This window comes from Xanthomonas sp. NCPPB 1062, assembly GCF_041481705.2.
Lineage (GTDB): Bacteria > Pseudomonadota > Gammaproteobacteria > Xanthomonadales > Xanthomonadaceae > Xanthomonas > Xanthomonas euvesicatoria.
Genome location: NZ_CM192987.1, coordinates 4,789,312 through 4,904,388 on the forward strand (window position 1 = coordinate 4,789,312; position 115,077 = coordinate 4,904,388).

Annotated in this window: 92 protein-coding genes, 2 tRNA genes, 3 rRNA genes, 1 other RNA gene and 2 pseudogenes (2 of these 100 cut by a window edge); 47 read left to right on the forward strand and 53 right to left on the reverse strand. The window is 65.4% G+C overall.

Annotation, left to right across the window (positions count from 1 at the left end):
• Positions 1-581, reverse strand: the 5' portion of a protein-coding gene (mutM, locus tag ACCQ16_RS20430; RefSeq protein WP_008571924.1) for a bifunctional DNA-formamidopyrimidine glycosylase/DNA-(apurinic or apyrimidinic site) lyase. The gene continues 235 nt to the left of window position 1, outside the view; 581 of the gene's 816 nt are visible here — the first part of the coding sequence; the start codon lies at positions 579-581; its stop codon lies off the left edge, out of view.
• A 190-nt stretch (positions 582-771) separates the two neighbouring features.
• On the opposite strand from mutM, the gene ACCQ16_RS20435 reads away from it, so the two are divergent.
• Positions 772-1,874, forward strand: a protein-coding gene (locus ACCQ16_RS20435) for an IS3 family transposase (protein WP_094030629.1) whose coding sequence is annotated in 2 segments (ribosomal slippage) — positions 772-1,030 and positions 1,030-1,874 — 1,104 coding nt in all. Because the reading frame shifts where the segments join, the coding sequence is not laid out codon by codon here.
• Positions 1,875-2,594: 720 nt separating this feature from the next.
• Here ACCQ16_RS20435 and rrf read toward each other — a convergent pair.
• From rrf to ACCQ16_RS20460, 5 genes are all read right to left on the reverse strand, one after another.
• Positions 2,595-2,709 (reverse strand): 5S ribosomal RNA (rrf, locus tag ACCQ16_RS20440).
• Positions 2,710-2,836: 127 nt separating this feature from the next.
• A 23S ribosomal RNA gene (locus ACCQ16_RS20445) occupies positions 2,837-5,717 on the reverse strand.
• A 227-nt stretch (positions 5,718-5,944) separates the two neighbouring features.
• Positions 5,945-6,021, reverse strand: a tRNA-Ile gene (locus ACCQ16_RS20450).
• An 18-nt stretch (positions 6,022-6,039) separates the two neighbouring features.
• Positions 6,040-6,115: transfer RNA gene (locus ACCQ16_RS20455), tRNA-Ala, on the reverse strand.
• A 95-nt stretch (positions 6,116-6,210) separates the two neighbouring features.
• Positions 6,211-7,757 (reverse strand): 16S ribosomal RNA (locus ACCQ16_RS20460).
• The 16S, 23S and 5S rRNA genes sit together here with 2 tRNA genes alongside, the layout of an rRNA operon.
• A gap of 749 nt (positions 7,758-8,506) precedes the next feature.
• Between ACCQ16_RS20460 and ACCQ16_RS20465 the strand changes: the two genes are divergently transcribed.
• Positions 8,507-9,688, forward strand: coding sequence for a benzoate/H(+) symporter BenE family transporter (locus tag ACCQ16_RS20465; RefSeq protein ID WP_277573458.1), 1,182 nt, complete (start codon positions 8,507-8,509; stop codon positions 9,686-9,688).
• Positions 9,689-9,762: 74 nt separating this feature from the next.
• Here ACCQ16_RS20465 and bphP read toward each other — a convergent pair whose 3' ends face one another.
• The 6 genes from bphP to ACCQ16_RS20495 all read right to left on the reverse strand — a co-directional run bounded on the left by bphP (position 9,763) and on the right by ACCQ16_RS20495 (position 17,188).
• Positions 9,763-11,667: a bacteriophytochrome BphP gene (gene bphP, locus ACCQ16_RS20470; protein WP_145589883.1), complete on the reverse strand. Its 1,905-nt coding sequence runs from the start codon at positions 11,665-11,667 to the stop codon at positions 9,763-9,765.
• On the reverse strand, positions 11,664-12,257 hold the full coding sequence (locus tag ACCQ16_RS20475; RefSeq protein ID WP_372380142.1) for a biliverdin-producing heme oxygenase: 594 nt from the start codon (positions 12,255-12,257) through the stop codon (positions 11,664-11,666). Before ACCQ16_RS20475 ends, bphP begins: the two co-directional genes overlap by 4 nt.
• A gap of 99 nt (positions 12,258-12,356) precedes the next feature.
• Positions 12,357-13,622: a TCR/Tet family MFS transporter gene (locus ACCQ16_RS20480; protein WP_277573459.1), complete on the reverse strand. Its 1,266-nt coding sequence runs from the start codon at positions 13,620-13,622 to the stop codon at positions 12,357-12,359.
• Positions 13,623-14,073: 451 nt separating this feature from the next.
• Positions 14,074-16,236, reverse strand: coding sequence for a lytic murein transglycosylase (locus tag ACCQ16_RS20485; protein WP_277573460.1), 2,163 nt, complete (start codon positions 16,234-16,236; stop codon positions 14,074-14,076).
• Between the two features lie 175 nt (positions 16,237-16,411).
• Entirely contained in the window at positions 16,412-16,618 is a 207-nt protein-coding gene (locus ACCQ16_RS20490) for a hypothetical protein (protein ID WP_031425161.1), read from the reverse strand.
• Positions 16,619-16,801: 183 nt separating this feature from the next.
• Complete coding sequence (locus ACCQ16_RS20495) at positions 16,802-17,188, reverse strand: YchJ family protein (protein WP_081711182.1); 387 nt, start codon at positions 17,186-17,188, stop codon at positions 16,802-16,804.
• Between the two features lie 70 nt (positions 17,189-17,258).
• On the opposite strand from ACCQ16_RS20495, the gene ACCQ16_RS20500 reads away from it, so the two are divergent.
• Entirely contained in the window at positions 17,259-18,095 is an 837-nt protein-coding gene (locus tag ACCQ16_RS20500) for a sulfite exporter TauE/SafE family protein (protein WP_277573461.1), read from the forward strand.
• A gap of 47 nt (positions 18,096-18,142) precedes the next feature.
• Here the strand turns inward: ACCQ16_RS20500 and ACCQ16_RS20505 are convergent, their stop codons facing one another.
• From ACCQ16_RS20505 to folE, 4 genes are all read right to left on the reverse strand, one after another.
• On the reverse strand, positions 18,143-22,171 hold the full coding sequence (locus tag ACCQ16_RS20505; RefSeq protein WP_277573462.1) for an SbcC/MukB-like Walker B domain-containing protein: 4,029 nt from the start codon (positions 22,169-22,171) through the stop codon (positions 18,143-18,145).
• 273 nt (positions 22,172-22,444) lie between these two features.
• The gene (locus ACCQ16_RS20510; RefSeq protein ID WP_008574660.1) at positions 22,445-23,146 is read right to left on the reverse strand and encodes a DUF4194 domain-containing protein; all 702 of its coding nucleotides are present in this window, start codon (positions 23,144-23,146) and stop codon (positions 22,445-22,447) included.
• Positions 23,133-24,602 (reverse strand): DUF3375 domain-containing protein, encoded by a 1,470-nt coding sequence (locus tag ACCQ16_RS20515; protein ID WP_277573463.1) that lies wholly within the window; start codon positions 24,600-24,602, stop codon positions 23,133-23,135. The genes ACCQ16_RS20510 and ACCQ16_RS20515 overlap by 14 nt, the downstream gene beginning before the upstream one ends.
• 19 nt (positions 24,603-24,621) lie before the next feature.
• On the reverse strand, positions 24,622-25,224 hold the full coding sequence (gene folE / locus ACCQ16_RS20520) for a GTP cyclohydrolase I FolE (protein ID WP_008574657.1): 603 nt from the start codon (positions 25,222-25,224) through the stop codon (positions 24,622-24,624).
• A gap of 130 nt (positions 25,225-25,354) precedes the next feature.
• Here folE and ACCQ16_RS20525 point away from each other — a divergent pair, with 130 nt between their 5' ends.
• From ACCQ16_RS20525 to ACCQ16_RS20545, 5 genes are all read left to right on the forward strand, one after another.
• Positions 25,355-25,807, forward strand: a complete 453-nt coding sequence (locus tag ACCQ16_RS20525) for a MarR family winged helix-turn-helix transcriptional regulator (RefSeq protein WP_008574655.1) — start codon at positions 25,355-25,357, stop codon at positions 25,805-25,807.
• Positions 25,808-25,895: 88 nt separating this feature from the next.
• The gene (locus ACCQ16_RS20530; RefSeq protein WP_008574653.1) at positions 25,896-26,114 is read left to right on the forward strand and encodes a DUF1656 domain-containing protein; all 219 of its coding nucleotides are present in this window, start codon (positions 25,896-25,898) and stop codon (positions 26,112-26,114) included.
• A complete protein-coding gene (locus ACCQ16_RS20535; RefSeq protein WP_218556448.1) occupies positions 26,111-27,034 on the forward strand; it encodes an efflux RND transporter periplasmic adaptor subunit in 924 nt (307 codons plus the stop codon). Before ACCQ16_RS20530 ends, ACCQ16_RS20535 begins: the two co-directional genes overlap by 4 nt.
• Positions 27,031-28,491, forward strand: coding sequence for an efflux transporter outer membrane subunit (locus ACCQ16_RS20540; RefSeq protein ID WP_122272096.1), 1,461 nt, complete (start codon positions 27,031-27,033; stop codon positions 28,489-28,491). Before ACCQ16_RS20535 ends, ACCQ16_RS20540 begins: the two co-directional genes overlap by 4 nt.
• Positions 28,488-30,785 (forward strand): FUSC family protein, encoded by a 2,298-nt coding sequence (locus ACCQ16_RS20545; protein WP_372380143.1) that lies wholly within the window; start codon positions 28,488-28,490, stop codon positions 30,783-30,785. Before ACCQ16_RS20540 ends, ACCQ16_RS20545 begins: the two co-directional genes overlap by 4 nt.
• A gap of 275 nt (positions 30,786-31,060) precedes the next feature.
• On the opposite strand, the gene ACCQ16_RS20550 is transcribed toward ACCQ16_RS20545, so the two are convergent.
• The 3 genes from ACCQ16_RS20550 to ACCQ16_RS20560 form a co-directional block, all read right to left on the reverse strand.
• Complete coding sequence (locus tag ACCQ16_RS20550) at positions 31,061-32,422, reverse strand: MFS transporter (RefSeq protein ID WP_011349150.1); 1,362 nt, start codon at positions 32,420-32,422, stop codon at positions 31,061-31,063.
• A gap of 113 nt (positions 32,423-32,535) precedes the next feature.
• Positions 32,536-33,084, reverse strand: a complete 549-nt coding sequence (locus tag ACCQ16_RS20555; protein ID WP_277573465.1) for a YdeI/OmpD-associated family protein — start codon at positions 33,082-33,084, stop codon at positions 32,536-32,538.
• A 107-nt stretch (positions 33,085-33,191) separates the two neighbouring features.
• Positions 33,192-34,094: a LysR family transcriptional regulator gene (locus ACCQ16_RS20560; protein WP_277573466.1), complete on the reverse strand. Its 903-nt coding sequence runs from the start codon at positions 34,092-34,094 to the stop codon at positions 33,192-33,194.
• Positions 34,095-34,194: 100 nt separating this feature from the next.
• Here ACCQ16_RS20560 and ACCQ16_RS20565 point away from each other — a divergent pair, with 100 nt between their 5' ends.
• From ACCQ16_RS20565 to ACCQ16_RS20575, 3 genes are all read left to right on the forward strand, one after another.
• Entirely contained in the window at positions 34,195-35,028 is an 834-nt protein-coding gene (locus ACCQ16_RS20565; RefSeq protein ID WP_277573467.1) for an SDR family oxidoreductase, read from the forward strand.
• Positions 35,029-35,186: 158 nt separating this feature from the next.
• Entirely contained in the window at positions 35,187-35,735 is a 549-nt protein-coding gene (locus ACCQ16_RS20570) for an RNA 2'-phosphotransferase (RefSeq protein ID WP_277573468.1), read from the forward strand.
• Between the two features lie 123 nt (positions 35,736-35,858).
• The gene (locus tag ACCQ16_RS20575) at positions 35,859-37,124 is read left to right on the forward strand and encodes a phospholipase D-like domain-containing protein (RefSeq protein ID WP_218499886.1); all 1,266 of its coding nucleotides are present in this window, start codon (positions 35,859-35,861) and stop codon (positions 37,122-37,124) included.
• A gap of 24 nt (positions 37,125-37,148) precedes the next feature.
• Here ACCQ16_RS20575 and ACCQ16_RS20580 read toward each other — a convergent pair whose 3' ends face one another.
• Positions 37,149-37,661 (reverse strand): CcdC protein domain-containing protein, encoded by a 513-nt coding sequence (locus ACCQ16_RS20580; protein WP_031425182.1) that lies wholly within the window; start codon positions 37,659-37,661, stop codon positions 37,149-37,151.
• A 272-nt stretch (positions 37,662-37,933) separates the two neighbouring features.
• Between ACCQ16_RS20580 and ACCQ16_RS20585 the strand changes: the two genes are divergently transcribed.
• The gene (locus ACCQ16_RS20585) at positions 37,934-38,140 is read left to right on the forward strand and encodes a hypothetical protein (RefSeq protein ID WP_029820588.1); all 207 of its coding nucleotides are present in this window, start codon (positions 37,934-37,936) and stop codon (positions 38,138-38,140) included.
• On the forward strand, positions 38,127-39,233 hold the full coding sequence (locus ACCQ16_RS20590; protein WP_029820587.1) for a type II toxin-antitoxin system RelE/ParE family toxin: 1,107 nt from the start codon (positions 38,127-38,129) through the stop codon (positions 39,231-39,233). The genes ACCQ16_RS20585 and ACCQ16_RS20590 overlap by 14 nt, the downstream gene beginning before the upstream one ends.
• 204 nt (positions 39,234-39,437) lie before the next feature.
• Here the strand turns inward: ACCQ16_RS20590 and ACCQ16_RS20595 are convergent, their stop codons facing one another.
• A complete protein-coding gene (locus ACCQ16_RS20595; RefSeq protein ID WP_031425186.1) occupies positions 39,438-39,926 on the reverse strand; it encodes a hypothetical protein in 489 nt (162 codons plus the stop codon).
• Between the two features lie 699 nt (positions 39,927-40,625).
• Here ACCQ16_RS20595 and ACCQ16_RS20600 point away from each other — a divergent pair.
• Complete coding sequence (locus tag ACCQ16_RS20600; RefSeq protein ID WP_228729415.1) at positions 40,626-41,063, forward strand: DUF6393 family protein; 438 nt, start codon at positions 40,626-40,628, stop codon at positions 41,061-41,063.
• Positions 41,064-41,079: 16 nt separating this feature from the next.
• A complete protein-coding gene (locus tag ACCQ16_RS20605; RefSeq protein ID WP_372380144.1) occupies positions 41,080-41,784 on the forward strand; it encodes an XVIPCD domain-containing protein in 705 nt (234 codons plus the stop codon).
• Here the strand turns inward: ACCQ16_RS20605 and ACCQ16_RS20610 are convergent.
• Positions 41,775-42,737, reverse strand: a complete 963-nt coding sequence (locus tag ACCQ16_RS20610) for an IS1595-like element IS1595 family transposase (RefSeq protein WP_011347617.1) — start codon at positions 42,735-42,737, stop codon at positions 41,775-41,777. The two genes, ACCQ16_RS20605 and ACCQ16_RS20610, sit on opposite strands and share 10 nt — an antisense overlap.
• Before the next feature lie 188 nt (positions 42,738-42,925).
• On the opposite strand from ACCQ16_RS20610, the gene ACCQ16_RS20615 reads away from it, so the two are divergent.
• On the forward strand, positions 42,926-43,093 hold the full coding sequence (locus tag ACCQ16_RS20615) for a hypothetical protein (protein ID WP_218505544.1): 168 nt from the start codon (positions 42,926-42,928) through the stop codon (positions 43,091-43,093).
• 694 nt (positions 43,094-43,787) lie between these two features.
• Complete coding sequence (locus ACCQ16_RS20620) at positions 43,788-45,407, forward strand: alpha/beta hydrolase (protein ID WP_372380145.1); 1,620 nt, start codon at positions 43,788-43,790, stop codon at positions 45,405-45,407.
• 110 nt (positions 45,408-45,517) lie between these two features.
• On the opposite strand, the gene ACCQ16_RS20625 is transcribed toward ACCQ16_RS20620, so the two are convergent.
• Positions 45,518-45,916 (reverse strand): antitoxin Xre/MbcA/ParS toxin-binding domain-containing protein, encoded by a 399-nt coding sequence (locus ACCQ16_RS20625; protein ID WP_008574610.1) that lies wholly within the window; start codon positions 45,914-45,916, stop codon positions 45,518-45,520.
• Positions 45,917-46,235: 319 nt separating this feature from the next.
• On the opposite strand from ACCQ16_RS20625, the gene ACCQ16_RS20630 reads away from it, so the two are divergent.
• Positions 46,236-46,667, forward strand: coding sequence for a hypothetical protein (locus ACCQ16_RS20630; RefSeq protein WP_029820583.1), 432 nt, complete (start codon positions 46,236-46,238; stop codon positions 46,665-46,667).
• Between the two features lie 18 nt (positions 46,668-46,685).
• Here ACCQ16_RS20630 and ACCQ16_RS20635 read toward each other — a convergent pair whose 3' ends face one another.
• Together ACCQ16_RS20635 and ACCQ16_RS20640 are read right to left on the reverse strand one after the other, a co-directional pair.
• Positions 46,686-47,378: a DUF2306 domain-containing protein gene (locus tag ACCQ16_RS20635; RefSeq protein WP_057682237.1), complete on the reverse strand. Its 693-nt coding sequence runs from the start codon at positions 47,376-47,378 to the stop codon at positions 46,686-46,688.
• A 30-nt stretch (positions 47,379-47,408) separates the two neighbouring features.
• Complete coding sequence (locus ACCQ16_RS20640) at positions 47,409-48,311, reverse strand: pseudouridine synthase (RefSeq protein ID WP_372380146.1); 903 nt, start codon at positions 48,309-48,311, stop codon at positions 47,409-47,411.
• Positions 48,312-48,676: 365 nt separating this feature from the next.
• Here ACCQ16_RS20640 and ACCQ16_RS20645 point away from each other — a divergent pair, with 365 nt between their 5' ends.
• The 8 genes from ACCQ16_RS20645 (at position 48,677) to ACCQ16_RS20680 (ending at position 56,660) form a co-directional block, all read left to right on the forward strand.
• The gene (locus ACCQ16_RS20645) at positions 48,677-50,227 is read left to right on the forward strand and encodes a choice-of-anchor Q domain-containing protein (protein ID WP_372380366.1); all 1,551 of its coding nucleotides are present in this window, start codon (positions 48,677-48,679) and stop codon (positions 50,225-50,227) included.
• 350 nt (positions 50,228-50,577) lie between these two features.
• Entirely contained in the window at positions 50,578-51,429 is an 852-nt protein-coding gene (locus ACCQ16_RS20650) for a chymotrypsin family serine protease (protein ID WP_372380147.1), read from the forward strand.
• A gap of 469 nt (positions 51,430-51,898) precedes the next feature.
• Complete coding sequence (locus ACCQ16_RS20655; RefSeq protein WP_372380148.1) at positions 51,899-52,735, forward strand: restriction endonuclease; 837 nt, start codon at positions 51,899-51,901, stop codon at positions 52,733-52,735.
• A gap of 60 nt (positions 52,736-52,795) precedes the next feature.
• A complete protein-coding gene (xopAJ, locus tag ACCQ16_RS20660) occupies positions 52,796-54,148 on the forward strand; it encodes a zeta toxin family type III secretion system effector XopAJ/AvrRxo1 (protein ID WP_011349167.1) in 1,353 nt (450 codons plus the stop codon).
• A 17-nt stretch (positions 54,149-54,165) separates the two neighbouring features.
• Positions 54,166-54,462, forward strand: a complete 297-nt coding sequence (locus ACCQ16_RS20665) for a hypothetical protein (RefSeq protein ID WP_033837358.1) — start codon at positions 54,166-54,168, stop codon at positions 54,460-54,462.
• Between the two features lie 250 nt (positions 54,463-54,712).
• On the forward strand, positions 54,713-55,411 hold the full coding sequence (xopAV, locus tag ACCQ16_RS20670) for a type III secretion system effector XopAV (RefSeq protein WP_372380149.1): 699 nt from the start codon (positions 54,713-54,715) through the stop codon (positions 55,409-55,411).
• Between the two features lie 101 nt (positions 55,412-55,512).
• The gene (locus tag ACCQ16_RS20675; protein ID WP_011346252.1) at positions 55,513-55,806 is read left to right on the forward strand and encodes a transposase; all 294 of its coding nucleotides are present in this window, start codon (positions 55,513-55,515) and stop codon (positions 55,804-55,806) included.
• Positions 55,803-56,660, forward strand: coding sequence for an IS3 family transposase (locus ACCQ16_RS20680; protein ID WP_372380150.1), 858 nt, complete (start codon positions 55,803-55,805; stop codon positions 56,658-56,660). Before ACCQ16_RS20675 ends, ACCQ16_RS20680 begins: the two co-directional genes overlap by 4 nt.
• 165 nt (positions 56,661-56,825) lie before the next feature.
• Here the strand turns inward: ACCQ16_RS20680 and ACCQ16_RS20685 are convergent, their stop codons facing one another.
• The 3 genes from ACCQ16_RS20685 to ACCQ16_RS20695 form a co-directional block, all read right to left on the reverse strand.
• Positions 56,826-57,302 carry a nuclear transport factor 2 family protein gene (locus ACCQ16_RS20685; RefSeq protein WP_372380151.1) on the reverse strand — a complete coding sequence of 159 codons (477 nt, stop codon included), beginning with the start codon at positions 57,300-57,302 and terminating at the stop codon, positions 56,826-56,828.
• Positions 57,303-57,365: 63 nt separating this feature from the next.
• Positions 57,366-57,935: a TetR/AcrR family transcriptional regulator gene (locus ACCQ16_RS20690; RefSeq protein WP_277574225.1), complete on the reverse strand. Its 570-nt coding sequence runs from the start codon at positions 57,933-57,935 to the stop codon at positions 57,366-57,368.
• Positions 57,936-58,051: 116 nt separating this feature from the next.
• On the reverse strand, positions 58,052-58,624 hold the full coding sequence (locus ACCQ16_RS20695) for a TetR/AcrR family transcriptional regulator (RefSeq protein ID WP_372380152.1): 573 nt from the start codon (positions 58,622-58,624) through the stop codon (positions 58,052-58,054).
• 83 nt (positions 58,625-58,707) lie between these two features.
• On the opposite strand from ACCQ16_RS20695, the gene ACCQ16_RS20700 reads away from it, so the two are divergent.
• The gene (locus ACCQ16_RS20700; protein ID WP_008571767.1) at positions 58,708-59,451 is read left to right on the forward strand and encodes a glucose 1-dehydrogenase; all 744 of its coding nucleotides are present in this window, start codon (positions 58,708-58,710) and stop codon (positions 59,449-59,451) included.
• A gap of 365 nt (positions 59,452-59,816) precedes the next feature.
• Here the strand turns inward: ACCQ16_RS20700 and ACCQ16_RS20705 are convergent, their stop codons facing one another.
• The gene (locus ACCQ16_RS20705) at positions 59,817-60,335 is read right to left on the reverse strand and encodes a hypothetical protein (protein ID WP_029820574.1); all 519 of its coding nucleotides are present in this window, start codon (positions 60,333-60,335) and stop codon (positions 59,817-59,819) included.
• A gap of 566 nt (positions 60,336-60,901) precedes the next feature.
• Here ACCQ16_RS20705 and ACCQ16_RS20710 point away from each other — a divergent pair.
• From ACCQ16_RS20710 to ACCQ16_RS20725, 4 genes are all read left to right on the forward strand, one after another.
• Positions 60,902-61,234 carry a hypothetical protein gene (locus tag ACCQ16_RS20710; RefSeq protein WP_003482333.1) on the forward strand — a complete coding sequence of 111 codons (333 nt, stop codon included), beginning with the start codon at positions 60,902-60,904 and terminating at the stop codon, positions 61,232-61,234.
• A gap of 61 nt (positions 61,235-61,295) precedes the next feature.
• Positions 61,296-61,372: non-coding RNA, sX9 sRNA (locus ACCQ16_RS20715), on the forward strand.
• Positions 61,373-61,569: 197 nt separating this feature from the next.
• The gene (locus tag ACCQ16_RS20720) at positions 61,570-63,495 is read left to right on the forward strand and encodes a M61 family metallopeptidase (RefSeq protein WP_372380153.1); all 1,926 of its coding nucleotides are present in this window, start codon (positions 61,570-61,572) and stop codon (positions 63,493-63,495) included.
• 67 nt (positions 63,496-63,562) lie between these two features.
• Positions 63,563-63,742 carry a hypothetical protein gene (locus ACCQ16_RS20725; protein WP_003482327.1) on the forward strand — a complete coding sequence of 60 codons (180 nt, stop codon included), beginning with the start codon at positions 63,563-63,565 and terminating at the stop codon, positions 63,740-63,742.
• A gap of 102 nt (positions 63,743-63,844) precedes the next feature.
• Here the strand turns inward: ACCQ16_RS20725 and xopQ are convergent, their stop codons facing one another.
• From xopQ to ACCQ16_RS20765, 8 genes and pseudogenes are all read right to left on the reverse strand, one after another.
• A complete protein-coding gene (xopQ, locus tag ACCQ16_RS20730) occupies positions 63,845-65,239 on the reverse strand; it encodes a type III secretion system effector XopQ (protein ID WP_372380154.1) in 1,395 nt (464 codons plus the stop codon).
• Positions 65,240-65,588: 349 nt separating this feature from the next.
• Entirely contained in the window at positions 65,589-65,879 is a 291-nt protein-coding gene (locus ACCQ16_RS20735) for a HigA family addiction module antitoxin (protein ID WP_008571772.1), read from the reverse strand.
• Positions 65,880-65,896: 17 nt separating this feature from the next.
• Positions 65,897-66,179 (reverse strand): annotated as a pseudogene (locus tag ACCQ16_RS20740) (type II toxin-antitoxin system RelE/ParE family toxin).
• A 54-nt stretch (positions 66,180-66,233) separates the two neighbouring features.
• The gene (locus ACCQ16_RS20745) at positions 66,234-66,539 is read right to left on the reverse strand and encodes an ATP-binding domain-containing protein (RefSeq protein WP_372163425.1); all 306 of its coding nucleotides are present in this window, start codon (positions 66,537-66,539) and stop codon (positions 66,234-66,236) included.
• Positions 66,540-66,751: 212 nt separating this feature from the next.
• Positions 66,752-68,609, reverse strand: a pseudogene (locus tag ACCQ16_RS20750) (AAA family ATPase); the annotation flags it as partial.
• Positions 68,610-68,811: 202 nt separating this feature from the next.
• Complete coding sequence (gene recB, locus ACCQ16_RS20755) at positions 68,812-72,864, reverse strand: exodeoxyribonuclease V subunit beta (RefSeq protein WP_372380155.1); 4,053 nt, start codon at positions 72,862-72,864, stop codon at positions 68,812-68,814.
• Positions 72,861-76,265 carry an exodeoxyribonuclease V subunit gamma gene (gene recC / locus ACCQ16_RS20760; RefSeq protein ID WP_372380156.1) on the reverse strand — a complete coding sequence of 1,135 codons (3,405 nt, stop codon included), beginning with the start codon at positions 76,263-76,265 and terminating at the stop codon, positions 72,861-72,863. Before recC ends, recB begins: the two co-directional genes overlap by 4 nt.
• A 352-nt stretch (positions 76,266-76,617) precedes the next feature.
• Positions 76,618-81,426 (reverse strand): putative Ig domain-containing protein, encoded by a 4,809-nt coding sequence (locus ACCQ16_RS20765; protein ID WP_372380157.1) that lies wholly within the window; start codon positions 81,424-81,426, stop codon positions 76,618-76,620.
• 266 nt (positions 81,427-81,692) lie between these two features.
• Here ACCQ16_RS20765 and ACCQ16_RS20770 point away from each other — a divergent pair, with 266 nt between their 5' ends.
• The 4 genes from ACCQ16_RS20770 to ACCQ16_RS20785 all read left to right on the forward strand — a co-directional run bounded on the left by ACCQ16_RS20770 (position 81,693) and on the right by ACCQ16_RS20785 (position 83,991).
• Positions 81,693-82,238, forward strand: a complete 546-nt coding sequence (locus ACCQ16_RS20770; RefSeq protein ID WP_011349183.1) for a phage tail protein — start codon at positions 81,693-81,695, stop codon at positions 82,236-82,238.
• Positions 82,239-82,304: 66 nt separating this feature from the next.
• Complete coding sequence (locus ACCQ16_RS20775) at positions 82,305-82,832, forward strand: phage tail protein (RefSeq protein ID WP_057682050.1); 528 nt, start codon at positions 82,305-82,307, stop codon at positions 82,830-82,832.
• A 60-nt stretch (positions 82,833-82,892) separates the two neighbouring features.
• On the forward strand, positions 82,893-83,429 hold the full coding sequence (locus ACCQ16_RS20780) for a phage tail protein (RefSeq protein WP_071118197.1): 537 nt from the start codon (positions 82,893-82,895) through the stop codon (positions 83,427-83,429).
• 4 nt (positions 83,430-83,433) lie between these two features.
• Positions 83,434-83,991 carry a GNAT family N-acetyltransferase gene (locus ACCQ16_RS20785; protein ID WP_014091557.1) on the forward strand — a complete coding sequence of 186 codons (558 nt, stop codon included), beginning with the start codon at positions 83,434-83,436 and terminating at the stop codon, positions 83,989-83,991.
• Between the two features lie 18 nt (positions 83,992-84,009).
• On the opposite strand, the gene ACCQ16_RS20790 is transcribed toward ACCQ16_RS20785, so the two are convergent.
• A complete protein-coding gene (locus ACCQ16_RS20790) occupies positions 84,010-84,297 on the reverse strand; it encodes a DUF6916 family protein (protein WP_011257259.1) in 288 nt (95 codons plus the stop codon).
• A 382-nt stretch (positions 84,298-84,679) separates the two neighbouring features.
• On the opposite strand from ACCQ16_RS20790, the gene ACCQ16_RS20795 reads away from it, so the two are divergent.
• Genes ACCQ16_RS20795 through ACCQ16_RS20820 form a run of 6 tightly spaced genes read left to right on the forward strand, consistent with a single transcriptional unit; the run spans position 84,680 to position 88,782 of the window.
• Positions 84,680-85,474 (forward strand): ABC transporter ATP-binding protein, encoded by a 795-nt coding sequence (locus ACCQ16_RS20795; protein ID WP_011349187.1) that lies wholly within the window; start codon positions 84,680-84,682, stop codon positions 85,472-85,474.
• On the forward strand, positions 85,474-86,223 hold the full coding sequence (locus ACCQ16_RS20800) for an MlaE family lipid ABC transporter permease subunit (RefSeq protein WP_011349188.1): 750 nt from the start codon (positions 85,474-85,476) through the stop codon (positions 86,221-86,223). Before ACCQ16_RS20795 ends, ACCQ16_RS20800 begins: the two co-directional genes overlap by 1 nt.
• A gap of 11 nt (positions 86,224-86,234) precedes the next feature.
• A complete protein-coding gene (gene mlaD, locus ACCQ16_RS20805) occupies positions 86,235-86,780 on the forward strand; it encodes an outer membrane lipid asymmetry maintenance protein MlaD (RefSeq protein WP_008575276.1) in 546 nt (181 codons plus the stop codon).
• Positions 86,777-87,439 (forward strand): MlaC/ttg2D family ABC transporter substrate-binding protein, encoded by a 663-nt coding sequence (locus ACCQ16_RS20810; RefSeq protein WP_008575277.1) that lies wholly within the window; start codon positions 86,777-86,779, stop codon positions 87,437-87,439. Before mlaD ends, ACCQ16_RS20810 begins: the two co-directional genes overlap by 4 nt.
• Entirely contained in the window at positions 87,429-87,716 is a 288-nt protein-coding gene (locus ACCQ16_RS20815) for an STAS domain-containing protein (RefSeq protein ID WP_057682048.1), read from the forward strand. Before ACCQ16_RS20810 ends, ACCQ16_RS20815 begins: the two co-directional genes overlap by 11 nt.
• A gap of 10 nt (positions 87,717-87,726) precedes the next feature.
• On the forward strand, positions 87,727-88,782 hold the full coding sequence (locus tag ACCQ16_RS20820) for an MlaA family lipoprotein (protein ID WP_014091559.1): 1,056 nt from the start codon (positions 87,727-87,729) through the stop codon (positions 88,780-88,782).
• Between the two features lie 140 nt (positions 88,783-88,922).
• Here ACCQ16_RS20820 and ACCQ16_RS20825 read toward each other — a convergent pair whose 3' ends face one another.
• The 5 genes from ACCQ16_RS20825 to ACCQ16_RS20845 form a co-directional block, all read right to left on the reverse strand.
• Complete coding sequence (locus tag ACCQ16_RS20825; RefSeq protein WP_277573415.1) at positions 88,923-89,396, reverse strand: nuclear transport factor 2 family protein; 474 nt, start codon at positions 89,394-89,396, stop codon at positions 88,923-88,925.
• Positions 89,397-89,454: 58 nt separating this feature from the next.
• On the reverse strand, positions 89,455-90,006 hold the full coding sequence (locus tag ACCQ16_RS20830) for a glutathione peroxidase (protein WP_277573414.1): 552 nt from the start codon (positions 90,004-90,006) through the stop codon (positions 89,455-89,457).
• A gap of 153 nt (positions 90,007-90,159) precedes the next feature.
• The gene (locus ACCQ16_RS20835) at positions 90,160-90,561 is read right to left on the reverse strand and encodes a hypothetical protein (RefSeq protein WP_109290613.1); all 402 of its coding nucleotides are present in this window, start codon (positions 90,559-90,561) and stop codon (positions 90,160-90,162) included.
• Positions 90,562-90,752: 191 nt separating this feature from the next.
• Entirely contained in the window at positions 90,753-92,285 is a 1,533-nt protein-coding gene (locus ACCQ16_RS20840) for a DNA recombination protein RmuC (protein ID WP_277573426.1), read from the reverse strand.
• Positions 92,286-92,469: 184 nt separating this feature from the next.
• A complete protein-coding gene (locus ACCQ16_RS20845; protein ID WP_057682046.1) occupies positions 92,470-93,477 on the reverse strand; it encodes a zinc-binding alcohol dehydrogenase family protein in 1,008 nt (335 codons plus the stop codon).
• A 95-nt stretch (positions 93,478-93,572) separates the two neighbouring features.
• Here ACCQ16_RS20845 and ACCQ16_RS20850 point away from each other — a divergent pair, with 95 nt between their 5' ends.
• The 5 genes from ACCQ16_RS20850 (at position 93,573) to ACCQ16_RS20870 (ending at position 97,983) form a co-directional block, all read left to right on the forward strand.
• Positions 93,573-94,505, forward strand: coding sequence for a LysR family transcriptional regulator (locus tag ACCQ16_RS20850; RefSeq protein WP_031425249.1), 933 nt, complete (start codon positions 93,573-93,575; stop codon positions 94,503-94,505).
• Positions 94,506-94,839: 334 nt separating this feature from the next.
• Entirely contained in the window at positions 94,840-95,070 is a 231-nt protein-coding gene (locus ACCQ16_RS20855) for a hypothetical protein (protein WP_029820556.1), read from the forward strand.
• Positions 95,071-95,231: 161 nt separating this feature from the next.
• A complete protein-coding gene (locus ACCQ16_RS20860; RefSeq protein ID WP_277573413.1) occupies positions 95,232-95,852 on the forward strand; it encodes a glutathione S-transferase family protein in 621 nt (206 codons plus the stop codon).
• Between the two features lie 119 nt (positions 95,853-95,971).
• Positions 95,972-96,352 (forward strand): hypothetical protein, encoded by a 381-nt coding sequence (locus ACCQ16_RS20865; protein ID WP_277573412.1) that lies wholly within the window; start codon positions 95,972-95,974, stop codon positions 96,350-96,352.
• Positions 96,353-96,567: 215 nt separating this feature from the next.
• Entirely contained in the window at positions 96,568-97,983 is a 1,416-nt protein-coding gene (locus tag ACCQ16_RS20870) for an amino acid permease (RefSeq protein ID WP_057682045.1), read from the forward strand.
• 89 nt (positions 97,984-98,072) lie between these two features.
• Here ACCQ16_RS20870 and ACCQ16_RS20875 read toward each other — a convergent pair whose 3' ends face one another.
• The 10 genes from ACCQ16_RS20875 to ACCQ16_RS20920 all read right to left on the reverse strand — a co-directional run bounded on the left by ACCQ16_RS20875 (position 98,073) and on the right by ACCQ16_RS20920 (position 114,285).
• Entirely contained in the window at positions 98,073-100,547 is a 2,475-nt protein-coding gene (locus ACCQ16_RS20875; protein WP_277573411.1) for a GH92 family glycosyl hydrolase, read from the reverse strand.
• A 230-nt stretch (positions 100,548-100,777) separates the two neighbouring features.
• Positions 100,778-103,711 (reverse strand): TonB-dependent receptor domain-containing protein, encoded by a 2,934-nt coding sequence (locus ACCQ16_RS20880; protein ID WP_277573410.1) that lies wholly within the window; start codon positions 103,709-103,711, stop codon positions 100,778-100,780.
• A gap of 669 nt (positions 103,712-104,380) precedes the next feature.
• On the reverse strand, positions 104,381-104,770 hold the full coding sequence (locus ACCQ16_RS20885) for a DUF2628 domain-containing protein (RefSeq protein WP_008573104.1): 390 nt from the start codon (positions 104,768-104,770) through the stop codon (positions 104,381-104,383).
• Positions 104,771-104,881: 111 nt separating this feature from the next.
• Positions 104,882-106,630, reverse strand: coding sequence for a sensor domain-containing diguanylate cyclase (locus tag ACCQ16_RS20890; RefSeq protein ID WP_014091571.1), 1,749 nt, complete (start codon positions 106,628-106,630; stop codon positions 104,882-104,884).
• Between the two features lie 112 nt (positions 106,631-106,742).
• Complete coding sequence (locus ACCQ16_RS20895; protein ID WP_031425262.1) at positions 106,743-107,933, reverse strand: sugar diacid recognition domain-containing protein; 1,191 nt, start codon at positions 107,931-107,933, stop codon at positions 106,743-106,745.
• 234 nt (positions 107,934-108,167) lie between these two features.
• Positions 108,168-109,337: a glycerate kinase gene (locus ACCQ16_RS20900; RefSeq protein WP_031425264.1), complete on the reverse strand. Its 1,170-nt coding sequence runs from the start codon at positions 109,335-109,337 to the stop codon at positions 108,168-108,170.
• Between the two features lie 25 nt (positions 109,338-109,362).
• Positions 109,363-110,673, reverse strand: coding sequence for an MFS transporter (locus tag ACCQ16_RS20905; protein ID WP_277573409.1), 1,311 nt, complete (start codon positions 110,671-110,673; stop codon positions 109,363-109,365).
• Between the two features lie 472 nt (positions 110,674-111,145).
• Entirely contained in the window at positions 111,146-112,399 is a 1,254-nt protein-coding gene (locus ACCQ16_RS20910; protein ID WP_277573408.1) for a dipeptidase, read from the reverse strand.
• Between the two features lie 280 nt (positions 112,400-112,679).
• On the reverse strand, positions 112,680-113,000 hold the full coding sequence (locus tag ACCQ16_RS20915) for a hypothetical protein (protein ID WP_003482258.1): 321 nt from the start codon (positions 112,998-113,000) through the stop codon (positions 112,680-112,682).
• A gap of 118 nt (positions 113,001-113,118) precedes the next feature.
• Positions 113,119-114,285, reverse strand: coding sequence for a class I SAM-dependent rRNA methyltransferase (locus ACCQ16_RS20920; protein ID WP_008573115.1), 1,167 nt, complete (start codon positions 114,283-114,285; stop codon positions 113,119-113,121).
• Positions 114,286-114,549: 264 nt separating this feature from the next.
• On the opposite strand from ACCQ16_RS20920, the gene ACCQ16_RS20925 reads away from it, so the two are divergent.
• A protein-coding gene (locus ACCQ16_RS20925) for a TerC family protein (RefSeq protein ID WP_011349210.1) crosses the window boundary here: on the forward strand, positions 114,550-115,077 show its 5' portion. It continues 429 nt past the right edge of the window; 528 of the gene's 957 nt are visible here — the first part of the coding sequence; the start codon lies at positions 114,550-114,552; its stop codon lies beyond the right edge, outside the window.

Genomic DNA, 115,077 nt, shown 5'->3' on the forward strand with positions numbered 1-115,077 from the left:
AGCGACACTTTTCCCGCCTCGCGCAGCGGACTGATTCCCGCCCGATGCAGGCTTTCGGCAGCGTAGATATTTCCAACCCCGACAACCACGGCCTGATCCATCAAAAAGGTTTTGACGGCGGCACGCCGCCCTTGTGCCAGTGCGTGGAGATAATCGCCAGTAAATGCGTCCGATAATGGTTCTGGACCAAGCGCAGCGAGCAACTCATGGGTTTGTGTGCCGGATTGCCACAGCAGGCAGCCAAAGCGACGCGGATCGTTGAAGCGCAGCACGCGCCCGTTCTGCAGACTGATATCCACATGGTCATGCGCCCGCGGCAGGGTGTCGCCTGGCAGCACCCGCAGACTTCCGGACATCCCCAGATGCAACAGCGCGCTGCCGCCCGCATCTGTATCGATCAACAGATATTTCGCGCGTCGGCGCACGTTGGTAATGGTAGCGCCGGGGAGCAAGCGCTCGATCTGCTCGGGAATCGGCCAGCGCAAATCGGGCCGACGCAGGATCACGCCATGGATCCGCTGCCCAACCAGATGCGGCGACAGGCCACGCAACGTCGTTTCGACCTCGGGCAACTCGGGCATCAGCGCATCCAACAAGCGCCGGTCACATACCGGCAAGGCAGCTAATGGGGTCGAAACACTCAAATGCAATCAATGCGACGCTGCCGGCGTGCCATCGCTGGTCTATCCCTGCCTTGCCCGCCCGACGCCCCCCCGATTTTGAGTAGCACCTCAGTTTGGAGTCCAATTCCCTAACTCGAGGAGATTGGACGTGAAGAAGCGTTTTTCTGAAGAACAGATCATCGGCTTCCTGCGCGAAGCTGATGCCGGTGTGGCGATCAAGGACCTGTGCCGGCGGCATGGCTTCAGCGAGGCTTCCTATTATCTGTGGCGCAGCAAGTTCGGCGGGATGAGCGTGCCCGATGCCAAGCGGCTCAAGGACCTTGAGTCCGAGAACGCGCGGCTGAAGAAGTTGCTGGCCGAGCAGCTGTTCGAGAACGACCTGATCAAGGATGCACTGCGAAAAAAGTGGTGAGCGCACCGGCGCGTCGCATGCTGGTGCGCGAGTGGATCGGGCGTGGTGCCAGCGAGCGTCGTGCGTTGGCAGTGATCGGCATGAGCGCCAGTGCGCTGCGATATTGCCCGCGCGAAGATCGCAACGTCGAACTGCGCGAACGCATCTGTGCGTTGGCGCATCGCCATCGCCGTTATGGTGTGGGGATGATCTATCTCAAATTACGACAGGAAGGACGCATCGTGAACTACAAGCGTGTGGAGCGGTTGTACCGCGAGCAGCAGCTGCAGGTCCGGCGCCGCAAGCGCAAAAAGGTGCTGATAGGAGAGCGTCAGCCGCTGCTGCGGCCATCGCAGGCCAATCAGGTGTGGTCGATGGATTTCGTGTTCGACCGCAGCGCCGAAGGCCGAGTGATCAAGTGTCTGGTGATCGTGGACGATGCAACCCACGAAGCGATCGCCATCGAGGTGGAGCGCGCAATCTCGGGCCATGGCGTGACACGCGTGCTGGATCGGCTGGCGCACAGTCGCGGCTTGCCACAGGTGATCCGCACAGATAACGGCAAGGAGTTTTGCGGCAAAGCGATGGTGGCCTGGGCACATGCGCGTGGCGTGCAGTTACGGCTGATCCAGCCTGGCAAGCCAAACCAGAACGCCTACGTCGAATCGTTCAATGGCCGGCTGCGCGACGAATGCCTCAACGAGCACTGGTTCCCAACCCTGCTGCATGCGCGTACCGAGATCGAACGCTGGCGACGCGAATACAACGAGGAGCGACCCAAGAAGGCCATTGGCGGCATGACGCCATCTGCGTATGCCCAACAGCTGGCCAACACCGATATCATCAACCCCGGACTCTAAACCCGGCCGCTACTCAGAGCGGGGGGACGTCGCGCCTGATAGAAGCGCTACTTCCACGTCATACCGTGAACTGAAGATATCGGATCACGATTCGTTTCGACGTGACCTGCTGATCTTTCGCAGCGGCGGCCCTTGCGTTTCTGGCTCGCATCTACGCGTCCTTCGACTGCACCGCGTGGAGCCGATCAATGGCGCAGCGATGTAATGCTGAGCCCTGCGTTGGCGATCCAGTTTCTGGGACTGGATATGTGAAACATCTGCCTCGCATCTTGTCTCACCAAGGATGTGGGACCCATCACTGATGCCGTGATCGACCGCTCCAGGCCGTTCTTTGTATCGAGGATATGCGCACTAGGACGTCGGCCGAGCGAGGCTGTCATGGGCGATGTCTGTTATCGGCTTCAGCCACTACCGCACCCGTGCATCTGGCATTGGCCAGGCAGGTTTTTGGCCAACAGATGGATCGCGCCCTTTTCTCCAAGAGATGGGCGCGTGGCGTGTGTGGCGAGGCTTGGTGCCAGCGTCCTGACGGGCTACCGGCTCCGGCGGTACTGCACGCACAGCACGACATCGGTACCGGTCGGCAAGCGGCGCAGATGCGCCAGCGCCTTGCGTGGTAACGCGGGGCGGATGCAAGGCGCGTTTGCGCGCGGCGCTATGCAGCGCTTGCGCAAAAAAGAAACCCTCAGTCCGTTTGGACTGAGGGTTTCGGGGTAAAGCCCCTGGCGATGACCTACTCTCGCATGGCTTGAGCCACACTACCATCGGCGCAGCTGCGTTTCACTTCCGAGTTCGGGATGGGATCGGGTGGTTCCACAGCGCTAATTTCACCAGGGAGACGGTTGGAGCGTCGCCATCCAAGAAACGGATTAAGGCGCCCAGTCTCGCAGAGTTAACTTGTGACGTAGCTTGCATTTGATGATCTACCAACGTTCGTTGGGACCAAGGCAACTTGAGGTTATATGGTCAAGCCGCACGGATCATTAGTATCAGTTAGCTCAATACATTGCTGTACTTACACACCTGACCTATCAACCACGTAGTCTACATGGTTCCTTTAGGGGGCTTGTGCCCCGGGAAGTCTCATCTTGAGGCGCGCTTCCCGCTTAGATGCTTTCAGCGGTTATCGCTTCCGAACATAGCTACCCGGCAATGCCACTGGCGTGACAACCGGAACACCAGAGGTTCGTCCACTCCGGTCCTCTCGTACTAGGAGCAGCCCCTCTCAAACTTCCAACGCCCATGGCAGATAGGGACCGAACTGTCTCACGACGTTCTGAACCCAGCTCGCGTACCACTTTAAATGGCGAACAGCCATACCCTTGGGACCGACTACAGCCCCAGGATGTGATGAGCCGACATCGAGGTGCCAAACACCGCCGTCGATATGAACTCTTGGGCGGTATCAGCCTGTTATCCCCGGAGTACCTTTTATCCGTTGAGCGATGGCCCTTCCATACAGAACCACCGGATCACTAAGACCTACTTTCGTACCTGCTTGATCCGTCGATCTTGCAGTCAAGCACGCTTATGCCTTTGCACACAGTGCGCGATGTCCGACCGCGCTGAGCGTACCTTCGTGCTCCTCCGTTACTCTTTAGGAGGAGACCGCCCCAGTCAAACTACCCACCATACACGGTCCCTGATCCGGATAACGGACCTAGGTTAGAACGTCAAGCACGACAGGGTGGTATTTCAAGGATGGCTCCACTGCAGCTAGCGCCACAGTTTCATAGCCTCCCACCTATCCTACACAGACGAACTCAACGTTCAGTGTAAAGCTATAGTAAAGGTTCACGGGGTCTTTCCGTCTTGCCACGGGAACGCTGCATCTTCACAGCGATTTCAATTTCACTGAGTCTCGGGTGGAGACAGCGCCGCTGTCGTTACGCCATTCGTGCAGGTCGGAACTTACCCGACAAGGAATTTCGCTACCTTAGGACCGTTATAGTTACGGCCGCCGTTTACTGGGGCTTCGATCAAGAGCTTCGCCTTGCGGCTGACCCCATCAATTAACCTTCCAGCACCGGGCAGGCGTCACACCCTATACGTCCACTTTCGTGTTTGCAGAGTGCTGTGTTTTTGATAAACAGTCGCAGCGGCCTGGTTTCTGCGACCCTCTTCAGCTATAGCTCGCACGAGCCACCAAAAAGGGTGCACCTTCTCCCGAAGTTACGGTGCCATGTTGCCTAGTTCCTTCACCCGAGTTCTCTCAAGCGCCTGAGAATTCTCATCCTACCCACCTGTGTCGGTTTACGGTACGGTCTTCGTGAGCTGAAGCTTAGGAGCTTTTCCTGGAAGCGTGGTATCAGTGACTTCGCCATAAAGGCTCGTCTCGGTGCTCGGTCTTAAAGGATCCCGGATTTGCCAAAGATCCAAACCTACCGCCTTTCCCCGGGACAACCAACGCCCGGTACACCTAACCTTCTCCGTCCCTCCATCGCACTCACGCGAGGTGCAGGAATATTAACCTGCTTCCCATCGACTACGGCTTTCGCCCTCGCCTTAGGGACCGACTAACCCTGCGTCGATTAACGTTGCGCAAGGAAACCTTGGGCTTTCGGCGTGCGGGCTTTTCACCCGCATTATCGTTACTCATGTCAGCATTCGCACTTCCGATACCTCCAGCAGACTTCTCAATCCACCTTCGCAGGCTTACGGAACGCTCCTCTACCGCGCATAAAACAAGTTTTATGCACCCCAAGCTTCGGTTCACTGCTTAGCCCCGTTAAATCTTCCGCGCAGACCGACTCGACCAGTGAGCTATTACGCTTTCTTTAAAGGGTGGCTGCTTCTAAGCCAACCTCCTGGCTGTCTATGCCTTTCCACATCGTTTTCCACTTAGCAGTGAATTTGGGACCTTAGCTGTGGGTCTGGGTTGTTTCCCTTTTCACGACGGACGTTAGCACCCGCCGTGTGTCTCCCATACAGTCCGTCTCGGTATTCGGAGTTTGCAATGGTTTGGTAAGTCGCGATGACCCCCTAGCCATAACAGTGCTCTACCCCCGAGAGGATACATATGAGGCGCTACCTAAATAGCTTTCGAGGAGAACCAGCTATCTCCGGGTTCGATTAGCTTTTCACTCCTAATCACAGCTCATCCCCGTCTTTTGCAACAGACGTGGGTTCGGGCCTCCAGTACCTGTTACGGCACCTTCACCCTGGCCATGACTAGATCACCCGGTTTCGGGTCTACTGCCCGCGACTATGCGCCCTTATCAGACTCGGTTTCCCTTCGCCTCCCCTATACGGTTAAGCTTGCCACGAACAGTAAGTCGCTGACCCATTATACAAAAGGTACGCAGTCACTCTTGCGAGCTCCTACTGCTTGTACGCACACGGTTTCAGGATCTATTTCACTCCCCTCTCCGGGGTTCTTTTCGCCTTTCCCTCACGGTACTGGTTCACTATCGGTCGGTCAGGAGTATTTAGCCTTGGAGGATGGTCCCCCCATATTCAGACAGGGTTTCACGTGCCCCGCCCTACTCGTCTTCACTGGAGTGGCCCTTTTAAATACAGGGCTATCACCTTCTATGGCCAATCTTTCCAGATTGTTTTTCTAAAGCCATTCCAGCTTAAGGGCTGCTCCCCGTTCGCTCGTCACTACTTAGGGAATCTCGGTTGATTTCTTTTCCTCCGGTTACTTAGATATTTCAGTTCACCGGGTTCGCTTCCAGCAGCTATGAATTCACTGCAGGATACTGCCGAAGCAGTGGGTTTCCCCATTCGGATATTGCCGGATCAAAGCTTGTTGCCAGCTCCCCGACACTTTTCGCAGGCTACCACGTCCTTCATCGCCTCTGACCGCCTAGGCATCCACCGTGTGCGCTTATTCGCTTGACCATATAACCCCAAGTTGCCTCAGGGTCACATGCCGTGTTGTGTGGGGTACAAAGCCACCAACGCGAACATACGACTCAATTATTTAGGGACTCGAAGTCCCCGCCTTAGCCTCAACGACACGTTTAGATAGATATCTCAAACGCTCGCTACGTCACAAGTTATAAAAGAACATGTCTCAGCCTCAACGCTGAGCCATATAAATTCTTAAGTGTGCACTACATTCAGAGTGGTGGGTCTGGGAGGACTCGAACCACCGACCTCACCCTTATCAGGGGTGCGCTCTAACCACCTGAGCTACAGACCCAAAGTCGTTTCACTCAAATGGTGGAGCCTGTCGGGATCGAACCGACGACCCCCTGCTTGCAAAGCAGGTGCTCTCCCAGCTGAGCTAAGGCCCCATGATGGGACTTTCGCATATCGGCCTGTGCCGATACGCATCTCTGAATGCAGGTAATTTGTGAGGACGCCCGACAGGACGATGACGTCATGCTCAAAAGGAGGTGATCCAGCCGCACCTTCCGATACGGCTACCTTGTTACGACTTCACCCCAGTCATCGGCCACACCGTGGCAAGCGCCCTCCCGAAGGTTAAGCTACCTGCTTCTGGTGCAACAAACTCCCATGGTGTGACGGGCGGTGTGTACAAGGCCCGGGAACGTATTCACCGCAGCAATGCTGATCTGCGATTACTAGCGATTCCGACTTCATGGAGTCGAGTTGCAGACTCCAATCCGGACTGAGATAGGGTTTCTGGGATTGGCTTGCCCTCGCGGGTTTGCAGCCCTCTGTCCCTACCATTGTAGTACGTGTGTAGCCCTGGTCGTAAGGGCCATGATGACTTGACGTCATCCCCACCTTCCTCCGGTTTGTCACCGGCGGTCTCCTTAGAGTTCCCACCATTACGTGCTGGCAACTAAGGACAAGGGTTGCGCTCGTTGCGGGACTTAACCCAACATCTCACGACACGAGCTGACGACAGCCATGCAGCACCTGTCTCACGGTTCCCGAAGGCACCAATCCATCTCTGGAAAGTTCCGTGGATGTCAAGACCAGGTAAGGTTCTTCGCGTTGCATCGAATTAAACCACATACTCCACCGCTTGTGCGGGCCCCCGTCAATTCCTTTGAGTTTCAGTCTTGCGACCGTACTCCCCAGGCGGCGAACTTAACGCGTTAGCTTCGATACTGCGTGCCAAATTGCACCCAACATCCAGTTCGCATCGTTTAGGGCGTGGACTACCAGGGTATCTAATCCTGTTTGCTCCCCACGCTTTCGTGCCTCAGTGTCAGTGTTGGTCCAGGTAGCCGCCTTCGCCACGGATGTTCCTCCCGATCTCTACGCATTTCACTGCTACACCGGGAATTCCGCTACCCTCTACCACACTCTAGTGATCCAGTATCCACTGCAATTCCCAGGTTGAGCCCAGGGCTTTCACAACAGACTTAAACCACCACCTACGCACGCTTTACGCCCAGTAATTCCGAGTAACGCTTGCACCCTTCGTATTACCGCGGCTGCTGGCACGAAGTTAGCCGGTGCTTATTCTTTGGGTACCGTCAGAACAATCGGGTATTAACCGACTGCTTTTCTTTCCCAACAAAAGGGCTTTACAACCCGAAGGCCTTCTTCACCCACGCGGCATGGCTGGATCAGGCTTGCGCCCATTGTCCAATATTCCCCACTGCTGCCTCCCGTAGGAGTCTGGACCGTGTCTCAGTTCCAGTGTGGCTGATCATCCTCTCAGACCAGCTACGGATCGTCGCCTTGGTGGGCCTTTACCCCGCCAACTAGCTAATCCGACATCGGCTCATTCAACCGCGCGAAGCCCGAAGGTCCTCCGCTTTCACCCGTAGGTCGTATGCGGTATTAGCGTAAGTTTCCCTACGTTATCCCCCACGAAAGAGTAGATTCCGATGTATTCCTCACCCGTCCGCCACTCGCCACCCATAAGAGCAAGCTCTTACTGTGCTGCCGTTCGACTTGCATGTGTTAGGCCTGCCGCCAGCGTTCACTCTGAGCCAGGATCAAACTCTTCACTTAAAATTACATGCCCGAAGGCAAATACTTTAGCTGCAGAAGTCCAACCACTGGCAACTTATCGCTTGCAAAGCAATTAATATGTTGCTTGATTAAACGTCTGCAAGATGGACAATCATCCTTCCTGCAGGCGTCCGCACAAATTACCTGCGCACACTGTCAAAGAACATGGGGAAGTGGCCTCAGCGCCGTTCCCGTCAGCTTCGCCGTTTCCGTCGAAGCGAGCCGCCCATTATAGCGGACTTTTTCTTGCCGTCAACACCTCATTTGGAGGCGGTTGACGCTGCTTCGTTTGAACCCGAAGGTTTTCTGCGAAGCGAGCCGGCCATATTAGCAGGCTTTTCATCCTCGTCAACCCCTCGTGAAGAGGAAGTTGCCGCCGCTGCACCTCAATCCGCCGTAGCGTCTTTTCCGTGTAGCGAGCCGCCCATCATAGCCGGCTTTTTCGTTTCGTCAACACCTTGTGATGTTTCCGATTCGCCTCGTTCGTTGTTGCGATGCTTCGAGAAGCGCCGCTGTCCTGAGCGAGGCCGCGCAGTTTATCGAGACCACGCAGAAGTGCAAGCACTTTTTGACACTGGCATGACATCGACCTGTATCCACCCGGATACGGCACGCGATTGCGCACTCTCACCACGTCCCGCACGCATGCAGGCTGCAGGCTCATTGATCGACACCCGGAGGCGTAACGGTGCGGTATCGATCGCGGGTTGGCTCGATGAAAATGCATGTACCAGACAGAGAGCGCCCTCATGCCCGCTTCCCGCAATCTGCTTCGCGATCTATCCCTGCCCGCGATTGCCGCCGGGTTTGTCACCGTGCTGGTGGGGTTCGCCAGCTCTGCGGTGATCGTATTTGAGGCCGCGCGCCATCTGGGCGCCGACCAGGCCCAAATTGCATCGTGGATGTGGGCACTGGGCATTGGCATGGGCGTGACGTGTATCGGCTTGTCGCTGCGCTACCGCGTGCCGGTGGTCACGGCCTGGTCCACGCCGGGCGCGGCGATGCTGATCGGCAGTGCAGCCGGAGTGCCGTTAGGCGAAGCGGTCGGTGCATTTGTGGTGGCCGCGGTGTTGGGGATGGTGGCCGGGTTTTCGGGATTGTTCGAACGCGCGATCCGGCGTATTCCGGTCTCGCTTGCCTCCGGGATGCTGGCCGGCGTGTTGTTGCGCTTCGGCCTGGACATCTTTGTGGCGATGCAGAGCCGGCTGTTGCTGGCGCTGGCGATGTTGGCGACCTACCTGGGCGGGCGGCGCTGGTTCGCGCGCTATGCGGTAATTGCGACCTTGTTGGTGGGTATTGCGATCGCTGCCAGCGGCGGGCTGCTGCGGTTGGAGGCGGTGCAGTTGCAACTGGCCCACCCGGTGCTGGTAGTGCCGTCGCTATCGTGGGCGGCGCTGTTCGGCCTGGCGATTCCGTTGTTCGTGGTGACCATGGCCTCGCAGAACGTGCCGGGCGTGGCAGTGATCCGGGCGTCCGGCTATGCGGTGCCGATCTCACCGACGGTCGGCTGGATCGGTGCGGTCAATGCGGTGCTGGCCCCGTTCGGTGGCTTTGCATTGAATCTGGCGGCGATTACGGCGGCGATCTGCATGGGTCGCGAAGCGCATGAGGATCCAGCGCGGCGCTACACCGCTGCGGTCAGCGCCGGCGTGTTCTACCTGCTGGTCGGGTTGTTCGGTGCGACCGTGGCAGCGGTGTTTGCGGCCTTCCCGCGTGAACTGGTGATGGCCATTGCCGGGATCGCGCTGCTAGGCACCATCGGCAATAGCCTGGCGGCGGCATTGCGCGAGGACAGCGAACGCGAAGCGGCGTTGATCACCTTTCTGGTCACCGCCTCCGGGCTGACGCTGGTCGGGATCGGCGCGGCGTTCTGGGGCCTGGTGGCCGGAACGATCACATTGCTGGCATTGCGGACGAAGCCAGCGCCTTAGCGTGCGTGCCCGCTGATGGAGCACCAAGTGCGGCAGACGCATGCGCTGGCCGCCTGCCGGTGATCGCAGCGCTCTTACTCCGGGTCGCGCAACTGCAGCAGCCAGTGCGCAGTGACGCCGCTGGGGCTGGGCAAGGGTTCGAGATGGAACTGGCGATACACCGGTGCACCATCGCGGGTGCGCAGCGGCAAGGTGACATAGGCGGCGCGACCCAGGCGTAGCGCCTCTTCGAACAGTTCGACCTTGCCACGTGCGGCATCGTCGGCCAGCAAAGCGAGGATGTCGCAACCGATCAACTCGGCCACTTCGGTCTGACTGAGTTCGGCGAACGCCGGGTTGACGAACATCAGCCGGTGCGCAGCGGCGTTGGCGCCACGTTCGATGATGGCCACCCCGTCGCGCAGCCGCGACAGCGAGGCTTCGAGCAGGGTGAAATCCTGCTGGAAGCGCTTGCGTTCCATCAGTTCGATCAGCACGCGCAGGCTGCGCGCCGACTCCAGATGCAGCGGCGACCAGCGCCGTGCGCGGCCGCGTACGGTCTGCTGCCACAGATCGAAACTCTTGCGTGGCGACAGCCGCGAGTTGGGGATGTCCTGCAGCTTGGCCAGCTGCGGGTTGCCGGCCCATTTGACCTGCTGCACCTGCTCGCGGCGCGTCCACAGCAGGGCGCTACGCGATTGCGGCATCAGCGGCACGAAGATGAAGCCGGCGGCCAGCGGAGCGAGGTCGGCCAGCTCAGGGAACACCTCGCCGATGGCGTCCACATGCAGGGCACCGACCGCATCCTCGCGCAGGGCGTCGTGATGCTCGGATTCGATGTGGTCGCGGATGCGGCGCAACGCCTCTGCATCCGGCACGCTGCCATGACGGCTGATTTCGTTGCCGTGGAAGATGGCCACGCCATCGGCGTCGACCACGTCCATCAGGTCCGGGGCCATGTCGGCGAGCATGTCCACGGTCAGGTGCTCGGCGTCGTTGAAGTCGGTGATCAGCTTTTCGCGGATGGTGAGCAGCACCGACTCCAGCCGCGCCCGCCCCACCGCCTGTAGCGCGCCGATGCGCCCGGCCAGCGCGCGGGTCACCGCATCGGTGGCATCGCGCATGGCATGGCTGGTGAAGTGCGGGCTGTAGTGGTGACAGGAAATCAGCCCCCAGAGCGCATCGTTGACCACGATCGAGGACACCAGGGTGGCGCTGACGCCCATGTTGGCCAGGTATTCCAAGTGCACCGGCGAGACGCTGCGCAGGCTGACATCGCTCAGATCCACCGGGGTGCCCAGGCGCGGATGCAAGGTGGGCTGGATCGGCGACGGCTGGTACCGCACATCGGCGATCTGGCGCACGCGGTTGCGCAGGTACAGCGCGCGTGCCTGCGCCGGGATGTCGCTGGCCGGGTAATGCAGGCCCAGATAGGCTTCCAGTTCGGGCTGGCGCGCTTCGGCGATGACGTCGCCATTCCACTCTTCGTCGAAGCGATAGACCATCACCCGGTCGAAGCCGATCATGCTGCGCAGGCCCTTGGCCGCGCGCACCGCCGCTTCGTCGATGCCGGCATCGCGCTCGATGCTGCGCAACAGCGGCAGCGCTTCGCGCAGGGTGACATCCATCAGGCGCGCGTCGCGCGGCTCGATTTCAATCAGCCATTGCTCCGGATACAGATGCCAGGCGGCCACCCAGGGATGATCGGTCGGCGCGCTGCGCTGCGGGAAGCGCACATCGGCGTGCAGCAGGTGCTGCGGTTGATCGTCTACTGCGAATGGCTGCGCATCGGGCAGTTCCAGCACCTGGGTGTACGGCATGCCCAGCAGGGCATCCATCGGCACGCCGAGCAGATCGGCGGCGGTGCTGCTGGCCTGCACGATGCGGCCATCGGCCGGTTCGATCACCAGCAACACGCCGTAAGGCTGGATCAGGCCGGGAATATGGATCGGTTCCCGCGCGCAGACATCCATATCCAGAGGTTCGGTGGGCTGATTCACGGCTGTGGCTCCGCTGCGAGGCAGGTATGGAAGTGGGCGAACATGGCCTGCGCGCCGTCGATGGCGGCGTCGCGTGCGGATGGGGTGGCCAGGCGTCGGTCCAGCGCTGCCTGGAAGCGGCGCCAGCCGGCCGGGTCGTCGTCGGCCATCTCGAAATAGCGCAGGGCGCCGGCCAGCGCGGGCTGCTGCTTGCGCACGCTGCGTGCGATCACCCGTCCACCGAGCTGCGAGCCTTCGATGACGTACAACATGCCCCAGCGCGCGGCATCGTCGGCAGTGGCGGGCAGTGCGGCCGGCAGATCCGGTTGCTGGCCGAGCGCGCGCAGGTCATCGCGCAGTGCCGGCACCCGACGGCGGTAATGCCAGCCGTTGCCGACCAGGGTGGCCAGCCAGTTGCCGAGTTGCGCTTCTAAGCCGCTCAGCAAGGCATGGTGGCGGCGCAGGATCTGCACATAGGCGGCCGAATCGACCCGCCCCTGCGCTAACGCCTGCATCAGCGGCACTGCTTCGACCAGGCGATGGGCATCCTGGGTGGCGTGGCGCAGTGCGAGCGCAGCCGATGGCGGAACTGCCAGGACGTCGGAAACCATAGGAGCTCAAAGCGGTGCCGCGGCACGAAGGACACCAGCCTAGCAGTGCCTGCGCAAATCAGAAAAAGCAGACGCGAGCGCAAGCTGAATAGGTTGGCTTCACGGCTGCGCCGCGGGGCTGGTGCCGGCGCCGCGCGCAGCCCGTTTCCAGGCCATGCCCCAGCCTGCGGCCAGCAGCACAGCGGCCAGCAACCATGGCGCGCCCGGCAGATGCAGCGGTGCACCGCTGCCGATGAACCAGGCGAAGACATTGGCGAACAACAATGGACCGGCGATACCGGCCAGGCTGACCAGGCCGGTGAGCGCGCCCTGCACGCGACCTTGCGCGTCGGCGCCGACCTCACGGGTGATCAGGGCCTGCGCGGACGGTGCGGCGATGGCCCACAACGCACTGATGGGTACACCGATCAGGAAGGCAGTGCCGCTGTCGGCCAGCCCATAGATGATGAAGCCGATCACCCCGCAGCCCAGCCCCAGCAGCAACGCGCGGCGTTCGCCGAGCCGGCGCACCAGGCGGCCGACCAGCAACGCATTGACGATGATGCTGCAGACACCGACCCCAGCCAGCACCCAGCTCACTTCGCGCGGGCCCCAATGGTATTGGTAGCCGGCGAACAGCACGAAAATGCTGGGATAGACGTAGTGCGCCAAGTTGGCCAGGAACACCACCGACGCCAGGCCGAACACCTGCGGGTAGCGGCGCAGCAGTTTGAGCGCGCCCAGCGGATTGGCGTGCGACCAGTCCAGCCGCGCGGTACGACGTTCGGCGGGCAGCGATTCGGGCAGCACGAACCAGCCATACAGCACGTTCAACAGGGCCAGCCCGGCAGCAAACCAGAACGGCCAGCGCAACCCGATGCTGCCCAGCCAACCGCCGATCAACGGGCCGGCGACAAAGCCGATGCCGAAGGCGGCACCGAGCATGCCGAATGCGCCGGCGCGTTTGTCCGGTGGGGTGACATCGGCGATGTAGGCATTGGCGGTGGAGAAGCTGGCCGAGCACACGCCGGAGATGACCCGCGCCAGCAGCAGCATCGGCAGGCTGTGGGCAATGGCCATCAGGATGAAGTCCAGGCCCAGGCCCAGGCACGAGAGCAAGATCACCGGGCGGCGACCGAACCGATCGGAGAGCGCGCCCTGCAACGGCGAGCAGACGAACTGGATGGCAGCGAACAGGAAACCGAACCAGCCGATCCAGCCGGCGGCCACCACGTAGTTGCCGCCGGTGAAGCGGCGCACCAGATCCGGAAGTACCGGAATGATCACCCCGAAGGACAGCACGTCGATCAGGACGGTGATGAAGATGAAGATCAGCGCGGCGCGGCGGCGCCCGGGGACGGGAGCGGAATCGGGAGAGAGGGACATCGCGCGGCGCAGTTGGGCGAAGCGGCGAGTGTAGCGGTGGATTGAATGGTGGGGTTGGGGTGGGCTGTCGTCTGATGCGCCCAAGGTCCCCCTCTACTGAAAGCCCCTCTCCTGCGGGAGAGGGGTTGGGGTGAGGGTACGGGGCGAAGCGACATGTGCGCTCGGCCTCCACCAGGCTTCGCGCGTACCCTCATCCGCCCTGCGGGCCCCTTCTCCCGATGGGAGAAGGGAAAGCCTGTACGTCCTGTGCAAGACCCGCGGTGAGGGTACGGCGAAGCATTCGTGTCGTTCCAACTGCGCTAGGCTTCGTTCGTACCCTCATCCGCCCCTTCGGGCACCTTCTCCCCCATAGAGCAGGGCAATGTCCCGGTGGAAGAAGCGAGTCGTTGCTGCTGCTTTCGTATTCTGAAAACAGCGTGGGCTTTGCCCGATCGGGAGGCGATTGTTGCGCTTACTCGACGCTGATGGTCTGGGTCAGGGTGTGGCTGGCGCCGGGAGCGAGTTCGATCACGTCCGGGCCGGCATTGGCCGCTTCCAGGCAGACGTAGTCGCGCCAGCCCTCGCCCACGTCGGCCATCTGCTTGCCGGCCTCTTGGCCCGGGTTCCAGGCCACCAGCGAGCGGCTGCCTTCGGTAGCGATGACGATGCGGCGGCCGAGCACCGGGTCGGTGAGCGTGTAGCGGCCGCCTGCATTGGTGTAGATGCGGTCGCTGCGGCCGGGGTCGCGTGGGTCGCGCAGGCTCCAGGCGCCTTGCTGGCGGTGGGCGGTGGCGTAGTTCTCGTACTTATCGAGATAGTCCAGGCCGTCCAGGCCCTGCACGCTGACCTTGAGCGCGTCGCCGACCCGGAAATAGTTGTGCAGCGCCTGGGTGAAACGCACCGGGGCGGCGCTGGTGTTTTCGGTGATCAGGCGTTGCTCCAGCGTGCGGCCGATGCGCAGGGTCATGCGCAGGCGCAGCGCCAGGTCGTCGAAACGCGGCGGGGTGAGCGTGAGCACCACGGTGCCGTCGTCTTCACGGCGGCTTTCGGTGAGTTGCCAGGCCACCGTGCGCACGAAGCCGTGGGCGGGGACGTCGCCGGTCTGGTCCTGGCGGCCGAAATACGGCCAGCACACCGGCGCGCCGCCGCGGATCGGGGTAGGCGGCTGCTTGGCACTGGGCGAGAGCCACATCACGTCCTGTCCGCCCTTGGGCACGAACGAGAGCAATTGACCGCCGAACAGGCTGATGGCGGCGGTGGAGAACGGGGTGTCGATCAGCAGCGACGGAAACCCGTGGAAATCGCCTGTGGTCAGGCCGGTGGTGTCGGACATGGGGGATGCCTTGTGGACGCTGGGGGATTGGGCGAAGGCCGGGTATGCGGCCGGCAGCTTGAACGCGGTGGCGCGCATGGCGGCGGCGCCGGTAACTGGCGGGGCGGCGCGCAGCGCGGTGAGGATGCGTTGGCCGGGGCGGCCGTCGGCCGGTTGCAGGCCCAGGCGGGTCTGCTCGACCTGGATGGCGCGGCGGGTGGCGCTGCCGACCATGCCGTCGGCCTCGCCGATCTGGTAGCCACGGGCGAGCAGCAACTGCTGCAGTTCGCGCCGTTCGGGCCGGCCCAGGCCCGGATCGTCCGTGGGCCAGGCCGCGATCAGGCCGGGGCCGCCACGCAGGCGATCGGCGAGCAGGGCGATGGACAGCGCGTAACTTTCGGCGGCGTTGTAGGCGTAGATCGCGTCGTAGTTGCCAAACACCAGGAACGCCGGGCCGCTGGCACCGGCCGGCAACAGCAAGGCGGCCGGCGTTTCTGCCGGCAGTCCGGCCGGTGCCAGCGGTGTGCCGTCGGTGCCGAGCAGGCCGGCGCGTTGCCAGGCCTGCAGCGGTTGGCGGCGGGTGCGCCCGGCCTTGCTGGCGTCGAAGCCCCGCGGCAGGGTGACTTCCATGCCCCACGGACGGGCGCGTTCCCAGCCGGCCTTGACCAGGTAGTTGGCGGTGGAGGCCAGTGCATCAGGAATGCTGGTCACCAGATCGCGACGGCCGTCGCCGTCGCCATCCACCGCGATGCGGGCGTAGGTGGAGGGCATGAACTGGGTTTGCCCGAACGCGCCGGCCCAGGAGCCGGTGAGTCCGTCCGCCGACAGATCGCCTTGCTGCAGCAGGCTGAGCAAGGCGAGGAATTCGCCGCGAAAGAACGGCTGGCGGCGGCCCGCGCACGACAGCGTGGCCAGCGACACCAGCAGCGGGCGCTTGCCGGTGACACGGCCGTAATCGCTCTCCACGCCCCACACCGCCACGATGGTGGCCGGGTCCACGCCGGTCTGTTCGGACAGGCGGCTGAGCAGCTCGCGGTGGGTAACCAGCATGGCCTGGCCGTCGCTGACACGCTGGCTGTCGACCAGGCTGGCCAGGTAATCCCAGATGGGCGTGGTGAATTCGGGCTGCGCATCCAGCAGCGGCAGCACGCTGGGATCGGGCGCCAGCCCGGCGGTGAAGCGCTGAAAGCTGGCAGCGTCCACGCCCTTGGCAGCGGCCTGGGGCTGCAGGCCAGCCAGGCAGCGGTCGAAGGCCGGATCGGCAGAGGCTGCCAGCGGCAGCAGTCCCAACACGAACGGCAATGCGCGCCGGGCCAGCGTCATGGCGCGATGGCCGGCGGGTGGACAGACCTCATGCGGCGAAGTGCTCCTGCGCGGCAAGTCGAGCCGCCGAGCATAGCCAACCTGGAGGTCACAAGCGTGCAGAGGGCGATACGTGAGGCGTCCCTGGGTGGGGCCGGCGGCTCGGTGCGAGCGAGAGGCCGGCGGCCCGACGGGCTCAGCTGCCGTCGCCGGTGATCCCGGTCAGCATCGACAGGGCCGGCGCGGATGGGGCGTTGTCGGTCACTCGGCGGGGGCGGGCATGGCGCGGCGCATCGTGGCGCGGGCCGAAGCGAATCAGTGCGGTCGCCACGCACGCCGGCAGCACGATCGCGAACACGACCGCCGCCAGAAGCACCCACTGCCAGAGATTGAAGGTTGCCATGATCCAAGTCCCCCCGCGGCGGAGTTCGCCTGCGCGGCAAGCTTCGGCGATCGGCTGCGAACGCGGCGTCGACAAATGGCGGGCGTAAAGACCGTTCGTCGGGCTGACCGGCCTGGCGGGCGGTGCATCGAGGGCGCAGTTGGCTGGCGACGTCGGGTTGGAGTGGGACGGTCGGCGTGGGTCTCAGCGCGCGTCGAGGTAGTACCAGTGACCTGCCTCGCGCACGAAACGGCTGTGTTCGGTCATGCGGACTGCGCTGCCGCCACCGATGCGATAGCGCGCCAGGAAGACCACCTCGGCCGTCTCGGGGCCGGTCTCGAGGGTGCGCTGCACGCTCAGGCCAAGCCAGGTGGTGCGCCCGCCTTCGTCCAGCGACAGCGCGGCCGGGCGCGTGGACGGATGCCAGCTGGCCAGCAGGTACGCAGCATCGCGGCGCACGTAGGCGCTGTAGCGGGCGCGCATCAACGTCTCGGCGTCGGGCGCGGCGGCACCGGCGTGATACGGGCCGCAACAACGTGCGTAATCGGCCGGGCGGCCGCAGGGACAGGGGTCGGTGGGTGTGGTCGGCATGCGGGGATTGTGCGGGATGGGATTGGGGATTGGGGATTGCATTGCGAAGCGGGACGCGGGAGCGGCGGCTATGCTGTCGCCCCCCGTTGCGCGGAGCGTGGTCTTGCTGGAACTGATTCCCACCGAATTGCCGTGGCTGCTGTGCATTGCGTTCGTGGCCGGGTTGGTGGATGCGGCGGTCGGCGGCGGCGGATTGATCCAGCTGCCGGGCCTGTTTGCCACGCTGCCGCAGCAGGCGCCGTCGCTGATTCTGGGCACCAACAAGTTCAGTGCGATGTTCGGCACCGCTGCGTCGGCGTGGCGATACGCGCGCACGGTGCGCTTTCCGTGGCGGCCGGTGCTGTATGCCACCGCGGCGGCGTTTACGTTCTCGTTCCTGGGCGCGACCGCCGTCAGCCTGATGCCCAAGCAGGCGGTGCGGCCGCTGATCCTGGTGCTGCTGATCGCGATGCTGATCTACACATTGATCAAGAAGGACTTCGGCGCGCTGCATCGGCCACGTCAGATCGGCCGGCGCGAACTGGCCACCGCGTTGGCGATGGGAGCGGCGATCGGCTTCTACGACGGGTTCTTCGGCCCGGGTACGGGCAGCTTCCTGATCTTCCTGTTCATTCGCTTTTTCGGGCTGGATTTCCTGCGCGCCTCGGCGGCGGCGAAGGTGGTCAACCTGGCCACCAACCTTGCGGCGCTGTCGTTCTTCTTGCCCAGCGGGCAGGTGATGTTGGCGATCGGCCTGCCGATGGCGGCGGCGAACGTGGCTGGCGCGGTGGCCGGCACACGGATGGCGTTACGTGGCGGCACGCCATTGATCCGCAAATTGTTCCTGGTGCTGGTGATCGTGCTGATCGGCAAGATGGGCTGGGATCTGCTGCACTCATCACTGGCACCCGCTGCCAACGCAGCGTAGTCGAACCGGCGACGCCACGTGCAGATGGCGTCGCCCGTGGATTGTCTTCAGCGCTTGCCGCGCGCCTGCGGGGCGTTCGCCTTAGCGGCACGCTTTTTGGCCGGCGACGGTTTCGCTGCCGCACGTGATGAAGATGTCTTGCCGGCACCACGCGCTGGCTGACCAGTCGATGCAGCTGTTGCACGTGGCTTGGCTGCGGCAGTGTTTTTCACTGGCGCAGATGCAGCGGCGACCTTCCTGGATGTGGCGTTGGATGCGTTTGCGGCCGCAATCGGCTTGCCCGGCGTGTTTGAAGACGGAGTGGTCTTGCCCACGTTGGACCTGGCTCCTGAAGACACCGCCGACGCGTCCGCCGTGCGTTTGCCGGATGCCGGCATGTTGGCCACAGCTGGCGTGCGCGAAGTCGGTTTCTTGGTCTGCGTTGCGCGAGACTGTGCCGCAGCGCGCGTGGAAGATGCAGTCCTGGCGTTCTTGGCGGCCTTGTTCTGCTTGTTCGCCGTCGCGACGGCCGGCTTGCGCTGACCAGTCTGCGTTTCCGGCGCCGCGGACGAGGTCTCCCCCGCCGCAGGCGATGCCGTGTGCAGCGGCACGCCGTCGGCTGCCATGCCATCTGCGCTGGCAGCGCCCTGCACGACTGCAGGCTCGCTCAACGCCGTGATCGACGGCGCTGCGTCAGCAGCATCGGCAGCCGCCGGCTCATCGCCACGCGAGCGCTCCGGCAGCTTCAATCGCTGTGCCTGCTCGTCGTATTCGATCAGCAACACGCCGGAGTTATGGCGGCCGCTGATTTCGACAAAACATGCGCCGCCGATGAAGGGCTCCAAGGTCATCACCGACTTCAACGGCGTGGCCACCACCATCTGGAAGCCGAAGTTCTCGAAGATGTTCATCGCCAGCGCGGTGAATTCGTTGTCGGCCTTGTCGAAGGCTTCGTCCAGCACCACCGCGCAGTAGCGCGGCAGTTCGCCGTCTTCGCCGCCAAGCTGGTAGCGCAGCGCGGCCGCCAGGCAGGTGGTTGCCAGTTTCTGGCGCTGACCGCCGGACTTACCGGCGCCGCTGCGGTAGATCTCCACCTGCGCGCGCGTCTGCGCGTCCAGTTCCACACCGATGAACTCCACATGCAGGCGCACATCCAGCACCTGTTCGCGCCAGCGGCGTGCCTCCGGTTCCTGCGCGCCCAGGCGCGCCACCAGCGCACGCAAGGTGGAAAACTGCGCTTCGGCCAGGGCGCGGTCTTCGGTCTGTTGATGCGACAGCACCGCGCGCAACTGCTGCTGGAATTCCTGCACCTCGGCCAGGCGACGGTCGCCGACCTCGATGGTCAGCACGGTGTCGCGATTGAACGGCACCTGCTCCAGGCTGGCGTTGACCTCGTCCATGCGCTGCTTGATGCCCTTGTGGGCTTCGGCGGTGTAACGCTGCAAGGCCAGCAGGTTGTTCTTGCTCTGGGTCTGCAACAGGTCGAAGAAACGATGCTCGTGACGCGGCAGGCCATCGCTTTCCAGTCGGTCCAGGCGCGCGAGGAAATCGTCGGCGCTGGCAAGGCTCACGGTGAAATCGCCGCTGTCTTCGGGCCACTGCTGGCAATACTTGCGGAAGCATTCCAGCAACTGCGCGCTGAGCCGGCTGTCGCGGCCCTGGCTGTCGGCCAACTGCTCGGCCAGGCCACGTTCGACCACGCGGAAATGCGCTTCCAGATTGTCCAGCGACAGCGGCGTCAATGCGGCAAGCCGTTCCCGCAAGCCCTGCAACTGGGTGGGCGTGAGCGTGGCGGAACCGGCGCGGCCCGCGCAGGCCGCGTGCTGCTGTTCGAGCCGCACGCGTTCGCGCGCCAGTTGCGCGCGCTCCAGCCGCACATCTTCATAGGTGCGCTTGGCCTGGTCGCGCAGGGTCCGTGCGGTCTCGATGGCCTGGCCGAGCACGCGCAGGCCGCTGTTGCCTTCGCGCAGCTGCACCAATTGTTCGTCGATATCGCTCAGGCGCTGCAGCTTGGGGCCGACGTCGATCTCGTCCCAGTCGCGCTCCACCAAGGTGTGCGCAGCGAGTTGGCGTTCCTGGTCCTGCTCACGCTGCTTGCGCAGCGCTGCCACATCGGCATCGCAGCTGGCGATGCGCTGGGCCAGCGCCTGCGCTTCGCGCTCGAACACCTTGAGCTTGTCGCGGTTGTCGTGACCGAGCAGCCAACGCTTGCGATCGTTGACCGCGTGGCGGTCGTCCTTCTCATAGCGATCGCCAGGATGCTTGACCTGGCCCTCGCGGGTGATCGCGCGGTCGGCGTTGCGCAATGCTGCGGCATTGTCCACGCACGCGTAGTCGAAGCGACGGGTCAGTTCGTTGCGCAGCCATTCGGTAAAGGCGTGCTCGCGCAGCTGCAGCTTGCCGGGCAGCGCGCCGGGATCGACCCGCCGCGAATGCAGCTCGTCGTTGCGGCGCACACGGAAGTACACCAGACGCGTACCGATATGGGTGCGGTTGACCCATTCGCTGACCTGCGCGTAATGCCGCTCGTCCACCAGCAGCGATTGCGCAAAGCCGTGCAGCACACGCTCGATCGCACCGCGCCAGGCCGTCTGGTCCTCGCGCACCTGCACCAGCTCGCCAACGAACGGCAGCGCGGCCTCGGCAATGCCGGTGTCTTCGCACAAGCGCGCGCGCAGGGCCTGCATCGGTGCGGGCATGCTCGATGGCGCGCGCTTCAGCGCCTCCAGTTCGGCACGGATTTCGGCAAACCGGCGCTCGTCGTCGCGCCGCGCGCCCATGCGTTCGGCGATGGCCTCATCCAGCGCGCTGGCGTCATGCTTGCCGTTATCCAGCACGGTCTGCGCATGCGCGATCTGTGCGGCAAAGCCACTGGCGCCGGCCGCCAGGGCGGTGCCGAGCTGGCGGCAGGCCTGTTCGATCTGTGCACGGCGGCGTAGGCGTTCGTCGCGCTCGCGCTCGACGCGTGCGCGTTCGCGTTCCAGTTCCTCGATCTGCTCGCCACCGGCGGCGCGCTGTTCGCGCTCCAGGCCGACCAGTTTTTGTTCGTGGTTATCCAGCGATTCGCGGCGCTGGCCTTCTTCGCCGGCCAGTCCACGGTCCTGGTTGTCGAGCTCCTGCAGCCGCTCCTCCAGCAAGGCCAGCCGCTGCTGCTCGCGGTAGCTGTCCACGCCCAGCTGCAGCTCGCGCAACTCGCCGACGCTGTGGCGCAGCGCCATCAGCGCCGCGTGGTGCTCGCGCGCAGGGGTCAGGGTTTCCACCTGGCGCCGGGCGGTGACCACCGCATGGTGCGCGCCATCGAGTTCGGCAAAATCTTCCACCAGCCGGTCGGCCGCTTCGAAGGTACGCGGCTCGTCCAGCATGAAGCCGCGCAGAAACGCATTGAGATCGCCCAGGTTCTTGGCCGACTGGGTCTTGTGCAACAGCCGCAGCGCCATCTCGTTGCCGATGCCCAGCGCGTGCCGGAAACGTTCGGCGTAGCCGGCGAAGCCGTCGAAATGCGCAACGTCCTCACCCAATCGCGCCTTGAGCTTGCGCAGGTCAAGATCGAAGCCATCCAGCTCGGTCGCCACGTCGAAACGGCGTGGCGCGACCATGTAGTGACGCCGCACATCGGCCGCCGCGTTACCGCTGCCGGCGATCCAGAACAAGCGGATCAGGCTCACCGCCTCGCCGTGCGCATTTGCGTATTCCAGCACCAGCGCGGTCCAGGTGGCGCCCTTGCGCAGGTATTGGGTAGCGATTTCGCCGGACGCGCTGTCCTGCTGATCGGCCCACGCACCGCGCACATACGACACCAGACTCCGATCGCGCCCACTGCGCTCGGCTTCGCGCGCGGCGGCGTTGAAGTCGACGATGCTCGGCGGCGTCAGCAGTGCCGACATCGCATCCAGCAAGGTGGACTTGCCCGAGCCCGAACGCCCGACAAACAGGAAGCCCTTCTCCGCGATCGGCACTTCGGTCAGCCCGTTGAAGGTGCCCCAGTTGTGCACCTGCAAGCGCCGCATGCGGAACTGCTGCGCACGTTGCTCGGCGAGCGTCTCGGCAAACAAGGAGGCACCTGGTTGCGCTGGCGACAGATTGGACTGGGAATTCATAGCTCACTCATCAAAACGGGACGACGTGGAACGCGAAAAACCGGATGACGCATGGTGCCGCGCTGCTGTGTGGTGTGTTGCTGCGGCGCTGTTGCTGTTGATGCTGCGATTCCTATAACTGCCGTCGCAGTAGATGCAACACATACGACATGCTCCCAAGCACCACGCCACAACGTGCCCTCATCCGCCCTGCGGGCAGCTTCTTCCCGATGAAGGAGGACAATGTCCCGAAGCGAGAACGGAAGCCGGCGCGCCGGCGCGTGAGAAGGAAAATTACTCAGCAGCTACATCCCCTTCCCGCAAACCGCGATACGCGACCACCAAGGCCTGCACATCCTCCGCCGAGAACAACAGCTTCAGCACCGGCGAGACTTCATAGCGCTCCTCGCTGCCGCGCAAGCGCGACAGCAACTGGTTGTCGCGCATCTTGCCGATGGCCGTCATCACCCGCCGCGCGAAGCCCGCCCGATCGGTGGACACGTTCTTCTCGTAGACCGACAACGCCTCCACCAACTGCGCTTCGTCCACCACCGCACGCTCGCCGCGCGTATCGGCCTCGGCCAGTTGCTGGCGCAGGAACAGCAGCAACACCGACTCGATGAACGTCAGCGGCGCGCTGCGCAGCAAGGTGGGCGATTCGAGCTCGGCGGTGTCGGCCTGGCGGGTGAAGGCCACCCCGCCCTCGCGGTCGAGCACCAGCTCCAGAAACAGCTCGCACAGCACCTGGCGGATCGCCACCTCGTTGCGCAACAACGCCGGCCACAGCGCGCCGTGCCGTTGCGCATCGATGCTGGGCCCTGCCAGCAACTGGCACAGCGCACGCCGCGCGTCGAACGGCAGCGTGCCGGTGTCGCCTAAAAACAGCTCGCCGCGCGGCTCGGCACTGGAGGCTTGCGTCATCGGCATGCGGTCGTCGATGGCCGACACCGCGGTGCTCTCGTCGGCGTCCGGGCCGGCGTCCTCAGACCAGTTCATTGCGTTTCTCCCGGGTAAACCACACCAAGGGAATGCGCGCGCGCCGCACGGCGCCGTCGCTGCCTTCCCATTGCACCGTTTCCATCTGTCCTTCGATCACCATGCCGTGGCGCGTGCCCAGCGACAGGTATCCGATCACGCTGCCCAGGCCCTGCACGGCCGGGCGTTGTTGCAAGGCGTCGCCGATGGTCAGCCGCGGGCGTTGGCCGAGCAGCTCATGCAGGTCGTTGCGCAGGCTGCGCACATCGATCTCCGATTGCGCGACCAGATCGCCCACGCTGTCCAGCGAGATCTCGGCCGCGTCGGCGGCCTGCACGCGTCCATCGACCTGGGTGAGCCGTGGATCGTGCAGCCGCCATTGCGACAGCGAGCGCAGGCGGCTGCTGCTGAGTGCCTGCGTATAGCCGGTGGCGGTGGTGGCGTGCAGGCTGTCGCGCAATTGCAAGGCTTCGCCCTGCGCCTGCTTGAGCAATTGATTGAGCCGGCGCTGTTCCAGATACCCACGGCTTTGCACGAACCCGCGCAGGCTGCGCGCGAAATGCTGCATCACCGTGTGCACCTCGCCGCCGCGTTCCAGCAGCGTGCCGGTCAGCCCGCGCAAGAAGGCGCGTTCGCGGCGATCGAGCTTGCGGGCAAACCCACGGGCAAGCAGCGCATCCAGCGCCTGGTCGAGCTGGCTGCTTTGCTGGGTGTCGTTGAGCAGACTCCAGAACGCCTCGAAGGTGCGCCCGGCTTCGCTGTCTGCAATCACATCCACGCCTTTGAACAATTGTTCGAGCACGTCGCCGCGCGCGCCTTCGTCGTCGATGATGCGCTCGCGGAATTGGCGGTTGAGCTGCTCGAAGTCGTCGCGCACGCGGTGGAAATCTTCGGCCAGCTCGTCAGAGAGATGGATCAGGTCGCGCGCGCGTTCCAGCGCGCGTTTGCCGTCCAGCGCCGCCACGCGGCCGGAGGCCACGCGTTCGATTTCGGCATCGATGCGCGCACGTTCATCGCGCAGCGCGGCCAGCCGGAGCTCTGGATCGGCCTCGGTCTGTCCGGCCAGCTGCACCAGTTGCTGGATCACCAGCGACAGGCGGCTTTCGGTGGCGCTGCTGCTGCTTTCGCGCAGGCCGGCGATGAAGCGGATGGCCTGGGTCGCGGCACGCGAGAGTTCGTATTCTTCTTCGGCTGCGCCTTCAGGCAGGCGGCGTTCCAGCCAGCCCTGTGCCAACCAATGCGCCAGATATGCCTGTGCGGTGCGCGGCAGTTCGCGCGAGAGCTCGTCGGCGCGCAAGGCGTCGAGCTGGCGCTGCAAACGTTCGTGCAACACGGCCGAAGGCAGGCGGCGTTCGCCATCCATCAGCACCGTCTGCAGCAGGCCGATCAGTTCGGGTGCGTGGTCGGCGGCGAGCAGTTTCCATACCGGCTGCTCGCGCAGTTGCCGATAACCGGCGATACGTGCCTGGTGCTTCATGGGCGCTGCCGCGACTGCCTCAACGCTTGCCGCCCACTTCGATGAACTGCAGGAATTCGGCGCGGGTGCGCGCATCTTCGCGGAAGGTGCCCAGCATCTTGGAGGTCACCATGCTGACGCCGCGCTTGTGGATGCCGCGGGTGGTCATGCACTCGTGCGCGCCTTCCACCACCACGCCCACGCCAAGCGGCTGCAGCACGTCCTGGATGCATTGGGCGATCTGCGCGGTCATCTTTTCCTGCACCTGGAAGCGGCGCGCGTAGCTTTCCACCACGCGGGCCAGCTTGCTGATGCCGACGACCTTGCCACGCGGCAGATAGCCCACGTGCACCTTGCCGATGATCGGCGCCATGTGGTGCTCGCAATGGCTTTCGTAGGAAATGTCGCGCAGCACGATCAACTCGTCGTAGCCGGCCACTTCCTCGAACGTGCGTTCCAGGTATTCGCGCGGTTCTTCGCGATAGCCGCTGAACCAGTCGCCGTAGGCTTCAGCCACCCGGCGCGGGGTGTCCAGCAGGCCCTCGCGCGTGGGATCTTCGCCCGCCCAGCGCAACAGGGTGCGCACGGCCTCTTCGGCCTGGGTCTGGGTGACGGAGGAATCGGGCTGGTTGGACTGGCTCATGCGCAGGTGCACCCAAAGGGGGCGTGCATGGTACCCGAGGACGGCCCGGCCGCCCCAGTGGCGGTTGCGCCAGCTTGCACATATTCAGTGACTATTGATTCATTTATGAATTGATAGCATCCTATCTATTATGAAACCTGCTCTTTCTCCACGCGCCCAGCTCAGTTCCGGTCTGCTGGTGGCTGCCCGTCAGTGGCAACGCTTGGCCGATCAGGCGTTTGCCGAGTTCGACCTGTCCAGCGCCTGCACCGGACCGTTGCTGATGATCGGGCGCTCCGGCGGCGGCATTCGCCAGGTGGCGCTGGCCCAGCAACTGGGCATGGAAGGCCCCTCGTTGGTGCGTTTGCTGGACAAGTTGGCCGCGCAGGGCCTGCTGCGCCGCGAGGCCGACAGCAGCGACCGCCGCGCCAACCAGCTGTGGCTCACCGATGCAGGCCAGGCATTGGTCGGCCAGATCGAGATCCGCCTGGATGCACTGCGTGCGCAGGTGTTGGGCGCACTCAGCGACGCCGACGTGCAGGTGGTGCTGACCTTGTGGGAGCAGATCGCGCAGGCGCATGCGCGTCTGAGCCAGGCCGACTGAGTCGGCTGTCGGCGTCGCGCGCGACGCCCGTTGTGCCCTTTCCGATGCCCCGGCGCGCTGCGCCGGGCGCTGTGGTTCTTTTTCCAGGATGTGCCCGATGTATGGCGAATTCAGTCTCTACGGTGTGTTCGTACCCACCTTGCTGGCGTTGATGACGCTGGCCTACCTGCTCAACAGCAGCATCGCCGCGCTGCTGACCCGCGCTGGCGCCTACCGCTACATCTGGCACCCGGCGCTGTTCAACCTGGCGTTGTACATCGCACTGCTGGGCGGCCTGTTCTTCCTTACCCGTTGGATGCAATCGTGAAAAAGCTGCTCAAGACCGCGGGGCCGGCACTGCTGACCCTGGCGATGGTGGTGCTGGCCGCGTGGGTGTTGCAGCACCTGTGGCGTTATTACATGCAGGCGCCGTGGACGCGCGATGCGCACGTGGGCGCCGATGTGGTGCAGGTGGCGCCGGACGTCTCCGGGTTGGTGGAATCGGTCGCCGTGGCCGACAACCAACCGGTGACGCGCGGGCAATTGCTGTTCGTGGTGGACCGCGCGCGCTATGCGATCGCGCTGGAACAGGCGCGCGCCGCGCTGGCCGAACGCCAGGCTACGCTGACCCAGTTGCGCCGCGAGATCGCGCGCGACCGCAGCCTGCAGGATCTGGTCGCCGCCGAAGATGCCGAAGTGCGCCGCTCCAACGTACAGAAGGCGCAGGCCGCAGTGGCCACCGCGCAATCGGCGGTGGATCTGGCCCAGCTCAACCTGGACCGCACCCAGGTGCGCAGCCCGGCTAACGGTCGCGTCAGCGACCGCACCGTGCGGGTGGGCGACTACGTCAACGCCGGGCGTCCGGTGGTGGCGGTGCTGGACACCGGCTCGTTCCGCGTCGATGGCTACTTCGAAGAAACCCGCCTGCAGGGCGTGCACCCCGGCCAGCGCGTGGACGTGCAGCTGATGGGCGAGCCGGTCACGCTGCAGGGGCATGTGCAGAGCATCGCCGCCGGGATCGAAGACCGCTACCGTAGCGGCAGCGCCGGCGCATTGCCCAATGTCACCCCGGCATTCGACTGGGTCCGGCTGGCGCAACGCATCCCGGTGCGCATCGTGCTGGATCGCGTGCCTGCGCATGTGCAGTTGATCGCAGGGCGCACTGCCACGGTGAGCATTCTGCCCGACACAGCGCACCCAACCCCGGCGACCGCGCCTGCCCATGTGCAGGCCAAGGCGGCGCCATGAACCGCGCGATGTTGCGTCCGCTGGGAGTGGCCGCACTGCTGAGCATGCTCAGTGCCTGCAGCACGGTCGGCCCGAACTACGCGGTGCCGGCGGAGTCGGCCTACCAGCGCCCGGCCGCCAATGCCGCGTTCCTGGACACCGGCAACGCGCAGGTGCAGCCCGGCGCCGCGCTGCCGGCGCGCTGGTGGGCGCTGTATCAGGACCCGATGCTGGATGGCCTGATCGAGCAGGCCCTGCGCGACAACGTCGAATTGAAGGTGGCCGGTGCCAACCTGCGCCGCGCTGCCGCGGTGTACGAACAGGCCATGGATGCCGGCGGGTTCGATTACGACGTGGAAGCCGGCGTCAGCCGCGCGCAGGTCTCGGCCGAAGCATTTTTGCAGGAAGAAAAGCTGCCGGTATTCAACCTGGCCGATGGCAAGTTCGGCGTGTCGTACCAGTTCGATCTGTTCGGCAAGCTGCAACGCGGCGCCGAAGCCGCGCATGCCGACACCCAGGTGGCGCAGGCGGCGATCGATCTGGCGCGCGTCAGCGTGGCCGCGCAGGTGGCCGGCAGCTATGTGGAGATTTGCCACGCCAACCATGAGCTGCAGGTGGCCGCGCATTCGCTGCAGTTGCAGCAACACAGCCGCCAGATCACCCAGCGCCTGATCGCGGCCGGTCGCGGCACGCCGCCCGATCTGGCGCGCGCCACCGCACAGGTGGCGATGCTGGAAGCGGCGCTGCCGCCGTTGCGCGCACGCCGCCAGGCCGCCGGTTACCAATTGGCCGCGCTGCTCGGCAAGACGCCCGGCGAGTTGCCGCCCGGCGTGGACAGCTGCGCGCACGCGCCTGCAGTGCAGCAGCCGATCCCGATCGGCGATGGCCGCGCGCTGCTGGCGCGCCGCCCGGACGTGCGCCAGGCCGAGCGCCGGCTCGCCGCCGCCACCGCGCGCATCGGCGTGGCCACCGCCGAGCTGTATCCGGATATCCGTCTGGGCGGCTCGATCGGTGCCACCGGCCTGCTGGCGGATTTCGGCGAGCCGGCCACGCATGCGTGGTCGTTGGGCCCGCTGATTTCCTGGACGCTGCCCTCCAGCGGTGCGCGTGCGCGGGTGCGCGCCACCGAAGCCGGCGCCGACGCGGCGCTGGCGCAGTTCGACAATACCGTGCTGCAGGCCTTGCGCGAGGTGCAGACCAGCTTGTCGCGCTATGCGCAGGACCTGGACCGCCTGCATCTGCTGGAACAGGCGCAGCAACAGGCCGAGCTGGCGTCGGCGCAAAACCGGCGCCTGTATCAGGGCGGACGCACGCCGTACCTGTCCAGCCTGGACGCCGAGCGCACCCTGGCCAGCGCCGAGATGACCCTGGCCAACGCACAGGCGCAGGTGTCGCAGGACCAGATCCAGCTGTTTCTGGCGCTGGGCGGCGGTTGGGATGCCGACGCCGGGCGCAACACCACCACGGCTGCACGATGAGCCCGTTGTTGCGCGATCGCCAGGCCTGGCTGTTTTCGGCCAAGACCTTTGCCGCCTCGATCGCGGCGCTGTATGTCGCGCTGGCCGGCAATCTGTCGCGACCGTACTGGGCCATGGCCACGGTCTACATCGTCTCGCAACCGCTGCTCGGCCCCACCCGTGCCAAGGGCGTGTACCGCGTGCTCGGCACCTTGCTGGCCGGCGTGGCCACCTTGGTGATGCTGCCGAATCTGGTGGAAACGCCGTTGCTGCTGAGCGCGGCGATGGCGCTGTGGCTCTCGGCCTGCCTGTTCCTGGCGCTGCTCAATCGCGGCCCGCGCGGCTATGCATTCCTGCTGGCCGGCTACACCACCGCCTTCATCGGCTTTCCGGCGGTCACCTCGCCGGAAGGCATCTTCGACACCGTGGTGGCCCGCAGCGAAGAGATCATCCTGGGCACGGTGATGGCGGTGCTGTTCGCGTCGCTGTTGTTCCCAGCCTCGGTCAAGCCGATGCTCACCGCGCGGATCGGCAACTGGATGCAGGACGCCGCGCAATGGTGCCGCCAGGTGCTGCAGCGCGGCCCGTCGCAGGCGCCGCGCAATCGGCTGGCGGCCGATCTGGTGCAGTTCGAGGCCCTGATCGCCTTCGTGCGCCATGACGACCCACGCCATGCCGGCGCCGCGCCTGCGCTGGAACAGTTGCGCGCACGCATGCTGATGCTGTTGCCGGTGCTGTCGTCGATTGCCGACCGCCTGGAGGCCTTGCAGCGCGACGACGCCGCGCACGGGCCGGAGTTGGCGACATTGCTGGAAGCTGTTGCTGCGTGGGTGGATCATGTCGCCGACACCGGCAGTGCCAATGCCGATGCCGCCCGACAGGCTGATGCACTGCGTGCGCGCATCGAGGCACTGCGCCCGGTGGTGGATCAGGACATCGATCACCTGCTGCTGGACAGTGTGCTGCTGCGCCTGAAGGAGCTGCTCGACCTGTGGCAGGACTGCCGCGCGTTGCAGCAGGCGCTGGTGCAGGGCACCGCGCCCGTTGCACTGCGTGCGCTGCCGGCGCCGGCACCTGATGCATCCCTACAAGCCGACCCTGCAGCGCGTGATGCCGCGGCGCGTTCCGCAGGGCCCGGGGCGTTGCTGCAGCGCCTGGGCTTCTCGCGCCGTCGCGCGGCGAAGCCGGCCGTGCCCACGCAGGACGACGCGGCGCTGCGCTCGTCAACGCGTGCGGCAGCGTGGCAGCCATCGGGCCATCCCTCTGCAGAGATTGCTGACACTCCGGTTGCGGCACACGCCACGCGCCACATCGATTTGGGCATGGCCGCATTTTCCGCGCTGAGCGCCGGCTTTGCGCTGATGGCGTACTGCGTGTTGTGGATCGGCATCGGCTGGGAAGGCGGCGGCAATGGCGCGATGATGGCCGCAGTGACTGCTGCGTTTTTCGCCGCGCAGGACGACCCCGCGCCGAGCATGCTGTCGTTCCTGACCTGGGCGGTGGTGGCCAGCGTGGTTGCCGGCATCTATCAGTTCGGCATCTTCCCGGCCATCCACGATTTCCCGATGCTGGTGGTGGTGCTGGCGGCGGTCTTCCTGCCATTGGGCGCACTGCTGCATCGCCCCGGGAGCATGCTGATCGCCTTGCCGCTGGTGGTGAACCTCACCGCGCTGCTGAGCCTGCAGAACACCTACAGCGCCAACCTGCAGAGCTTCGTCAACGCGGCGGTGGCGATGGTGCTGGGGATCGGGTTTGCGGTGGTGCTGACGCGTCTGTTTCGTTCGGTCGGTGCCGAATGGAGCGCGCGCCGACTGGTGCGCCAGGGCTGGCGCACGCTGGCCGATGCCGCCGACGGACATGGCGCGCAGGATCGCCAGCACTTTGCCGCACGCATGCTGGATCTGCTTGGTCTGCTTGCGCCACGGCTGGCGTTGACGCCGGAAGGTAGCGACCTGGCCTCGGTGGATATGCTCAACGAAGTGCGCGTAGGCTTGAACATCCTGCAGCTGCGCAGTGCACGGCATGGCCTGCCGGCGTCCAGTCGCGATGCGGTGGACGCGATGTTGCGCGACGTGGCTGCGCACTACCGGCGGCAGGTTGCACGGAAGCGTCCGTTGCCTGGGCCTGACTCTTTGCGTGATCGTCTGGATATGTCGCTGACGCGCGTGGGCAAGGTGCCGGCAGGCGCGCAGCGTGATGAAGCGTTGTTGGGGTTGATTGGTTTGCGTTACAGCGTGTTTGCTAAGACAACAGCGCAGCATCAGGACGGCGCAGAACAGCAGCCCGCGTTAGCCCCTCTCCCGCCAGGACGATAAGGCACTGCTTGCGCTCCACTGGCGCGCATGTCTTGCAGCGGCCGCGCTGCTAGTGCAGGCCGGGACGCGGAGCGGGGGTTGAGCTGAGGGTTTGGCTACCAATGCACGACCGCAGCATCGAAGCTTCACCTTGGCTGCGCGTGGCGACGCGTTTACCACGCTCGGTATGCCAATCACCTGAGGCGCCCCTCATCCGCCCTTCGGGCACCTTCTCGCCCATGAAGGGGGACAATGTCCCGCAGGGAGAAGGGCAGGGCTCTGCCCGCGCGCATGCATCACCGCTTGCGCTGATGCATCGCCGCTTCGTCGTCCAGCCAGTTGCTGCCCTTGTTGGTCAGGAAGAACATGTAGACCACCAACGACACCGCAATCACCGCCGTCGCATAGATCACGAACTCGGTCACGTGGTTGGTCTTCAGCGAGGCCTGATACAGCAACGGCGCGGTTCCGCCGAAGGCCGAATTGGCCAGCGCGTAGCCAAGACCGACACCCAGCGCGCGCACGTGGGTGGGGAACAATTCCGCCTTCACCACGGCATTGATCGAGGTGTAGCCGGTCAGGATCACAAAGCCCACGGTGAGGATTGCGAACGCGGTCAACCAGTCGGTCTGCTTGGGCAGTTCCATCACCAGGAACCAGGTGTAGAGCACGCCGCCGATGCCGAAGAACACCAGCAAGGTCTTGCGCCCCACGATGTCCGACAACCAGCCGCCCACCGGCTGCATCAGCATCAGCACGGTCAGCGCCACCAGATTGATGATGGTGCCGGCCATCACGTCGCCACCGGCGAACGCGGTCTGGATCATCTTCGGCCCGGTGACCGAATAGGTGTAGAACGCGATCGTGCCGCCGGCGGTGATCAAAAAGCACAACAGCAGCGGACGCCACTGATTGACGAACAATTCGCGCATCGAGCCGGAGGCCTTGGCCTTGCCGGTACGCGAATCGGCGATGGATTCGGAGCTCAGCGACTCATCCATCGTGCGGCGCAGCCAGAACACCACCAAAGCGCCGATGCCGCCCAGCCCGAACGCCACGCGCCAGCCCCATTCGGAGACCTGCGACGCATCGAAGAAATGCAACATGATCAGCAAGGTGGTCTGTGCCAGTACGTGCCCGCCCACCAGCGTCACGTAATGGAACGACGACAGGAAGCCGCGCCGGCCGGGAATCGCCGCTTCGGACATGTACGTGGCGCTGGTGCCGTATTCGCCGCCGGTCGCAAAGCCCTGCAGCAGGCGCGCCACCAGCAAGATGATCGGCGCAGCGATGCCGATCGTGGCCACCGTGGGCGTGATCGCAATCACGAACGAGCACAGCGCCATCACCGATACCGAAATGGTCAACGCCAGGCGGCGGCCATAACGGTCGGCGAAGCGGCCGAAATACCACGCGCCGATCGGGCGCATCAGGAACGTCATCGCAAAGATCGCCCACACGAACATGGTGGCGTTCTTGTCTTCCTTGGAAAAGAACTGCGACTCGAAGTAGGTGGCGAACACCGAATAGACGTAGACGTCGTACCACTCGACGAGGTTGCCGGCCGAGCCCTTGAGCGTGTTGGACACCGAGCGGCGAAGGCTGCCGGCAGCTGTGCCAGAACCGGCAGCGATCGGAGACGATGGGGGTGCGCTCATGCGGTCAGAACCTCTTCGGTGGGACAGCCCCGGAGTATAGGTGCGCGCTTGTGTGACGCATGTAAGCATTTTGGCTTATAGATGGCGGCAACTCGTACACCGGGCCGCCTGCTTCAGCCCGCTTTTGGCGTGGGTGCCGCCAGCGCGTGGCTGTACTTGCCGGAGCGATCGAAACAGCACGCACGCCGCTTGCCCGAGGCCAGCATGGCGCATGCGGTAGCGATGCGCTTGCCCCGCGTTTGGGCCTTCTTGCCGGACACAACCCAGAAGATCCAATCGCGCCGCGCCACGGCGGTGATGTCGTCCCAGGTCGCACGCGCGGCCGGATGCGCGGCCAGCGCTGCATGCAGATCGTCCGGCACCAGCGGCTCGGGCTCTTCGGCCACGGGCGTCAGCGCGAGCGCCACCGTCTGTCCAGCGCACACACCGGCTGCCTGCTGCAGGGCGCGTTCGATCGTCAGCCAATGCCCGCCCCGCCCGTCCGGCTGCAGCGTCGCCTGCAGTGGGTGCCCGGCCACCGTCCCAGTGACGCTCACCATGCTGCGCGTGGGCAACGCGTTGCTCGCCGCTGCAGGCAGCAGCAGAAACAGCCAGCTGGCATCGGCCGGCGTTGCCGGTTGCAGCAAGGTGGCAATGAACCGGATGGCGGCGGCCGGACGCATGGCGCGAACCATAGCACCGCACACCGCCGGGTTCTGCTGTTGCTGCCGCGCATTGGCGCACGCGTGATCGTGCAGGCAGCGCCATGGTCGGAGCCGTGAGGTGCGCTTCAGCCGTGCTGCGGCAGCAGCTCCTTGAGCGTCTCGATAAAGGCGCGCAGACCCGGCGGCAGATGCCGATGCCCCGGGTAGTACAGCACCAGCCCCGGAATGGTGGGACACCATGCGTCCAGCACAGGCACCAACGTGCCGCGTTGCAGGGCGGCGCTGACCGCGTACTCGGGCACGTAGGCGATGCCAAGGCCGGCTTCGGCCGCCTCGCGCATCGGCGCGATCTGGTCCAGGGTGAGCCGCCCGGGCACATCGATCACCACCTCCTCGCCACGGCGCTCGAACTCCCAGTGGTACAGCCGGCCGCTGGGCATGCGGTGGCGGATGCAGGCATGCCGGTGCAAGGCATCGGGCGTTGATGGAATCCCGGCGCGCGCAAGATAGGCGGGCGCCGCGACGGCGAGGAAACGCGTAGGCCCACCGAACGGTACCGCCACCATGTCCTGCGGCACCGACTCGCTGAAGCGAATGCCGGCATCGCATCCTGCAGCCACGATATCCACCAGCCGGCCTTCGCTCACCAGATCCACCGATAGCGCCGGGTGGCGCGCCAGCACTTGCGGCACTACCTGCTGCAGCAAGACCTGCACCACCACTTCCGGTGCGTTGATGCGTACCGTGCCGGTGGGCCCGCCACGGAAATCGTCCAGCGCCAGCAACGCGTGGTCCACCTCCTGCAGCGCCGGCGCCAGCCTTGCGTACAGGCGCTCGCCGGCTTCGGTCAACGACACGCTACGGGTGGTCCGGTGCAACAGGCGCACGCCGAGATTGCGCTCCAGTGCGCTGATCACATGGCTGAGCGAGGACGGCGCCAAGCCCACCTCAGCGGCGGCACGCCGAAAGCTGCGGTGCGTGGCCACCGCAGTGAAGGCGACCAGATCGTTGAAGCCGGGCTTGGACATTGGTGGCAAAACCGCATCAAGTCATTCGAATTTTATGGCATAGACCCAACAATTCCCGTTTCCTAGAGTGACGCCTTCTCCAGCGAACAAGGCCACTCCCATGTCCAAGACCTGGCTCATTACAGGCGCATCGTCCGGCTTCGGCCGCCTCCTAGCAGAGACCGTGCTGGCGCGCGGCGACCGGATCGTCGCCACCGTCCGCAAACCACAGGCGCTGGCCGATCTGCAGGCCCGGTATGGCGATGCAGCGACGGTGCTGCAGCTGGACGTGCGCGACTTTGCAGCCGTGCACGTAGCGGTGGCGCAGGCATTCGCAGCGCTGGGTCGCATCGATGTGGTGGTCAGCAATGCCGGATACGGCACGCTGGGCGCGGCCGAGGCCGCCACCGAGGCGCAGGTCCGCGCGATCATCGACACCAACCTCATCGGCTCCATCGCAGTGATCCAGGCAGTGTTGCCGCGGCTGCGCCAGCAGGGCGGCGGGCACGTGGTGCAGGTGTCATCGGAAGGTGGGCAGATCGCCTATCCCGGCTTCAGCCTGTACCACGCCAGCAAGTGGGGCATCGAAGGCTTCGTCGAGGCCGTGCAGCAGGAAGTGGCCGGCTTCGGCATCCACTTCACCCTGGCCGAACCCGGCCCGGCCCGTACCAATTTCGGCGCCGCCTTGGTGCGCACCCACATTCCTGCCGACTACGCCGACACGCCGGTCGGGGCGCTCAGCCGCGCACTGGACGATGGCAGCTGGGTCATCGCGGGCGACCCGCAACGCATGGTCGAGGCGATGATCGCCAGCACCGAACACGCCCCGCCACCGCGGCGTCTGGTGATGGGTGCCAGCGCCTACCATTCCATCCGGCAGGCCCTGGGCGCCCGCTTGGCCGAACTCGAGGCGCAACGCGGCATTGCCCTGTCGACCGACAGCCCGCCACCGTGATGCGGCAGACGCAGACGCAGACACGGAAGTGGATGTCGATGTGCCTGCGCGACGCCGCACGCAGACACGCGCTGCATGCCGCGCATCGTGCAGTGCGTGGGGTCTGCGCAGCGCGCGGCGGTAGACTCGCATCCACGCACCACACCCCAGCACTGCACATGCGCTCGCTGCACACCGAGACCAGCAAGTTCCTCAGCTATGTCCTTCGCCATGCACCGCAGTCAATCGGGCTGACACTGGATCGCCAAGGATGGGCCGACATCGATGCCCTGATCGCTGCCGCCACTGCCGCTGGAAGGGCGCTGGATGCAGACCTGATCCGTGCAGTGGTCTCCAGCAACGACAAGCAGCGCTTTGCGCTGTCTGCCGATGGTCGGCAAATCCGCGCAGTCCAAGGCCACTCCACAGCGACCGTCGCTCTGATGCATATGCCGCGCACACCGCCATCGATGCTGTACCACGGCACCGCGACCCGCTTTCTCGAGGCGATCCTTGCCCAAGGCCTGCAGCCCGGGCAACGCCATCATGTGCATCTGTCCGCTGATCCCAAGACCGCCACCACGGTCGGCGCACGGCACGGCGCACCCAGTGTGCTACGCGTGCACAGCCTGCAGATGCACGAGGACGGCCATGTTTTTTACCAGGCCGACAACGGCGTCTGGCTGACGCGGCATGTACCGCCGAACTACCTGCATCTGGTGCAGTGAGGCAGGCAGCACATCGCGTGCATGCCACCTCCTGCTGCTGCCCCTTCACAAACCCCATGCCACCGGCCTTGCCAAAATGCCGGCCGCTTGCGCCCGCAGTGGCGGGACATCGGAGTGGGATGCATGACATGGATCATCGTGGCCGCCGTGGCGGTCACCTTGCTGGTGGGGCTGCTGCTGCTCAACTTCGCCACGCCGGAGAAAAAGCTCGAGCACATCCCCAAACACCTGTACGACGTTGCCGATCCGCAATTCAAGCGCGAGATGTCGGTGTTGCTGGGGCCGGCCATCCTGCCGGGCAACAGGATCGACGTGCTCAATAACGGCCGCGAGATCTTTCCGGCCATGCTGGAGGCCATCGGCAGCGCGCAGCACACCATCACGTTCGAAACCTATATTTATTGGTCGGGCGAGATCGGCCGCGAGTTCAGCGACGCCTTGTCCGAGCGCGCGCGTGCCGGGGTGGATGTGCGGGTCACCATCGACTGGGGTGGCAGCCTGAAGATGGACCATGCACTGGTGGACACCATGACCGAGGCCGGCGTGGAGGTGCATCGCTACCGCCCGCTGGCCTGGTACAACCTGCACCGCATCAACAACCGCACCCACCGCAAGTTGCTGGTGATCGATGGCCGCATCGGCTTCACCGGTGGGGTCGGCGTGGCCGACCAATGGATGGGCGACGCGCAGGACCCGGACCATTGGCGCGACACCCACTACCGCATCGAGGGCCCGGTGGTGGCGCAGGTGCAGACCGCCTTCAACGACAACTGGATCAAGACCACCGGCCGTGTGGTCAACGGCGCGCAGTATTACCCGGCGCTGGAGGCTGCCGGCGACAGCGATGCGCAGTTGTTCGTGGCCTCGCCGGCCGGCGGCAGCGAAAGCATGCACCTGATGTACCTGATCGCCATCGCCGCCGCACGCAGCAGCATCGACCTGGCTGCGGCGTATTTCGTACCCGATGCCTTGATCACCCGCTCGCTGCTCGAAGCACGTACGCGCGGCGTGCGCATCCGGGTGCTGCTGCCCGGCAAGCATATCGATGCCGTCTCGGTGCGGCTGGCCTCCAAGGCCAGCTGGGAGCCGCTGCTGCAGGCCGGCATCGAGATCCACGAATACCAGCCGACCATGCTGCATACCAAGCTGCTGATCATCGACGGCCTGTTGGTGTCGGTAGGCTCCACCAATTTCGACATCCGCTCGTTCCGCCTCAACGACGAGGCCAGCCTGAATGTCTACGACCGCACGCTGGCCGCACGCATGACCGAGGTATTCGAACGCGATCTGCAACGTGCCGAGCAGTATTCGCTGGAGCGCTGGCGCGCGCGGCCGTTGCGGCAGAGGCTTGGCGAGAAACTGGTGTTCCCGTTCCGCTCGCAGGTGTGAGCGCGCAGGGCCAATCGCGGCGGGTCAGCGTGCCGCCTGCAGGCGCAGCTGGCGCAGCCGCCACCACAACCCGCCCACGTGCACCAGCGAATACAGCACCAGTGCCGCGGCAATCCCCAGGGTCAGCGGGCTGGCCTGCGAACCGGCCGCCGCCGCACCGGCAGTGAACGCGCCATCGGCCCAGCGCCAGGCCAGGCGCCCCAGCAACACCAGCGTCAAACCGCCGCCGATCCAGGGATTGGGCGTGTACCAGCCTTGGCCATCCACCCATCCGGCATGCGTGTAGCGCAGCGACAGCGCACCCAGGCCGATGCCGACCAGCGCGCCTGCGGCAATGCCGAACCGCACCTGCGGCAAGCCGTACACCGCGAACGCCAGTGCTGCCACCGCGATCAGCAGCACCGCGCTGCGCACCGCCGTGGCCATCGGCTTCCATTGCTGGCGCCCGAAGCTGCGCCGGATGCGCCGGTAGTAGAGGTAGCTGATGGCGGCCATCGAGAGATACGGCGTCAGGGGTGCGATGGCAGCGGCAGGCATGGCGAGTCCTTTGCGAATGAGTGAAGCGACCCGCGCAGAATGAAACCAGCCGTGGGCCCGAACAAGGTGCCAAGTGTCACTTTCTGCAGGCGGCAGCACTGCCGGTCGCTGCCCGGCATCGGGCATGCGGTTAGGCCGTGCGCCACCCAGACCGCTGCTGCGCAGGCGCTTGCCGCCTGCCCGGTGAACGCCGCGCGCGGACGCCGGCGCCTGCCACACGCGAACAGGAGCGGCGCGGGTAGACTTGCGCAGTGCTCCCCCACCGCCGTGCCATGTCCGCCATCAAGCAAGACGCCCACATGCTGATCGACACGCTGCCCGAGACGGCTGGATGGAGTGACGTGGTCCGCGTCGTGGCCGACGCCAGCTTCCAGGCCGCGGTGCAGGACGGCATTGCCGCTGCAGATCAGGGCGCGTTGACGGCTCCGGCACAGGTGAGCGCACTGTTCGCCAGATGGGGCGTTGATGTTACGGCGTGACTGGACCGTCCCGGCCGCCACGCAGCTTGCACACGCCCAGGATCACTACCACGCGCTCAACCCGACCGCCGCTGCCGCGATGGCGCGGCAGGTGCTGGAAGCCACCCGCACCCTGGCCGAGCAACCCGGCCGTGGCCGCGCTGGCCGCGTGCCCGGCACCCGCGAATGGGTGGTCAAGCAGACCCCGTACGTGCTGGTCTACCGCGTGCGCGAGGGCGCCCTGCAGGTGCTGCACGTCCATCTGGATGCCAGCGACTGGCTGCCCCGCACCGAGCCGCTGATCGAACGCATCGAACCGTGGATTGCCGCGCTGATCAGCGCGCTGCTGCACGTGCTGATGTTGCTGATCCTGCTGTCGGCCTCCACCCCCGCCATGACCCCGCCGCAGGGCTCGGCCAGCGGTGGACGCATCAAGGTGGATTTTGTCGGCGACACCTCCCAGCCCGATCAGCCGGTGCCCTCGCCCACCCCGGTACCACCGACATCCACGCCCGTGCAGCCGCCACCGGCGGCCTCGCCGGTGCAGTCCACGCTGGTGCAGCAGGCCAAAAATCCGGTGCCGCCGCAGGGCGATACCGCGCAAGGCAGCCTGGCCGAACGCCGCCAGCCGCGTCGCCAGCAACGCCCCACCCCGCCGCAACCGCCCGCACCGCCGGCGGCATCCGCACAGCGCCGCCCGGACACCTGGACTGGCCGGCCGCCCGGCATGCTGGACGAACCGGCCGACGGCGCCGAAGACGGCATGGCCAACACCCCCACCATCAGCCAGGGCCGCCGCAACGACCGCAACAACGCCCAGCCCAGCCTGGATATCGGCGGCTTCCAGGTCTATTACGACGTGCGCAGCGAAACCCAGCTGCGCGCCTGGAAAGAACAAGGCATGCAGGAAATCGCCATCATCCTGCCCGGCACCCAGCAACGCATGATCTGCCCGCTGGATGTCGCGCTCAAGCGCGGCTCCAGCAAATGCCGCCTGCTGCCGCCGGATTCGCCCGAACTGAAGTCCATCGGCGACGCCCGCGAAGTCATCAACATGATGGAGGTTTACCGCCAGGGCGAACCGGTCTGGCGTGGGCCGGGGCCGTATCGCTGAGGGCTGGTTGCCTGCCACACATCGCGGCAGGCAACCACGCCGCTTGCTCGGATATGGCGTCCCGGACAACGCCACCGCTCGCCCATCGCCAGCGTCCTGTGCTGGGCACATCCTGCTCCGGAAACGCGGCCGCTTAGCGATTGCTCGAACGCACTGAAGCCCTGGTCGGCTGGCCCGTCCGGCGGCGACTGGGATGCTGCAACATCAACGCCCCTGGTCCTTTCCAAGCTGGCTGCTCAAGGCTCCCTGGAAGGGCGCCGGATCGCTGGTGACCAGGCAGTTGTAGCGCTTGTCGCTGTTGAGCACGAGCACGGACGACTTGGGGTCCTTGAAATTCAGCCCGACCGAGAACAGCACATAAGTGTTGGGCAGTGCGCTCGGCCGGAACGCACCAAACGCATACTCGCCGGACAACCCCAACGGCGACAGCGGCACCGTGAGCATCAGCGGCTGCGTGGCAACAGGCGATGGCAGCGACGCCGAAGCGGTCATCATCTTCGACTGCACATCGATGGAATAGGTGGTGGTGACGGCCACTCCCAGGTATTTGGACGTCGGCTCCGCAACCTGCTTGCGACACGCGGCAACATCTTCGGGCTTCTGATCCTGCTGGCCGTTCTGCAGCGTGGCGAAGACATGGCGCAACGTAACCGTTTCCTTCCCGGGCACCGCTGCGGCAACAGCTGCGCTCATACACAGCACCATCGCCACAAGCGAGAGGCTGCATGCCGCAAGCGCACAGCGACGGTTTTTTTTCTGGATCATTTTGATCACTCCTGAGTGTGAGTTTATGGTGCAAGGACGATCAGCGGCCACGGTTTGTAGTGCGATGTACTGCGCTTTGAAAGAGCACGCAGTGCCATTTGCGAACATCTCAAACAGCAGATAATCGCTTGCGCTTTTGACGATTAGATACGGCGTTGAAGGTAATTCCAGATCTCCATCGATGTTTAATCGATTACTTTCTGGTGCAGCGATTTTGAGTTTCTGCAACATGCCAACCCGACAAATCGTCTCAGCGATTTCGTTACGTGATGCAGTTTTGATTTTCAGAGGAGAACAAACCGGGTTCGGTCGATCGAGCTAGAAAACAGCTGAGACAGAACGGATCCGTCACTTAGTGAGCGACTCGGTACGTCAAGGCCGCTACTGAAGTCTGAGCGTCTATTGATGACTCATGGATTGCTCTTACTCACCGATCCATGCTGGGCTTGGCCCAGAAGCGTCAGCGCAAAGCCCATTGACAATCCGCTCAACGACTATCGGCTCTTGAGAGCTTGTAGTAAGCTGGCAGCCGTCCGCCTGAACGCTACTCGGTTTTCGAGCTTGGCCGAGAAGGACAGTATCTCGCGGATATTCGAATCACGTGATTAGTCGCATCAGGAGATCGCCATGCCACGCATCATGTCGAAGGGCTTGGCCGCAACACTTGCACTTGTCGGGGTTGCGGTACTTCCACTTTCGTCCTGCGCCAATGCGGACAATGCGCGCACTACTTCGACACAGGAAGACCCCTCGATGACAGGAGCCAGCCCAATGTTTGACGAGATTTATGCTTCCCAAAAACCCGTTCGATTCGAGCAGATCGATGTGAGCAATATCGTTACGAAATACATACCGTTGGGCACTACAAAGGCGTCGGTGCTAGAGACCTTCGGTAAATCTCCAACCTCGAAGGTCGTTGAAGACACCGAAAGCAAGATTGTCGTCAGGGACAACAAGGGACAAGCGATGTTGGATCCCGATGCACGTTCCGTAGTGATGACTTTTTCTTTGGATGCCGACGGCAAGGTGACACACGTCGAAGCCGTTCATATCAAGAATCAGTAAGCCACAGGAGCATGTCATGGATGAGAAGATCGAAGTCGGGTACCGGAATATCGGGGCTGCTCTCGGCAAGGAATACCACCACAAGTTCCTTCTCTACACGGACAAGGAGGGCAACCAGCGCACTATTAGCGGCTGGACTGGCGATGAGCGACCTGGATTGCCGTACGGACGGATGCACGTTGAGACCAACCTCCCCTATGACCGAAACAACCCTGATCATCGGGACAATCCGAATGCAATTGGCCAAAAGCAGTATCGGGAAGAGATTGCAAATGGCGCGGACTTGTCCGGAACGTGGGGCCGCATGGTCGCTAATGCCAGGAGTAAGGATGACAAATATCCCTACGATCCCCTGCTGCAAAACTCAAACACACTCGCTGATAGCGTTCTGCGGGACGTGGGTCTTCAGGAACCGAAAAACGACGGAGTCTTAGGACATTGGGCGCCTGCATCGGGGCGACAGCTGGACGAGTCGGTCCAGCCCGCGGTACCAGGTCTAGGTAATTCAGGACGTGCCTTTAGTGCAGGTGGAGCACCTCTCGATCCGCAACAAGAAGCCCGGCTGCGTGATGATCCATTGTTCAAACAGGCTCTTGCTGGACTCGACAAGCTGGGTCCAGATGCTGGTGTTTACACCAATCAGCAAGACAAGGAGCGGATTGCCGGCGCCCTGGCTGTCCAGGCAAAACTTAACCTGATTAGCCCTGACTCTCAGCCATGAAAATTGCTCGCTGCACGCAGGACCGGCTCTGGACATGGGTTGGATTGCATCATGGCCGTGGCAAGTCGCGGCAGCATCTCGCGCAAGCGGAATCGACGATTAAAACGATAGGCCGCTTCTCCCAGGTAGCGCCTTGCGTATTTGCCTTGCGCGATAGCGTGATACACGCCGCTGATGGCGCGTTTGAGATTGCCCAGCACCACGTTGAGCCAACGTGCACCGGCCGTTTCGGTCGCGGCACGACCACCGCCAGTGTCCAGCGTGGTGTGCGCGTGGCCGGCGTCTTCCAGCCGGCGGAAGCAGGCCAGCCCATCGGTGTAGACCTCGCATTCGGGCGCCAGGCGACGGGCAATCCAGTCCTGCAGCGAGGTGTTGTCGAAGCTGCGCACCGGCTCAATCACCACAAAGCGCGGCGCGGTGAAGGTGGCATCGGTCTGCACCGCAATCAGGAACGCTTGTTTGTTCTCTGATCCGCGTCCGGCCTTGCCACCGTTACGCTCGCCGCCGAGATAGGCATCGTCGATCTGCACGAAACCCGCCAATTTCCGCGTGGCTTCACGCTCGGCCATGACCTGCATGATCTTGTGCTTCATCCGCCAGGCCGTCTTGTAGTTAACCCCCAGATGACGCATCAGCTCCAGTGCGGCCATGTTGGTTTTGGTCGAGGTCAACAGGTGCAAGGCCAGCATCCAGGTGCGCAGCGGCAGTTTGGTGCCTTCGAACATCGTGCCTGCCATCAGACTGGTCTGATGCCGGCACGCGCTGCATTGGTAGTAGATCGCAGCACGCCGCTTGAAACGCGAGCGCACGCGCCCGGCACAAACAGGGCAACGAAAGCCCTGCGGCCAACGCCACGTGTAGAGCGCGCGATAGCACTTGGCCTCGGTGCCGTAGAACGCGAAGAACTCAGGCATCGACAATCCAGCCTGGAACTGCACCGCATTGATGCTCATCACGTCACCTCGTTGGCTTCAGAGTGACAGCAGCATCCACCCAGCGCGGCGCAGATCCTGCGACTGGCGGCTGAAGGTCAGGGCTAATCAGGAAACTTAATCGTCCGCCTCTGCCCGAGATCCAAGAAGTCGTTCCAAGCCAAACCAATGGCAATGTCTTCGCAACTTATAAGAATCCAGGAAATGACATGGACCTCCTGCGCACCCATGTCGACAAAGGTGAGGCCGTCAAGCAGCCGTTGGCAGAGAACCTGCAGAAGCTGGAAACCGCAAACCAGCAAGCTGTACAGCCCCCCGCACAGGAAGCATCACGCTCGATAGATCAACCAAGTCATGGCGCACTCGGATTGCGATAAGCACGGCGAACTGGTTAGTTGCATATGATTACAAGCGCAAGAAACATAATCAAAATCAACTTGTATTGTGGACGTGCTCCGGGCCCGTCAACATAGCGCTCGACGAGTCTGGACCGTCATATCGGCATTGCCAGCAATTAGCCCACGCGATCAAGCGTTGGGCTGTCGGACAAGTGCACCGGAAGCTGACTGCCGGCATCGACGACGTTGTCTGCACCGAGTGGCACAGGGAAGAAGTAGGAATTATCAGTTCGCCACTCTACCAGTAGACAAGCGTCCATAGGTCGCTTTCTACCGGGTCGCAGCGATGCATGAACTTCTAACTACAAATATCGCCATATAACTTATCTGACGCCTGTCTGCTGCTTGCCTATCGATGTCTTGAGCTCCACTCGCAAATTCGACGTGACCTGGATATCCGGTTGCCTCAGCAGTTCAGACAGTCGATCTAACTGCATGGTATCTGTGCTGTATCAGCTGCGCTGAGCTAGTCCGCCCTCACCACAAACGCCTTGAACACATGCAACTCTAGCCACTCTTGCGCCGCAAGCGACCCCAACCTGAGCGCGTAAAATACCTGGATTGGATGCGCTGACCTCATCTCGCCCACAGCGCGCGCAGCTCCCCCAGAAACTGGCTACAGTCCGCACAGGGCCACCAAGCCCACCCCACACATCCGCTTTCAAGGATCTGCATGTCCCTGCATCGTCTTGCCCCACGCCTGGGCCTGGCCGTCGGCCTGTTGTGCGCTTGTGTCTTACACGCCGCCGAGCCGGCGCCGGCGCATCGTCTGCTGCGCGTCACCCTGGGCGGGGCGACCGACCAGGCCACGTCCGGGCGCCTGCTGGTGTTCGCCACCCTGGCCAAGGATGCCCAGGCGCAGGCCAAGCAAAGCGGGAAAGACGGCAAGGTGGAGGAGGTGGATATGAATCCCTTCCGCCCTACCGCAGTGGCGGTGGCCGCGCAGGAGGTCACCGCGCTGGCGCCCGGCGGCAGTGTGCAGATCGATCTGGACAACATCGCCTTCCCGCGCGGGTTTTCTGCGCTGCCGGCCGGCGATTATCTGTTCCAGGCCGTGCTCGACCCGGATGGCAGCTATGGCTACAGCGGCCGCGATGGCGGCGATCTGCTGAGCGAGGTCACCGCCGTGACATTGGCCAACGGCAAGGCGCTGCCGGCGCTGACCTTGAGCAAGCAGGTGCCGGTCTCGGACGATCCGTGGCAGGTCTCGCCACGCGCGCCGCAGGCGGTGCGCGATGCGGTGCCCGAAGCCAGGCTGCATAGCGCCGATGCCTCGATGGTGAGTCCGTCGCTCAGCGCGTTCTGGGGCCGACCGGTCTCGCTGCGCGCCCGTGTGCTGACGCCGCCCGACTACAACGCCAAGGCCGCCACGCGCTATCCCACCGTGTATGTCACGCATGGCTTCGGCGGTAACTACAACCGCTTCGCCGGCAGCATTGCATCCACCTGGCGCCTGATGGCGGCCAAGCAGATACCGCCGATGATCTGGGTCTTCCTGGATCAGTCCACGCCCACCGGTACCCACGAGTTCGCCGATTCGGTCAATAACGGCCCGTGGGGCACCGCGCTGACCGAAGAGCTGATTCCGGCGCTCGAGCGTCAGTACAAGATGGACGGCAAGGCCAGCGGCCGCTTCTTGAACGGGCATTCGTCCGGCGGCTGGGCCACGCTGTGGTTGCAGACGCGCTACCCCAAACTGTTCGGCGGCACCTGGTCCACCTCGCCGGATTCCAGCGATTTCCATGACTTCACCGGCCCGGATTTGTACGCGCCCAATGCCAACGTCTACCGCCGCGCCGACGGCAGCCAGTTTCCGCTGATCCGCGACCACGGCAAGGTGCTGGCCGATCTGGAAACCTTCGCCAAGCTCGAACGGGTGCTCGGCCCGTACGGCGGCCAGCTCACCTCGTTCGAGTGGGTCTTTTCGCCGCGCGGCGCCGACGGCCGCCCGCTGCCGATGTTCGACCGCGACACCGGCAAGGTGGACCCGGCCGTGGTGGCCTATTGGCGTACCCACTACGACATTTCCGCACGCGTGGCCGCGCAATGGCCCACGCTCAAGCCGGACCTGGACGGCAAGATCCATGTGATCGTCGGCACCGCCGATACGTTCTACCTGGATGGCGCGGCGCATAAATTCCAGGCGGTGCTCGATGGCCTGGGCGCCAAGAGCGATTTCCGCTATCTGGAAGGCCGCACCCACTTCGATCTCTACACCGAGGGCGACGACAGCGACGCGCTGATGAAGAAGATCGCCGCAGAGATGTACGCAGTGGCGCGACCGAAACGGTGAGTGGCTGAGATCATCGCGTTGCACACGGCTACCCGCGCGTGCAACGCCCGCCGCAACCGCACCGCGCATGCCGGACCGCATGCACGGCGGTGTCGATCAGGCATCAGGCATCAGGCAGAGCGCGGCAATTCCCATTCCACCTGCTGGCGCAGTACCAGCAGCAGCACCTGGATGCGCCCGCCACGCACCATCGCCGCAGGCGTCTGGCCGTCGAGGGCATTCATGGGTTGGCGGAACCAGCGGATCAGTGCCTCGTTATTGCCACCGTTCAAGGCCCACGCGTGGCAAACGATTTCGCCCAGGTTTTCGATGCCGGCGGTGCCAAGCAACTTGAGGTGTTCGGGGGTGAACGCAAACATCGACAGCACCAGCTCGGCGTCGGCCGCCTTGCCGTGGTCCACCTGCATCTGCTCGCTGTGCGCGGTGCTGTACAGCGCGCCCTGCGCGCGAAAATCTTCGGCGCGCCGCATGCCGGTAAGCACTGCTGCGATGAGGTCGGCGCGTTCCATGGGTTGTCCAGCTGAGTACGTGCGCGCACGCTAACCGGGCCGCTGCTGCCGCTCAATCGGGAGACTCCTGACAGCCGCCAGGCGCGTCAGCGGCCGTTGCGTGATGCAGCGCGGCGCGGCGGCCCGGCATCGAACACGCATGCTGGCCGGCGCATCGCCTGCACGGCGTCGCCCGTGCACGCCCGCCTTCGCAGCACTTAACGCAGCGGTTGCTAGCATCCGGGCGCGTCACTGGCAGCAGCCCGCGCGTGGATGGGCTGCAGTGTTGGAGTCTCACCTCATGAGGAGTTGTCAGATGCCCTGGAAATCCGCCCTTGCCATGCTTGCCCTGTCCACCGCCGCGCTGCCGGCGCTGGCCCAGTCCGACCGCCAGGTGGTCGAAGACATGCTCACCCGCTCGGCCAATGTCTGCCCCGGCCACAGCACCGAACGCACCACGCCCACCGTCAAGGCCGTACCGGTCGGCGCGCTGCGCGTGATGCTGGAACGCGGCCTGGTCATGTGCCCCGACCGTCGCCTGGACGCCGCAGCACCGGCCGTGTTCTACGGCCGCCTGGGCGTGTTCGCCTGGAACCCGGACGTGAAAGCCGGATCCACCGTCATCGCCAAACAGATCGACAGCATGACCCGCAAGGACGAATACCCCACCGACACCCTGGTGTGGGACGCCAAGGGCACCGCGCTCAAACAGCAGACCGTGCCGATGTTCGAACCCAGGCCGGGTGCGGCGGTGTTGTACAAGGTGCGTTGAGGCGTGCCGAAGCGGGTTTCAGCCACGCGTCGATGACGACCGCGGCACCTGGCGCGGCACAGCGATGCGCCTGCGCCAGGGCCTGGTCAGTGCCCGGCGGGTTGCCGCCACGTGGATCAGCACCGGCACCGCCCAGCTCGCCCAGAGCAGCGCGGCGATCGTGCCGGGCGAAGGCACCACCCCGGCCCCAACTGCTGCATAGAGCGCGATGCGAAACACCACCGGCGCCAGCGTCACCAGATATGCCCGCACCATCCAGCGCCGGTGCCGGTCGAGCTGCCCGCGGCCGATGGCCAGCAGGCCGACACATGCCACCGCCGCCCATGCCACTTCCGTCGCTGCGAAGGCAACGCGGATCGTCGTCGGCGCGGGCGAGGTAGCAATCAGCCCAGTGGCGCCAAGCATGGCCACCAGCATGCCGGCGACGTACGCCCGCCCAGTCCAGCGATGCACCCACGCCTGTCTGCGCCAGCGTTGCGTGGCGAACTGCAACGTGCCAAGCGCAATGCCCACCGCACCACCGCCGAGGTGGCACCACAACCAACCGCGGCGAGTCAGAAACATGCCATAGGCCGGCGAATCCATTGCGGCATACTTCAGATACACGTGCCGCACGAACTCACCGGCGAACACGGCCAGCGCAAGCCAGAGCAGCGCCCACAACAAGCTGGTCGATCGCCGGTAACGGGAGACCGCAACACCATCGCGCATCGGATCGACGTGCATGTCCCGCTCCTTCGGTCAGCCAGCGGCAGAGTGCATCGGCCCCACCGTTGCGGTGAAGTGCCTCGGCTCACCGGTCAGCGGGTCATCGAACGCCAATGTATGCGCGAACAGCTGCAGCGGGCGTTCCGGGTCATCGGGCCGCTGGGCTTCCAGCTCGGGATAAAACCGCTCGTGCAGGATCGGCGCGCCCAGCGCGGCCATGTGCACACGCAGTTGATGCTTGCGCCCGGTCACCGGCTCCAGCCGATACGTCCAGGTGTCTGCGTTGCGTGCGACCACCTCGATCACCGTCTCGCTGTTCGCTTCGCCCACGCCCTCGTGCATGCGGAAGAACGGCTCGCCCGGCACCAACAGGCTGCGGTGCACATGCGGAAACCTCAGCTGTGGCAGCGGTGGTGCCACCGCCAGGTAGTGCTTGCGGATGCGCCGTTGCCGAAACAAGGCCTGATAGATCCCGCGCGTGGCAGGGTTGGCCGAGAACAGCACCAGCCCCGCGGTTTCGCGATCGATGCGGTGCAATGGCACCAGCGCCGGATTGTCCAGCCGCCGCACCAGTCGCGTCAGCAGCGTCTCGCGCACGTATGCACCGGCGGGTGCCACCGGCAAGAAGTGCGGCTTGCAGACCACCACCAACTGCGCGTCGGCATGCACCACGGTCTCGACATAAGGAATCACCGGCTCATCGGCGACCTCGCGGAAATAGCGGATGTCCGCACCCACGCGATACGGTGCTGACAACGCCAGGGCCTGGTCGTTGGCATCGCGCACCAGGCCGCGTGCGAAGCGGTCGCGCCAACGCTCGGCCGCGATCGCCGGAAAACACGCGCACAGCGCCTCGAAGACCGAGACCCACGGGCCGGCAGGCAGCTGGAAGCGGCTGGCCGGCGTGCCATCGTAGGTACGGGGTGCATCGGGCATCGCCGGGATCGCAACAGGATCGAGAGTGCAGCATGGTAACGCGCGATGCGGCGACGCACTGCATGCAGCGTGGCAGTTGCATGCAGCAGTGCAGCATCGGTCGATCGCTGCACTGGCCGTAGTCGGCATGCGCGAAGCGATGTGCGCCCGCGCGATGGCGCCGCATCGACGCGTGGTGTGATGGAACTTAGGTTGGAAGCGCAATGCGTGTGATCGCGCCGCATGCCACGCCTCGATCGCGACGCTGCGGCTTGCAATACACCTGTCATCAAATCCGGTGACGTTGCGTACGTGCAACCGGCTCTCCTTCGATCCCTTTCTCAAGCAGGAACATCACCATGCGTTCAACACTTCACGCCACCGTCGTGACGGCGGGGCTTCTTGCGCTGGTCACCACCAGTGCGGCCATCGCCGCCGTGCCATCGGTGGCGCAATGCACCACGCCGCAGCCGTGGGCGCACTCCAATGCCGGCGTGGTGGTCGGCAACGGTACGGCCGCCAGTTGTACCGCCAGCGCTCTCGTCACTGCGGTGGCGCAAGGTGGCTATGTCACCTTCAACTGCGGCACCCGTGCAGCCAGCATCGCCGTCAACCAGACCATCAACATCAGCGCCAGCACGCCAACGGTGATCGATGGTCAGGGCAAGATCACCCTGGATGGCCGCCAGGCCGCGCGCATCTTCCAGGTGCAGAACGGCAATGCGCTGTCGGTACGCAATCTCAAACTGCAGAACGGCAGCTCCGTGCAGCCGGCATCCAATACACAGTACGCGCCCGGCACCTGGGGCGGTGGCGCGATCAAGGTCAGCTACCGCGGCAAGCTGGAAGTGATCAACAGCCAGTTCCTGGGCAACCGCAGCAGCATCGGTGGCGGTGCCATCTTTGCCGGCAGCGATACCGACGTGACCATCGTCAAGAGCGCGTTCTCCAAGAACACCTCCTGGCTGGGCGGCGCGCTCTATACCCAGCTCAGCCGTCTGACCATCGTCAATTCCGAATTCGTCGGTAACCAGGCCATCAATGCGCCGGCCGGCTTCCCGGATGCCGACCAGTTCGGTAACAGCGGCGCGATCGACACCGACGGCGCCTCGCTCGCCGGCTACCTCAACGCCGCTGCCGGTGGCGCAACGCTCTCGGTGTGCGGCACGGTGGTGCGCAACAACACCGCGGCCAACAGCGGCGGCGGCGCCACGTTGTGGGCGTATGCGCCCGACACCATCGACGTGCGCTACTCCACCTTCGCCAACAACATCGCCTATGGCGGCCCGGCCGGCGGTGCGCGCATCAGCCTGGGCTTCGGCGACACCACGCACTCCGGCACCACCATCACCACGCCGGGCATCATCAACATCGAAGAAACCAGCTTCATTTCCAACCGCGCCGAAAAGAGCAATGCCGGTGCCTTGTACATGGACTGCTACGGCCCGTCCTGCAATGTCAGCAACAGCACCTTCTACGGCAACTACGCTAAAGGTGTGGGCGCGGCGATCCAGCATGTAGGCTGGCAGCCGTCCAATGGCGACCAGGGCAAGACCACGGTGCGCTTCAACAACGTCACTTTCGCCGAGAACACCCCCGGGTCCACGTTGTTCGGCAGCGGCTTCGACATCCGCAACAGCGTCTTCTACTCCAAGACCGAGCGCACCTTCTGCAGCGACCAGAGCAGCACCGGCAACAACCTGATCGAGTACTCCGCTGCGGGCGGCTTGTTCCATAGCTGCCTCACCACCGGCCTGGCACGCGCCACCGACCCGCTGCTGGGCGCACCCGCCGCCAATGGCGGACCCACGCCTACCCAATTGCCGGCGGCCAATAGCCCGGTGCGCAATCTCGGCAGCAACTGCCGCACGATCGACCAGCGTGGTGTTGCGCGTGATACCGCGGTGTGCGATGTGGGCGCGGTGGAAATCAAGTAAATCGAACTGCGCGTCCCCGTTCCCTGGCGAGGACGCGCATTGTGTGGCCGAGTGGCTTAAGCCTGCTCGGTCATGCGATCAAGGATCCCCAGGACCAGCCCCTTTGTGCCGGCGACTGCGTCATCGAATCTGGCCTGTTGTGATGCGCACAGCTTGCTCAACCGCTGAAGCCGATCAAGCTGCATGTTGAAATCTTGCGCAGTTCCGGATTGGTCAATGCGCAGCTGCACGCAAAAGCGCGGCAGCGATCTACTTCGTTTGCTGCGGCGGCGCTTCGTCCCTAAAAAAATAGTTAATTGCCGAGGAATTACGATGTCTTGAGTTGTTTCACCATAACCTCGTAGGAAAAGATGATTAATATTTACTTCGCGCGTCCAGATACGTCTCAAAAGAAAATGGGACGTGCACGTCGCGGCTCTTTGATCGCCGTTGGTGTCCTGGCGCTCCTTGCGTCTGCCTCGGCGCTTGCCATCGATCAGGCCAGACTCCGGCAGCCAGTGGTTGGCGGTACGGTGCTGACGATGAGCCTGGGTAACCGCTGCACTGCCGGCCTTGTGCTTAAGCAGACAGGCGTCCTTGCTAACTTGACGCCCTATCGGAGAGCGGTCCGGTTCGTTCTGACTGCAGGTCACTGTGGTGACTACAACAGCACAGTGTCCGTAGATGGGGCAGATCTTGGCTATGTCTCATGGAAATCGAGCGTTTCAGATCTCGAATTGATTCGCGTGGAACCGGTGCTGCATAACTACCGGCACTGCGAAGCGCCATCAACGGGAATTCACTGCACAATCGTTTCGACCTACGAGCCGCGTGCGGTAGGCAAGGTCCTGCTCTCGCGGGCAATTCTTTATCGGTCGCGCGCTGGCGGGCTCGATACGATTGCGGTCAATGGCCACACGCCCGCTCCTCCGACTGACCGCTTCTGCACAAGCGGCATGAGCACCGACGTGTTGTGCGACTGGACCGATGCGCGCATTCCTGCAAATTTCCCAGACCCAGGACTCCAAGGACTGCATGCCGCCACCCCTGACTTCGGCGGCCTGACAGGCCCAGGCGATTCCGGCGGACCGGTGGTGAGCCCATCGGGAGTGATGCATGGGATCGTTAAAGGTCAAAACAATAATCTGAACATGATGTTTTATACATCTACAGCTCAGTTCTTCCGTGAGCAGCCTGATTATACGATTGCACCACCAAACTGATTTCGGCAGTGAAATGATTTGGCGAAGTATTCGCCTATCACTCCAGGCCGGCAGCTCCTTCCCCTTCAAGGGAAGGGGTTGGATGGAACGAATTGCCGCAACTGAATGTTGCCCGATTGATGTCAAGGCAGAGGACCTTCAAACCTGCCTCCACCGACGATCCAAAGACTCCGCTCGTAACGATGGCCAAATTGGCGACAACTAGCCCGCATTGCATCTGGTCAGGTTGATCGCCGTATCCGAAAACAATCCGCGCGCAACCCTCACCCGTTCAAGAGTCGGCTTGCAGCTGCCGATGCAACTGCCGACGTAGTTCTAGCGGACTCAAGCATTGAGGCCCGTGTAAGCATTCTGTGCTGAACTGCCCGATCCTCAACATTTGATTGGGTGCCGTTCGCAATGGCATCGTCCGCTTGCTGACAACGCGCGTTTCAGCGGTTATGTTCGAACCTGGAACGGGGGTTCTTGCATGGGACGCAGAAAGAAGCAGAGTGGGTTTGAAGCGTTGGCCGCGTTGCCGTGGCCGCTCGGCCTTGTTGCGGGAATCGTTGGGTATCTTGGGGTGCGCTACGGCATCGGCTGGTGGTTCTCCCACCATGGCGGGATGCTGTCGCAAGGGTTTGCCCAACAGTCGAGTGGGGCGTTCGCGCCATTGGCGTGGATGCTGCTCGGCATCTGCTGGCTCGCCGCGCTGTGCTCCTATCTGGGCTCACGCAGCCGGCGACGCTTTCTGGACACACGTACCACCCTGGAGAGCCTGGCCGCTGGCGGCTGGCGCCAATTCGAACGATTGGTAGGCGAAGCATTTCGCCGCCAAGGCTATAGCGTCGAAGAAACCGGCCTGGACGGCGCAGACGGCGGCATCGACCTGATTCTGCGTAAGGACGGCCGCCGCACACTCGTGCAATGCAAACAATGGAAGCGCCAGCAGGTTGGCGTCAGCGTCGTGCGCGAAATGTACGGCCTGCTGGCACATCACCAGGCCCACGCGGTCAAGATCGCCTGCATCGGCACTTACACGAAAGACGCCGAGCGCTTTGCCGAAGGCAAACCGATCGAATTGATCGGCGGCGAACAGTTGTTGGACATGATCCAAGCAGTGCAGCAACAAGCCACAGCGCAGCCGACGGCGATATCCGCGCGCATCGAGCCTGTCTTTGGTTCAGCTGATTCCACTGCCTCTGCAAACATTGCCACTCCAAGCTGCCCACGCTGCGGCAGCGCACTCGTGCAGAGAAGAAACCGGCGCAGCGGCGAGAACTTTCTGGGTTGCAGCCATTTTCCTAGGTGCAGAGGAATTTCGTAAGCGAACCTGACCCCCGTTTTTTTTCATTTTTCATAGGTTCGTTTGCTGCTCATGTAGTTCGTGGGTGTGCGAGTCGCGGTTCGAATCGCGACTAATGTTGCAGAGTCAGTCGGACTGTATTTTCTTGGACTCTGGACATTTTTTAACATAAAAAACAAGATAGGCATTGCTGGCACAGCCGGGCTTTTTACTTCTCATGTTCCTTTCGATGACGCAGAATCCAAAGGCGTCCAAGCTGAGTCATCACAAGCGGCGCCGGAGTATAAATTCCAGACCCAGCTTGATAATTTGCCAGCTAGACCCGCTAGTTCGAAGAGCAGCAACACCACTCATGCTTATGTTCATGCATCGCCGCCGCATTCGGTGCCGATCGCAGGTGCATCGACCGCCGCGGTGACACATCAACAGGCTACTCAGCTTAAAGGCACCGATGAGTTATATGGTTTGGGCAACCTCCCATCTTCTGGTCCGGGGCGATGGGAGTATCTGGCGAATCCGGAGAACTGGCATCCGGAGCGCCGTAAGTTGCACGAAAAGCTATTAGATGAAGCACGATCTTCGGCCTTGACCCTGGCAGAATCTCTTGAGCGCGATGGCTGCCAACCGACATTGTTTGCGTTGCGCGGAAACACTGCCACGGGTAAGACGCGGATAGCCACAAAAAAAATTCCAGCTCTCGCCGCAGCTCTGGAGAAGACAGGTGGGAAAGGTTGCATCAATCCAGATGTATTCAAGAGTTCGCTTGCGAAGTCGGAGGCCGGCGCCAAGATATTTAGCTCGGCGCAAGTTCATAACGAATCATGTTTTCTTGCTGACCATTTTGAAGACGGGCTTCGCTCTCAAAGGACGGGCAGCGGTGCAATCGCTAGCATTGTTGTCGACAAGCGCTTGGCAAGGGCGTACGAAATCGACAGCTATATAGAACTAGCCAAAGAAACAGGTCGAAAAGTTGAATTGTGCGATATCGATGCACCCCTTGAGAATTCTTTGACGGGAGTTTTGCAACGGAAACCTGAAGGTGAAGATCCTAGGCCTCCTTACCCTGTAGTCTCGAGTGGATTTGTGGCCGTACGAAGCAATAGAATGAGTGTGATAGACAGGTTCATCGCCGATCCGAGCTTGGGAAACTATCGACTATTCGGAACAGCCGAGGATGGTAAGAAGGTCATGGTTGCTAGCGTCATGGGCGGTGAGTTGAGTGTAGAGGATGCTGATTTATATGAAAAGATAACGTCCCCGCAGTCCTCGGTTACCGGTGATTTGGCTGATAAGATAATCGACAATGAATTGATTGATCGTCTGACAAATAATATAGATGATCCCGAGCGCGCGGCGAATACGCGAGCCGCGCTGGAAAAATATAACGGCAAGTCATGGTCGGCCGCGCTAGCTGCTCATAGCGAGCTAATTTGATTGACAGGAAAATAGCGATGAAAACTTTGAAAGGCGCAGAGGCGCTCGAATTTCATAAGAAGCTTAAGGAACGCAATGAAGCTTTACATGCTTCCGATATCGCGTCAGCATTAGTACGCGCCGATGCCGTCGGCAAGGAACGGTTTGATCTCGAGGAACTGGAAAAACTTTGCGATACCAGTAGTGCGGGGCGCCTTACTGATGTGAAAGAGCGCCGCGACATATATGAGCGGATGTACTACGTCGAGTATCCTAAAATTATGACGTTAAAAGAATTTGCTCGTATCGTTGAGACACTTTCCTCTTGGTCATGACAGCCAGGCTGGTGCATTTACAATGATGGTTTTGTATCTATCGATGGCCTAGCTGGCTCAGTCTGAGTCCTCGGCGCAAGCTAGGTAGGTTCAAGTGTGCAAACCAGGGAACTGGGTCCAGGTTGAATTCTAAATGGACCTGATTCTGTTCTTGCGACTTCGTCGAAAGCGCGTGCGTTTCGGCGCGCGATGAGGCGCGGCGATGTTTCGATGAGAACATTGGCCTCGACCATCCATGGTGAGGTGTCTCATGCATCCCGCAGTGTTACCGTCCTTGTCGCCGATGGCGAGAAGAGAAGAGATCGATCTGGAAAGAGGTCGTGCCGAGATCGAACTCGGCGCCACAGAGCCGCGACATGCCGATGCACGGATAGATGCACAGTTGCAAGGCCTACCACAACAGCCGGTGCGCAGAGCGTCGACCAGAACGACGGGGCAACGGATTGCCGGCCACGTTTCGACCGTCGCCGGCATCGGCGCCGCTCTCACTGGTATCGCTTCGATTCCTCCACCCATGGTCGCATTCATGGGCTATATCAGCGAGAAAGACCAACTTGCAAAGTACAGCGGAATTGCCGCGCTGGCCGGTGTTGCCACTACCTGCGCGCTCAGTGCCGTCCAGCGCCTGGCACACGCTTATGCGTATGGAAACAACATCAGTTCCAGGGCCCGCGCAATGGGAATGACAGACGGCTGCATGAACCGCGCGGTCGACATTGTCACGATGCCCGAGGAGCACGATCGCGCCCCGCATCCGATGAACGAGCATGAGACCCAGCTGCTCGCCGACGATCTGCTGCGGTTGGCGACGTGGGAGCCTTCCAGATTGGAGCCGGGCCTGTGGGAGGCGGCCAGCGGCGTTGGCGATGACGCGGACGCGCTGGTCGATCGCCTGCTTGCCTTTAGAAGGTCGGTGACGGCAGCCGCCACAGCGTCGTCCTCCGAATAAGGTACAACTTACGTAAACGGGGCGGAAAAGGAGTCAGGTTGGACTACCCCTGATATCTCGGACACCCAAAAGCGAGGACAATCCTCGCACGGAGGTGTTCGATGCAGAAGCGTCAGCAATTCACTGCCGAGTTCAAGCGCGAAGCCGTTCGACTGCTTAGGGCCGGCGATCGACCAGCAGCCGTGATCGCGCGTGAGCTGGGGATTCCGCGTAACCGGCTCTACAAGTGGGCTACTGATCTCGATGCGAAAGGGGCCTCGGCGTTTGCTGGGAGTGGGCGCCCCAAGGCAAGTCAGGACGAGTTGGCCGTGCTGCAGCGCGAGTTGGCTCGCCTGCGTGAAGAGAACGAGATCTTAAAAAAAGCGGCGGCGTATTTCGCGCGAGCACTGCCATGAAGTACGCCTGGATCCGTGAGCAAGGCGAATACCGGGTGCGTCGGCTCTGCCACGCACTGGGGGTATCTCCGAGCGGCTATTACGCGTGGCGCGGACGCCGTCCTGGAGCGCGTGTGCAAGAGAACGCGCGGTTATTGGAGCGGATCAAAGACATGCACCTGCAGACGTATCAAGCCTATGGTGCCCTGCGCATGTGGCAAGCCCTGCGCCAGCAAGGTGAAACCTGTGGCCGGCATCGGGTAGAGCGACTGCGTCGAGCGCACGGCATCCGCAGCAAGCGCCGTCAGCGCTATCTGCGCACGCGTAGCACCTACCAACGCACCATGGTGGCGCCGAACCGCTTGGCATGGCCCTTCGTCAGCCCTGGACGCGATCGGGTCTGGGTCGCCGATATCACCTTCGTGCCCACCCGCGGCGGTTGGCTGTACCTGGCAGCGATACTGGACATGCACAGCCGTCACCTTGCGGGCTGGGCGATGGGCGCTCGTGCCGACCAAGCCCTGGCCAGTGCGGCGTTGGAGATGGCACTACAACGCCGTCGACCATCAAAGGGCACCATCCATCACAGCGATCAGGGCTCGCAGTACACCAACGGCGCGTATCAGCGGCAGTTGCAGGCGGCGGGCTTGGTGGCAAGCATGAGCCGCAAAGGCATGCCGTACGACAACGCAGTGATGGAAAGCTTCTTCAGTTCGCTCAAGCAGGAGCTGACGCACCACGAGCAGTTTGGAAGCCTCGACGAGGCACGCGCAAAGCTATTCACATACATCGAGGTGTTCTACAACCGCCAGCGCCTGCACAGTGCTTTGGGCTATCGCTCGCCGGTCGAGTTTGAAAGGACGGATGTTCCTTAATTAACCTGTCCGAGAAATCGGGGATGGTCCAGGTTTACTTTCTGAGTGAACTTGACCCTGTTTCCTTGCCGCCTCCCCTGCATGCCAATGACGCAGCCGGGGCCAGACAAAAGCCCCCGTGCAGAAGCACCGCCGAGGGCTTGCATCTCAGTCGCGTAGAACCCCTTACATACCCAGATCAGACAGCCCCGGATGATCGTCCGGGCGACGGCCCAGCGGCCAGTGGAACTTGCGCTCGCTTTCCTTGATCGGCATGTCGTTGATGCACGAGAAGCGGCGCTCCATCAGGCCATTGGCGCCGAATTCCCAGTTCTCGTTGCCGTAGGAGCGGAACCAGTTGCCTGAATCGTCGCGCCATTCGTAGGCGTAGCGCACGGCAATACGGTTTTCGGTAAAGGCCCACAGTTCCTTGATCAGGCGGTACTCAAGCTCCTTGTTCCATTTGCGCGCAAGAAACTGCCGCGCTTCTTCCCGACCGTTGGTGAACTCGGCACGGTTTCGCCATTGGGTGTCGAGCGAATAGGCAAGCGACACTTTGTCGGCATCGCGGGAATTCCAACCGTCTTCGGCGAGTCGTACCTTTTCGATCGCCGATTCGCGGGTGAAGGGGGGAAGCGGCGGGCGAGCGTGAGCGTTGGACATGGCAAGGCCTCCAATCAAAGTGGATACATCGGTGTTTTGAAATTGCGACGGAGCGTCAGGCCGCTAGCCGGTGGCCTGCTTTAGCAACAACTGCGCGATATCCCTTGCGGTGTCTGCGGCGTCTTCGTCACCCATCACGCGCGAGACGGTGATTGCGCCTTCCATGAGAAGCAGCAGCTGGCGCGCCAGTGCGGCCGGCTGCGTAATACCCAGTTGCCCGGTCAGTTCCAGCGTGTAGTCGAGCAACTTCTGTTTGTGATGCTTGGCGATCTTGCGAATTGGATCGTCGGGGTCCCCGACCTCGCCTGCGGTGTTGATGAACGCACAGCCGCGGTAACCGACAGACTGGAACCATTCCTTGAGCACCGTGAACATGCGCAGGATGCGCGCCTCGGGGCTGTCGGCCTTGTCGCATTCGCGCCTGAACCACTCGAGCCAACGGACGTCGCGCGCGCTCAGTGCAGCGGCGGCCACCTCGTCCTTGTTGTCGAAGTGGCGGTAGATGCTTTTCCGCGCCACGCCTGAGGTCTTCACCAGCAGGTCCATGCCGGTGGCATGGATGCCGTGCTGATAGATCAGCGCCTCAGCCGTTGCCAGGATCTTCTGTTGGGTGTCGTTGGTTGGCTTGTCCACGGCGCCAAGGTAGAACGATCGTTCTCCCTTGTCGACGATCGCGCGTGCGTAGGTTCCGAGCCCTCACCACCCGACACGAACGATCGGGCAATCCGGACGTCATCGTGTCAGCCGCCTCATGCAGCCGACGCCGCCCTTGGCGCTGCAATGCCGTCGACGAACAGCCCGATCAGATGCGCGATGCGCGTCTTCGGCGAGCCATGCTGTTCGGTGGCCAGCGAGGTGGCGATGGCGACGACGACGAGATCGTCGAAGCAGACATCGCAGCGGACGACGCCGCTGTTCTGCGCGCTACGCAAACGTTGCTGCCCTTCCTTGCTGACGGCCTCGCACCCTGGCGTGCCGCTCTGCAGCACGGCGCCGAGCGACGCAGCCAGGCCACGATAGACACTGGTGTGCAGTGCCAGATCCTCCAGATACGCGCGCAGCGCGGTCAGCGCGTCGAGCGAACTGGCGCGCGCGTGACTAGCGTTCGCCAGCGACAGGAAGCGCCCGCTATAGGCCACGGCAAACAATGACTCGCGTGTGGGGAAGCGCCGATACAGCGTGCCGATGCCCACACCGGCGCGCTTGGCGACGTCTTCCATCGACGCCTCGGCGCCGCGCTCCAGGAATACCTCCTCGGCCGCGGCGAGCAGGCGCTCGCGGTTTCGCTGGGCATCGGCGCGCAAGGGAGTGTCGGCGGTCAACGGGCTCTTCCGGCGTGACTTGTGGAAGTGGAGGCTACCTCCATATAATAAGTGGAGCAATCCTCCACTTACTGGGAAACACCATGGGCAAGCGATTCGAAGGCAAGGTGGTCGTGGTCACCGGCGGTACGGACGGCATCGGGCTGGTGACAGCGCAGGCGTTTTCGGCCGAAGGCGCGCAGGTCTACGTCACGGGGCGGCGGCAGGACCGGTTGGACGCTGCGGTGGCGGAGATCGGCGGCGGCGCGGTGGGCGTGCAGGGCGATGTCGGCGTGCCCGAGGACATGGACCGGCTCTATGCGCGCATCCAGCAGGAGCACGGCCGGCTGGATGTCGTCTTTGCCAACGCGGGGGTTTCCGAGTCGGCCGCGCTTGGCGAGATCGACGTTGCGCACCTGGAACGCCTGCTGGCGACCAACATCAAGGGCACGGTCTTCACCGTGCAGAAGGCGCTGCCGCTGATGGCCAGCGGCGGCGCCGTGATCCTGGCCGGCTCTGTGGCTGGCAGCAAGGGCATTGGCGCGCTTTCGGTCTACAGCGCCACAAAGGCGGCCATCCGCTCGTTCGCGCGCACCTGGACGAGCGACCTGAAAAGCCGCGGCATCCGCGTGAATGTGGTGTCGCCCGGCATGGTCCACACACCGGCCATGCAGACCTACCTGGAAGCCAATGCAGGGGCCGAGGACGCGTTCAAGCAGATGATTCCGTTCGGGCGTCTGGGCGACGCCGAGGAGATCGCCGAGGCGGTACTGTTCCTGGCCTCGGACGCGTCCAGCTTCATCGCGGGGCACGAGTTATTTATCGATGGCGGAGTCATGGCGATTTAGGCCGCTGCCAGAGCGCTGCGATCAGCCAGGGTGACCGCGCGCTCGATCGCCCGCAGGTGGCGGTTGTCGCCATGTTTGCTGAAAACGCGGCCGGGGTTACTTTTTCGGTGGCCTCGTCCAATGGTTGCCGCCGATCAGGGGGTACTCCGGCATCCCGTCGCCACGCCATGTCGCCTTGCGCACTGGCCGTGCGTCACGACACCGAGAGCCGATCGATCTGCTCCAGCGTGGCGCCGAACCTGCAGCGCGCCATTGGGTGAAGCCTGAGCGCAGTTTTTTCCGGTTTGCTGCCTGTGTCATGTCGAGCACTCCAGCCGCCCAGCGAACGGTCGTCGTAAGCGCCTGGAATGCATGCCAACGGTCGATCACGACGCCGAACGCGCTACCGTGCAGTGCTGAGCCACGCACACGATGGCAGTGATTGTGCCGCCTGCGCCCGCAGACCCCGCGTCGCTCACAGTGCCGCCAAGGCGTTGCATGAGTGCCACCATCGGGGCCAGGTTGTCGCCCCCGTTGTTGGTCCAGGTACCCGAAAGTTCGCTGGCTTGCTTCGGAATCGATTGGCCCGCTGCGGTTCTTTCGCTACCGGGTTCGGATTTTCCGTTGGCCTGATTCACATCAACGATCACGCCGACATATGAGCCGTCCTTGAAGACAACTCTGAAAAGCAAGTTTGCCCGATGCGGGTTGGCCCGCGACGCCGTGGTCCCGGAGCCTGTGACCTGTTGTATCAGCGAGCTGCTGCCCGTGGCAGATTCAACCATGGCCCTGAGATTTGCGTCGGTGACGTAATCGTATGCGCTTTTCTCGCGTGCATGAGAATTCAATCCCAGCATCTCGATCGGGATATTGTAAATAGGTCGAATGGTGCCCCCATCGATCACGTGAAACGTGTGCGCGTTGGCGAGCTCTTGAGTCGCTCCAGCGGATGGCGTCTGCTGCTGCGCGATTGGCGTCGGTGGAGCTTTCACCGATGCGGGCACTGTGTCGCCGTCTGATCCAACGTACCACTGTTGAACCAGGTTATCTTTTACGTTGTAGACGATGTGGGTGCCAGGTCCGCTGCGCACCGCTTCAGCACGAAAATCGCTGTCTACTCGGCAAGTGTCGCACCGGATTGCAACGGCCTGGGCCCAGGCCGAGACAACGGCACATCCTGTCGCCAGCACAGCGCTCCATATGTGCTTCACGATATCTCCGTAATTTTTTGCGAAGGCAGTTCAAACAGCCTATTTGAGGGGGTCTTTTGTCGCAACAGGTTCGCATGTGACGCGTTTTCGCACTTGGCAGAAGGTGCGGGAGCAGAGGCAGAATTGACGTAGGACAAGAGTCGGGTCGACTTCTTCCAACCTCATCGGTGCTCGCATTCGAGGCCTGGGCGAATACCCCTTGACCTCCCATACATCCCCCACCCGCCATCCTCGCTGCAGCCTCAACTGGAGAACGCACGATGATGAAGTGGATGGGCACCGCGCTGGCCGCGGCATTGTTGATGAGCGGTTGCGCCAAGGTGGAAGGCGAGAAGTTCGTTGGGCATTGGGTCAACCTGCAGTCGCAGGACGAGACGATGGACATCGAGCGCAATGGCGAGACCTTCATGGTGCGCAGCACCACACCGAAGTTCTTCAGCCGCCAGCCCAAGACCGAAAGCTACCCGGCGGTGTACAAGGACGGCGCATTGCAGGTCACCAACGATGGCGAGACGGTGAACTTCGCCATCGACGAGAGCAACGGCCATCTCAATACCGGTGGTGAGCAGTACGAGCGCGTACCGGCCAAATAAGAGCAGCTGACAGAACGACTGCGCAACCGCCAGGCGGCCGCGGCCGGCGCTCGGAATCGGCATGTACCACGCATACACTGCGGTTCTGAGCGCGCCGTCCGCGCCCGCCTGACGGCTGCTGCCTACGTTTTGTTAGCCGCTCTAAGGCCACGGCTGTCACCGGCGCCCGCGTGCAGCCCTTGACGATCGCACGCGGGCGTTCGGCATCTGGGCACGTGTGTGCGTCCGTCGATGCGGATGCATGCGCCGAAGCGAGCTGGAGCAGCGCGCTGTTTTCGAGATGGCTACATGCTGTTGCAGGCGTATAGGATCACGGCCTTGTTCGAGGCCGTGCAATGCGCATCCATTCAAGACACATTCCCCCTTTTCGCTTTGCGCGTGCGTCGGTCTTGGCGGTGGTGCTCGCACTGTTGGCAGGCCAAGGGTTCGCGCAATCCAGTCACGGCCCGACGTACGTTGCCCCGACGCCGACGGTTGCGCCGCCGGTAGACCACGCCTTTGCCGGGGTGATGCGCGTGGACGTGGATGCCACCGACGTAGCGCGCCGCATCTTCGCTGTACGCCAGCAGATACCGGTAGACGCGAGCGGCGCAATAACGCTGCTGTATCCACGTTGGGAGGCCGCCAGCCATGGGCCGAGCCTGACGGTGACCGATCTTGCCGGCCTGGAGGTCAGTGCAGCGGGCCGCCGCCTGGCATGGCGGCGCGATGCCTATGAGCCGCATGCCTTCCACGTGCAGGTGCCGGCCGGCGTGCAGCAGCTCGATGTGCGGTTCCAGATGGTGGCCGGCGGCGAGTTGCTGACACGCGACATCGTGTCTGTGCCCTGGCAGCGGTTGGTGCTGTATCCGGCCGGTTGGTATGCGCGGAACATTCCTGTGGCCGCCATGTTGACGCTGCCCGACGGGCTGCGACCGTTCAGTGCCTTGGACGTGGAGCGCGTGCGCGGCACGCACTACGCCTTCAAGACGACATCGCTGGAAACGCTGCTGGATGCGCCGGTGCTCGCCGGCCGATACGCCGCGCAGCTGCCGCTGAGCGGGGCGGTGTCGCTGGATATCGTGGCGCAGCGGCCCGCCGACCTGCAGGTGCCGCCCGCACGTGTGGCCGAACTACGTTCGCTGCTTGCGCAGCTGGGCGTGGTGTTCGGTCCGCCACCGTTTGCACGCTACGCCATCCTGGCGCGGCTGAGCGACGAGGGGTCGGCTGGCGGCACCGAGCATCGTGCGTCCAGCGAGAACGGTTTGGCCTCGTCGCATTTCCAGGACTGGCCGGGCCAGATCCTCTCGCGCGACCTGATTGCGCACGAAATCGTGCATGCCTGGAACGGCTTTTACCGGACGCCTGCCGATTTATGGGCACCGACGCCGAACGTGCCGGTATCAGGAAGCCTGTTGTGGATGTACGAGGGACAGACCGAGTTCTGGGGCCGCGTGCTGGCGACACGGGCCGGCCAGTTCACGCCCGATGAGGTGCGCGACCGCCTGGCGCTGGAAGCGGCGGAGATCGCAACGCGGCCCGGGCGGGCATGGCGCTCCTTATCCGACGACGTGCACTACCCGGCTTTCATGTTGCGCCAGCCGGTGGCGTGGCGCGACTGGCAGCGCCGACGCGATTACTACTCCGAAGGCGTGATGCTGTGGCTGGCCGTGGATGCCGAACTGCGCACGCGCAGCAGGGGCAGGCGCAGCATCGACGATTTCGCGCAGCGCTTCTTCGCCGGCGCCACGCCGGACGCGCCCACGCGAACCTATACGTTCGAGGACATCTGCGCCACGTTGCATGCGGTGGCGCCAGCGAACTGGGCGGGTTTCCTGCGCGGGTGGATCGATGCCCACGACGAACTGGACACCACGCGCGGCCTGGCCCAACACGGTTGGGCGCTGGTCTACACCGACACGCCGACGGCCGCGTTGCGTGCCAGCGAAGCGGAAGCTGGCGTTGCCGATCTCACCTACTCGATCGGATTGACGGTACGCGCCGACGGCATGGTGCGCACGGTGGTCTGGAACGGCCCCGCCTTCGCGGCCGGACTGCGGCCGGGCACGCGCGTGTTGACCGTCAATGGATCGCCGTTCGAGCAGGACGCGTTGCGCGATGCGGTGCGCGACTCCATTCGCCGCCCCATCGTGTTGGGCATCGCACAGGACGAGCAGCGTGCAGACGTGCAGATCCAGTACACCGGACCACTGCGCTACCCACGGCTGGAGCGGCTGGCCGGGCGGCCCGACACCTTGGCCAAGCTGCTTGCGCCACGCTGAGGCGATGGGCGCCGGCTGCCGCCACCGGTTGTCGCGTCTTCCCCTGCGCCAGACCCTCTGCCCTTCCATGGCGCACAAGCCTTACAGTGCGCTGGCACGCCGGGTCCGGCGCTGCCCGACCGTTCAATCCAGCAACCACGAGGGTGTCATGAGCAAGGGGATGGACCAGAAGAAGAACCAGAAGAAAGAGCCGACCAAGACGCTGAAAGAAAAGCGCGCGGCCAAGCAGGAAAAGAGGGGCAAGTAAGCCGCCCGGCCTGTTGGCAGGCGGACGAACTGGAGGGGAAGCCCAACCTCGCGCTTCGCGGATGACGCCCGACGGCGCCACTCCGCGAAAGCTGCGGAGCGCTCAGCGCCCGCGTTGCCCCTCGTCCTGCTGGGCGAGCGCGGCCTTGGCCAGCGCCGACAGCAACAGCCTGGCTTTTTCCGGACGCACAACCTCGGCGTGGCCCACGTGCTCCACCGGGCTGGCTCCCTCGCGGTGCATGGGGGTTGGGCGGAACAGCAGGCGCGCGGCGCCGGGCAGCGCTGCCAGCAGGGTCAGCGGATCGTAGAGATTGAGCTTGGTCACCTGCGGCCAGATGGCGTCGAAGCTCAGGGCGCCTTGCTGATCCGCTGCCGCTGGATCCTGCGGTTGTGCTGCGACGAACGTACGGAAGAACCACGCCGTATCCAGGCCGGGGATCAGGTTGGCCTGGATGCCTTCCCACAGGCCTTTCAAGGCGTTTTTCTGCACATCGCGCAGATACTCGCCCACGGGGTGGCCATTGCGTGCGATGCCTTCGTAGAACGCCGGCGGTACGGCGGCCCTGTAGGCAGCTTCCTTGGTCAGGATGCGCAGCGGAATGCCGAGTTGCTGCGCGCGGCGGTAGAGCGCACGGGCGGCGTGGATGTCGGTGGCGTTGTTGTAGGCGCGCGTGTCCGGTTGCACGAGACCATCGGCGTCCCTGGCCGGGTCGATGCCCCCCATGATGGTGATGGAGGCGAGCTTTTCCCGCACCAGATCGCCCGCCTCCGCAAGCAAGGCGCTGGCGTCGGTCATTCCGGCGATGACCACCATGCCGAGCTTGTGGGGCGAGGTCGCCAGACGCTCGCGCATCGCGCGGACGCCATCGGTGTGCACCGCGTCCGGCGCCGCACGCAGCGCGGCTCCCTCGGCGAGGAACTTGGAATGCTCCCGGGCCTGCGTGGACGTCATGGGATAGTCCTGACCGCGCGCGACGCGAACCTCCGGCAATGCCAGGCGATCGAAGACACCTTTGGCCAGCTGCGCGCGTTGCGATCGCATGTCGGCATCGCCCAGGGTGACGACGACGTCGGTCAGACGCAAAAAGCCTTCGGCCTGCAGCTGCTTGGCGATGGTGTAGGTCACGACATCGTCGGGGTCCTTGTTCGGGTCGGTGAACAGCAGCGTGTCGAGCGGCAACGGCGGCCGGTGCAGACGCAACTCCCGCAGCACGGCCGCCTCGGTGGGCGTCAGCACGGACGTGTCGGCCACACCGAGCTCGGCCAGCATGCTGCGTTGGGCGGGCGTCAATCGCGCGGGCAAGCTCTGCGTGCGGCGGTGCCGTGGTCCGTCCGGGCGAGGAGGACGGCCAACGATGGTCTGCAAGGCGCCCGGCGGCGGCGCGGCCGCGTCTGCGGCGGAATGTGCCGCCACGGCGACGGGTGGAGGATCGCGTAGGTCAGCCGTCATGTCTGCGCCGGGCAAGCCGACGGTGGAACGGATTGCGGTGGGCTGCATGGGAGGACCTCTGGCAGTGAACGGCGGTGCTGGCAGCCCCCGTCGGCAACACGACAGAATCGGTGCTCTCGCTCATGCATGCGCAAGGCTGCACGAAACTGTCGCCTGTTCGCGCTCACGCGTGCCACCGTGGGCCGCGGCAATGGCGTGCGGCGCGATCCAGCGGACGGCCAGGCTCGCAACGTTACCCACCTCCAGCGCAGCGCCAGGGCGGCGTGGTGAATTCCTGTGTGCGACGACGAAGCGTCACCGGCCGGCACGCCGCCGCATCAGCCCAACCCGACGCCGGTGTTGGCGAGCAGCGCATGCGCTATGCCGACTTAGCAGCATGTGCTGGAAGCCGCCCGGATCATGCCGCCAGCCGCTTGATCCGCGCCGGCAAGTCGCCCAGCGCGCGATGCGCCTGCTCCAGTTCGTCGTCGGCCTGCAGGCCAAGCCAGACGCGCTCGGAGGTTCCCAACGCGGCGGCCAGACGCACGGCAGTGTCGGCAGTGATGCCGCGCTTGCCCAGCACGATTTCGTTGATACGGCGCGGCGGGACGCCGGTGGCGCGTGCCAGTGCGTTCTGACTGATGCCCAGAGGCTCGAGAAACTCCTCAAGCAGAATTTCGCCAGGGTGGATATTGGGTAGGACCGTCATCGACAGATGCCTCGTGCTCAGTGGTAATCGACGATTTCGACCTGGACCACATCGGCTTCCATCCATCGGAAGCAGATGCGCCATTGATCGTTGATCCGGATGCGGTACTGGCCGGGCCGCTCGCCCTTCGACGCTTCCAGCCGGTTGGCGGGCGGAATCCGCAGATTGTCGAGATGCGCGGCGGCATTGAGCATGCGCAACGTGCGGCGCGCGACCAATTGGATGTCGGCAGGCAACCGGCGGGAACGCTCACCCAGCCCAGATCTTTTCGGCTTCCTTGTCGGTAAAGCGCCTGATCATGTGACCAATGTGCAGTCGGCCATTGCGGGACAGCGCCGGCACCGACTGGATTGATCAGAACAGCGCACCTTGCACAGGCGCACTAGGCGGCGGTTGTGGAAGCGGCGCTGGCGTGGGTGCTGGAACCGGCGGTGGCTTGTCGTCTTTTGCACCCAACCGCCACGCCAAGCCCGAGATCCGTGCGGCGTGGCGTGCCAGCGCGGCGCGCATGACCGCTTCGCTGCCGGCCAGGTGCAGGGCGCGGCGGGCGCGGGTGATGCCGGTGTAGAGCAGTTCGCGGCTGAGTACGCGGGCGTCGCGGGTGGGCAGTTGCAGCCAGACCTCGTCGAATTCGCTGCCCTGGGCCTTGTGCACGGTCATGGCGAAGGCGCTTTCGTGCGCGGGCAGGGCGGCGGGATGGAAGCCGCGCACCTGGCCGTCGCCGTCGCCTTCGAACCAGGCGACCAAGGGGCCTTGGGCAGGGCGGTCGGTGGCGGGGGCGTCATGGCGTGCGCTGTCGCCAGCGTGGCCCGGCCTTGACGACGGTGCCGCGTGGCCGCGCGCGGTCACGGCACTTGCGTCGCCCTGCCCGGGGGAAGGGCCCGCGTCGCTGCGCAGGCAGATACCGACATCGCCATTGAACAGGCCGTGGCGATAGCTGTTTTCGGTGATCAGCAGCAGGCGGCCCTGGAACCAGGGCGAGGCGCCGCCCAGACGGCGGGCGCCGGAGCCGGTGTCGGCGAGCAGTTGTTCGATGCGGGCGTTGAGGCAGCGTGCGCCTTGCGGGCCGGCACGCACCGCGGTGAGCAGGCGCAGGCGGCCGGCATCGCGCAGGGCGGCGGCGGGGTCCTGGGCGTTGGCCAGCGCGCGCCAGTGCGCGAGCAGCGCGTCGCGGCCGAGTGCCAGCGGATCTTCGCCGTCTTCGTGGAAGTGCACGCCGGGCAGTTCGCCGCTGCGCAGCAGGGCCAGGGCGGTGTCGGCATCGCCGGCGCGGATGGCGTCGGCCAGTGGCGCCAGTGCGAAATCCTGCGCCTGGCGATAGCCGCGCAGCAGGTGCACGCGGTGGCCGTCCAGGCCGCCGCTGCGGGTGGCGGAGGTGACCGCAGGCGGACGCTCGACGGGCGCGCTGCCGAGCAGCGATTGCAGTGCCTGGGCGTCTTCGGGCTGCAGGGCATCGCCCGGGCCGGCGGCCTGCAGGATGGCGGCCAGCACGTCGCCGGCTTCCACCGAAGGCAGCTGGTCGGCATCGCCAAGCAGGATCAGCTGGGTGCCATCGGCGACGGCGTCGACCAGTTTGCACATCAGCGGCAGGTCGACCATGGAGGCTTCGTCGACGACGATCAGGTCGAACGGCAGCGGGTTGTCGGCGTTGTGGTGGAAGTGCGGGGAATCCGGGATGACGCCGAGCAGACGATGCAGGGTACTGGCGCCGCTGGGCAGCAGCGCTTCCCAGCTGGGCGGCCCGCCCTGCTCTGAGGCGGCATGCGTCTGCAGTTCCAATCCGGCGCCGGTGGACGCGGGCGCGGCGGCGTTGGTCGGATGCGTGGACGTGATGAGGCCGGCGCTTCCCGATGGTGCGGGGAGCGAGCCGGCGGCCGGGAGCTGGATGCCGTCGGCGATGGCACGCGCGATGGCGGCGCGCAGGCTTTCGGCCATGCGCTCGGCGGCGCGGCCGGTGGGCGCGGCCAGGGCGATGCGTGGGGCCGGCGTGCTGGATGCCCGTGCCTGGGCGATGCGCAGCAACAGCAGGCGGGCGATGGTGGTGGTCTTGCCGGTGCCCGGGCCGCCGGTGACCAGCAGTAACGCGCGGCGTAGCGCGAGTGCGGCGGCCTGGGCCTGGCGGTCCGGGGGGTGGGATGGCGTGGGGGGGGTTGTTCCCTCTTGGTAGTGGATTGGCGCGGGCAGGCCCGTACCCTCACCCGCCCGTCGGGCACCCTCTCCCGGGGGGAGCGGGGTTGGCTCCGCGGTACGAGGGGTTGGGATCGCGTTCGGGAACAACTGCGCGAACAGCGGCGCCAGCGTGGCGGCGTCGACCGGCGGCAGCGGTTGCGCGGCGATGCGTTGCAGGCCCAGGGCCAGGCGGCGTTCGTACTCGCGGTAGCGGCGCAGGTAGAGCAGGCCGCGTTCGAGGACGAGCGGGCAATCGGCGGCGGCCGGGGCGTCGGGCTGCGGTTGGTCGACCCAGCGCGAGGCAGCCAGGCTGCGTTGCCAGTCGGCGGGGTCCGGGAAGGTGGGCGCCGGGCCATCGCGCGCGTCCAGCAACATGGCGGCGCGGGCGGGGTCCAGGCCGGCGTGGCCGCTGGTGACCGCCAGCGAGGCGAGCGCGGCGCCGGCCAGCACCCGTGGGTCGGTGTCCGGCTCCAGGCGTTGCAGGCTTTGCGCGAAGGCCAGATCCAGGGTGCGCAGGGCGCCGCTCTGGTTGAGGGCAGCGAGCAGGTTTGGATGGGTCATGGCGTCGGCATTCCCTTGGCGCACGCGCGCTCGCGCCCCGTCATGCTCCGCGCACCTGTGCTGGCGTGCGTGGCGCTGGCTTGCTTTGCGGGCGCGCAGCGGCATTGGCGCCCGTGGCTCGCGGGTGGTGCCTGCTCGGCGCGATCACGGAGAGGCTTGGACGCGGTGCGGGTCGGCCATGCGAGTGGCGTGGTGCGCTGCTTCATGGTGTGGGGGTCCCTGGTGCGGACGTACCCTCGCCCCAACCCCTCTCCCGGGGGGAGAAGGGCTCGAGGCCGTTGCGGGACCCTTGCGCTGGCGCATCATTGGACAGCGCATCTGCGGGCTTGCCGGCGAACAAGGCGTCCACGGCCAGCACCAGCGCCGGTTCGAAGCGCCAGGCGTGGATGCCCGGTGCCGGATCGCCAAGCGGCGCGCGCGCATCGCCGGTGGTGGTGGCGCCGGCGTTCGGAGCGGAATCGGGTCTGTCGCCCGTGGAATCGCGCGCGGTTGCGGACATGCGCTGGCCCGCGATGGAATGGCCAGGGGTTTCGGCAACGGCTTCCGACCCGGCAGCCTCCGCAGGGCGCCCGGCATCCAGGCCGCGACAGAACAGATAGCGCACGCCGCCGAAGTCGCGGGCGTAGTCGTAGGCCTCGCCCAGGCGAAAGCGCAACCAGCGGTGCAGCGCCACGGTGTAGATCAGCGCCTGCAGTTCGTACTCGCTGTGCGCCATGGCCCGCGCCAGGGCGTCGGCGTCGTAGCTGGGCAGGCGGTTGGATTTGTAGTCCAGCACATACCAGCGCCCGTCCACGCTGTAGGTGAGGTCGATCAGGCCGGTCATCAGGCCTTCCAGGCGCTGGCGCGCGCCGAAGGCCTGGCGGTCGCCGACCACGCCGAACCGATGCAGCAGGGCCAGCAACGCATCGACGCGGGTGGGCCGCATGGCGAAATGGAATTCCATTTCGTTGCGGCGCTGCGGTTCGGGCACGTCGGCCAGGCGGGTGCCTTCGGGCAAGGCCACGGTGAGCGTGTGGCCGATCAGCGCGGTGAGCATGCGCAGGCCGTCGTCGAGGTCGTCCTGGGCGTAGCCGCCGCGTTGCAGGGCCTGGAGGATGGGTGCGGCCTGGCCCTCGGGCGCGGGTTGACTGGGCCGCCAGGCCTGCCAGGCGGCGAAGTCGCAACGTTCGAACACATCGTGCATCACCACGCCGAAGCGGTTGCCGGCAAAGCGCGGATCGAACGGTTCGGCGTCGCTGGCAACGGCCACGGCAACCGCCTCGCTGCCGGACGGTTCATCGCTGCCGCCGCTGCCGACGACGGTGGCGCTGGCCATCGGGTCGGTGGCCGCGCCGGCATCGGCGTTGGCCAGTTGGGTGAAGCTATACACCCACCATTCCGGGGCGATGTGCCGTTGCGCGCTGCGCGCGGGCGGCACCTGCGCCTCGATCGGGGCCGGCAGCCGCGGCAGGTGGGCCGGCGGCGTGCTGGTGTCCACCACCACGGTGCCCTCGCCTGCCGCGCCCTGCAGCGCATCGAGCGCACGCAGCATGGCCGACAACGCGGTGCGTTCGTGCTGATGGAACGGGCCGCTGGCGATCCACAGCGCGTGCTCGGCGCGGGTCAGGCCGACATACAGCAGGCGCGCGTCTTCGGCACGTTGTTCCTGTTTCCAGGCGGCTTCGGCGGCGCTCCAGCTCGGGTCGTCGCGCTCTGTCTTCCAGTGCAACTGGCGGCCCACGTCCGGCGCATGCACCACGCAATGACGGCCGGCGCCCTTGTCGCTGCGGCCGATGCCGATATACGGCAGGAACACCAGCGGATATTCCAGGCCCTTGCTCTTGTGCAGGGTGACGATCTGCACGCGGCGCGCGTCCGATTCCAGCCGCAACTGCTGGGCTTCGTCGTTGTCGTCGGCATTGGCGATGCGCCGCGACAGCCAGTCGACCAGGCCATGCGGTCCGAGTGCGCGCGCGTCGGCTTCCTGCAGCAGTTCGGCCAGTTGCAGATAGTTGGTGAGGCGGCGTTCGCCATCAACCAGGGCAAGCAGGCGTTGCCCGTGGGTGGCGCCGAGTTCGCCGATCAGGGCGAGCGGGCCGCCGCGCTGCCAGCGTTCGCGCCAGTCCAGCGCCTGTTGCTGCCAGTGGCGGTGACGCTCGCCGTCGCGTTCAAGTGCGGCGATGGCGATGGCGTCTTCGCCGATCAACACCGTGGCCAAGGCGGCGCGCAGGCGGCTGTCGTCGCCCGGATCGAGCAAGGCCTGCAGCAAGGCGAGCACTTCCAGCGCCTGTTCGGTGGCGAACAGACTTTGCTTGCCGGCGGCCACCGCCGGAATGCCCACCGCGCCGAGCGCCTGCTGGATGCGCGTGGCCTCGCCGTGGCTGCGCACCAGCACGGCGATATCGCCGGCCTGCACCGGGCGGCCGCACACCGTGGCCGTGCCGTCGCGGCCGCCGGCCAACCAGCCGCGGATCGCTGCAACGCAGGCGGCGGTGGCCAGCTCGCGTGCGCGGCCGGCGCTCCAGGGCTTGGGCTTACCTTTCGCAGGCGGCGGCGGTTCCGGCGCGCGCCACAGCGTCAGTGCCGGCGCAGTGACGCCATTGCGTTGCAGGTCTTCATCCACGCGCTTGGTCCCGGCCCGCACCGGGTGGAAGGCGATGCCGTCGGTGAGGAAGGCATCGGCGTAGCCGGCCTGTGCGTACAGCGCGTCGATGGCTGCCAGCACGCCGGGGCGCGAGCGGAAGTTGTGGCTCAGCGGCGGCGCCAGTTCGGCGGTGACGGCCGCGGCCAGATAGGTGCGCACATCGCCGCCACGGAAGCCGTAGATGGCCTGCTTGGGGTCGCCGATCAGAAACAGCGCCGGTTCCAGCCCTGCTGCTCGTGCGAGCCGGCCTTCGCCGAACACGTTGGAAAAGATCGACCACTGGCGGTCGTCGGTGTCCTGGAATTCGTCCACCAGCGCGATGGCGTATTGCGTGCGCAGGCGTTTGACCAAGGCGTCGGCCTGCGCGCCCTGCAATGCGTGCGCCACCCCATCGACCAGGTCGTCGTAGGTCTGCACGCGGCGTTGCCGCTTGAGCAGCGCCAGCCGTGCGATGGCATCGTCGCGCAGCGCGTGCAGCAATGCGATACGGCGACGGCTGCGCCATTCTTCCACGCGCGCCAGCGCAGTGAGATAGCCATCGATCTGATGGCTCATCGGCGAAGACGGCGTGCGATCGACGAACTTCTTGTTGGTGCCGGCAGCCAGTTCCGCCGCGGTCAACTTGAGCAACTTGGCATGCGGCGCGGTGTTGAGCGCAGGCGCAGCGGCGAAGGTTTCGAACCAGTGCCACAGCGATGCCAGCCACTCGGGTTTGTAGCTGACCTTGCTCAGGATGCCGCCCTCGATGGCCGCCATGATGGCGTCGAAGAATGCGGTGCCGTGCGTTTGGAATGCGGCGGCCAGTGCGTTGGCTGCCGCGTGCGCGGCCTGCAGCAAGGCAGGTGCATCGTCGGTGGTTGTGGCGACTGCCGGCAACAGCGTCGGGTGCCGCACCAGCGCGCGCAGATCGCTGGCCAAGGCCTCGGGGCCGCCCGACCACAGGGCGATGAGATCTTCGGCCATCACCGCATCGGCGGCGCGCTGCCGCCACAGATCGGCCGCCACTTCGCCAAGCAATTGGCGATCGTTGGCGAGCAGTTCCGGCGCGGCGAACGCCTGGCCGCTTTCCAGTGCGTGTTCGCGCAGCACGCGCGCGCAAAAGCCGTGGATGGTGAACACCGCGGCCAGATCGATTTCTTCCACCGCCTGCTGCAGGCGGCGACGCAAGGCGACGGGCGTTTCGCTGCCGCCGCCCAGATGGGTGGCGAGGATGGCACGGGTGAGTAACACGTCGGGCGCTTCATGGAGGAGCGGCCCTGGCTGCGACGGGGCATCGGCGAGGTCGGTCGCGCCCAGGTCCGCTCCTGCAGAAGCCGATGGGGCGTCGGGCGACTGGATTGCGGACGACTCGGTCGCGGCCGAAGCCGCTCCTGCGAGAGGCGATGGCGCCTCGGGAACCAGGCTTGCGGCCAGCACCAGGCGTTCGCGAATGCGGCGGCGCAGCTCCTGCGTGGCCGCTTCGGTGAAGGTCACCGCAAGGATCTGGCCGATGCGCAAGCCGCGCTCGACCACCAGCCGGGTGAACAACGTGGCCAGCGTAAAGGTCTTGCCGGTGCCGGCGCTGGCCTCGATCAGGCGCACGCCGTGCAGCGGCAACTGCAGGTACGGGTCGGTGACGGGGCTGACGCTCATTCGCCATCCTCCTGCGCGCCGTGCCAGTGTCGCCAGCTGTCGATCACGCGCTCGGTCTCGAGCGGCGCGCCGGTGTTTCCCTGTTCGAGCAATGCATACACCCGATGGCTGGTGGCGGCGAACTCGGCGAAGCGTTGCGCGTCGGCAAACGGGTCGCGGCCGCGGGTGACCAGGCGCAGCTCCGGGCTGTGCGATTCGCTCCAGCCGAAGCCCGATTGCCACTGCCCGGCCGCCTCCTTGATGGCCTTGTCCAGGTCGCCGCCGCGCGCGGCCTGGTGATATTTCCAGCTGCTGTACGGCGCGAACGCCAGCGGCATCTGCAAGCCCTGGCGATACAGCTGCAGCAGCTCGGCCAACGCGGTGCGCGCCTGTGTCTGCGACAGCGGCTGCGCGTCGATGGGATGCGGGCCCAGGCCGTCGTCGTGTTCGAAGAAACGCACGTACGGCGCGTGCTCACCGGCGGCGCGCAGCAGCAGCCATTCCAGGCCGTGGCGAATGGCGCTGCGGCCGCTGAGCGCGCCGACCTGCACGCGCCCCACGCCGCTTGCGTACCAGCCCGGCACACGACCGTGCAATTCGATCTCGTCAATCTGCACCTGCAGGCGGCGCGACTGGGCCGGGGATTCGCCACGCCACTGCCGGAACGCATCGGCATACGGGCGCAATTGCGCCACGCGCTCGTCGAGCTGGCGCCGCCCCAGCGGGCCGGACGGCAGCAGCGCGCGGGCACGCAGACGCGCGTACAGGTGCTCGGTGTCGCCAGCCAATGCAGCGTCGAATATCTGCTGCTGCAACCCGTATTGATCCAACCCGCGCGTGGGGGCGAGCAACGGTTCCAGATCGGCGTCCTCTCCGGCCGGATCGGGCAGGCGCATGCCCAATCGATGACGCAGGAACTGCCCGGCCGGGTCGGTCAACAGGCGGCGCAGCGCGTCGATGGACATGCTGGCCGGCAAGGCGATCCCTTCGGCCGGCAATGCACCGGCCACCCACGGCGCCAGCGGTTGCCGCTGGCCGACCAGGCTGTCCACCGCCGGCCGCCACTGCCGGCGATAACTGAAACGGCGCGGGTCGGCACCGTCGTCGCCCAGCGCGCCGAACGCGGCAGCGGCGAAGGGTTGCAACGGGTGTCGCACCACTAGCGTGTCGAGCGCGTTGCTGGCGGCGTGGTACTGCGCAGCGCTTGCCAGTAATTCGCTGACCAGCACCGACGGCTCGCGCACGCTGCCATCGCGCGCATCGGCGCCGAGATAGCTCAGATAAAACACGTCCTGCGCGGAAGCGAACAACTGCAGGAACAAAAAGCGGTCGTCCTCGCGCGTGGAGCGGTCGCCGTGCCGGCGACGCTCGGTGCCCAGTTCCGCGGTGAGGCGATTGAGCCCGGCGGCCGGGTCGCGCCGCGGGAAGTCGCCATCGTTCATGCCGAGCAGGCAGATCACGCGGAACGGCAGCAAGCGCATCGGCACCATGCGCCCGAAACTGATGCCGCCGGTAAGCAGCGGCGCGCGCGTATCCGATTCGCCCAGCACCGCCGCAAAATGCGCACGCACTACCTCGGCAGGCACCTTGCCGGCGTACTCGGCGCGTATCGCGTCGCGGGCGAATTGGTCGATCAACGCGCGCAAGCGATCCAGCGCGCGTTGCGCGCGCGGCGCAGTCGGCGTGGTCGGAATCAATGCCTCGAGCAGGCCCAGCAGCCGCTCGCGCCACTCGACCGGGGTCATCGCCTCGGCCAGCGCGGCTTGATGCCGTTCGAGCACGCGCAACAACCGCAACAAGGTGTCCAGTGCGGCCAGCGCGCTGCCTTCCAGCTGCGGCCACGGCGCCACCCCATCGATGTCCTCGTCGGCGCCGCTGGCATGGCCGAGCAGCAGCCGGTCCAGCGCGAAACGCCAGGTGTAGGCATCGTCGCCCGGTGCCTGGTGCTGCCGCCGGTGCGCTGCGTCCAGGCCCCAACGCGCGCCGGCCGCGTGCAGCCAGCTGCGCAGGCGTTCCAGCCCGGCTTCGTCCAACCCGGCCGCTTCGGCGATCGGCGCGCTGGCCAGCAGGTCGAGGATTTCATGCAGCCCGAAACGCGCGATCGGCAAACCGAGCAAGGTGAGGAACACCTCGGCCAGCGGCTCGCTCGCCAACGGGCTGGCATCGGCCAGCGCATAGGGCAGCGCGTCGTCGTTGCCATGGCTGCCGAACACCGCATCCAGATACGGCACGTACGGGTCGATATTGGGCGACAGCACCGCGATCTCGCGCGGCTGCAGGGGCGGGTCGAAGCGTGCATCGTCGAGCAGCGCACGCAGTTGGTCGTGCAACACCTGCAACTCGCGCAGCCGCGTGTGGCAGGCATGCACCTGCAGGCTGGGGTCGTGCAGATTCACCGCCGGCAATACCGCGTGCGCCGCAGGCGCGCGGCGATGGAACAGATCGCTCTGCATGCGCCGCAACAGGCTGTCGCCCAACCCGCCATCGGCCAGCGTGCGGCGGCCGGAATCGAGCGGGTCGGCGTAGGCGGCGATTTCGGCCAGCGGGTGCACCACTTCGTAATCGCCCACCAACGCCATGAAATCGCGCCCGGCTGCGCCCCAGGCCTGCAGCAACGGGTTTTCCTGTACCTGCTCGGCGAACAGTTGCACGGCGCCGTCTTCGCGCCGGCGTTGCCACAAGGTCTGCAGGTCGCCCCAGTAGCCTTGCGTCGGCGTGGGCAGATAGAAGTGCAGCGTGCCCACGCGCGCCTGCGTGGCCAGCACGCGCAGGACGTCCGGCGAGATGTTCAAGATGGCGAACGCGAACACGCGCGGCGGCAGGCCTTGCGGCAACGGGCCGTGGGCACGCGCATGGCGATCCAGATACTGGCCGATGCGCCGGGCGCGGTATTGCCGGCCGGTGGCGATGCTGCGCCACAACCGTGCCTGCGGGTCGTCCGGGTCGGCGCCTGCTTCCCAGCGCAGCAACCAGTCGCGGCGCCATGCCTGGTATTTCTCGAACACGCTGGCCAGCTCGCCGGCCAGCGCCCATGGCTTGAGCGCATCGCCATCGGACAGGTATCCGGCCAGCGGGGCCAGGGCCGCGTCGCTGCCCAGGTCCGACTGCAGGGCCGCATACAACCGCCACTGCGTGGTGGCCATGTCCAGGTCGTCGTCGGCCGCGCCGAGGTTGCGCTCCAGCGCGCGCGCGACGAATTCGCCGGGCGTGAGAAATTCCAGATTCGCCGCAACACCGTGCTCGGCCGCAAGCGTGGACTGCAACCAGCGCCGCATCGCCACCTGCGGAATCAGCACCACCTCCGGCTGCAGCAACGGCTGCCCCGGCATCGGCCGGCGCAACTCCTGCGCGAGCAAGGCGGCCAGGGTATCCAGCGCATTGGATGGATAAAGACGGAAATCGGGCGCGGAAGTGGCGTGCATGCGTGGCGCATTGTGCCGGATGCGCGTGTGAGGCGTTGTTGGCCGCCGTGTCGGCGGCCAGGTCGCCGCGCTGAGACGCAAGGCCGCACGGCACCGTGCAACAGCGCTGCGCGGGAGATGCCGATCGACGGCGCGCCACACCGTGCGTCACCCACTGCCATCGGGCTCCACACCGCATTCGATGTACTGCGGTCGTGACGTGCAACCTTCGAGGCGCCCAACGCAGCCATTCACTGCGTCCGCGAGCGTCATCGCAACCACGCGCGCAACACGCCGTCGACATCACAAACGCAATGGGCCGGGGTGTTCGCCCGGCCCATCGCGTTGCATGACCGCGTGGCTTACAACCCGATCAGTATTTCTTTTCCAGATTGATCATCCAGGTCTGATCGTTGTTGCTGTCGCCGTCGGTGATGCCGCGGTATTCCAGCCGCGTCGACAGGCCTTGTTCGGTCAACAGCGCTGCACCGATGCCCACCATCAAGCGGTTGCGGTCGAACGCGCTCTGCGCGGTGCGATAGAACGGGCCACCGGTAAGGTCGGCGTAGCTCAGGATCGCATCGCCACGGCCCTGGAAGTCGCGCTGGTACTCCACGCGCAACTGCGGGGTCAGCCGTCCCCAGGCAACCTCGCGACGCCATTCCAGACGCAGGCCGAGATTGCCGGTGGTGGTGGCCACATCCATGTCGGCATAGCGCAGCGCGAACGGGGCCACGCCCGCTTCCTCATAGCCGTCCAAGGTGGCGCGTGCCACATCCACCCGCGCGTACGGGGTGATCTGCAGCGTGCCGCGTTGCAGGTCGGCACCGGTGGACAGCGAGGCGATCCACTGCGTGCCGTCGCGGTTGCCCTCGGCCAGCGAACTGTCATCGGTGACGAAGCGGCGCAGGTCGTAAGACAGCAGCTGGTAGCCGACCAAGGTGTCGAAGAAGAACGCCTTGCCCGGATGGAAGCTGGCGTACAACGCCATCGTGTAGGCAGTGGCCTTGCTGTGGCTGCCGTTGTTGCCCACATCGCTGTCGTCGCGGCCCCAACCCAGGCCCGCGCCGATCGCCAGCGACGAGGCAACACGGTAGTCGGCACCCACGCTCAACCCATCGGTCTGGAAATCCACGCCGTTGCTGTTGGTCTGGCGGTTCAGGCTGCCCGAGCGGATTGCGCCGCCCACCCACAGGCCCAGGTCACCCTGCGTCTGCGCGCTGCTGCCGGTGGTGCCGGTCGCCGCGGGCGCATCGCGGAAGTCGTTGTCGACGTCCTGCGTGTCCGGGCTGCACGGCTGCGCACTGATGCCGCGCTCGGCCTGGCGGCAATGCGAGGTCGGCTGGAAGCTCACTGCGTTGGTGAAGCTGCCGCCGCCGCGATGGGTGGCCTCCAGACGGCGCTGGAAGTTGTCGATCTGCGCCCGCGCAAAACGCCGCGTGGACTCGGACTGCGCATCGATCAGGCCACGCACTTCCGCATCCACGCTCGGGTCGCGCCGTGGCGCGATGTTGAACACCACACTGGCCGGGGCCGAGGTGGCGAATGCGTTGGACAAGGTGAACTGCACCGTGGCCTGGCCGACGAAGGCCGGGTTGGGCGTAAAGGTCAGGGTAAAGGTCGGCGTCTCGGCCATTGCAGCGGCCGCCGGCGACAGCCCGGAGGCACGCGCCGCCGCCGCACTGGCGGTGCCGCCCACGCGGGTGATGGTGGCGGTACCGGCCGAGGCCGGCAACACCGCAACCACCGCAGCCGCCACGAACGGCCCGCCGGTGGCGTTACGGGTGATGTCCACCTGTTGCGCTTCGCCCGGCACTGCCGCCGCAGTCACCGACACCGCCACCGGCCGCACGTTAACCGTGATGGTCAGCGTCACCGCTGCCGAGGTGCCGCCTGCGCCGCTGGCGGTATAGCTCAGCACGTCGGTACCGGCAAAGCCGGCGTTCGGCGTGTAGACCACTTCCAGCCCGTTGACCACGGCCGTGCCGTTGGTGGGCGCGCTGGCAATGGCGATCGCGGTGATGCTGCCGGTGTCGTTGGCGGTGACCGCTGCGGTCACGGCGGTGTCGGTCATGGTGGCGGCAACATCGGCCACCGCCACCGGCGCCGCATCGTTCACCGTGAAGGTGTAGGCCTGCGTGGCGCTGGCATTGCCCGCATCGGCCACCGCAATGGTGAACGACGTGGTGCCCTGTACCGTTGGCGTGCCCGACAGCGTGCCGTCGCTGGCCAGCGTCAATCCGGCCGGCAACGTGCCGCTGGCAATGCTGTAGCGGTACGGCGCAACGCCGCCGCTGGCGGTGAGCACCTGGTTGTAGGCGGTGCCACGCACGGCCGGCGGCAAGGTGGGCTGCCCCGGCACCAGCGTTGCGGCGTTGATGGTCAGCGAGTAGCTCCGGCTGGCCTGCGCGGCGGGGCTGGGCGTGCTGTCGGTGACCGTCAGGGTGAAGGTGAAGGTCCCCGACACCGTCGGCGTCCCGCTGAGGCCGCCGGTGGCAGCGTCCAGTCCCACGCCACCCGGCAGCGCGCCGGCAGTGACTGCATAGCTGTACGGCGCGGTGCCGCCGGTGGCCGGCGTGACCGCAGCCGCATAGGCCTGCCCGGCCGTCCCTGCCGGCAAGGTCGACGCCGGCAACACCAGGTTCGGGCCAGCCACGGTCAGGCTGTATGCCTGCGTGCCGGTGAAGCTGTTGGCGTCGGTGGCCTGTACGGTGAAGTTGAACGTACCCTCCAGCGTGGCCGTGCCCGACAAGGTGCCGTTGCTGGCCAAGGTGATCCCGGCCGGCAATGCACCGCTCGTGATCGCGTAGGTGTAGGCCGCCGTGCCGCCGCTGGCGGTCAGCGTCTGGCTGTAGGCGGTGCCACGTGTTGCGGTGGGAACCGTGGACGGCGCCACTGCAATCGTCGGCGCGGCGATGTTCAACGTGTATCCGCGCGTGCCCTGCGAGGGCGTGCCGCTGGTACTGTCGGTCGCAGTGACAGTGAAGCTGAAGCTGCCCACGCTGGTGGTGGTGCCGCTCAATGCGCCGCTACCGCTATTGAGCGTGATGCCGGCGGGCAACGCGCCGGCGGTGAGCGCGTAGCTGTAGGGCGCAATGCCGCCGGCGGCCGGAGTGATCGCACTCGAATAGGCCTGGCCCGCGGTGCCGGCCGGCAAGGTGGTGGCCGGCAAGATCACGTTGGCGCCGGCCACGGTCAGGGTATAGGCGCGGCTGCCGCTGGTCGGTGCCCCGCTGTCGGTTGCGGTGACGGTGAAGTTGAAGCTGCCGCTGGCAGTCGGCGTACCGGACAGCACCCCGGCGGCGTTCAGGGTCATTCCGGCCGGCAACGTACCGGCACTGATCACGAAGCTGTAGCCGGGGGTGCCACCGCTGGCGCTCAGCGTCTGGCTGTACGCGCTGCCTGCGGTTGCTGCGGGCAGCGACGCCGGCGAGATCGTCACCACCGCATCATCGTTGAGGATAGTGCCGGTGCCGGTGGCGCGGGCGATGGTCGCATTGCTGGCGCCGGACAGGCCAACGCTGAAGGTTTCGTTGGGCTCGACCGCGGTGTCGCCATTGACGGTGACGGCCACGCCTTGCGCGGTCACGCCCGGCGCGAAGCTCAGCGTGCCGGAGCGCGCGACATAGTCGCTGCCGGCGGTGGCGGTCCCGTCGGCGGTGGCGTAGTTGACCGTGACGGTCTGGCCGCTGGCAGCGCTCAGGCTCACCGTGAAGGTGGCCGTGGTGGTGCCGCTGTTGCCTTCGTTGACGCTCACATCGTCGATCGACAGGGCCGGCTGCGCGTCGTCGTTGACGATCGTGCCCAGGCCCTGCCCGTCACTCACGCTGGCACCGGTGACGTTGCTGAGGTTGACGAAGAACGTTTCGTTCGGCTCGGCCAGCGTGTCGCCGGTGACCAGCACGGTGAAGGTGGCGCTGCTGCTGCCGGCCGGGATGGTCTGCCCGGTCAGACTGGAGGCGACATAGTCCACACCCGCAGTGGCGGTGCCATCGGCCGTGGCGATATCGAAGCTGACGCCGCCGGCGCCGGCCGGCGCGCTCAACGACACGGTGAAGGTGGCATTGGTGGTGCCGGCATTGCCTTCGTTGACCGAAACATCGTTGATCGACAGCGCCGGCTGGTCGTCGTTGAGGATGGTGCCGGTGGCGCTGTTCGGCGAACCGACCGTGTAGCCGCTGCCGGTGTTGAGGCTGATCACCACGGTTTCGTCGGGCTCGACCGTGCTGTCGGCGGTCGGATTGATGGTGATGGTGCCGGTGGTCTGGCCGGCGGCGATCACCAGCGGCGAACTCACGGCCGCATAGTCGGTGCCCGAGGTCGCGGTGCCGCTCACGCCAAAGCCGATGGACAGCGCGGTGGGCGACGGTTGGTTCAGGGTGACCGTGTAGAGGAGATTGGTGGCGCCGTCCTCGGACACGCTGGCCGGGGAGACGGCGATGCTCGCGGAAGGGAAGTCGTCGTTGACGATGGTGGCGGTGGCGCTGGACGGGCTGCCGGTTGAATAGCCGGTGCCATTGGCGACACTGAAGATCACCGTTTCGTCGGTTTCCACCGCGGTGTCGGCGATCGGGGTAACGCTGAAGCTGGCCGAGGCGGTATTGGCCGGCACCACCACGCTGGTCACAGCGCCGGAGTAGTCCGTGCCGCTGGTCGCGGTGCCGCTGCGGGTCAGGTTGACCGTGGTCGCCGAGGTATTGGTCTGGCTCAGCGTCACCGTGTAGACCAAGGAGGTACCGCTGTCCTCGTTGGCGGCGGACGGGCTAACCGCGATGCTGGCGGTCCGCGAGGGGGTAATCGTGATATTGACTGTGATGGTATCGCCAGCGCCGTCTTCCAGCGGAAACGTGTCGCTGGTGGCGCTGTCGCCATTATGCGTGTATGTGACGATCTGCGTTCCCTGTGCTCCGCTTGGATTAGGAACGGTCAGAGTGCCGTGGGGAGGCTGCACTCCGTCCCAGCCAACGCCGATGTCGTCTACGCCAGTGCCGTCGCAGGTGGTGACGTCGATCTGCACCGAGCCACCCTGAACTACAGTGGCGTTCAACGTCGGACAATATTGCGACGCCGCTGCTGCGGCCTTGCCGGAATACAGCGTACTCAACAGCAGCAGCGCGAACACCAGCGGCCAACGCAAAACGACGCGCACGCCTGCAGCCATATTGGTGCAATTCGTAGACATATTCCATTTCCCCGGAAAATCACGCCACCCCACTGGCGCCGGCAACGCTCCTGGTGCCTCAGACAGCATGGTTATAGGCCTTGAAGGGCATATTCCCCACCATGCTGCGCTAGCATTTGAACAGTAAATTTACGTATTCGTAAAGCACCAAATACGTCGCCCCTGTCCGATTCAGCATTATCAATGCTTGCATTGCGCAGAAGACGTGATTAAGTAGAGCAGCGCCAGGCGCGATGTCGGCGTCAAACACCCTAGGGGAGATCCGCATGAGCGAGTTCTTCATCGGTCAGATCATGCTGACCGGTTTCGCGTTTGCGCCGAAGTATTTTGCGCAATGCAACGGTCAATTGCTGCCGATCAATCAGAACCAGGCCCTGTTCAGTCTGCTCAGCACGCGGTTCGGCGGCGACGGCAAGACCAATTTCGCGCTGCCGGACATGCGCGGCCGCACGCCGATGGGCTATGGGCCGTCGGCGGATCCGGCATGGCAGCCGACGGCGATGCCAATGGGTCAGGCCGCTGGTGCGGAGACGGTGACGCTGGTGGAAAACCAGTTGCCTGCACACCTCCATCTGATGGAATGCGCCAGCGCCGCCGGCAATAACCGCAACCCAACCGGGCGCCTATTCGCCAACAATGGCGCCACGTCGGGAACGGCGACACCGCTGTACGCCGCGCCGGGGAGCGTGGTCCCGCTCTCGCAAGCCACGGTAGGCGCAGAGGGCGGCGGCCAGGCGCATCCGAACGTGCAGCCATACACCACGATCAATTTCTGCATCGCGCTGTCCGGCATCTTCCCTTCGCGCAGCTAGGCGCATCCGCACTCGGGTGCGCAGCGCACTGGTGCGCGGATCACCTCATCGACCAGGAAGAATCTCATGGGTACTCCCTTCATCGGCGAAATCCGCCTGTTCGGCTTTGGCCGCACTCCTCAGGGCTGGCAAGCGTGCGATGGCTCATTGCTGCAGATCTCCGAATACGAGCCGTTATATGTCCTGCTCGGCACCGCCTACGGTGGAAATGGCACCAGCACCTTTGCAGTGCCTGACCTGCGCGGCCGCGTGCCGGTCCACCAGGGCCAGGGGCCGGGACTGAGCAACTACGTGCTTGCCCAGAGTGCCGGTACCGAGACGGTGACGTTGACCGATCTGCAGATGCCGGCGCATACGCACGTCGCGCAAGCTACCACCGCGGGGGCGACAGCGACGGCACCCTCGGGCCTGTTGCCTGCAGCGGTGAGCGGCGACACTTTCTATCTCACCACCACCGGCGGCGCCACGGCGCAAGCGATGTCGGGGCAGAGCACCTCATTCGCCGGTGGTAACCAGCCGCACGACAACGTCATGCCCACACTGACGGTGCAGTACTGCATTGCCACCACCGGCATCTTTCCGCAGCAAGCCTGATCCCATGCGCCGCGTCGACGTGGCTGCGGCACGCATCCGCTCCATCGGAGGAATCCGCTCATGACCGAACCCTATCTCGGCGAAATCCAGTTGTTCGGCTTCGACTACAACCCTTACGGCTGGGCCCTGTGCAATGGTGCCGTCCTGCCGATCACGCAGAACAGCGCGCTGTATTCGCTGCTCGGCATCGCCTACGGCGGCAATGGCTCCAGTACGTTTCAGCTGCCGAACTTCACCGCGCGCGCTGGCTGCCAGCAGGGCCCGGGCCCTGGCCTGACCCCGCACACGCTGGGCAGCAATTTTGGTTCCGCAGGGGTGAATCTGTCGGACTCGGAGATGCCGATGCACCAGCACGGCGTCAACTCGTTCTCCTTAGCGGACCAGACGAAGAAGAGCGGTGCGCCCGTCGGCGGCGCCGCGCTTTCGTCGCCAGGTAGCAGCAGCGCACGTCCATATAACGCAATTGCGCCCGACAAGCAGTTCTCTCCCGTTATGTTGATTCCCACCGGCAACGGCCAGGCCCACGAGAACCGGCAGCCGTATCTGGCGGTAAACTTCTGCATCGCGCTGTCCGGCGACTACCCTGTCTTCAGTTGATGTCATGACACGCCCGCTTTCCGGCGAGGTCGTGAAGGCATCCGGCGGCGCAAGCCAGACCACGTTGCCGGGTGCGCACGCCATTGCATTGCGCGAAGAGCAGGATGCGGATCTGCCCTGGTTGCAGGATCTGTACGCCAGCACGCGTCGCGAGGAGCTGGCACCGGTGCCTTGGCCGGAAGCGACCAAGCGCGCCTTCCTGCAGCAGCAGTTCGCCCTGCAGCGCGCGCATTACCGGCAGCAGTTTGCCGATGCGGACTTTCTGATCGTGCAGACCAAAGCTCTAGCGATCGGCCGGCTGTATCTGCACCGCGGCGCCGCACACCACACGCTGGTCGATATCAGCCTGCTGCCGGACTGGCATGGCAAGGGCATCGGCACGCAGTTGATTGCACATGCGCAGGCGTGCGCCCGCGATGCGGGATGTGCTTTGTCATTGCATGTGCTGCACGCCAACCCCGCCGCGCAACGCCTGTATGCCCGCCTCGGATTCGTTGCAGGCGACAGCACCCAGACCCATCTGCAGATGCACTGGCATCGGCACGATCACCTGCTCAGTTGAACGTGCAGCTGGCCGTATTCAATTGAATACGGCCTGATACAAGAACCCGTCGCGCTCGCGCGCCACCGGCACCAGGAAGATACCGATCTCGCCGAGCCGCGCATGCCGCATCTGATAGGTCTGCTGCGGAAACAAAAAGGCCGAACCATTCCGAAACAGCAGCGAGAACGGCGCACGTTGCGAATTGCGCGCGTGCTGCAAGGGCCGCGCCTCCACCAGCACGAACGGCACCTCGCCCTCATTCAAAGCGGCGGCAAAGGTCTCGTTGACGCTGCCGGCAAAGTGTTCAAGCGTCAGCAACTCCATGGAAGATTCCTGCAGCGACGAAGTAGCGTGGATCGTCACGTTTTGTGGCCGGTTCGACAAGATGCCGCTGCCGACAACGCGACATGCTAGGCAGATCGTTGCGCAACTGCGACAGGCAAGACGACCAGGGGCACCTGCCAGTCTCAAGGTACACACTGCATGCTGTGGCAACGTCGCTTACGTCCCTACCGCAGCGTACGTTTGCCGATCACGCCCGCATGCGTGGGCCTGGTTGCGTTGCAGGACACGCTGTTACGCAGACAGCGACGCGCAACCCGCACATCGCCCTTCGGTGAATGCGACAATACTGCACGCGCCAGTCTGGTTATGTTCAGCGGTGCACGGGCTACTCTATCGCGCTGTAATTTTGTTAAAGGCACCCATGACGGCTTCCGCTTCCCCTGTCGTGCAGTTGTCCGGTGTCCGCATCGATCGCGGCGGGCGCACGATCCTGCGCGATGTGTCGCTGGAGGTGCCACGCGGCAGCATCACGGCCGTGCTCGGTCCGTCCGGTAGCGGCAAATCCACCATGCTGGCGGCGCTGACCGGCGAGCTGCGCCCGGTCGCAGGCACGGTCACGTTGTTCGGCAATCCCATTCCCACCGGCAGCCGCGCGCTGCTGGAGATGCGTCGCAACGTTGGCGTGCTGCTGCAGGGCAATGGCCTGCTCACCGACCTCAGCGTGGCCGAGAACGTCGCGCTGCCGCTGCGCACCCACACGCGGTTGCCGGCAGCGGTGCTGCAGCGGCTGGTGCAGATGAAGTTGCATGCAGTGGGCCTGCTGGCCGCAGCCGATGCCTGGCCGCGCGAGTTGTCCGGCGGCATGGCCCGGCGCGTGGCACTGGCGCGCGCGCTGGCACTGGACCCGCCACTGATGATCTACGACGAGCCGCTGACCGGACTGGACCCGATCGCCTCGGGCGTGATCATGAGCCTGATCCAGCGCCTCAACGACAGCCTGGGCCTGACCAGCATCATCGTCAGCCACCATGTGCACGAGACGCTGCCGATCTGCGACCAGGCGGTGGTGATCGCCAATGGCGGCATCGTGTTCGCCGGCACGCCGGCGCAGCTGCAGGACAGTACCGACCCGCTGGTGCAGCAATTCCTGCACGGCCAGCCGGACGGCCCGATCGCCTTCGATGCCGCCCCGCGCCGCGACCGGAGTGCTGCCTGATGGCCTTCGCCGATTCCATTCGCGCCTTCGGCCGCGCCGGGCTGTTTTCGCTGACGGTGCTGCGCGGCTCGCTGCCCACGCGCGATTTCATTGCCGAACTGGTCCGCGAGATCTACAAGGTCGGCGCGCGCTCGCTGCCGATCATTGCGGTGGGCGGCGCCTTCGTCGGCCTGGTGCTGACCTTGCAGGGCTACCGCACGCTCACCACCTACGGTGCGTCCGATGCGTTGTCCACCTTGTTGGGCCTGTCGCTGTATCGCGAACTGGCGCCGGTGCTGACCGCCTTGTTGTTCATTGGCCGCGCCGGCAGTTCGATCGCCGCCGAGCTCGGCCTGATGCGCGCCACCGACCAGATCAAGGCGCTGGAGCTGATGGCCATCGACCCGGTGGCCAAGGCCGTGGCGCCACGCTTCTGGGCGGCGGTGCTGACGGTGCCGTTGCTCACCGGCGTGTTCTGCTCGCTGGCCATCACCGGTGGCTATTTCGAAGCGGTGCATGTGCTGGGCATCGACAACGGCACGTTCTGGTCCGGGCTGAGCAATAGCGTGGACGTCTGGGACGACTTCGGCGTGGCGATGCTCAAGTCGGCAATCTTCGGCGGCACCGCTGCACTGGTTGCCGCCTACGTGGGCTTCCATGCCGAACCGACCATCGAAGGCACCTCGGTCGCCACCACCCGCGCGGTGGTGAACGCCTCGCTGCTGGTGCTGATGTTCAACTTCGTCCTTTCTGCAATGTTGTTTAGGTGAGTGGAATAACTATGGCCATGCGTGGACCACGACTCGAATTCGCCGTCGGCGCCTTTTTGCTGCTGACCCTGGCCTCGCTGCTGGTGCTGGCGGTGGCCTCGACCAACCAGCGCTGGGGCTTTGGCTCCAGCCAGTACACGCTGACCGCCCGCTTCAGCCAGATCGGCCAGCTGCGCGCGCAGGCACCGGTAAAGATCGGCGGGGTGACCATCGGCAAGGTGTCCAACATCAGCCTGGACCCGACCAAGTTCGATTCGATCGTGACCCTGTCGCTGGATACCAAATACAAGGACCTGCCGGCCGACACCTCGGCCGGCATCTTCACCAGCGGCTTGCTGGGCGAGAGTTATATCGGGCTGCAGCCGGGCGGCGACCCGGACACCCTCAAGCCGGGCGACGAAATCGGCTTCACCCAGCCGGCGGTGGATCTGCTGCAGCTGGTTGGCAAATACATGTTCAGTGGTGGCGGTGGCGGCAGCAATGCCCCGGCCGCCGCCAACGGCCAGGCGCCTGCGCCTGCCCAAACCGCTCCTCCCTCTACGGAACCACACCAATGAAGACCACTGTGCTTTCTGCCGTCCTGGCCTCGACCCTGCTGGTGTGCGCACCGGTCACCGTGCTGGCGCAGCCGGCCGCTGCCAGCGCACCTGCGCAGGGCGCAGCGACCAAGACCGTCATCGACAGCAGCACCCGCATCCTGAGCACGCTGGACCAGCGCCGTGCCGAGTTCCGCAGCAATCCGGCGGCGCTGCGTCAGTTCATCAATGGCGAATTGAACAAGGCCTTCGACCGCGACTACTCGGCCCGCCTGGTGCTGGGCGTGCATGGCCGTGGCGCCTCCGATGCCGACGTCAAGCTGTTTGCCGATGCGCTGGCCGACAACCTGATGCAGCGGTATGGCACCGCGCTGCTGAATTTCGAAGGCAAGCCGACCTTCCGCGCCAAGTCCGAGAGCGCGCTGCCGGGCAACCGCGGCGTCAAGGTCTCCACCGACCTGCTGCGTGCCGGCAACGACCCGACCCCGGTCGACTACCTGATGCGCAATACCGGCGGCCAGTGGAAGATCTTCGACGTGATGATCGAAGGCATTTCCTACGTGCAGACCTTCAAGACCCAGTTCGACGGCCCGCTGCGCGAGAAGGGCATCGCCAAGGTGGCCGCCGAGCTGCGTAGCGGCAACCTGCAGGTCGGTACGGCACCGGCCAATGGCAACTGATACCGTGCAACGCACGGCCGACACGCTGGTCATCACCGGCGTGCTCGACCGTGCGGCGGTCACCGCGGCCTGGCCGCAGGCGATCGCACAGCTGGATGGCGCGCGCACGCTGGACCTGTCGGGTGTACAACGCCTGGACAGTGCCGGCGTGGCGATGCTGGCCGAACTGGCTGCCCGGTTACAAGCCGGCAGCGGCGCGGTGGTGGGCGAGGCGTCCGGTCTGGACGAATTGCGCGCCGCCTACCGGTTGTCCCCCACTCTCGATTTTCAGGCCTGAGCGCCAGCCCATGACCCAGTTCCGTTCTCTTCCGTTGTTGGCCAGCCTGCTGCTGGGTGCCTGCGCCAGCCAGGCGCCCAAATCCGCTCCGCCGTCGGGCGGTACCGCCATCGCGCCTGCGACCGAGGCGCCGGTACGCGACGATGCCGGAGTGACCGCGCAGCCGGCCGCCGCCGGGATGGCCGCCCCGGACGCGCTGCCGGCGAGCGCTGCTGCTCCTGCCGATGCGCCTGCAGCGGCGGGTACCGGCACCGCCGCTGCAGGCGCGCCCACCGATGCCGAAAGCGATTTCGACGCGCTGTATGGCCCGACCACCCCGCAAGCAGGTGCCAACGGTGCGCCGGCACAACCGGGCGCGGCGCCGGCATACGACCCGTGGGAGCGCTACAACCGCGGCATGCACCGCTTCAACATGGCGGTGGACCGCGGCGTGGCGCGTCCGTTGGCGACGGCCTACACCAAGGTGGTGCCGAGCCCGGCGCGCCTGGGCGTGACCAACTTCTTCGACAACCTGGGCACGCCGCTGACCATGGTCAACCAGCTGCTGCAAGGCCACCCGGTCCATGCAATGCAGTCGCTGGGGCGCTTTGTGATGAACAGCACCCTCGGTGTGGCCGGGCTGTTCGACCCCGCCTCGGCAGCCGGCATCCCGCGGCGCAGCGAAGACTTCGGCCAGACGCTGGGCGCGTGGGGCTGGCGCAACTCGCGTTACTTCGAACTGCCGTTGTTCGGCCCGCGCACCGTGCGCGACACCTTCGGGCTGGCGGGCGATATTCCGCTGTCGTGGATTCGCCAGGTGGACGACGGCGGTACGCGCTTCGCCCTGCAGGGCTTGCAGCTGGTGGACACGCGCGCGCAGCTGATGTCGCTGGATTCGCTGCGCGACCAGGCGCCGGACGAATACGCGCTGACCCGCGATGCGTGGATGCAGCGCCGCAATTACCAGATCACCCGCGATCTGCGCAGCCATCGCGAGAAGAACAACGAGCTGCCGGAATACCTGCGCGACGACAAGGACAATACCGTGCCGGGTAACGCCATGCCGATTCCGAACTGGGTGCGTTGAGCGGTTAGGGTTTTGGCGAGTGATGAATGTAAAAGCCCGGGAGCGATCCCGGGCTTTTTTGTGTGTTGGGCACCAAGCGGACCCGTTGCGAGGTCACGACGAACGCCCGCATTGCCAAGCGCCTCGGTGTGACAGCAGTGCTAGGTGCCGTCGTTGCGAGGCGGTGTCGGTAACGCTGCATCCTGCGCAGCGATGATTTGCCACCGACCACTCCGCTTGATCCAGATATCGGTCCAGACATACCGGCCCGTAGACCCGTCTTTACGGGTCCACGTTTCGCTCCCGTGTGCGATCGCGGTCTCTCCGAAGAATCTGACGTTTATTTCGTCGAGTGTGTTGGACATGATCTGTTTGGCAGGACCGGTCTCGCGAGTGACCTGGGATTTATCGTATCTGCGGCCCTTGGTGTCAGTCCCGATGAAGTCGTCGGCAAAGTAAATCCTGCGCTTTGACCGATCTCCTGTCACGACAGACTCTGCCCAGTCGCGAGAACAGTCGACGATGTACCGCGCTGCCTGCGTGTCAGGGGTGGACGCCGTACCGGGCATGTGCGAGCAGCCAGTCACCATCGACAACGCGAGCATTGAAGAGCTGAAGAAGTGATTGAAGGTCATTGCCTGTTCCCTGGCTCCCGATAAGAACGTGACGCGTCATCGCAATGCCGCCAGCGCGCTATGCGTGGGTGGCCAGCGCCGCATCCACTGCCGCACGCAGGCGTGCATCGTCGGCGGGAATATCCGGAGCGAAGCGGTCGATGATCGTGCCGTCGCGGCCGATCAGGAATTTTTCGAAGTTCCACACCACCCCGGGCGCGGGGTTGGGGGCGATGCCGTAGCCGGCCAGTTTTTCGCGCATCGGGCCGTCGCCGGTGGTGTGCGGGTGCGTGCTGGTCAGTGCGCGATACAGCGGGTGCGCCTGGTCGCCGGTGACGGCGATCTTGGCAAACATCGGGAAGGTGACATCGTAGGTGAGCTGGCAGAACTGCGCGATTTCCGCTTCGCTGCCCGGCTCCTGGCCGTTGAAGTCGTTGGCCGGAAACCCCAGCACTTCCAGGCCCTGTGCGCGCTTGTCGCGATACAGCGCTTCCAGGCCATCGTACTGCGGGGTCAGGCCGCACTTGGAGGCGACGTTGACTACCAGCAGCACCTTGCCGCGGTAGTCGGCCAGGGTGGTGGGCTGGCCGTCGATGCGGGTCACGGGAATGTCGTACAGCGTCTGGCTCATCGATGCGTCCTGGACAGGTAGAGCCGAGAGCATAAACGGCCAGGGTGGAGCGAGCGATGCCGCTGGCTCACGCGGCTGGCGGTTGTCTGCAGCGACGCCCACGGGCCGAACGGCTGACCGGCCAGGACCCGCGCTCGGCCATTTTCGAAGCCCTCAATCGATGCACAACGCCGCCTGGCCCTTGCCGCCGACCACCTCCTGGCGGCAACCGAAACGATCGCTGTCGCGCTGACAGGTCCCGGTGGCCGCCGCGCCGTTCGGCACGATGCTGGTGGCCAGGCAGTCGCCGCTGCAATCGCTGTTGTCGGTGCAGGTCTTGCCGGCATCGGCATACGGCACGATGCAGCGCGGAATCTGCATGCGGCCGACCGGCCGCAGTTGGCCACCCTTTGCGGTGCAGGCAGCGGCGTCGGCGCTGGTTTGTGCAGCAGGGGCCTGCGCGGCTGGCGAGGCAGGGGAGGCGGTTGGCGCATTGCTGCAGGCAGTCAGCAGCAGCGCGCAGAGCCCTGCGTGGATCCATCGGGTCGCCATGTTGAAACTCTCGTCTTGAATCAGGTGGATGCAAGCATCGCGGTGGCGATGTCTGCACGATGTGCTGGCGATCGGCGCAAGCACGTGCCGCAAACCTGCATTCGTAGGAGCGTACCCGGGCGCGATGAAGCGTTATCGGTAAAGCGGCTCGCGCCCGGGTGCGCTCCTACGTGTGCTGTCGCCTGTGCAGGCCATGCATTGGCGTCGGCAGCCAATCACGCCTGCTCGTCGGTGCTGTCGTCTTCGCTGCTGTTGCCGGTGTCGTCGCTGCCATCGTCCAGCAGCGCCTGCGATTGCTCGCCGGCCAGGGTTTCCACCCCGCGCAGGCGGCGTTCGATGGTGCGGGTCTTGCGGCTGGCTTCGCCCAGGCTCTTGCCGACGGTGCTGATCTGCCGCTCGGCCTTTTCCAGAATGCCGGCGAACTTGCCGAACTCGCTCTTCACCGCGCCCAGCACCTGCCAGACCTCGCTGGAGCGCTTTTCGATCGCCAACGTGCGAAAGCCCATCTGCAGGCTGTTGAGCAAGGCGGTAAACGTGGTGGGGCCGGCCAGCACCACGCGGTGTTCGCGCTGCAGCAGATCGACCAGGCCGGCACGCCGGATCACTTCGGCATACAGCCCTTCGGTGGGCAAAAACATCACCGCGAAGTCGGTGGTGTGCGGCGGGCAGACGTACTTGTCGCTGATCGACTTGGCCTGGATGCGGATGGCGCGTTCCAGTTGCACGGTCGACTGCTTGATCGCGTCGAGGTCGCCCTTTTCCTGCGCGTCGATCAGGCGTTCGTAGTCCTCGCGCGGGAACTTGGCGTCCACCGGCAGCCAGACCACCTGCTCGTCGCCGCGGCCGGGCAGGCGGATTGCGAAATCCACCGCTTCGGCACTGTCGGGCTTGACCCGCACGCCGCGGGCGTATTGCTCCATCGTCAGCGTCTGCTCGAGGATGTTGTCCAGCTGCACTTCGCCCCAGCCGCCGCGGTCCTTGACGTTGGTGAGCACGCGCTTGAGGTCGCCCACGCCGGTGGCCAGCTGCTGCATTTCGCCCAGGCCGCGTTGCACCTGTTCCAGCCGTTCGGAGACCAGCTTGAACGAGGCATCCAGGCGTGTGTTGAGCGTGGTCTGCAGTTTTTCATCGACGGTGGCGCGCATCAATTCGAGCTTGCTGGCGTTGTCGTGTTGCAGGTTGGCCAGCTGTTGCTCGAGCGTGGCGCGCATCTCGCCGATGCGCAGTTCGTTGCGCTGGGTGAGTTCGTTCAAGCGCTGGCCCAGCGCTTCGGTGAAGCGTTGTTGCGATTGGCCTGCTTCCTGGCGGCCCTTGCGGGCGTCTTCGGCCAGCGCGTCGCGCAGCGCGGCCATGTGCGTATCGGTGCGCGCGATCAGTTCGGTCAGTTGCTGGCCGAACACGTGGATGCGGGTTTCCTGTTGCTGGCCGAAGCCTTCGAGCTGGGTGCGCAATTCGGTGAGCCGCAGGGTCAGCAGCTCGCCGGTGCGTTGTTGTGCGAGGCCGCTTTCTTCGCGCGCCTTGCGGGCATCTTCGCCGAGCGCGTCGCGCAGCAGGTCCAGGCGTTGGTCGGTGCGCGTGGACAACTCGGTGAGGTTGCGCGCGAAGGTTTCCAGGCGGGCGTCCTGCTGCCGCGCCAGGCCTTCGAGTTGCTCGCGCAATTCGCCGCGGCCATCGCGTTGCTCGGCGCGCAGTGCATGTTCCAGCGCGGTGGTGGACGGACGTCGCAGCAGCGCCAGCAGCTGCAACACCAGGACTACGACAAGCAGCCCGAGAAGGATCAGGGATTGAGATGACATGCGCGCAGTGTAGCGGCGCCTGTCGCAATAGCTGCGTCGCGGACCTTGGCCAGCGGCGATCGCGTGCCAACGCTGCAGGGTGCGGCTGCACGACAGCGGCCATGACAGAGCGCTGTCGTGCGTGAGGCCTCTGCGCTCAGAAGCCTTCCAGCACCAGCTTGCCGCGGGTGCGGTGCGATTCCAGCGCGGCGTGGGCGCGGCGCAGGTTGTCGGCGGTGATGCGTCCGTAGTGCTCGCCCAGGGTGGTGCGCAGCACGCCGGTATCCACCAGCTCGGCGACGCGATTGAGCAGATGGTGCTGGGCGATCATGTCCTGGGTTTCGAACAGCGAGCGGGTAAACATCAGTTCCCAGTGCAGCGACAGGCTCTTGCGCTTGAGCGGCAGTGCGTCCAGCGTGGCCGGGTCGTCGATCAGCGCCAGCTGACCTTGCGGGGCCAGCACCTCGACCAGTTGGGCGAAGTGCTGGTCGGTGTGGGTGAGGCTGGCGACGTGCTGCACCTGCGCGATGCCGATCCGCTGCAGGCCCTCGCCCAGCGGCTGGCTGTGGTCGATCACGTGATGCGCGCCGAGTGCGTGCACCCAATCCTGGGTTTCCGGGCGCGAGGCGGTGCCGATGACGGTCAGCTTGGTCAGCGTGCGCGCCAGCTGCACCAGGATCGAGCCCACGCCCCCGCCCGCACCGACCACCAGCAATGCCTGGCCTTCGCCGCCGCCTTCGGCAATGCCGAGCCGGTCGAACAGCAGCTCCCAGGCGGTGATGGCCGTGAGCGGCAATGCGGCGGCCGCAGCGTCGTCGAGCGTGGCCGGCTTGCGCCCGACCAGGCGCTCGTCGACCAGGTGGAACTCGGCATTGGTGCCCGGGCGGGTCAGCGCGCCGGCGTAGTACACCGCATCGCCGGGGCGGAACAGGCTGACCGCCTCGCCGACCGCATCGACCACGCCGCTGGCGTCCCAGCCCAGCACGCGCGGGGCATCCACCGCCGCGTTGCTGCGCACCTTGGTGTCGACCGGGTTGACCGACACGGCGTGGATGCGCACGCGCAGGTCGCGCGGGCCGGGGGTGGGCAGCGGCAGCTCGAGTTCGATCAGCGCGCGCGCATCGTCGATGGGCAGGCCGTGTTGCGGGTAGGCGATGGCTTTCATGGCAGGCGTCGTGCGGGAGGGAGTTGCATCGTCAACCACCTGGATTCACGGAAAAACCGGCAAACTGCACAAGCACTTTCACCACTGGAGTGAAGATGGTCCGCTTCGACGACCTGGCGCTGTTCGTGCGGACCGCGGCGCTGGGCAGTTTTTCCAGCGCAGCGCGCGAGGCCGATCTGTTGCCGGGACAGGCCAGCGCGGCGGTGGCCCGGCTGGAACGCGCGCTGGATCTGCGTCTGTTCGCCCGGTCTACGCGCAGCCTGCGGCTGACCGCCGAGGGCGAGCAGTACCTGCCCTATGCGCGCGGCGTGCTGGAGTTGCTACGCGACGGGCGCGAACATGTGCGAGGCGCCGACAGCGCGCTGCAGGGGCTGCTGCAGGTGACGGCGCCGTCGGACCTGGGCCGCAACGTGCTGCTGCCGTGGCTGACCGAATTCCGCGCCGCGCACCCGAAGCTGACCCTGCGCCTGCACCTGTCCGATCAGGTGGCCGACCTGTATCGCGCGCCGGTGGATGTGGCATTTCGGCTCGGCCGTATCGACGATGCAGAGCATGTGGCATTGCCGCTGGCACCGGACAACCGCCGCGTACTGGTGGCCGCGCCCGCCTACCTGCAGCGCCACGGGCGCCCCGCCACGCTGGATGCGCTACGCGAGCACGCCTGCCTGCTGTACGTGCTGGCCGGGCGCGCCTACGACCGTTGGCAATTCGACCTGGACGGCCGCCGCCACGTGGTGCCGGTGCGCGGGGCGATGCTGTGCGACGACGCCGATGTGGTGCGGCGTTGGGCAGTCGCCGGCGAAGGCATTGCCTACAAGTCGTGGCTGGATGTGTGCGCAGACGTGCAGGCCGGGCGGCTGGAGGTGCTGTTGCCCGAGTGCGGCGATCGGCTGCCGCTGCAGCTGGTGTGCCCGCACCGCAAGCAGTTTTCGCCGGCGATCCGGCAATTGCATGCGCTGTTTGCGCAGCGCTGCCAGGCGCTGACGGCGTTGTACCCGCTGCAGGCCGATGGGGTTGGTATGGGGTGATGCGGTGATCGCAGTGGCGCGATCGGCGCGATCGCTTGGCTAGACAGAAGGCCGGCGGTCGATGCGATGCGCGCAGACGCGCATCATCCACACGCCACACCTGCATGCGCTGCGCCATCTGCCACACGCGCGGTACCTGCCATCACGGCGGCCCTCGCGTGGCCGGCGTGCAAACGGTGGCTGCACGGCTGGGCCATGACGCTGAAATGGCCAGCACACCTGTTTCGATGTCGCATGGCCTGCGGGCTGTAGCGCGTTATTGCCGTGTTCGTTGAAGCGCCCATCACTGCAGCGGTTCTAGCCTGCCGGCATGACCGCACCCCGCCCGGTTCGCATGCAGCGCTATGGCAATCGCGACGGCCACTCGGGCGTGGTGGCCTACGCGCTGGCCGACGACGCCATCGCCGTGCGCTTTCGCAGCGGCGAGACCTATGTGTATACCGCCGATAGCGCCGGTGCCGAGGCGGTCGCGACCATGCAGCGGCTTGCCACGGCCGGACGCGGGCTGAGCACCTACATCAGCCAGAGCGTGCGCGATGCATACGCGGGCAAGATCGAGCTGTAGCGGCGCAAGAGTGCAGCGGCGAGAATGCACCGCTCTGCGACTGACCGCAGCGTGCATGGATGCACTCGGCTGCACGCGCTGCACAAGGCGCGTGCGGGGTTGCAGGCAGCACGGATCACCACCGCCAACGGCCGGCCATTACGCGTGTCACCGAGGAACACATGCTGGAGATTTACGGAAAGCCGAGCTCGATCAATGTGCGCAAAGTGTTGTGGTTGTGCGATGAGCTGGGGCTGGACTACACGCTGCATGCCTATGGCAGCGGTTTTGCGTCGGTGCAGACGCCGGAATTTCGCGCACTCAACCCCAATGCGCTGGTGCCGGTCATCCGCGCGGGTGAACTGGTGCTGTGGGAATCGAACACGATCTGCCGCTACCTGGCCGCGCGCAGCCAACGCGATGATCTGCTGCCGGCCGCGCCCGCCGCGCGCGCATTGGTCGAGCAATGGATGGATTGGCAGGCCACCGAACTCAATACCGCCTGGCGCTACGCATTCATGGCCGCCGTGCGTGGCAGCGCCGCGCATACCGATGCGCAGGCGATTGCGGCGAGCGTGGAGCAGTGGAACCGCCACATGGCGATCCTCGATGCACAGCTGCAGCGCGGCGGTCCGTTCGTCCTGGGCGCATGCTTTACGCTTGCCGACATCGTGCTGGGGGTGTCGACACAGCGCTGGGTCGCCAGCCCCATCGCGCATGCGGCATTGCCTGCGGTGGCGGCGTATTACGCACACTTGCAGACACGCGCCGGATTTCAGCGCCATGGCTGCACGGCACCGTGATGCTGCACGTCACCTTTGTGCGAAGCGAACCAGACCGCCGAAGCGATGCATGCAGCACACTCGCACTGCATTGACCTGGGCATGGGTAGGGTGAGGGTCTGCTTTTGCGAGACTTGCCGATGACCACTGCCACCAACCAAACCCGCCTGCTGGCCCTTGGCCTGTTCGTTTTTCTGGGCACGTTCGCAGCGATCGTCTGGTACCTGATGCGCCCCTACGGCACGGCGTATTTTTTTCCGGTGCATTTTCTGATCGGAGCGGCGTTGCCGTTTCTGATCTATGTGATCGGCGGAACCCGGCTGTGGTTCTGGATGGGCATGGGCATCACCGCGGTGGTGCTGCTGTGGTTCAACCTGTGGGGCCATGAAGCCAATGGCGCGGCGCCGCGGGTGCTGGACTGGAGCCACTTCGCTGCCGGTGTGGTCGGGCTTGCCGGTGCCTGGGCGGTGCAGCTGATCTATCGCAACGCGCGCCCGCCGCATCGCGCCTCGATTGAGTGAGCGGCAGTGTGGTGGGCGAACGCGTGCCGTCGATCGCGCACGCCGTGATGGATGGTGGTGCTTGGCCAAGGATAGGCACGATGCGCCGCGCATGAGTTGATGCCATCGCGTGCCCGCCTTGCCCGGGCATAGCCACCGCATGACCTTGGACCGATAGCTTTGCTGCGCTGCGTTGGGCGACACTCGCGCATTCTTTTGATTCCCGCGAGGTCCGCATGTCGTCTTGGCTCAGGCGCAAATCCATCGATCAGGTCACCGTGCACGAGACTGGCCGGCAACTGGTCCGCAGCCTGAGCTGGCCGCATCTGATCGCGCTGGGCATCGGCGCCATCGTCGGTACCGGTATCTACACGCTGATTGGCGTGGGCGCCGACAAGGCCGGCCCCGCGGTGCTGCTGTCGTTCGTGGCGGCTGGCATCGTCTGCGCCTGCGCGGCGCTGGCGTATGCGGAGATGGCCACGATGATGCCGGCTGCCGGCAGTGCGTATACCTACAGCTACACCGCGCTGGGCGAGAGCATTGCCTGGGTGGTGGGCTGGAGCCTGGTACTGGAATACTCGCTGGTGGTCAGCACCGTGGCGGTCGGCTGGTCGGGCTATTTCGTCGGGTTCCTGCAATGGCTGGGAGTGGGCTTGCCGCATGAACTCATTGCCGGGCCGCATGCCGGCGGCATCGTGAACCTGCCGGCGGTGGTGATCACCTTCCTGGTGGCTGGCCTGTTGATGGCCGGTACCAAGGAAAGCGCCACGCTCAATGCCGTGCTGGTGGTGTTCAAGATCATCGCGCTGGGCGTGTTCGTGGCCATTGCGCTGCCGGCCTTCAACAGCGCCAACCTGCAGCCGTTCATGCCGTATGGCTTCTCCAAGGCAATGGGTCCCGATGGCGTGGAGCGCGGCGTGATGGCAGCGGCGGCCATCATCTTCTTCGCGTTCTATGGCTTCGATGCGATTTCCACCGCCGCCGAAGAAACCAAGAACCCCGGACGCGATCTGTCGATCGGCATCGTCGGTTCGATGATCGGCTGCACCTTGATCTATGTGCTGGTGGCGCTGGCGGCGGTGGGTGCGATGAGCTTTACCGTGTTCGGCAAGAGCCCCGAGCCGTTGGCGCTGATCCTGCGCGAACTCGGCCACGGCAAGGCGGCCCTGGTGATCGGTGCGGTGGCGATCATTGCGTTGCCGACGGTGTTGCTGGCGTTCTTGTACGGGCAGAGCCGCATCTTCTTCGTGATGTCGCGCGATGGCTTGTTGCCGCGCGGCCTGTCCAAGGTCAATGCACGCACCGGCACGCCGGTGGCGATCACGCTGTTCACCGCGGTGCTGGTGGCAGCACTGGCGGGCGTGGCCCGGCTGGACGAAATTGCCGCGTTGGCCAATGCCGGCACGCTGGCCGCATTCACCGCGGTGGCGGCTTGCCTGTTGGTGTTGCGCGTGCGCGAGCCCGGCCGCGCGCGCGCCTTCCGCACGCCGCTGGCGTGGGTGGTGGGACCGGTGGCGATCGGCGGCTGTCTGTACCTGTTCTGGAGTTTGCCGAGCAAGACGCAGGTCTGGTTCCTGCTATGGAATGCGCTGGGCGTGGTGGTGTACCTGGCATATGGGCGACGCAATAGCCGGTTGAATCAGGCGGGCTGAGCGTCCTTCTCTCTCCAAGGCACGCGCGCCAGTAGCGCGCAAGCTGTGCCTTTTCGCCCCGCAGGGAGAGGGCTTCAACCGCCGTGGTGTTACTGCGCCTGAGGTGTGGCGCAGAATGAAGTGGGCAATGCATCCGCTTGCGTACCCCAGCCTTGGGTGGGCGCCTGCGGGGTGAGCGCAAACGACAGCGTGCCGCCCTGCTGCAGCTGCGCCCAATCCAGGAACACCTGCGGCTGCGGCTTTCCATTCCAACGCACGCTGTCCACGTATTGCAGCGCGCGGCCGTTGGCCCCGGGCGCGTCGATGCGCAGGCGCTTGCCGTTGCCCAGATTCAGCGTGACCCGCTTGAAACGCGGCGCATGCAGCAGGAATTGCCCGCTACCCGGCACTGCCGGATACAGGCCGAGCGCGCTGAACAGATACCAGGCCGACATGGTGCCAAGGTCGTCGTTCCCGGTGACGCCGTTGGGCGCATTGGTGAACAACTGCTGCGCGGCGCGCACCACGGTGGCGGTCTTCCATGGTTGCCCGATCAGCGTGTACATCCACGGTGCGTGCAGGTCCGGTTCGTTGTTGGGGTTGTAGCGGTACTGGTTGTAATAGCTGTACGGGCCGACCACCCAGTGCGTGCGTGCGGCAGTGAGCGGATCTTTCAGTAGATCGTCGTAGGCGAAGAAAGCGTCCAGGCGTTTACCGGTGTGTTCGCGGCCATGCATGGCCTGCAGCATGCCGGGGATGTCCTGCTGCACAAGCCACTGGTATTGCCAGGCGGTGCCTTCGTGGAAGCCGTGCTCGGAGCGTGGGCTGTAGCGATCGTCGGATGGCGCATACCAGCTGCCGTCTTCCAGCCGCGGGCGCGGGAAGCCGGCAAAGCCGGTCTCGGTATCGCGCACATCCGCATCCCAGACGTTGTGCCAGTTGCCGCCGCGTTTGCGCAGCTGCGCGCTGTCATCGCCGTGGCCCAGCGCTTGCGCCATCTGTGCGAGCGCGCAATCGGCCAGCGCGTATTCCAGCGTGGCCGAGCCACCGTGATGCGGGTCCACGTCCATGCCCTTGGAGGGAAACGCACGGTCGTATTGCACGAAGCCGTTGGCCAGATAGTTGGCATTGCCCGAGCGCCCGGCGTGGCGCGAATTGATCGGCGGCTGGCCGAAGGCATTCTGGCGCAGCGCTGCATACGCCTGCGCCTCGCTGCCCTGCAACGCGCCGAAGCGCCACAGATCCACCAGGAACGGGGTGACCGGGTCGCCGGTCATGATGTTGGTGTCGAAGTTGGCATAGCCCCAACGCGGCAGCCAGCCGCCTTGCTGCTGGATCGCCAGCAACGAGCGGCCGATGTCGCGCGCGCGGGTCGGCTGCAGTAGGGCGAGCAGCTGGTTTTGCGAGCGATAGGTATCCCACAGCGAAAAATACTCGTAGTAGGTCCAGCCATCGGCGCGATGGATCGCATCGTCGTAGCCGCGATAGCGGCCATCGGCATCGCTGCCGGTCAGCGGCTGCAGCAAGGCGTGATACAGCGCGGTATAGGCCACGGAACGCTCGTCGTTGCTGGCGCCTTCCACTTGCATGCTGGCCAACGCATTGCGCCAGCCCTGCTGCGCGCGTTGGCGCATCTGTTCAAGACTGAGCAGTTTGCCGCCCTGCATGCCATCGGCACGCAGGTTGCTGCGGGCGCCTTGCGCATCCACATGCGAGATGGCGCTGACCACGGTCACCGCACGCGCGCGCTTGTCTTTGCCCAGCGGGAAGCTGAGCCAGGCGCCGTTGGGTTTGAGTTCGCCGCCCATGCCGTGACGCGCGCCGGGCACACCGCCCTCTTCGCCCCAGACGCCATGCGCGGTGAACGGGCGATCGAATTCCAGCCGGAACCAGGTGGTGTATTCGTGGCCACCGCAGAAACTCTGCGTGGTCAGTTTGCCCTCGACCACGCGGTCGCCGACGATCTGCACCTGGCTGCCGATCACCACATGGCGGTCGTTGGCCTGCGCCACGTTGACCAGCACATGGCCGGTGTCGGCGCCCGGCGCGAAGGTGTAGCGCTCGGTCGCGGCGCGGGTCAGCGCGCTGGCTTCGGCGTCGATGCCGCCGTAATCGGTGAGCCGTACCTTGTAATAGCCGGCCTGGCCGACTTCGCCATCGTGCGTGTAGCGCGCGGCATAGCGTTTCTGGTCGAAGGCCTTGGCATCGTTGGTGTCGAAGTCGCCCCCGGGGCCGATGCGGCCGATGACCGGCAGCAGCGAGACCTGGCCGCCCTGCTCCCAGCAGCCGGCGCCGGACAGGAACGAATGGCCGAAGCCCCGAATGCTGGGGTCGTCATAGCGCCAGCCGGCGTAGTGCGCGCCGATCGGGCTGACCTGGATCAGGCCGAATGGCGCCGAGGCGCCCGGATAGGTATTGCCGTCGTCCTTGCTGCCGATGAAGGTGTTGACCTGCGCCGGGTCTTGCGCGGCCAGCGGGCCGGACATGGCCACGCCAAGCAGGCACAGACCGACCGCGGCGCGGCGCCAGAACGGCGTGCGCGCAGCACGCGCGGTGGAACGGTTGGGCGGTACGACTGACAGCATGCAGAACCCCTTGGGGGAGAGGGCGGCCAAAGCCGCAGGTGGAAGGCGCGTGCCCGCCGCTGCGATGCGCAGCGACCGACGCACGACACGTGCGCGCAACACGAGACACCAAGCGCCGGCATCGTCGTGCGTTTTGGCCGTGCCCCGAATCGACAGGCATCTTGCGTGCCCGGACGATGCCGCAAACACCACCTGTCCATATCCGACGCACGCGTCGCCGATTGCGCGCTTCAAAAATCGAACACGTATTCTGCCGCGATCTCGCGCCCGACCGGGCTGAACAGGCGGCTGTTATAGAACTCGTAATCGAGTTTGTACGGATCCTTGTGGTTGTAGCCGGTGCTGTTGAAAACGTTGTTGACGTACAGGTTGAGCTTCATCGCCGGCGTGATGCGGTAGCCGACATTGACATTCCAGGTGATGGCCGGGCCGATGCGGCCGTAGTACTTGCGGGTGCTCTGGCCGAAGGTGGGGCTGGCCGGATCGGTGTCGGTGCAGTTGGCGCGGTCGTCGGGCACGCCGCCATCGGCGAACGGCACGCAGCCGCCGGGGTTGTCCAGCCGGTCCAGGCCCCAGTGCGAACGCACGCCCGGCACCGCGCCGACGCGATCGCCATAGACTGTGGCATTCCAGTTGCCGTACAGCCAGCTCACGCTGCCGCGCAGCTTGCTGCGGATATCGCGGTCGCGACGCTCGGGGTTGGGGTCGGTACGGTAGGTCTGCTCGAGCATCGAGCGCAGGTTGGTGTAGTCGAGCCCCATCTGGAAATCGCCGACACCGGTCTTGAGCTGGTAGCGCGCCGACAGGTCGATGCCGCTGACATCGCGCTGGGCCAGGTTGATCGGCCCGCGCTCGATGGCGGTGATGGCGCCGGCCGCATTGCGCTGCACGCGCGCCAGGATCGAGGCGCAGTAATCGGCGCCGCCCGGGTTGGACCAGGCCTGCCCAGGCGTGATGGTCAGCCCGGTGCGGCAGCCGGCCTCGTCGCGCAGGATGGTGGTTTCATCGATGTCGCGGATCTCTTCTTCCAGATGGATGCGCCAGAAGTCGGCGGTCAACGACAGGTTCTCGAACGCATCCCAGACAAACCCCACCGTCCAGGAATTGCCCAGTTCCGACTCCAGATCCGGGGTGCCGCGGCGATTGATCGCGAAGGGATAGGTCACCGCGGTGTTGTCGCCGGTGCAGTTGTTGATCTGGTAGGCACCGCTGGCGATGCAGCGGTACTGGTCGAGCGTGCGCACCTGCGCCGAGCTGGGTTGTCCTAGCAGGTAATGCATGTCCGGGGCGCGGAAGCTGGTGGCGTAGCTGCCGCGCAGCAGCAGGCTGTCGATCGGCCGCCACTGCAGGCCGGCGCTCCAGGTGGATTCCTTCTGGGTGCCGATGTCCAACTGATCGGCGGCGTCGTTGAATGCGGTGTAGTCGCCATAGCGATCAAAGCGGCCGGCCAGGGTGGCGGTGAGCGTGGCGGTCAACGGCACGCCGAACTCCAGGCCGCCCGAGTAGCGGGTGCGCTCGCCGCCGCCGCGGTCGACGTTCTGCACTTCGTAATCGACATTGGCACGCGGGTCCGGATTGAGCCGATACCCTTGCTGGGCCGCTTCCAGCACCGCGGCGAATTCGACCGGTCCGGCCCAGCCCTCGAACAGCCGACCGCTCAGGCTGAGCGCTCCCTGGTTGACCCAGGACGCGGCGCGGTTGACCGAATGCGCGCCGATCTGCGCGTACTGGCCTGGCGTCAGCGGGGTCCACCAGCGCGCGCGGTCCAGCGTGTAGGCCGGCAGCCCGTCCACCGTGCCCTGCTGCGGGCCCAGGAAGTAGTCGTTGGCGCGCTGCCAATCGACCGTGGAAATGCGCTCCTGTACCCGGTAGTACGAGCGCCCCAGCGAGGCTTCCCAGTCGAAGCGGCCGTCGGCCAGGGTGCCGCGCAGCCCGGCGCTGATGTCCCAGGAGCGCTCGCGATTGCGGTTGCGCAGGCCGGCCTGGCTGCCGACCTCGCTGGCGGTGAACTGGCGCACGCCGATCAGCTGCTGGCCGCTGGCGGTATCGAAAAAGGCCGGATAGTCCAGCCCGGCCGGCAGTTGCACATAGGGCGGCGAGGTGCCCCACTGCGCTTCGGAGTCGAACACCGCCAGGTTGGTCCAGGCCTGTACGCCGTTGCCGAACTCCCAGGTGCCGTACAGATACCCGGACAGGTCCTTGCTGCCGCTGCGCAGCAGCCATTGGCCGTAGTCGGCGCTCAGCCCGCACAGCTGGCCGGTATTGGTGGTGACACCGGTATTGCGGTTGTAGAGCAGCCGGTCGGCCAGGTAGTACTCGCCGCCGAACTGATCGCAGGCACCGGGCGGCGGCGCCTGGCGGGTGCCGGTGGCATTGTCGATCAGCGCAATGCCGCTGCTGGGGCGAAACCCCACCCGCCGCTGTTCGGTGGTCCAGGCGCTGTAGGGCGCATCGCTGGCGTCGTCCATCTGCGGGCGATCGCGGCCGAACAGCGGGTCGCGGCTGGTGTACTGCAGCGCGTAGGTCACGCTCCAGTGGTCGCCGGTGCGCCCGCCGGCCCAGGACACGTCGGCGGTGTCGCGGCCGCCCTCGGTGGAGGTGCCGCCGCGCATGCGGAACTGATCGCCGCTGTAGTTCTGCTTGAGGATCACGTTGACCACGCCGGCGATCGCGTCCGAGCCGTAGATGGCCGAGGCGCCGCCGGTGAGCACTTCCACCCGGTCCACCGCCGCGGCCGGGATGTTGCTGTAGTTGGAAACGTTGCTCTGGCCGTTGTACGGCAACGGGTAATCGGCCACGCGGCGGCCGTTGACCAGCAACAGGCTGCGGTTGGGGCCGAGGTTGCGCAGGTTGAGCGGGCTGGCATTGGGCGTATGCGAGCCCCAGCTGACGTCCGCCTCCACCGTGCCGATGGCCTGGTTGAGCGTGCCGAGCATGTCGTAGACGGTGGTGAAGCCCTGCGCGCGGATCTCGTCGGCGCCGATGATCTGCACCGGCGCCGGGCCTTCGGCCTGCACGCGCTTGATGCGCGAGCCGGTGACGGTGACCGCGTCCAGCTGTTGCGGAGCGGGGGTCTGCTGGGCCAGGCCAGCCAGGGGCGACAGTGATGCGAGCAGCAGCGCCTGCGACAGGCGGGTGTGGCGGCAATGGCGGAAAGCGGTCATTCAAGCGTCTCGTCGAGGGTGATGGTACGACGGAAAGACAATGTCTTTTCAAACACTTGCGGGCGATTGGCGCGCTTGGATCGATCTAAACCTAGCAGGGCAGTGTGTCATTTGTTGGCAAAGATTAAGCATGCGGCAGCACCCACACCACGCCGCGACGCAACAATCCGGGCGGTCTCAAGCGCGTCTTCGAGGTAGAGACGTCTTTTGGATCAATGGTTTGGAGTACTGAACCCAAACGCCTTGCTAGCTTCGCTAACGGATGAGCCCGGCTGTGACTTCCGACGCTGCCCGGATGGCAGTTGGTCCTGCACCCATTTCCAGGGCCAAACGCCGTTGCGCCAGCCGTGGCGCTGCCGGATCGGAGGGTGCTCTGCGCCGACAACCCCGCTCGCAGCGTGCGCGGGAGGCTGCCCAGGACGCATGGCCGTGCAGCGAGGCCTATTCTCAAATCCTGGCGTTGCTGCGATCGCGTCTGTGCCCGCGCGGCATGAGTCGCGTACGGCGAGGATTGGATGTGCTTCTCCCGCGATCCTCTGCCATCTGGCATGCAAAGGATGCCCACACGTTTGTCCTCAGGTCGGCGCGCTTGGCCCACAAAAAAGCCCGGTCACAGGACCGGGCTTGGCGGCAGGGCGTCGGTGGGGGGGTCCGCGGCCCGACGGTGGCTTACCAGCGCATGCCTTCGAACGGGTTGAAGCTGGTGCTGCCCTTCACCTTGTCTAGGTAGTAGGCGTAGTTGGCGCTCATGCCGGCCAGCAGGGCCAGTGGAATGCTCAGCGCGTTACCGATCGATGCGGGCAGGAACGAGGCTACGATGCCGACCACCAGGCCGACGCCGATCAGGCCCAGCGCCTTGCGCCACAGGCCCAGGATGAAGAAATAGATGAAGCCGAAGAACAACGCGTAGAAGTTCATGCCCACCTTGAGCTTCTCCCCGAACGGCAGGGTCTTGAGCGCCTCTTTGTAGGCAGGGTCCCTGGGACCGCCGTGACGGTCGAAGAAGGCGAAGCGGAATTGCCACTTGGGGCTGAGCTGGGTGCGATCGAAGGTATCCATTCCAATCCATGTAGTTGTAAACGTTTACATGATAGGCGATCGCGTATTCATCGGCACGCTTCCCCGCAGCCGGTCACATGGGTCCGGTGCAGCTTCCGGGTGTGCGCAGGCTCAGCGCTGGTCGCTGGTGCCGGTGCCGCGGCGGGCGCGGCGCAGCGAGTACAGCGAGTGGTCGGCGCGATCGACCACCGCCGCCAGCGCTTCGCCGTCCTGGCGCAGGGCGGTGCCGAGGGTGAAGCGGATCGGCGCGTCCTCGATGGCCCCCATGTAGTCGCGCGTCAACGCATCCAGCTGTGCCTGGGTGGCCTGGTGCAGCAACACCAGGAATTCGTCGCCGCCCAGGCGTACCAGGCGGTCCTGGGTGCGCAGCGGCTGGTTGAGGAACCATGCCATCTGCACCAACACCTCGTCGCCGCGTTGATGGCCATGGGTATCGTTGACCAGTTTGAACTTGTCCAGGTCCACCACGATGCAGCCCCAGCGCACGCTGGGGTCGCGCTTGTCCAGTTCGTCCAGGAAGCGGCGGTTGTAGCAGTTGGTCAGCGGGTCGGTGAACGACCATTCCAGCAGCTGCTTCTCCTGCCGGTACTGGTTGGTGATGTCCTGGGCATGCGCCAGCACCACCGTGGCGTCGGATTCCACGTCCAGCACGTTGTGGTACTGCCAATGGCGCAGGCTGCCGTCGCCGGCCACCAGTTCGATCACTCCCGAATCCTGGCCATCGAGCACCATCCGCGAGAGGTACCCGCGCAAGGCGGCGTGGCGCTCGGGGCGCACGAATTCCACCAGCGAGCGGCCTTCCATCTGCTCGACGCTGCGGCCGAGCGAGCGTGCGGCGGCCGGGTTGATGCTGACCAGCCGGCCATGCATGTCGTGGGTGCAGATCAGGCCCAGGCTGTACTGGAACATCTTGCGGAACTTGCGCTCGCTGGCGGCCAGCGCGTCCACCGCCTGGTGCCGGTCGGTCACGTCCTGGACCGCACCGATCAGGCGCATGCGCCCATCCACGTGTTCCACCGATCCGGTGCTGTGCACCCATAGCCGCCGCCCGGTGGCGCTGGTCAGCGGCAGCTCCAGATCCCAGGACGTGCCGTCCCGCACGCAGGCTTCGACCGCTTCGGTAATGACCGCGCGCGCTTCCAGCGGATAGAAGCCGATCGCCTCGGTCAGGCTGGGCCGGTAACCGAGCGGAACATCGTGCAGGCGGCAGGTCTGGTCCGACCAGATCAGCGTGCCGCTGGCCACGTCCACCTCCCACCCGCCGACCCCGGCCACCCGGCCGGTGCGCTCCAGAAACGCTTCGCTCTCGCGCAGCCGCTGCTGCAGCTGGGCATTGGCCGCCTCGCGCTCGAGCATCACGCGGCGTTGCTCCAGGCCTTCGGCGGCCACCCTGGCCAGTTGCTGCAAGGCCTGCAACTGCGCCGGCTCCAGCGCGCGCGGGCGCTGGTCGATCACGCACACCGTGCCCATGCGTAAACCATCCGGCAGCACGATGGGGGCGCCGGCGTAATAACGGATACCGGGCGCATCGGTGACCAGGGCGTTGTCGTGGAAGCGTGGGTCGGCCGGCGCATCGCGCACTTCCATCACCGCATCGCCCTGGATGGTGTAGGCGCAGAACGCCAGCTCGCGTGGGGTTTCCGAAACCCCCGGCAGGCCGATGTTGGCCTTCCACCACTGCCGATGTTCGTCCACCAGCGAGACCAGTGCGATGGGGGTACCGGCGATCGCCTGCGCGGCAGCGGCCAGCGCGTCGAAAAACGGCTCGGCGGCGGTGTCGACCACCTGCAACAACGCCAGACGTGCCAGGCGCTGGGCCTCGCTAGACGCAGATGACACGACGGTATCGCACTGGTTCAACGGAGCGCTCGCGGCCGGGCAATCCGCGCAGTCTAGCGGACTGCGCATACCAGCCAAGGCGGCGTTCCGTGCGCCACTGCACAGGGCAGCGTTGCGGCGGTTGTGGCCTCGCTCAGTCGGGGGCGTGCGCGTCGGTGTTCGGCGTGGTTGCGGCGCTGTCGTGGCGCATCTGCAGCGCCAGGTACAGGCGCATGCAGTCGTCGGTATTGCCCAGGTCCACCGCGCACAGTTCCTGGATGCGCTGCATGCGGTAATCCAGGGTGTTGCGATGAATGCCCAGCGCCTTGGCGGTGGGGGCCATGCGCATGCCGGCGCCGAACCAGACCGACAAGGTCTTCAGCAACTGACTGCGACGGTCCTGCGCCAGCAGTGCCTGCAGCGGCTTGCGCAATTCCTCGGCCTGCCAGGCCTGGCGCAGGTCGTCCACCAGCACCGGCAGGCGGTAATCGTCGTAGAAGAAGGCGTCGGCATGCGGGGTGCGCGCCTTGCCGATGCGCATGGTGGTGCGCGCGATCTGATGCGACAACGCCAGGCCGTTGGCCTGCGGAAAATACTGGCCCAGGGCCAGCCGGATGCGCAGCCGGCTGCTGGCGCGCATGCGCTCGAGCAGGCTGTGCGCGCGACGGCGTTGCTCCTCCACGTCCCAGTGGCCACGCCGGTCCAGTGCCGGCTTGAGCACCACCAGCTCGTTGAGCGCGGTGGCGGCGATCAGGTTGCCGCGCTCGGGCGTGGACAGCAGGGTGTGCAGGCGCTGCAGTTCCACCAGCATCGCGTCCAGGTCCAGGCTATCGCTTTCCACTTCGATCACCGCGGCCACGCGCGGCAGGTCCAGCGCGATCCCGAGCCGCTCGGCCCAGCCGGCCAGCGCCGGGGTCGGGCCCTCGGGCCGGATCAGGCCCAGCGTGACCTCTTCGCGCAGGCGCGCGTCGCGTGCCAGCAGGCGCAGCAGCCCGGCCTGTTCCAGCATCGCTTCGGCGGCCATGCGCACCAGCTCGGCCTGTTGCCCGATGCGCTGCGGGTCGCCGGTCAGCCCGACGCAGCCGACGATGCGGCCCTCGGCGATCAGCGGCAGGTTGACGCCGGGGCGCACCGCATCCAGCTGCTGCGCCAGGGCGGCATCGATCTCCACCCGGCCCTGCCGGGACAGCACCAGCAACGCACCTTCGTGCAGCTGGCCGATCCGCGCCGGCTCGCCGCTGGCGATGATGACGCCGGAGTGGTCCATCACATTGACGTTGCCGTCGATGATGGTCATCGCGCGGTCGACAATGGACTGCGCCAGGGTGCGGTCGAGCGTGAGCATGGGCGGGGGTCTGTTGCCGCGATCAGGAGCGGTCACGGTGGCATGTTCGCTTCGCGGATGTTCGGCAGGTGTGTGACGGGAGCAGTTGCGGCCGATGCCCGGGATCGGTGCGAAGAACGCTGACCGCCTTCGCGCGGATCGGTCGCACATGCAGTGGGCGCGCACCCTGTCCAGGAGGCCGCCCCGAACGCAAGCGCAGGTGCCCCACCCCTCCGAGCCACCCGGGCACTGCCGTCAGCCCCGCTCGCGCCCCGACCCGACCTGTGCCAATGCCCCGCCCAGCTGCAGCGCCGCGGCCACATTGCGGGCGGCGATGCGCACGTTGCTGGCGGCTTCGGCCAGCGCCTGCTCCACCGTGCAGGCGCGATGCACCACCGCAAACATCGCGTCGATGCCGTGCCCATGCAGCAGCGCGGCGCCGTTGCCCAGGCAACCGGCGATGGCGATCACCGGCTTGCTGTGTCGTTGCGCCACCCGCGCCACGCCCACCGGGGTCTTGCCGTGCAGGCTCTGGCTGTCCAGGCGGCCTTCGCCGGTGATGACCAGATCGGCCTGGGCGACCAGGGCATCCAGCCCGAGCGCCTGCGCGACGATCTCCACCCCGGGCCGCAACTGCGCACCCAGGTAGGCCACCAGCGCCGCGCCCAGGCCGCCGGCCGCACCGCCGCCGGGCAGGTCGTGCAGGCGCAGTCCCAGGTCGCGTTGCAGCACATCGGCGTAGCGCTGCAGGTTGCTGTCGAGCTGGCGCACCATGCTGGGGGTGGCACCCTTCTGCGGGCCGAATACCGCCGAGGCGCCGGTCGGGCCGATCAGCGGGTTGTCCACATCGCAGGCCACTTCGAACTGGCAGTCCTGCAGCCGCCGGTCCAGGTCCTGGGTATCGATCCGCGCCAGCGTCGCCAGCGCGCCGCCACCGGGGCCGATCGACTCGCCCTGCGCATCCAGCAGCCGCACGCCCAGCGCCTGCGCCAGGCCGGCGCCGCCGTCGTTGGTGGCGCTGCCGCCGATGCCGATGATGAAGCGCCGCGCGCCGGCATCCAGCGCGGCCAGGATCAACTCGCCCACGCCCGCGGTACTGGTGCGCAGCGGCGCGCGCTCGGCCGGCGGCACCAGGGCCAGGCCGCTGGCGGCGGCCATTTCGATCACCGCGGTACGGCCGTCGCCGGTCAGGCCGAAGAACGCCTGCACCGGGGTGCCGAGCGGGCCGCTGACCGTGCAGTCGATCACCCGCCCGCCGGTGGCCGCCACCAGCGCATCGACCGTGCCTTCGCCGCCATCGGCGACCGGCACCTTGCGGTACTGCCAGTCGGGGAACACCTCGCGGAAACCGGCCTCGATCTGGGTGGCGACCTCCAGCGCGGACAGGCTTTCCTTGTACGAATCGGGGGCGATGACGATCTTCATGGGCACACTCGCTGGGACGGACGCATCACCGGTTCACCGCGCGTGCCGGCACCCGCAGCACCAGCGCGGCGCCCAGCGCCATGGCGCCGGCCAGCACGTACAGCGCCACTTCGGTGCTGTGGGTGGTGTCCTTGATCCAGCCCACCAGGTACGGGCTGACGAAGCCGGCGACCTGGCCGGTGGAGTTGATCAGCGCCAGCCCACCAGCGGCGGCGGCGGCGGTGAGAAAGCCGTTGGTCAGCGGCCAGAACAGCGGCAAGCCGCTGACCGCCCCCATCGTGGCCAGGGTCATGCCGAACACCGCCAGGCCCAGGTTGTCGGTGACGCGGGCGGCGATGCACAGGCCGGCCGCGCCCATCAGCAACGGAATCACCAAGTGCCAGCGACGCTCGCCGCGACGGTCGGCCGAACGGCCCATCAGCACCATGAACACCGCCGCGGCCAGGTACGGGATCGCGCTCATCAGACCGATGCGGATCGGGTCGGTGACACCGCTGCCCTGGATGATCGACGGCAGCCAGAAGTTGATCGCATACACCCCGCTCTGGATGCAGAAGTACACCGTGCCCAGCAGCCACACCGCCGGATTGCGCAGCACTGCGCCCAGCGAGGTGGACGCGCCGGCCGGCTTGCCTGCTTCGTCCTCGGCCAGCACGCGTGCCAAGGCCTGTTTTTCCTGCGGGTTGAGCCAGCTGGCCTGTTGCACGCCGTCGCTGAGCAGGAACCACACCCCGATGCCCAGCAACACGGTCGGCAGGCCCTGCAACAGGAACATCCATTGCCAGCCGGCCAGGCCGCCCTGCCCGGCCGAGAAGTGATCCAGGATCCAGCCGGACAACGGCCCGCCCAGCACCCCGGAGATCGGGATCGCCGACATGAACACGGTCATGACCCGGCCATGCCGGGCACGCGGGAACCAGCGGGTCAGGTACAGCACGATGCCGGGAAAGAAGCCCGCCTCGGCCGCACCGGTGAGCAGGCGCAGGGTGTAGAACCCGGCCGGGGTGCGCACGAACAGCAGGCAGGTGGAGAGCAGGCCCCAGCTGACCATCATGATCGCCACCCAGCGCCGGGCACCGATGCGCTGCAGGATCAGATTGCTCGGCACCCCGCAGGCCAGGTAACCGATGAAGAAAATGCCCGCGCCCAGCCCGTACACGGTCTCGCTCATGCCCAGGTCGCCCAGCATCTGCAGCTTGGCAAAGCCCACGTTGACCCGGTCCAGGTAATTGAACAGGTAGCAGACGAACAGGAACGGGATCAGCCGCCACAGGATCTTGCGGTAGGTCGGACCCATGTCATCGGAGGGCGGCAGGGGCCGGGTGGCTTGGGTCATCGCACGCTCCAGCAGTCGGAAGGCCAGCCGGTGCGCAGTGCGGCAGCACCGACACCAGGCAGGTGGTCGACGCATTCTAGATTGAGCGTTTTCCCGGAATCATCGTCAGGGTGTTGCCTGTCTGCCGGCTGGCACGCGCAAATTTTCGTGCAAATGCCCAAATCAACTGCAACCGCTCCCGGCGTGTGCCGGGCTCGGAACGCAACAGCCACCATGCTGTTGGTGCAGGGCTGGCCGCCCCGATGCAGCGACGGCGCCCCGCCACCCAACCGCTTGGCTGACACCTAGCGCCGGCGCACTCCGCGCGCGCCCCAACCAGCCCATCCGGCGAAGAAGCCCGCGGCAGCAACGCGCCTCTACCCCAGCCCTGCACTCACAACCAAGCCGGCGGCCAGCACCCAGCCCCACACGACACACCGCCTCGGCTTTGCGAATCCCGATTCCCGAATCCCGAATCCCTGGTCCCCCAGCACTACCTCCCCACTCCCGATTCCCGTTTCCCGGCCGCATACGCCTGCGCCTGGCCCATCACCCGCAACAGGTTGCCGCCCCAGATGCCGGCGATCTGCTGCTCGGTGTAGCCCTTGCGCAACAGCCACGCGGTGATGCGCGGCAGGTCGGAGACATCTTCCAGGCCCACCACCCCGCCACCGCCGTCCCAATCCATGCCGATGCCCACGTGCTCGGGCCCGACCACTGCCAATAAGTGCTCAAGATGCGCGAAGAAGTCTTCTTCGGTGGCGCGCTTGATCGGGTAGCGCGCATCCAGCTCCTTCAGCGCGGCGCTGAGCTTGGTACCGTCGGCGATCTTGACGTGCTCCCAGCCGCCGTATTGGTCGGTGAGCGCCTTCTCGGCGGCCTTGCGCTCGGGGCTGGCGCCGCTGTCCACCAGGTAGCCGCCGTAGGAATTGACCTGGATCACCCCGCCATGCGCGGCCAGCACCTTCAGGCGCGCATCGTCGATATTGCGCGGGTGGTTGTAGACCGCGCGCGCACCGCTGTGCGAGAGCACGATCGGCACCGGCGACAGCGCGATCAACTGGTCGAACACCGCATCGGAGGCATGCGATTGATCGATCACGATGCCCAACGCCTGCGCCTGTTGCACCAGCTGTTTGCCGGCCGGGCTCAGGCCGTTCCACTCCGCGCCCTTGGGGTCGGTGGCCGAGTCGGCGAACTCGTTGTTGAGAAAGTGCACGGTGCTCATCAAGCGCAGCCCCTGCGCGTAATAGAAGCGCAGCAAGGTGGGGTCGGCTACCAGCGGGCTGGCGTTTTCCATGCTGATGTACACCACGCGCTTGCCGGCGGCCTTGATGCGCGCGGCGTCGGCCGGCGTGGTGGCCAGTGCAAAACGCTGCGGTTGCGCGGCCACCAATGTGTGGATCTTCAGCAGGCGCTGCAGACCGGCATCGCGATCGTCCAGGTGCGCGGCCGCACTGCGATCGCCCTGCCCGGTGTAGACCGCCCAGAACCCACCATCCAGCGCGCCTTCGACCATGCGCGGGTAATCCACCTGGGACAGGCGGTTGCCGGCATGCGCCTGCAAGACGTCGAAGTCGGCGCGTTCCAGATTGGCCGGCGTATCCAGATGCGAATCCAGCGTGACCAGGCGTTTCTGCAGGGCAGTCGCGCGCGCCAGTTCGGCCTTGGAAAACTCCAGCGCATGTGCGGGCAGCGCAGCGGCCAGCAACAACGGGGCAGACAGGCAAAGCGAACGCAGGTGCATGCGATCTCACAGGCAGTGGGGGTGAGCCGATCATAGCGGCTGGCTACACGCACTGCGGCCACACGTGGGACGCTGCAGCGCTGCGGTCGATCCGCACGGCGTGGCGTGCGATACGCGCGATGCAAGCGCAGTTCTGCGGCGATGCCGATGGCGTGCGCACGCGCGATGCTGTCGAGCGACGCCGCCATGCCGGCAACCACGGCGCGGGCGGCCGCTCGTCGTTGCAGATCGGTTTGATCTGCCTGGCAGCGCGCGCAAACCGCCTCGCGCGCTATATCGCTCAGTCGTCCAGTTCTGCCAGACGCGCGCGCACGCTGTCCACATCGATGTGTTCGCGCACATGCGGCCACTGCCGCGCCCACACCGAACGGAACACGATCCACGCACCGAACACGCCCAGACAGGTCGAGCCCAGCGCCAGCAGCAACGGGTGCAGCGGCGAACCGTCGCCGGTCTGGAACAGATACATGAAAGCCCCGGAAAACAGCAGCCAGACGCCGAACACCGGCCAGTTGCTGGCCAGCAGGCTGGCATTGGGCCGCTCGATCTGCCGCAGCAAGCGGCGCAGGGCCTTGCGTTCGTCTTCGTCGCTGGAGGTCATCGGCTGCCGGCTCCTGGTTGCATGTCTGCGTTGACCTACTGCTGGCCGACGATGGCATCGCGCCGCGAAAGACGCTGCCTGCCACACGGCAGCGGGCGTCTTTCGCCGCAACGCGCTGCTACATCACCCGGCAGAACACCGCCTTCAGATAGCGCGATTCCTGCACGTGCGCCATGAACGGATGATCGGGACCGGCCCCGGCCACTTTCAGGATCTGGATGGTGCGCCCGGAGAAATATGAGGCGCGCCGCAGCATGTCCAGGAACTCCTGCTCGGCCACCAGACCGGTGCACGAGAAGGTGGCGAACAGGCCGCCCGGCTTGACCACGCCCAAGGCCAGCTTGTTCATGTCCAGGTATTTCTTCAGCGCCGGAATCACCTGATCGCGGTCGCGGGTCATCTTGGCCGGATCCAGGATCACCACATCGAACTGCTCGCCGCGGTTGGCCGCATCGCGCAGCCACGGAAAGATGTCGGCCTGCACGAACTTGGGCCGCACGTTATTGAGCTTGGCGTTGCCCTTGGCAATGGCAATCACGTCTTCGTCGATGTCCACGCCCAGCACTTCGGCCGCACCGCGGGCGGCCGCATACACCGCAAAGCCGCCGGTGTTGCAGCACAGGTCCAGCACGCTCTTGCCTTCGACCTGCTCGCTCAGCCACTGGCGGTTGTCGCGCTGGTCGGCGAAAAAACCGGTCTTGTGCGCACCGGCCGGGTCGGCGCGGAACTTGATGCCGTGCTCGGTGATCACCGCCGCTTCGGTGGTGGTGTTGCTGTGGAAATCGAAGCTTTCCTGCTTTTGCACATGTTCGTCGGCAAAGCTGTGGAAGCGGCAGCCAGGGAACTGTTCGCGCAGCGCCTCGTAGATCCATTCGCGATGACGGAACATGCCGGCGGCGAAGAACTCCACCACCACCAGGTCGCCGTAGCGGTCCACCACCAGGCCGGACAGGCCGTCGCCTTCGCTGTGCACCACGCGCCAGGCGTCGGACACGCCATCGAGCTTGAGCCAGTCGCGGCGCAGGCTCACTGCCGCGGCGATCTTGCGCGAGAACCAGCCCGCATCCACCGGCACCGACTGGTCGGTTTCCAGGATGCGCACGGCAATGCGCGAATGGCCGTTGTAGAAGCCGCGGCCAATCCATTCCCCATCCACGCCGACCACATCGACGATGGTGCCGGGCTTGGGCTTGGCGGCGGGCTTTTCCACCAGCTTCTGGAAGATCCACGGGTGGCTGGAGCGCCAGGCATTCTTGAGACGGACGACGGGGACTGGAATATTCATCGGCCCATTGTATCCGGCTGGATTGACGTGCCTGCGCCGGGCACGCAGAATCGGGCGCAGAAGGGGAGTAGCTCCCAGCGTTGTCGCCGTCATTACGAGCCCGCCATGTGCAGCGCTCCGGTGCAACGGCAACCGGCCCGGCCGGTTGCGAGCGAGACCTTCGCCGCGCAGGCGAAGGTCCGTCACCCGGAATCCACGATTTCCGTGTCACAAGGCCTCAGCCCGCCGGCTGTCCAGGCCGCTTTCACTTTTTTCGGGATTCTTATGCAAACCATTGGCAACGTCTGGTTATGGGGTGGCTTCGCGGTGGTGGTGATCGCCGCGCTGCTGATCGATCTGGTGCTGATGCGCCACGGCGGCGCCCACAAGGTCACCTTCAAGGAGGCCACCTGGTGGAGCATCGGTTGGGTGCTGCTGGCGCTGGCCTTCAATGCCGGGCTGTGGTGGTACCTGCAAGGCAGCGTCGGCGACGCCCAGGCCGACCAGATCGGGCTGCAGTTCCTCACCGGCTACCTGGTGGAAAAATCCCTGGCGGTCGACAACATCTTCGTCTTCCTGATGGTGATGACCTACTTCGGCGTGCCCGAAGAACAGCGCCAGCGCGTGCTGATCATCGGCGTGCTGGGCGCGATCGTGCTGCGCGCGATCATGATCTTTGCCGGCTCGATGCTGCTGGCCAAGTTCCATTGGCTGCTCTACGTGTTCGGTGCGTTCCTGCTGCTGACCGGCATCAAGATGTGGTTCTCCGCCGGCAAGGAGCCGGATCTGGAAGCCAACCCGGTGCTGCGCTGG

Excerpts from the sequence above, each read along its gene's own strand:
- ACCQ16_RS20465 (WP_277573458.1), top strand. The coding sequence starts at position 8,507 with ATGCCCGCTTCCCGCAATCTGCTTCGCGATCTATCCCTGCCCGCGATT.
- ACCQ16_RS20475 (WP_372380142.1), bottom strand. The coding sequence starts at position 12,257 with ATGGTTTCCGACGTCCTGGCAGTTCCGCCATCGGCTGCGCTCGCACTG.
- ACCQ16_RS20480 (WP_277573459.1), bottom strand. The coding sequence starts at position 13,622 with ATGTCCCTCTCTCCCGATTCCGCTCCCGTCCCCGGGCGCCGCCGCGCC.
- ACCQ16_RS20485 (WP_277573460.1), bottom strand. The coding sequence starts at position 16,236 with ATGACGCTGGCCCGGCGCGCATTGCCGTTCGTGTTGGGACTGCTGCCG.
- ACCQ16_RS20490 (WP_031425161.1), bottom strand. The coding sequence starts at position 16,618 with ATGGCAACCTTCAATCTCTGGCAGTGGGTGCTTCTGGCGGCGGTCGTG.
- ACCQ16_RS20495 (WP_081711182.1), bottom strand. The coding sequence starts at position 17,188 with ATGCCGACCACACCCACCGACCCCTGTCCCTGCGGCCGCCCGGCCGAT.
- ACCQ16_RS20500 (WP_277573461.1), top strand. The coding sequence starts at position 17,259 with ATGCTGTCGCCCCCCGTTGCGCGGAGCGTGGTCTTGCTGGAACTGATT.
- ACCQ16_RS20505 (WP_277573462.1), bottom strand. The coding sequence starts at position 22,171 with ATGAATTCCCAGTCCAATCTGTCGCCAGCGCAACCAGGTGCCTCCTTG.
- ACCQ16_RS20510 (WP_008574660.1), bottom strand. The coding sequence starts at position 23,146 with ATGAACTGGTCTGAGGACGCCGGCCCGGACGCCGACGAGAGCACCGCG.
- ACCQ16_RS20515 (WP_277573463.1), bottom strand. The coding sequence starts at position 24,602 with ATGAAGCACCAGGCACGTATCGCCGGTTATCGGCAACTGCGCGAGCAG.
- folE (WP_008574657.1), bottom strand. The coding sequence starts at position 25,224 with ATGAGCCAGTCCAACCAGCCCGATTCCTCCGTCACCCAGACCCAGGCC.
- ACCQ16_RS20525 (WP_008574655.1), top strand. The coding sequence starts at position 25,355 with ATGAAACCTGCTCTTTCTCCACGCGCCCAGCTCAGTTCCGGTCTGCTG.
- ACCQ16_RS20530 (WP_008574653.1), top strand. The coding sequence starts at position 25,896 with ATGTGCCCGATGTATGGCGAATTCAGTCTCTACGGTGTGTTCGTACCC.
- ACCQ16_RS20540 (WP_122272096.1), top strand. The coding sequence starts at position 27,031 with ATGAACCGCGCGATGTTGCGTCCGCTGGGAGTGGCCGCACTGCTGAGC.
- ACCQ16_RS20545 (WP_372380143.1), top strand. The coding sequence starts at position 28,488 with ATGAGCCCGTTGTTGCGCGATCGCCAGGCCTGGCTGTTTTCGGCCAAG.
- ACCQ16_RS20550 (WP_011349150.1), bottom strand. The coding sequence starts at position 32,422 with ATGAGCGCACCCCCATCGTCTCCGATCGCTGCCGGTTCTGGCACAGCT.
- ACCQ16_RS20555 (WP_277573465.1), bottom strand. The coding sequence starts at position 33,084 with ATGCGTCCGGCCGCCGCCATCCGGTTCATTGCCACCTTGCTGCAACCG.
- ACCQ16_RS20560 (WP_277573466.1), bottom strand. The coding sequence starts at position 34,094 with ATGTCCAAGCCCGGCTTCAACGATCTGGTCGCCTTCACTGCGGTGGCC.
- ACCQ16_RS20565 (WP_277573467.1), top strand. The coding sequence starts at position 34,195 with ATGTCCAAGACCTGGCTCATTACAGGCGCATCGTCCGGCTTCGGCCGC.
- ACCQ16_RS20570 (WP_277573468.1), top strand. The coding sequence starts at position 35,187 with ATGCGCTCGCTGCACACCGAGACCAGCAAGTTCCTCAGCTATGTCCTT.
- ACCQ16_RS20575 (WP_218499886.1), top strand. The coding sequence starts at position 35,859 with ATGACATGGATCATCGTGGCCGCCGTGGCGGTCACCTTGCTGGTGGGG.
- ACCQ16_RS20580 (WP_031425182.1), bottom strand. The coding sequence starts at position 37,661 with ATGCCTGCCGCTGCCATCGCACCCCTGACGCCGTATCTCTCGATGGCC.
- ACCQ16_RS20585 (WP_029820588.1), top strand. The coding sequence starts at position 37,934 with ATGTCCGCCATCAAGCAAGACGCCCACATGCTGATCGACACGCTGCCC.
- ACCQ16_RS20590 (WP_029820587.1), top strand. The coding sequence starts at position 38,127 with ATGTTACGGCGTGACTGGACCGTCCCGGCCGCCACGCAGCTTGCACAC.
- ACCQ16_RS20595 (WP_031425186.1), bottom strand. The coding sequence starts at position 39,926 with ATGAGCGCAGCTGTTGCCGCAGCGGTGCCCGGGAAGGAAACGGTTACG.
- ACCQ16_RS20600 (WP_228729415.1), top strand. The coding sequence starts at position 40,626 with ATGCCACGCATCATGTCGAAGGGCTTGGCCGCAACACTTGCACTTGTC.
- ACCQ16_RS20605 (WP_372380144.1), top strand. The coding sequence starts at position 41,080 with ATGGATGAGAAGATCGAAGTCGGGTACCGGAATATCGGGGCTGCTCTC.
- ACCQ16_RS20610 (WP_011347617.1), bottom strand. The coding sequence starts at position 42,737 with ATGAGCATCAATGCGGTGCAGTTCCAGGCTGGATTGTCGATGCCTGAG.
- ACCQ16_RS20615 (WP_218505544.1), top strand. The coding sequence starts at position 42,926 with ATGGACCTCCTGCGCACCCATGTCGACAAAGGTGAGGCCGTCAAGCAG.
- ACCQ16_RS20620 (WP_372380145.1), top strand. The coding sequence starts at position 43,788 with ATGTCCCTGCATCGTCTTGCCCCACGCCTGGGCCTGGCCGTCGGCCTG.
- ACCQ16_RS20625 (WP_008574610.1), bottom strand. The coding sequence starts at position 45,916 with ATGGAACGCGCCGACCTCATCGCAGCAGTGCTTACCGGCATGCGGCGC.
- ACCQ16_RS20630 (WP_029820583.1), top strand. The coding sequence starts at position 46,236 with ATGCTTGCCCTGTCCACCGCCGCGCTGCCGGCGCTGGCCCAGTCCGAC.
- ACCQ16_RS20635 (WP_057682237.1), bottom strand. The coding sequence starts at position 47,378 with ATGCGCGATGGTGTTGCGGTCTCCCGTTACCGGCGATCGACCAGCTTG.
- ACCQ16_RS20640 (WP_372380146.1), bottom strand. The coding sequence starts at position 48,311 with ATGCCCGATGCACCCCGTACCTACGATGGCACGCCGGCCAGCCGCTTC.
- ACCQ16_RS20650 (WP_372380147.1), top strand. The coding sequence starts at position 50,578 with ATGATTAATATTTACTTCGCGCGTCCAGATACGTCTCAAAAGAAAATG.
- ACCQ16_RS20655 (WP_372380148.1), top strand. The coding sequence starts at position 51,899 with ATGGGACGCAGAAAGAAGCAGAGTGGGTTTGAAGCGTTGGCCGCGTTG.
- ACCQ16_RS20665 (WP_033837358.1), top strand. The coding sequence starts at position 54,166 with ATGAAAACTTTGAAAGGCGCAGAGGCGCTCGAATTTCATAAGAAGCTT.
- xopAV (WP_372380149.1), top strand. The coding sequence starts at position 54,713 with ATGCATCCCGCAGTGTTACCGTCCTTGTCGCCGATGGCGAGAAGAGAA.
- ACCQ16_RS20675 (WP_011346252.1), top strand. The coding sequence starts at position 55,513 with ATGCAGAAGCGTCAGCAATTCACTGCCGAGTTCAAGCGCGAAGCCGTT.
- ACCQ16_RS20680 (WP_372380150.1), top strand. The coding sequence starts at position 55,803 with ATGAAGTACGCCTGGATCCGTGAGCAAGGCGAATACCGGGTGCGTCGG.
- ACCQ16_RS20685 (WP_372380151.1), bottom strand. The coding sequence starts at position 57,302 with ATGTCCAACGCTCACGCTCGCCCGCCGCTTCCCCCCTTCACCCGCGAA.
- ACCQ16_RS20700 (WP_008571767.1), top strand. The coding sequence starts at position 58,708 with ATGGGCAAGCGATTCGAAGGCAAGGTGGTCGTGGTCACCGGCGGTACG.
- ACCQ16_RS20710 (WP_003482333.1), top strand. The coding sequence starts at position 60,902 with ATGATGAAGTGGATGGGCACCGCGCTGGCCGCGGCATTGTTGATGAGC.
- ACCQ16_RS20720 (WP_372380153.1), top strand. The coding sequence starts at position 61,570 with ATGCGCATCCATTCAAGACACATTCCCCCTTTTCGCTTTGCGCGTGCG.
- ACCQ16_RS20725 (WP_003482327.1), top strand. The coding sequence starts at position 63,563 with ATGGCGCACAAGCCTTACAGTGCGCTGGCACGCCGGGTCCGGCGCTGC.
- xopQ (WP_372380154.1), bottom strand. The coding sequence starts at position 65,239 with ATGCAGCCCACCGCAATCCGTTCCACCGTCGGCTTGCCCGGCGCAGAC.
- ACCQ16_RS20735 (WP_008571772.1), bottom strand. The coding sequence starts at position 65,879 with ATGACGGTCCTACCCAATATCCACCCTGGCGAAATTCTGCTTGAGGAG.
- ACCQ16_RS20745 (WP_372163425.1), bottom strand. The coding sequence starts at position 66,539 with ATGACCGTGCACAAGGCCCAGGGCAGCGAATTCGACGAGGTCTGGCTG.
- recB (WP_372380155.1), bottom strand. The coding sequence starts at position 72,864 with ATGAGCGTCAGCCCCGTCACCGACCCGTACCTGCAGTTGCCGCTGCAC.
- recC (WP_372380156.1), bottom strand. The coding sequence starts at position 76,265 with ATGCACGCCACTTCCGCGCCCGATTTCCGTCTTTATCCATCCAATGCG.
- ACCQ16_RS20765 (WP_372380157.1), bottom strand. The coding sequence starts at position 81,426 with ATGTCTACGAATTGCACCAATATGGCTGCAGGCGTGCGCGTCGTTTTG.
- ACCQ16_RS20770 (WP_011349183.1), top strand. The coding sequence starts at position 81,693 with ATGAGCGAGTTCTTCATCGGTCAGATCATGCTGACCGGTTTCGCGTTT.
- ACCQ16_RS20775 (WP_057682050.1), top strand. The coding sequence starts at position 82,305 with ATGGGTACTCCCTTCATCGGCGAAATCCGCCTGTTCGGCTTTGGCCGC.
- ACCQ16_RS20780 (WP_071118197.1), top strand. The coding sequence starts at position 82,893 with ATGACCGAACCCTATCTCGGCGAAATCCAGTTGTTCGGCTTCGACTAC.
- ACCQ16_RS20785 (WP_014091557.1), top strand. The coding sequence starts at position 83,434 with ATGACACGCCCGCTTTCCGGCGAGGTCGTGAAGGCATCCGGCGGCGCA.
- ACCQ16_RS20790 (WP_011257259.1), bottom strand. The coding sequence starts at position 84,297 with ATGGAGTTGCTGACGCTTGAACACTTTGCCGGCAGCGTCAACGAGACC.
- ACCQ16_RS20795 (WP_011349187.1), top strand. The coding sequence starts at position 84,680 with ATGACGGCTTCCGCTTCCCCTGTCGTGCAGTTGTCCGGTGTCCGCATC.
- ACCQ16_RS20800 (WP_011349188.1), top strand. The coding sequence starts at position 85,474 with ATGGCCTTCGCCGATTCCATTCGCGCCTTCGGCCGCGCCGGGCTGTTT.
- mlaD (WP_008575276.1), top strand. The coding sequence starts at position 86,235 with ATGGCCATGCGTGGACCACGACTCGAATTCGCCGTCGGCGCCTTTTTG.
- ACCQ16_RS20810 (WP_008575277.1), top strand. The coding sequence starts at position 86,777 with ATGAAGACCACTGTGCTTTCTGCCGTCCTGGCCTCGACCCTGCTGGTG.
- ACCQ16_RS20815 (WP_057682048.1), top strand. The coding sequence starts at position 87,429 with ATGGCAACTGATACCGTGCAACGCACGGCCGACACGCTGGTCATCACC.
- ACCQ16_RS20820 (WP_014091559.1), top strand. The coding sequence starts at position 87,727 with ATGACCCAGTTCCGTTCTCTTCCGTTGTTGGCCAGCCTGCTGCTGGGT.
- ACCQ16_RS20825 (WP_277573415.1), bottom strand. The coding sequence starts at position 89,396 with ATGACCTTCAATCACTTCTTCAGCTCTTCAATGCTCGCGTTGTCGATG.
- ACCQ16_RS20830 (WP_277573414.1), bottom strand. The coding sequence starts at position 90,006 with ATGAGCCAGACGCTGTACGACATTCCCGTGACCCGCATCGACGGCCAG.
- ACCQ16_RS20845 (WP_057682046.1), bottom strand. The coding sequence starts at position 93,477 with ATGAAAGCCATCGCCTACCCGCAACACGGCCTGCCCATCGACGATGCG.
- ACCQ16_RS20850 (WP_031425249.1), top strand. The coding sequence starts at position 93,573 with ATGGTCCGCTTCGACGACCTGGCGCTGTTCGTGCGGACCGCGGCGCTG.
- ACCQ16_RS20855 (WP_029820556.1), top strand. The coding sequence starts at position 94,840 with ATGCAGCGCTATGGCAATCGCGACGGCCACTCGGGCGTGGTGGCCTAC.
- ACCQ16_RS20860 (WP_277573413.1), top strand. The coding sequence starts at position 95,232 with ATGCTGGAGATTTACGGAAAGCCGAGCTCGATCAATGTGCGCAAAGTG.
- ACCQ16_RS20865 (WP_277573412.1), top strand. The coding sequence starts at position 95,972 with ATGACCACTGCCACCAACCAAACCCGCCTGCTGGCCCTTGGCCTGTTC.
- ACCQ16_RS20870 (WP_057682045.1), top strand. The coding sequence starts at position 96,568 with ATGTCGTCTTGGCTCAGGCGCAAATCCATCGATCAGGTCACCGTGCAC.
- ACCQ16_RS20875 (WP_277573411.1), bottom strand. The coding sequence starts at position 100,547 with ATGCTGTCAGTCGTACCGCCCAACCGTTCCACCGCGCGTGCTGCGCGC.
- ACCQ16_RS20880 (WP_277573410.1), bottom strand. The coding sequence starts at position 103,711 with ATGACCGCTTTCCGCCATTGCCGCCACACCCGCCTGTCGCAGGCGCTG.
- ACCQ16_RS20885 (WP_008573104.1), bottom strand. The coding sequence starts at position 104,770 with ATGGATACCTTCGATCGCACCCAGCTCAGCCCCAAGTGGCAATTCCGC.
- ACCQ16_RS20895 (WP_031425262.1), bottom strand. The coding sequence starts at position 107,933 with ATGCTCACGCTCGACCGCACCCTGGCGCAGTCCATTGTCGACCGCGCG.
- ACCQ16_RS20900 (WP_031425264.1), bottom strand. The coding sequence starts at position 109,337 with ATGAAGATCGTCATCGCCCCCGATTCGTACAAGGAAAGCCTGTCCGCG.
- ACCQ16_RS20905 (WP_277573409.1), bottom strand. The coding sequence starts at position 110,673 with ATGACCCAAGCCACCCGGCCCCTGCCGCCCTCCGATGACATGGGTCCG.
- ACCQ16_RS20910 (WP_277573408.1), bottom strand. The coding sequence starts at position 112,399 with ATGCACCTGCGTTCGCTTTGCCTGTCTGCCCCGTTGTTGCTGGCCGCT.
- ACCQ16_RS20915 (WP_003482258.1), bottom strand. The coding sequence starts at position 113,000 with ATGACCTCCAGCGACGAAGACGAACGCAAGGCCCTGCGCCGCTTGCTG.
- ACCQ16_RS20920 (WP_008573115.1), bottom strand. The coding sequence starts at position 114,285 with ATGAATATTCCAGTCCCCGTCGTCCGTCTCAAGAATGCCTGGCGCTCC.